Below are 115,343 nucleotides of genomic sequence, written 5' to 3'. Positions count from 1 at the left end.
ATCATGGTTTTAGAAGTACGTTCTTCATCAAAAATAAGTTGTGTAATACCATAACGGTCGCGTAAGTCTACCCAAACCATAAAGCCTTTATCACGAACTTTTTGAACCCAACCAGAAAGTGTTACTTCTGTATTAATATGTGATGCTCTTAACTCACCACAGTTATGACTTCTATACATACTATAAATTTTGATGTGCAAATTTAATGAAGTTAAATGATTATCAAATAAAAAAAGCCTCAACATTTGTCGAGGCTTTTCTGCTATTAATCAAACTACTTAAACAGGGTTAAGATAGTACTTTCATTATTCTTCAATGCGTTCATTCATAGAAAACGCTACTTGCTCTTCTTCTTCATTGCCAGATGATCTTTTTCGGAGCCACATTTTAAACTTAGTGACTAAGAAGAATAGAACAGGAACTATAATAAGGGTAAGGAACGTTGCAATAAGTAATCCGTAAATTACTGTCCAAGCTAATGGTCCCCAGAAAATAACGTTGTCACCACCAATGTATACATTAGCATCAAACTCTTTAAATAATGTAAAGAAATTAATGTTTAATCCAATGGCTAATGGTACTAAACCAAATATAGTTGTGATTGCAGTTAATAGTACTGGACGTAAACGTGCTTTACCTGCTTTTACAATACTTTCGTATAAATCTTCTTCTTCAAGGTAATCGTCATCTTCAAGATTAAGATTTACCTTTTTTCGGTCAATTAACAGTTGTGCGTAATCTAAGAGTACAACACCATTGTTTACCACAACTCCTGCTAGTGATATAATACCAACCATAGTCATCATAATTACAAAGGCACTTCCTGTTATAACAATTCCTCCAAATACACCTATTAAACTTAAGAAGATCGCTAACATGATAATTGTTGGCTTTGAAATAGAGTTAAATTGGAATATTAAAATGAAGAAAATTAAACCTAAACCTGTAAAGAATGCACCCATTAAAAAGGCCATTTGTTTGTTTTGCTCTTCAATTTGACCAGTATAATCTACTTTAATATTATCAGGCAAACCTTCGTAAGCCTGCATTTCATTTTGAATTTGGGTTACCACAGCTCCTGCATCAGTGAATCCTGGTGCTAATGCTGAATAAACTGTTACCACACGCTTGGTGTCTTTGTGTTTAATAGCACTAAAACCTGAAGTATTTTCGGCATGAGCAATGGCAGAAACAGGTATCTCTTTAATTTGCCCACTTGCCATATCTCTAAATGTGATTTTTTGATTGAAAAGTGCACTTTTATTGTAGCGGTTATCTTCATTAAATCTCACATAAATATCATAATCGTCACCACCTTCTTTGTAAATACCAGCTTTAGACCCAAAAATAGAATTACGTAATTGCTGTCCAACTTGTGATGCAGATACACCCAATTCACCTGCTTTTTCTCTGTCGACAATAACACGCATTACAGGTTTGTCTTTGTTAACATCAATCTTAAGCTCATCAATACCAGCTACGTTTTTACTGTTGATAAACTCACGCATTTGCTCAGCAGCATTGATAAGTTCGTTATAGTCTTCACCTTCTAATTCGATATTAATTGGAGCTCCTGCAGGAGGTCCATCAACATTTTTTTCTACAGAAATTAATACACCTGGGAATATGCCAACTAAAGCTTTTTGAACTTTTTGACGCAGTAACTCACTATCTTCACCTTCACGATATTTAAATTCACGCATTGATGCGGTAATTTTTGCTTTATGAGGCATTTCGGCAGCTGAACCACCATCGGTTTGTGGGTTTCCTGCACCTTCACCAACTTGAGATACAGCGCTTTCAACCATAAAGTTGTAATCGCCATTTTTATATTGGTCGTCATCTAAAACATCGTAAACAATCTTTTCAATTTCTTTGGTTATAGCATTGGTTTTTTCAATGGCTGTACCTTCAGGATATTCAATGTAAACAATAATCTGGTTAGGGATATTATCTGGGAAAAACTCTACTTTGGTACGTTGGGTAGCTAATGAAGCTCCAAAAGCTATAAAAGCAATAATAAGCAGTAAAAATGTTCCGACTGCTAAACCGTAAGGACGCCAACCTTTTAAGGCTTTACGCAATTGTCTTTCATACCAGTTTTCTAGTTTTACTAATGTTTTGGTTTGGAAATTATTTGCCCATTTACGTAAAAACAATCGATACACCCAAAGCATAACAGCTGTAAATACCATTAAGGTTCCTAAAGCTCTGTATTCTCCACCAACAATAAATATAATAATACCTATAACAGCCATTATAATTGTTGTTCTTATGATTTTGTGAAGTGGCATGTCTTTGTCTTCGGTATTCATAAATTGAGATACTAAAACAGAGTTAAAGAAAATAGCCACGAATAATGATGACCCTAATACTATAGATAGTGTTTGAGGTAAAATCATCATAAATTCTCCCATAATTCCAGGCCATAATCCTAATGGAATAAAGGCAGCCACAGTAGTTGCTGTAGAAATGATAATTGGGAAAGCAATTTCACCAATACCTTTTTTAGCAGCTTCAATTCGGCTCATGCCTTCTTCGTCCATTAAACGATAGACGTTTTCAACAACCACAATACCATTGTCTACCAACATACCAAGTCCCATAATTAGTCCAAACAATACCATGGTGTTTAGGGTAATACCAAACATACTTAGTATCATGAGCGACATAAACATAGACATTGGTATTGCAAACCCAACAAATATGGCGTTTTTGAATCCTAAGAAGAACATCAAAACAGTTACTACCAGAATAACCCCAAAAATGATATTGTTTACTAAATCATCAACTTGACCGATAGTAACTGAAGATTGGTCGTTAGTAATGGTAATGTCTAAATCTTGAGGGAATACATTTTCTTTGGATTCTTTAACTATGGTGTGAATTTGCTCTGCAGCATCCACCATGTTTTTACCAGCACGTTTTTTTACATCGAGCATTACTACTGGATGTCCATACTCACGTGCATAAGTGGTTTTGTCTTCTTCTTTAAAGCTAACTGTTGCAACATCTTTTAAATAGATAGGATAATCGTTTTCAGATTTTACAACAAAGTTTTCCAATTCTGAAGGTGTTTCGATTTCACCTAAAACTCTAATGGTACGACGTTGTCCACTTGCTTTGATATTACCAGCAGACATAGTTACGTTTCCACCATTTATGGCATTAATGATATCGCTAAAAGTTACTTTAGCTGCAGTCATTTTATAAATATCTACTGCAACTTCAACTTCTTTTTCTTGAGCACCACGAATAGCAACTTCTTTAATTTCTAGTAAGTCTTCAATTTCATCTTGAAGGTACTCACCATATTCTTTAAGTTTTTCTACAGGATAATCACCAGAAATATTAATGTTTAGAATTGGCATTTCTTCTGAAAGGCTTAACTCAAACACATCAGGTTCTACTTTTGCACCATTAAATGTTGGCCAATCCTCGCCAGCAGTTTCAGATTCTATTTCGTCTTTTACCTTCTGTTTGGCTTGTTCAACGGTTAAGTTTTCGTCAAACTCAACAATTACCATAGAGTAATCTTCGGCTGAGGTAGAGGTTATTTCTACTACATTACTAACGGTTTTTAGCTGGTCTTCTAGTGGGTCTGTTACTAGTTTTTCAATGTCCTCAGCTGTGTTTCCTGGAAAAACAGTGCTTACATATATTTTGGTTTCGTTTACTTCTGGGAAGTTTTCTCGTGGCATATCAAAAAATGCCGAAACACCTAGATAAAAGAATACCAATATAAGGACATACATTGTCGTTTTATTGTTGATTGCCCATGAGGACAACCCAAATTCTTTATTGACTTTTTTCTGTTTGTCAGTCATAACTTTGGTTGATCGTTAATTGATTGAGTCTTTATTGATATTAATTACCTTAACTGTTTGCTCGTCTTTAACACTACGTGCACCTTCTTTAATGATTTCAGCACCTTTTTCAATTCCTGAAAGGACTTCAATAACATCGCCTTGTGTTTTACCAGTTTTGATAATTACTTTTTTAGCAACACCTTCTTCTTTGTCATTTTTATCTTCAACAACATATATGTATTGCTCACCTTCAGCATTTTCAGAAATAACACTTTGAGGAATTAAAATAGCATTCTCGTTAGTGTAATCGTTGATTTTTAACTTCGCTGTTAAGTTTGGTTTAATAGTATTGTCTCCTTTAGGTAATCCAATTTCAACTTTAAATGTTCTGTTAGCAGCATTGATAAAATCTCCTGCTTGACGAACATTACTTTCAACAGTTTTACCAAGTACAGGAAACTCAACATCTACATGTTTACCTACAGTAACGTCTTTAATGTAACGTTCAGGAACCTCAGTTTCTATATACATATTACTTAGGTTTACAATTCGCATTAAAGGCGATTGACCAGCAGCTACAACACTACCTTGTTCGGTGATAACATCGTCAATAGTTCCAGAAAATGGAGCTCTTACAGTAGTTTTAGCTACTTGCTGTTTTATTTGGTCAACAGCTTTTTGTTGCGCTTCGTAATTAGATTTTGCTTGTAAAAACTGAATTTCACTACCTATGTTTTGATCCCATAAACGTTTTTGACGTTCATAAGTGGTTTTAGCTAAATCTGCTTGAATTTGAAGCTGAGATAATTGTTGGCCTAATCCACCATCATCAATTTTAGCTAATACTTGTCCTTTAGTTACCTTTTGTCCTTCTTTTACATATACATTGGTAAGAATACCATTATACTCAGGTGTAATAACTAAAAGGTCTTTGGTTGTAACATTACCTTGAACTTCAAAATAGTGGTTAAACGCTTCTTGTTTAGCTGTAATTGTAGTAATAAGTGGTACTTTTTTTACAGTATCTAGTTTTGAAATAACAGCATCTAGTTGTTTTAGCTTTTCATTTGCTTCGTGTTGTTCTGCAACAACTTCAGCACGTTTTTGGCGTAATAATTCTAGATTATTGGAGCTTAAAACATTCTCCATAGAGTTCTTTTTGTTTTCGCCTCCACATGAGACTAAAACTAAAGCTGTAATTACTAATAAATATATTTTTTTCATGATGTGGTATTACGTAATTGATTAGTTTGATTGAATAGTGTTAAGTGTGGTTTCTAATTCTGCTTTAGAGTTAATTACATTAAGCATTGCTTGTAAAAACTCTTGTTGAGCAGTGTATAGTTGGGTTTGAGCTTGACGTAACTCAAAGCTAGAACCTACACCTTCAAAAAATTTGGTTTGGTTTTTACGCTCGATACGTTCGGCTAGATTAAGATTTTCTTTTTTGTTGTCGTATTCTTCAATAGCAAATTGGTATTCACTTTTAGCATTAGCTATTTTAAGCCTTATTTGTTGTTCGGTTTCGGTTAAATCAGCTTTTGCTTTTTCAAGATTTATTTGAGCACGTTGTGTTGAAGCACTTCGCATACCTGAACTAAATATTGGAATGTTTAAGCTTACACCAAATAATGAAGAACCAAACCAATCTTGTTCCTTTTCTAAAAAGGAAAAATCATCGCTAAATGCAGAATAACCACCATTAACAAAAGCGTTTAGTGTTGGTAATGCTTTGCTTTTTTCTAGTTTAACCAAAAGCTCTTTTGAAATCATATCGTTTTCAGAAATTTGAAAATCAATAGTATTTTCAACAGACTCGTCAGCTTCTAATAATTCTAAGCTTATATTTTGTGCTGTTAAGGTTTCTAAATTATCAGTAAGTGTTGTTTGAGAATTTAAGTCAATACCAAGAGTTATATTAAGCATTTGGTAAGCTAATGTTTTTAAACGCTCAGTATTTCTAAGGTTACTTTCTACACTAGATAATGTGATTTTTAATTGCTCAACGCTCTCTTCTTCTTCAAGACCATTTTCATAAATCTTAGTAGTCTCGTTAAGGTTTTTAGTTAGTACTTCTAAGTTTCTTTTTAAAATAGAAATACTTTCTTCTGCAAGTAATACATTTCCGTAAGCGTTAATTACTGCTTTTCTTACTTCTAAGTCGGTTTTAACTTTGGCATTTTCAGAAATTTGTAAATACACTTTTGCCGATTGTAAGCCAACAAGATATGACCCATCAAAAAGTAATTGAGACAAGGTAGCTGTTGCAGTTACGCTTTGTTTTGTTCCAAAACGTAAAGGAATAAACCCTTGAGGAGTAGTAACATTGAAGTTGTCTTGAGTTACATCAAAATAGTCATTCACTATATCAATAGTACTTTGAGTATTGTCAAAAGCAGCAGCAGGTAAAAGCTGAACTTGTTGTTTTAACCAGTTTTGATAATCTACACCAACATTAACTTGTGGTAATCCTGCAGCAGTGGTTTCCCATTTTTGCTTTTTTGCAGCTTCTATATCTCGAGTAGCATTTTGTACCGATCGATTGTTTTCTAGAGCATAATCTATAGCTTCCTGTAGGCTAAAATTATAGACATTCTCTTCTTGAGCAAAAGCTGACCAAGACAAGAATAACCCTAAAAGGATAATTGAGATGTGTTTCATTAATTATTGTTTTGATTGATTTGTAAATAGTTGTTTAAGTGTTCTAGTCCTTTGCTTGTGCAAATACCTCGCAAATGGTATTCTAGATAATTGTTCATAAGCATTCTCATAGAAAAATGTTCTAATGGAAATAATGACTTGTCTTTTAAAGCCATCATACAATTAAAATAGATTTTTGATATGAAATCTGAATTCAAATCTTCTCTAAATAATCCCATTTTTTTACCACGTTCTATGTTGCACTCAACACAATCTTCCATAACACACATTTGCTTTTCTTTAATGTTATGGAAAATTTTTGGATAGTATTTTTCTAGTTGATATTGAGGAGAAGACTTTTCATCTTTTAAGTTTTTCATCAAAAACTGTTTGATTTCATAAATCTCTTCAATAGGGTTTTTTTCTTGGGTTCTAATCTCTTCAATACCAGTAGAAATAATTTGAAACAAAAGCATTACTGCTTCTTCAACCAATACGGTTTTGTTTTCAAAATACTGATATATCGTTTTTTTAGAGATGCCTTGCGCATTGGCAATGTCATCCATAGTTACACTCTTAAACCCATAGGTTAAGAACAAATCGACTGCTGTTTTTAAAATATCTTGCTTCATAATTCTGAGGCAAAACTACGACAGGAAACTTTAAAAACAAAAAAAGTTTCCAAAGTTTTAACAATTATTTAATATTGAAGATTGTGCTTGTTATACTGACGACAAATACCGATTTTTGTTTCATGCAAACAGTACAATATTATCAAGAGCAGTTTATAGCTTATTTGGAAGAGTTTACAAAACAACGTGAGCCAGAAAACCTTTATAATCCAGTTAATTATATTTTAAAGTTAGGAGGAAAGCGCTTGCGACCTGTTTTAACTTTAATGGCAGCCGAAGTTTTTAATTGTGAATACCAAAAAGCGCTTGATGCTGCTTTGAGTGTTGAGGTGTTTCATAATTTTTCATTAGTTCATGATGATATTATGGATGATGCACCTTTGCGAAGAGGTCAAGAAACTGTTCATGAAAAATGGGATATTAACACAGGTATTTTGTCTGGTGATGCAATGTTAATTTTAGCATATCAGTTATTTGAAAACTATGAAGCTACTACTTTTCAGGCTTTGGCAAAGTTGTTTAGCAAAACAGCTTTAGAGGTTTGCGAAGGACAACAGTATGACATTGATTTTGAAACACGAGATGATGTTACTATTCCTGAGTACTTAAAAATGATTGAGTATAAAACCGCTGTTTTGGTTGGTGCTGCTATGCAAATGGGAGCAATTGTAGCGCAATCTTCTAAAGAAGACCAAGAAGGTATTTATGCTTTTGGCAAAAACTTAGGTATAGCTTTTCAATTACAAGATGATTATTTGGATGCTTTTGGAGACCCAAAAACATTTGGAAAACAAGTAGGTGGTGATATTATAGAAAATAAAAAGACCTTTTTATATTTAAAAACCCTAGAGTTTTCAAATGCTAATGATAAGTTACAGTTGCAGCATCTTTTTAGTATTAATCCAACAGACGCTAAGGATAAAATAGAAACCGTAAAGCAGTTGTTTGAGTCGAGTGGTGCTTCTGAAGCTACAAAACAAGAAATAAAAAAATATACCGAAAAGGCGTTTTCAGTTTTAGAACATCTAAATATTTCAAATGAAAATAAAGCTATCCTTAAAGCATTTGGGAAACAATTAATGAACAGAAATGTATAATGCAGCTACCAGCAACTTTTGAAGAATTAATTGATGAGGCAAATAAGCTTGAGTTGTATTCTAAATTAGTAAAGCAACTAAATAAAGATTTCTTGTTTGCTAACATTGATTTAGATTTTGATGAAGCTATTTTACCAACAAGTTTAAAGCTACTGCTTCATGAAACCGTTTACAAACTCATTCAAGAAAAATTTGCGGAGTACCTTAACTTACTTTACATCATTGATGTACCAGAACATAAAATAAAGCAGCTAAATGGTGATGATACTCTAAAACTTTCAGAAGAGGTTACCTTTTTAATTTTGCTTCGCGAATGGCAAAAAGTATGGTTTAAGCATAAATACTCTTAAAAATAAAACCTAACAAAAGGCATCCAAGGGTCAGCATAAATGCTTTTGTTTTCATCATATAAAACGTCATATCGAATACCAAAGGTTACATTTTGAGTTCTGTAACCAGCACCAATAAATAAAGCAGGATACCAATAGTTTTGGTCTTCAATACCTAAATTATCTTCCCATTTTCTGCTCACGTTGAGTTCTTCAAATTCTGCAGAAAGCTGAATTTCATTTATAGGATGAAAAAGACCAATTAAACTACCTCCAAAAATGGTGGATTTATAAAAGTTTTTTCTAGAGTTGTAAGTTCCATTAAGACCAAGCCCTAACGCAAATTGATTATTGAATTCATAAATAGCACTTGGTGCTAAAGTGCCACTAAAAAAGCCATCACCAAAGCTTAGTCCTACTCCTCCTCCAAATCGCACATGATTCCAAAAATCGCTAGTCTTTTCTTGGGCATTTACAGTGTTAAAACAAACCGAAATAAGTATTAATAAGATGGTTTTTTTGAGGTTAAATTTTGTAGAAAAGGTCTTCATAGTATAAATAGTTGAAAAAGAGATGTTATAAATATAATAAAACATAAGTGTATTATAGTAAAAGTTGTACTTTTGTATAAATTTTGTCGGAACGATACAGTTTTTAACTACTTATGGATAAATATTCCTTTTTAAACGCAGCACATACAGCATATTTTGCTGATTTATACGAACAATATTTACAAAACCCAGACTCAGTTGAACCAAGTTGGAGAGCATTTTTTCAAGGTTACGATTTTGGTAGTGAGAGTTACGGAATGGAAGGTGAAATTGTTGAAGGCGTTTCTACCCAAATTCCTGAGCATGTACAAAAAGAGTTTCAGGTTATAAAACTTATTGATGGTTACCGTAGCAGAGGTCACTTGTTTACAAAAACTAACCCAGTAAGAGCAAGACGTAAATATGTTCCAACGCTAGATATTGAACATTTTGGATTGTCTAATAGTGATTTAGATACTGTTTTCAATGCAGGTGAAGTATTAGGGATTGGAGCACAAACTTTAAGAGAAATCATCAAACACCTAGATAGTATTTATTGCGATTCTATTGGTGTTGAATACATGTATATTAGAAAACCTGAGGAAATCAATTGGATTCAGGAAAAATTAAATATCAACGATAACCAACCAAATTTTTCAGCAGAACAAAAAAAGCATATCCTTAAAAAACTTAATGAGGCTGTCTCTTTTGAAAGTTTCTTGCATACAAAGTATGTAGGTCAAAAGCGTTTCTCTCTAGAAGGAGGAGAGTCTTTAATTCCTGCATTAGATGCTGTAATTGAAAAAGCAGCAGACTATGGTGTTAAAGAGTTTGTAATGGGTATGGCACATAGAGGTCGTTTAAGTACGCTTACAAATATCTTTGGAAAATCTGCAAAAGACATCTTTAGTGAGTTTGATGGTAAGGATTATGAAGAAGAAATTTTTGATGGAGATGTTAAGTATCATTTAGGTTGGACAAGCGATAGAGTTACCGACTCTGGCAAAAAAATAAACCTTAACATAGCACCAAACCCTTCACACTTGGAAACTGTTGGAGCAGTTGTTGAAGGAATTACTAGAGCAAAACAAGACGATAAATATCCTGAAAACCCATCTCAAGTACTACCAATAGTTGTGCATGGTGATGCAGCTATTGCTGGTCAAGGATTAGTGTACGAAGTTGTACAAATGGCACAATTAGATGGTTATAAAACTAATGGAACCATTCATATTGTAGTAAATAACCAAATAGGTTTTACTACTAACTATTTAGATGCAAGGTCAAGTACCTATTGTACTGATGTTGGTAAGGTAACATTGTCACCTGTATTACACGTAAACGCTGATGATGCCGAAGCTGTAGTGCATGCCATGTTGTTTGCTTTAGACTTTAGAATGCAGTTTAAACGCGATGTATTTATAGATTTATTGGGTTATAGAAAGTATGGTCATAACGAAGGTGATGAACCTAAGTTTACACAGCCATTACTTTATAAAGCTATTGCAAAGCATCAAAACCCAAGAGATATTTATGCTCAAAAACTAATTGACCAAGGTATTATCACTAAAGACCATGTGTCACAATTAGAAGAAGATTACAAAGCATCTTTAGAAGAAAAATTAGAAGACTCTCGTAAAGAGGATAAAACAGTAATTACTCCATTTATGCAAAATGAATGGACTGAATATATTACTGTTGATGAAAATAAAATGATGAAACCTGTAGATACTGCTTATTCTGCTGAAGGATTAAAGCGTATCACAGAAGTAATTTCTTCATTGCCAAAAGACAAAAAATTCATACGTAAAATAGAGCGTTTAGTACAATCCAGACAAACTATGTTTGATGAAAACAAGTTAGACTGGGCAATGGCTGAACATTTAGCTTATGGTACTTTGTTAGAAGAAGGTCACGATGTTCGTATATCTGGTCAGGATGTAGAACGTGGTACATTCTCTCACAGACATGCCGTTGTAAAAGTAGAAGATAGCGAAGAAGAAATTGTATTACTTAATAAGTTGAGTGATAAGCAAGGAAAATTCTTTATTTATAACTCACTATTATCAGAATATGGTGTGGTAGGTTTTGATTATGGTTATGCTATGGCAAGCCCTAAAACCTTAACCATTTGGGAAGCGCAATTTGGAGATTTCAGTAATGGAGCTCAAATTATGCTAGACCAATATATTTCTGCAGCTGAAGATAAATGGAAACTTCAAAATGGTTTGGTAATGTTATTACCTCATGGTTATGAAGGTCAAGGTGCAGAGCATTCATCAGCACGTATGGAACGTTACTTACAACTATGTGCAAAAGATAATATGTATGTAGCAGACTGTACAACACCTGCTAACATGTTCCATTTATTACGTAGACAAGTAAAAGCAAAATTCCGTAAGCCTTTAATTGTGTTTACGCCTAAGAGTTTATTGCGTCATCCATTGTGTGTGTCAACAGTTGATGAGTTTGCAAATGGTAGTTTCCAAATGCTAATCGACGATGAGTCTGTAAAAACTGATGCTGTAAAAACGCTAGTGTTTGTAACAGGTAAGTTTTATTATGACTTATTAGAAGAACGCGAAAAACTAGAAAGAAACAATGTTGCTTTAGTAAGAATAGAGCAATTATTCCCATTACCAGAAAAAGAAATTAAAGCTGTTTTGGAAAAATACAGTCATGTTGAAGATATGGTTTGGGCTCAAGAAGAACCAAGAAATATGGGAGCTTATAGCTTTATGTTAATGCATTTAGATGAAGCTAAAAACTTTAGAGTAGCATCGCGAAGAGCTTATGGAGCACCTGCAGCAGGAAGCTCAGTACGTTCTAAAAAACGTCATCAAGAAGTTATTGATTTCGTTTTCGATAAAACAAAAAACAACCAACGATAAAATAAAAACAAATCCAAAAACATAAAATTATAGAACAATGATTTTAGAAATGAAAGTACCTTCACCAGGAGAGTCTATTACTGAAGTAGAAATTGCAGAATGGTTAGTGCAAGATGGTGATTATGTAGAAAAAGATCAGGCCATTGCTGAAGTAGATAGTGATAAGGCAACTCTTGAGCTTCCAGCTGAAGCTAGCGGAACGATTACCTTAAAGGCAGAAGAAGGTGATGCAGTTGCAGTAGGAGAAGTGGTTTGTTTAATTGATACAAGTGCAGCAAAACCAGAAGGATCTGATGCACCTGCAAAAGAAGAGAAAAAAGAAGAAGCACCTAAAGTTGAAGAAAAGAAAGCAGAACCAGTTGCAGAGAACAAAACGTATGCAACAGGAACAGCAAGTCCTGCAGCAAAAAAGATTTTAGCTGAAAAAGGAATGGAAGCTTCTCAAATACAAGGCACAGGTAAAGACGGCAGAGTAACCAAAGACGATGCTGTAAACGCAAAACCATCTATGGGAACTCCAACAGGAGGAAGCCGTGGAGAGTCACGCTCTAAACTATCAATGTTACGTCGTAAAGTAGCAGAGCGCTTAGTATCTGCTAAAAACGAAACAGCAATGTTAACCACTTTTAACGAGGCTAACATGACACCTATTTTTGAATTGCGTAAACAATACAAAGAAGCGTTTAAAGCAAAGCATGGTGTAGGTCTTGGGTTTATGAGCTTCTTTACGTTAGCAGTGGTAAGAGCATTAAAAGAATATCCAGCTGTTAACTCTATGATAGATGGAAAAGAAATGATTTCTTACGATTTCTGTGATATTAGTATAGCAGTGTCAGGACCAAAAGGACTTATGGTTCCAGTAATACGAAATGCTGAAAACTTAACCTTTAGAGGTGTTGAAGCTGAAGTAAAACGTTTAGCATTAAGAGCTCGTGATGGTCAAATTACTGTTGATGAAATGACAGGCGGTACATTTACAATTTCAAATGGAGGTGTGTTTGGTAGTATGTTATCTACACCAATTATCAATCCACCACAAAGTGGTATTTTAGGAATGCACAATATTATTGAGCGTCCAATTGCTGTTGATGGTAAAGTTGAAATTCACCCAATGATGTATTTAGCATTATCTTATGATCACAGAATTATTGATGGTAGAGAGTCTGTTGGATTTTTAGTTGCAATTAAAGAAGCACTTGAAAACCCAGTTGAGTTATTAATGAATAATGATGTTAAGAAGGCTTTAGAGTTATAAAGTAATAGACATATCATATAAAACAAAAAGCGCAATTCCCCTTAAATTGCGCTTTTTTCTTGAAAATAACTAACTAATAACTAAAAAAAATTGACAAGAATATTTATAGATATTATTAAAATGACACTAATTACTAAACCAATAATAAAAAGCTTATTAGAAGATTTTAAATTATGTTTCATCTTAATCGAGTCAATATTTTCACTCAAAATCCCTGGGCAATTAAGCCCAGAGCTTTCAAGTTTCCCTTATAAAAAATTAATAGCACTGTAAAGGTCTAGAATAATTGAAAGCCAAACAATACGTAACGTTACGTATATTTTGGTTTTTTGTAATAAAAAAAGTGCAAATTTTGAGGGTTTGCACTTTTTTCAATCATCATAGTATGGTTAAGTTCATTGAAAACAGACTAAAATATTTAATGTTATTGTTAACACGACACTTAAAACTAGAGTAACAATCAAAGGTGAATTAAAGAGTGACAACTTCTGTTTCATTTTTTTGTAATTTTTAACTTCGAGAATAGTTGTTAAAAACAAAAAAGCTCCTAGTTAAGCTAATAACCAAGAGCTTTTTATCCCCTAAGTAGTTTGATTAATAGCACTGTAAAGGTGAGCAATATATCAATGCCAAACAATACGTAACATTACGTATTTTTAAGTAAGAAATTCCTGATTTTCCTTTGCCCAAATCAATAAACTGTTTTGAAACGGAGTGATATCAAGCTTTTTAATGATGTTGCTTTTGTGTTTTTCTACAGTTCTGTTAGAGATAAACATTAGTTCTCCAATTTCTTTTGCAGTTTTGTTTTGCGCAATATGTTTTAATACTTCTTTTTCGGTTGGAGTCAACTCTTCAAGTTCTTTTGGGACTTCTTTAATTTCTAAATGCGAAATAAGTTCAGGACTAAAATACGGTGTGTTTTTTAATACCGAAGAAATACATTGCTCAATTTCAACTAAAGCAAATTCTTTAAGGACATAACCAAAGATATTTAGTGCTTTGGCTTCGTAATAGGTTTCTTCGTCCTTTTCAAAAGTTATAAGGACAATTTTTGTTGGTAAATTATTATCGAAACATTTTTTTGCGATTTCCAAACCTGTCAAATGTGGCATCCTAATGTCTAGTATGGCAATTTCAGGTTGGTGAGTTTCTATAAGGTTGTAGGCGTCTCTGCCATTTTCGGCACTACCTATTATATTGTAGTTCTTTTCTTTTAAAAAATCATTCAGACCTTTTAGGATCAATGGATGATCGTCTGCTATTATTATAGAGGCATGCATTTGTGCTATTAATTAATTGAGGGATTGACTATAAATATAAGCACAATTTTGAAATATTCAGAAAGAATTATACTACAATTTTAAGTATAAATATTTTTTTTGATAATCAATCACTGCTTTTCCCTTTTTTAAGATGTCAGCACCAATAATGCCATCAACTGGTTTTGAGTTATGACTTGTTAGTGCAGTATTTACATGTGTTAGGTTAAATAAGATTAAAGCTACTTTGTCTTTTTTCCATTTACCAATTTTTACTTTATTCTTTTTGGAAATTTGGGTTTCCATATCAGTTGCGCCAGCTCCTGCAGCTCGTATAGGAGAGTCTTTTGCTTTTAAGTTGAATCTCTCAACAGCATCAAAGCCTACGCAAGAGTTTGAAGCACCAGTATCTAAAATAAATAAACCTTTTACTCCATTTATTGTAGCGCGAATTTCAAAATGATTGGTTCTAGTTAGGTGTAGCTTTATTTTAGTAAACCCCTTTTCTAATAGAAACTCTTGAAGACTGTTTTCCATAACTTTTTTTACAAATATAGTGGTATAAAAGAATTATTTTAGCAAAATGATTATTACCGATACACATACTCATTTATACAGTGAGGCTTTTGATGAAGATAGAAAGGAAATGATACAACGTGCTATAGATGCCAATGTTTCTCGTTTTTTTATTCCAGCAATAGACTCTAGCTACACAACATCTATGTTACAGTTGGAACAAGAATTTCCCAATCATGTGTTTTTAATGATGGGTTTGCATCCTACTTCTGTAAAAGATAACTATAAAGAAGAATTACAACATGTTGAGGAGTTAATGGCAAAAAGACACTTTTATGCTGTTGGCGAAATAGGGATCGATTTATATTGGGATACTTCTACTTTAGAAATTCAAAAAAAAGCATTTAAGCATCAAATTCAGTTAGCAAAAAAATACAAGTTGCCAATTGTGATACATTGTCGTGATGCTTTTGATGAAATATTTGAAGTTCTAGAAACCGAAAAAGACGATGCGCTTTTTGGCATCTTTCATTGCTTTACAGGTACTTTTGAGCAAGCACAAAAAGCAATTTCTTACAATATGAAATTAGGAATAGGTGGTGTTGCAACATTTAAAAATGGAAAAATAGACCAGTTTTTAAATCAAATAGACTTAAAACATATTGTTTTGGAAACCGACTCGCCATATTTAGCACCAAAACCATATCGAGGGAAACGTAATGAAAGTAGTTATATAATAAAGGTGTTAGAGAAACTATCAGAACTGTATAATTTTCCTCAAGAAACCATTGCAGAAATAACAACACAAAACTCAAAAGACATATTTAATATATAATAGGTATGGAAAGCAATAGCCCAAAAATACTTTTAATATATACTGGTGGAACTATTGGGATGATTAAAAACCCAAATACTGGAGCATTGAAGTCCTTTGACTTTAATAATCTGTTAAAACGTATTCCTGAATTAAAACTATTAGACTGTGATATAAGTACAATATCCTTTAAAGATCCAATAGATTCTTCAAACATGAATCCTGACTATTGGGTTCAAATAGCCGAAATTATAGAAGACAATTACGATAGCTTTGATGGGTTTGTAGTACTTCATGGTAGTGATACCATGAGCTATACAGCTTCAGCATTAAGTTTTATGTTAGAAAACTTAGCTAAACCTGTAATATTAACAGGGTCGCAATTACCAATTGGTGATTTGCGTACCGATGCCAAAGAAAACTTGATAACCACAATTCAAATGGCATCGTTGCAAACTAGGAACAGACCATTAATAAGAGAGGTAGGGTTATATTTTGAATACAAATTATATAGAGGAAATCGTACAACTAAAATAAATGCAGAACATTTTGAAGCATTTGAGTCCTTAAATTATCCTCATTTAGCCGAATCTGGAGTACATATTAAGGTAAACCATGAAGACTTGTATAAACCAAATGCTAGAAAAAAGTTGGTTGTGCATAAATCTTTTGATAACAGTATTGCTTTAATAAAGCTGTTTCCAGGTATTTCGAAATCGGTTTTGGAATGCATGACACATAATCCTAAAATAAAAGGTATTGTTTTAGAAACCTATGGAGCAGGTAATGCTACAACCGAAGATTGGTTTATTGACTTAATGGAATCTGCTATAAAAAAAGGGGTGCAAATTATAAATGTAACACAATGCTCAGGAGGAAGTGTCAATATGGGACAGTATGAAACCAGTTCGCAGCTTAAAAAAGCAGGTGTAATTTCAGGAAAAGACATTACAACCGAAGCTGCAATAGCAAAATTAATGTATATGTTGGGAGAAAACATTTCTGCTAAAACGTTCAAAACCATATTTGAAACGCCTTTACGTGGAGAAATGTCTTAAAATTAACTTTCAAAATTTTAACATTCAAAGAATTTTTTGTTATTTGACCCACTGTAATTAAAGATAAAGTTACAGAGAGGTGGCCGAGTGGTCGAAGGCGCACGCCTGGAAAGTGTGTATACGTCAAAAGCGTATCGAGGGTTCGAATCCCTTCCTCTCTGCTGTTATTTTATTTTTAATTGTAATTTTTTTATATCTTTAACACTTTAACTAATAAAATTAAGAATAAGAACAATGAAAAGACTATTTTCTATCCTAGCCATAGCAGGAACCATGGCTTTCGGAACTGTTAATGCAAACGCATTTACTACAACTACAACTGCCGCAACAACAACTGTTGCAACTGTAACACAAGAAGAAGAGGCTGCAGCTCCTGCTGAAGAAGACCTTGGATTTCACCAAGAATTAAAGAAACGTTTTATTGAAGGTGGACCTGGGTTTATGGGAATTGTATTGCTATGTTTAATTTTAGGTTTAGCAATTGCAATTGAAAGAATTATCTTTTTAAACTTATCTACTACAAATACTAAGAAATTAACTCAAAATGTAGAAGATGCATTAGCATCAGGTGGTATCGAAGCAGCTAAAGAAGTTTGCAGAAACACAAAAGGACCTGTTGCATCTATTTTTTATCAAGGATTAGACAGAGCAGACGAAGATATCGATGCTGCTGAAAAAGCTGTTGTTGCCTATGGTGGAGTACAAATGGGACAATTAGAGAAAAACGTATCATGGATTTCATTATTTATCGCATTGGCACCAATGCTTGGGTTCATGGGTACAGTAATTGGTATGATTCAAGCATTCGATAAAATTGAAGCAGCTGGTGACATGCAACCTTCTTTAGTAGCAGGTGGTATTAAAGTTGCCTTATTAACAACTGTATTCGGTCTTATTGTAGCAATTATACTTCAAATTTTCTACAACTATATTATTGCAAAAATTGATAGTATCGTTAACGATATGGAAGATGCGTCTATTACATTAATGGACATGTTAGTAAAGCACAAAAAATAATAAGCAATAAATTATAGAAAAATTATGCATAAGATTTTAAAAATAGTAGCAGCTGTACTTAGTTTACTAGGTATTGTCTTCCTAATTAGAATTATTTCTAAAGGAGACGAAGCTATTAAAGCAGCTGCCTTAGAAGGAGATACAGCAATTGTAGACCCAATGGCAATAGTTACTTATATTGTTCTTGGACTCGTATTACTATTTGTTGTAGTGTTTGTGTTAAAAAATCTATTCACAAATACTGGATCCTTAAAAAACACGTTAATAGGAGTAGGCCTTTTTGCTGCTGTACTTATAATTGCATACGCAGTATCTGGTGGAGACACTAATACATATATGTACAATAACAAAGTAGCAACTGAAGGACAATCTCACATGGTAGGAGCAGGTTTAATTGCCTTCTACATATTAATAATTGGAGCAGCTGCGGCAATGTTATTTGCTGGAGCAAAAAAAATGATTAAGTAATTATGGCAAAAAGATCAGCACCAGAAGTTAATGCAGGCTCAATGGCTGATATTGCATTCTTACTTCTTATTTTCTTTTTGGTTACAACAACTATTGAGACTGATACAGGTTTAAATAGAAAGTTGCCTCCAATTGAAGAAAGTGACGAAGATGTAATCATCAAGCAAAAAAATATTTTTACCGTGCTTATTAATGGTAAAGACCAATTGCTTGTTGAGGACGAATTGATGGATCTTAAAGATTTGCGTAAAGCTGCAGTAGAATTCCTTGATAATGGAGGAGGAACTGGAGAGGATGGATGTGACTATTGTAAAGGGAAAAGAGACCCTAAGTCATCTGACAACCCTGATAAAGCTATCATATCTTTAAAGAACGAGCGTGAAACTACTTACAAGACTTATATTTCTGTTCAAAATGAGTTAGTAGCAGCATACAATGAACTTAGAAATCGTAGAGCGCAAGAACTTTACGGGACTTCGTTTTTACAAATGCAAGCTAATTATGACGACGTAAACTGGGTTGGAAGTAAAGACAAGCTTAAAGAAAAGATTGAAAAGATAAAACTTGAGTACCCTCAAAAACTATCTGAAGTTCAACAAAAGTAATTTAGAAAACATAAGATATGTCTAAATTTAATAAGAAAAAATCAGGCGATTTACCAGCTATTTCAACTGCGTCTTTACCTGATATTGTATTTATGTTATTATTCTTCTTTATGGTTGCTACCGTAATGAGAGATAATACCTTAAAAATTAAAAACGAATTACCAAGTGCTGACCAAGTTGAAAAGCTAGATAAAAAAGATTTGGTGATGTACATATACGTAGGACAACCTACTGAAAGATATCAAAGCCAATTTGGTAAAGAATCACGTATACAGTTAAATGATAAATTTGCTGATGTAAGTGATATAAAAGCTTTTATAGCTGCAGAACGAGCATCTAAAAGAGAAGAACTAATCCCGTTTCTTACAACTGCTTTAAAAGTAGATAAAGAAGCAAATATGGGATTAATTGGAGATATTAAGCAGGAACTTAGAGAAGAGAATGCTTTAAAAATTAACTACACCACTAAACAAGGTGATATCTCTGCTAATAGAAAATAATTTTATTTGTTAAATTTCTAAAACATCCTGGTTATTTTGATCAGGATGTTTTTTTATACATTATATTTTAATCATTACCATATATTTGTATAAATGAATCTCAAACTCCTATTTGCATTTCTATTGTTGTCACAATTTGTATTGGGACAAACTACTAACGATTCTACTCTAGTTGATTCTCGTTATAGAGAAGACCAATTTTATGTTTCGGCAACTTATAACTTACTAGCAAATAAACACGAAGATGTTTCTCAAAGAGGCTTTTCTAGTGGTTTTCATTTGGGCTTTATAAGGGATATGCCTATCAATAAAAAGAGAAATGTAGCTGTTGGTTTAGGTATTGGTTTATCAGCCAATTCTTATAATCAAAATCTATTAATCGATGAAATTCCTGGAGGATATACATATACTGTTTTAGATGAAGACGAAACGTCTTTTTCAAAGAATAAATTTACTACCTATGTTCTTGAGGTACCACTAGAATTTAGATGGAGGACATCTGACGCCTCTACATATAAGTTTTGGAGGATTTATACAGGACTGAAATTTGGTTACGTTTTTGCTAATTCTACAAAGTTTAAAGGCAATTCAGAAACCATTAAGCTTACTAATGTTTCTGACTTCAATACAATTCAATATGGCTTGACCTTTAGCGCAGGTTATGACACTTGGAATATTCATTTTTACTATGCTTTAAATCCAATCTTTGAAAGTAGTGCGAAAATTGAAGATTCTACTATTGACATGTCAGTTGCCAGAATTGGAATAATGTTTTACATTTTATAGCCAATAATTAAGTAAGATTAATTGTGGAATTAATCCAATAAAAAAGCCTATAATTAGTTCTATGCTACTATGCGCTTTTAAATGCAGCCTAGAGCTTGCAATAGCGCCTAAAATGATACACATAAGTGCAATAGTACCATTAATATTTATTTTAAAATGAATACCTATTGCAACTGCAAACATGAAAAAACCAGCTGCAGCTATCATATGTATACTTGCTTTAAATTTTAGAAAAGCCAAAATAAGACACGTTATGGTTGAGCAAAGTACACCTACAAAAAAGTAGTATAATTCAGGAATTTCATTATAGGTTAAAACCCTATTTAAAACAAGTATTATGATTGCACTATTAAGAATTAAAGGGATAATACGTTCTTGAGTTGTTTCAAGGTAAAAAGAGTCTATTTTTTTAATGGTTTTAAGTAGATAAAATAGCAATATAGGAAGTGCAATAGTGAGTATTGAAACCGAAAATAGTTTAGCTTTTACTATAGGAACAGGAATAAACCTAGGTGTTTTTGAAAAGTAAAAGATTACACCTAATAAAGGCATTAAAACAGGATGGAAAATAAATGATATGGCTCTAAGAATATGGTTTATCATATCTTTTTTCTCAATCTTGCCACAGGAATATCTAGTTGCTCTCTGTATTTTGCTACAGTACGTCTAGCAATTGGATAGCCTTTTTCTTTTAAAATTGAAGCTAATTTTTCATCGGTTAGTGGTTTTCTTTTGTTTTCTTCTTCAATAACCGTTTCTAGAATTTTTTTAATTTCTCTAGTTGAAACTTCTTCACCTTGGTCATTTGTCATTGACTCAGAGAAAAACTCCTTAATCAATTTAGTACCATAAGGTGTATCTACATATTTACTATTGGCAACTCTTGATATTGTTGATACATCCATGTCTATTTCATCAGCAATATCTTTTAAAATCATTGGTCTTAACTTACGTTCGTCACCTGTTAAAAAATACTCTTTTTGATAATGCATAATAGCACTCATGGTTACAAAAAGGGTTTGTTGACGTTGTTTTATAGCTTCAATAAACCATTTTGCAGCATCTAGTTTTTGCTTAATGAAAAGCACAGCATCTTTTTGAGATTTGCTCTTGTCTTTAGATTCTTTATAGCCTTTCATCATGTTGCTATATTCTCTTGAAACATGAAGCTCAGGAGCGTTTCTTCCGTTTAAAGTAAGCTCAAGTTCGCCATCTATAATTTTAATAGCAAAATCAGGTACTACGTGCTCAACAATCCTATTATTACCAGCATAAGAACCACCAGGTTTTGGGTTAAGATGTTCAATTTCATCTATAGCATCTTTAAGTTGTACTTCGGTAATGTCAAATTTTTGAAGTAGCTTTTTGTAATGCTTTTTGGTAAACTGTTCAAAAGCTTTATCAATAATATCAATGGCAAGTTCAACATCAGGTGTTTTTTCTTTTCTATGTAGCTGAATGCTTAAACACTCTTGAAGGTTTCTTGCGCCAACACCAGCAGGATCTAGTTGATGTACTTTATGTAAAACTTTTTCAACCGATGCTTCATCAGTATACACACCTTGAGTAAATGCTAAATCGTCAACAATATCGTTTAAAGAACGACGTATATAACCACTCTCATCAACGCTTCCAACTAAAAATTCAGCGATTTCATATTCGTTATCATCTAGTCGGAATGTGTTTAATTGGTTGGTTAAATGCTGAGTAAAAGAGGTTCCAGCAGCATAAGGTACATTTTTTTCTTCATCGTCGCTACTGTAATTATTGGCTTGGGTCCTGTAGTCAGGAATATCGTCATCACTTAAATACTCATCTACATTTATGTCTTCGGCATTTATAGATTCGTTGTCATTATAGTCGTCAGCAGAGTTGTCAAATTCATCATATTTATCATCAAATTCATCTGATGATTCTTTACCACTTTCTAAAGCTGGGTTTTCCTCTAATTCTTGCTTTAATCTTTGCTCAAACGCTTGTGTAGGCAACTGAATCAATTTCATTAATTGAATTTGTTGCGGAGACAACTTTTGTGATAATTTAAACTGTAAATACTGTTTAAGCATTGTGTTATTTGGGTTTAGAGTAAAAATAAAAAAAACAATCTACATTATGTTAGAACGTAGATTGTTTTATTTCATTATTTATTTTGAAGTGATACATTTAATAAACATCTAGCGATATAAATTAAAAATCTCAGTGCAATTAGAATTCAGCATTTTGAGGTGTTCTTGGGTAAGGTATAACATCTCTAATGTTACCCATTCCTGTAGCAAACATAACTAAACGCTCAAAACCTAATCCAAATCCAGAGTGAACAGCAGTTCCGTATTTACGTAAATCTAAATACCACCATAGTTCTTCTTCTTCGATATCAAGCGCTTTCATTTTTTCTTTTAAAACGTCTAAACGCTCTTCACGCTGTGAACCACCTACAATTTCTCCAATTCCTGGGAATAAAATATCCATAGCTCTAACGGTTTTTCCGTCTTCATTTAAACGCATGTAAAATGCTTTAATGTTTGCAGGATAATCAAATAAGATTACTGGGCATTTAAAGTGCTTTTCAACTAAATAGCGCTCATGTTCGCTTTGCAAGTCCGCTCCCCATTCTTCAATAATATAATTGAATTTCTTTTTCTTGTTTGGCTTACTATTACGTAAAATATCTATGGCTTCAGTGTAACTTACACGCTTAAAGTTGTTGTCTACAACAAATTTTAACTTTTCAATTAAGCTCATTTCGCTACGTTCAGCTTGAGGTTTTGTTTTTTCTTCGTCAAGTAAACGGTTTTCTAAAAATTTTAGGTCGTCCATGTTGTGTTCTAGAACGTAGCTCAACACCGATTTCATAAAATCTTCGGCTAAATCCATGTTACCAGCTAAATCCATAAAAGCCACTTCTGGTTCTATCATCCAGAATTCAGCTAAGTGACGTGATGTGTTAGAATTTTCCGCTCTAAATGTTGGTCCAAATGTGTACACTTTACCTAATGACATTGCATAGGTTTCGGCTTCTAACTGACCAGAAACGGTTAAGTTGGTTTCTTTTCCAAAGAAATCTTCTTTGTAGTTTACTTTTCCATCTTCAGTCAATGGAGGGTTTTTAGCATCTAGAGCACTTACTCTAAACATTTCACCAGCACCTTCGGCATCACTACCTGTAATGATAGGTGTGTGCATATAATAAAAACCATTTTCATTAAAGTACTTGTGAATAGCAAATGATAATGAAGAACGCAAGCGCATTACAGCGCTAAATGTACTTGTTCTTGTGCGCAAATGTGCATTTTCACGTAAAAATTCAAACGAGTGTTTTTTAGGTTGAATAGGATATTCGTCTGGGTGAGAATCACCAAGAATATCAATGGTTTTAACCTGTATTTCTACACTTTGTCCTTTTCCTTGACTTTCTACAAGTTCACCTTTTATATGTATTGCAGCACCAGTAGTTATGCGCTTTAAGGTGGCTTCGTCTGTGTTTTCAAAATCTACTACACATTGTATATTATTAATTGTAGAACCATCATTTAAAGCTATAAAACGATTAGCTCTAAACGTTCTAACCCATCCTTTAATTTCAATGTCTTGTAGTGTAATGTCACTTGACAATAGTTCTGCAACAGTGTGTAATTTCATTTGATATTAAATTTAAAATGCAAAGATAATTTTTTATGATTATTCTGAAGAATTTTCTATTTCATCATCTTCTTCAGGAATAATGTTTATTGCTGGTTTTCGTAATACTTCTTTATTGGCAATGCTTCTTTCTAACGATAATAATAACGATGGTAAAAGCAATAGGTTAGACAACATTGCAAAAAGTAATGTGGCCGAAACTAGAGCTCCTAAAGCAACTGTACCTCCAAAACTAGATATGGTAAATACCGAAAAGCCAAAGAATAATACTATTGAAGTATAAAACATGCTTACACCAGTTTCGCGCAATGCTGCATAAACCGACTTTCTTATTTTCCAGTGGTTGGCTTGAAGCTCTTGACGGTATTTTGCTAAAAAGTGAATAGTGTCATCTACCGAAATACCAAAAGCAATACTAAATACTAGAATTGTTGAAGGCTTTATAGGCACTCCTAGATAACCCATTAAACCTGCGGTTACTAGTAATGGTAATATGTTAGGAATTAAGGATACAATAATCATCCTAAAAGATCTAAACATATAAGCCATAAATAATGAGATTAAAATTATGGCTAAGGATAATGATATTGCGAGATTTTTTACTAAATACTTTGTTCCTTTTTGAAATACCAATGCTTTACCTGTCATAGTAACTTTATAACGCTCTTCAGGAAACACTTTGTTAATTTTGTTTTGAAGGTCTTCTTCAATACGCTCCATTTTATCAGTACCAATATCTTTCATAAAGGTTGTAATACGCGCATATTGACCTGTACTATCTACAAAGTTATTTAGTAAATCTACATTTGAAGATGAGTTTTTTGCATACGATAAAATAAAACTGTTTTCTTGACTAGTTGGGAGTTGGTAATATTTTGGGTTACCATTATAGTAAGCTTGTTTAGAATATTTTACCAAACTAACTACTGATATTGGTCTTGATAGTTCTGGTGTTTCAATGATGAGTTCCTCTAACTCGTTCATGCGTTTTAAAGTACTTAACTTCATAACGCCTTTTTTACGTTGAGTATCTACCATAATTTCAAGAGGCATAATACCATTAAACTCACTTTCAAAAAAGCGAATGTCATGGAAAAACTCTTTTTCTTTAGGCATGTCTTCAATTAAACTACCCGAAATTTTTATTTGGTAAATACCAATAATACTGGCAGTAAGTAAAACAACTGAAGTTGCATAAATAGCAATTTTGTGCTCTCTTACCATGCGTTCCATCCAATCTACAAAAGTTCCAATCCAACGTTTGTTAAGATGTTCTAAGTGACGTTCTTTAGGGTAAGGTAAAAAGGTGTAAATAATAGGTATTACCAAAAGGCACAATATAAAAATAGCTAAAATGCTAAGCGAAGCCACAATACCAAACTCTTTAAGCAACGTACTTTCAGTAAGAATAAAAGTAGCAAAACCAGAAGCAGTAGTAACATTAGTCATTAACGTAGCGTTACCAATTTTTGTAATGACACGCTGTAGCGACTTTACTTTATTACCATGTTTTTTAACCTCGTGTTGGTATTTATTTATTAAAAAGATACAGTTAGGAATACCAATAACTATAATAAGTGGCGGAATTAAAGCTGTTAAAACAGTGATTTCATATTTTAACAACCCAAGTATACCAAAAGTCCACATTACACCAATACACACTACAATAAGAGAGATAAATGTGGCTCTAAACGACCTGAAAAAGAAAAAGAAAATTAACGAAGTTACTAGTAAAGCTGCTCCAATAAATAGTCCTATTTCATCAACAATGTTTTGTGAGTTTAGGGTACGAATGTAAGGCATACCTGAAACCCTAACATCTAAATCATTTTCACTTTCAAAGGTGCTTATTTTATCTTGAAGCGTTTCAATTATAAAATCTTTTCTTGCAGGTGTATTAACTATATCTTTTTTAAGATAAATAGCTGTTCGAATGGTTTTTGTGGTCTTGTTAAACAGAAAATTATCATAAAAAGGATACTGTTTAAACAGTTCGTTTTGAAGCGTATCTATTTGCGCCAAAGAATGAATAGAATCTTTTATAAAAGGCTCTAATTCAAATTTTTGAGCATCGTTGTTTTTTACAAGTTTTTGAAGGTCTTTAATTGACACAACGGTTTCAACTTCATCATAAGCTTTAAAATCTTCAGAAAGTTGATTCCAAGCGTTAAGTTTTTCAACCGAAAAAAGGGTTGAGTCTTTAACACCCAAAACAATGAGGTTACCTTCTTCACCAAAAATATCTAAGAACTCGTTGTAAGTAACATTTACCTCATGATCATCAGGTAATAAATTGGCTTCAGTGTAGGTGAAGCGCATATATTTCCACTGATAACTAAAGAAAATTGTAGCAAGAATTATGGCAATAAGTATTGCTATTTTATTACGCAAAATAACTCGCGCAACAACTTCCCAGAATCCTGTTGTAAATAGTTTAAACATAGTGTTACAAAAACAGCGACAAAGGTAGAAAAAAGCTAAGGATTAGCTAAGAAAAACAAGTTTATTATTGTGTTTATAACGAAACGTTAAAGGTAAATTTAAAAGCTACGTTATCTTCGGTTTTTGGTAGGTGGTAAGCTCCATAACGATACGCAAAGCTAAGTCCGAAACCAAAGAGAAGTTTGTTGATTTCAAAACCAGATTCAGAATAACCATCTTCTAAGGTGTTGAATGTTATATTTTGATGCCTGTCAATATTGCCCATGTTTCCAATTGCATACCTTGTTATTAATACCAATTGAGGTTTGTAGCGTTCAGAAATATTAAAAGGTTGAAAATAATGCTTCAGCTGAAAGGTTGAAAACCTATCAGAGAAAAATTCATTAAAATACATGGTTTCAAAGCTATTTATACCTGCAACCGAAAATCGTTGTAATATGGTCTCTTTGGTGATATTGTTTGGATAAGCATGATATAAATGCGTTAAGGGTGTATCGCCACTTACCATTCCTGCAACTACTGTTGCTTGTGTGTACGACTCTTTAGTATAATTTAACTGATAAACAGTTCTAAAGTCTAACTTTGAAAAGTTAATATTGCTTCTAAAAACATCTTCAAAAGCATGTGTGTATTGTAGTGTGAATTTAGGATAGCCAGTTTTAATTTCTTTTATTAAGTCATCTTCTGAAACTTCAAACTTACTAAACGGACTCCATTGCAATGCAACTTTAGCTGTACTTAAGTGAAATTCGTTTAATATTTTGTCATTTTTTAAATATTCATAGCTATACGTAGGGTTGATGTTGCTAACGGCAAATTGCGTTTCGGTAAGTAAATGTTTACTTAGTTTATGCTCTAAAGTTATAGCTTTAGTAATGTGTTTATGAAACAAGTTAATATTAAGCAATCGAGGTTCAAAGAACTGAAAAAAACGTTTGTCGGTTAAAAAAGCAGAACTTCCTGTTTCCTGAAGATCATCAGTATATGATAAGTTTAGCCAAGTGTTAGATTTTGACGCAAGTCTAAACCCACCACCAATACTGTATTTAAAATTATGGTCTAAAAACCCATAAACAAGATAGCCATTAAGTCTATAATGTTCTGAAAAGCGTTTGTTTGTAATGCCGCCTAAACCTGTTCTGACACCTTCATATTGGTTGTATTTAAAAAGGTATCGTAAATCTATGTTTAAGTAATTGGTTGGAAAAAAACCATTGCCTATTTGTTTAAGGAATTCGGTTTTTTTAATAGAGTCCTGACTAACTTTAGTAGAATCTTTTAAAGTTGTTTGCGACTGTGTAGTATAAATACAGAGTATAAAAAAAATAAAAACACAGTGTTTATGCATGTAAGAGGGAAGGGTTTTAAAAGGATAAGAAAAAGCGACAATTATGTCGCTTTTAATTATACTGTCATTATCTCTTTTTCTTTGACTTCTAAAATATCGTCAATTTTTTTAACGTATTTATCGGTCATTTGTTGTATGTCAATCTCTGCATTTTTTTGAAGGTCTTCTGATGCATCATCTAATTTTTTAATTTCGTTGTTAGCATCTTTTCTTGCACTTCTAACACCAATTTTAGCATCTTCAGCTTCAGCTTTAGCTTGTTTAGCAAGGTCACGACGACGCTCTTCAGTCAATGGTGGCACATTAATAATAATCATTTCACCATTGTTCATAGGGTTAAAACCAAGATTTGCAATCATTATTCCTCGCTCAATTTCTTGTAGCATTCCTTTTTCCCAAGGTTGAACAGATATGGTTCTACCATCAGGAGTGTTAACGTTTGCAACCTGATTTAATGGTGTTTGAGACCCATAATAGTCAACCATTACACCTCCCAACATTGCAGGACTAGCTTTTCCTGCTCTAATGTTTACTAATTGTTTTTCTAAATGCTTTATTGCAGCATCCATTGATTCTTTAGCAGAGTCTAGTATAAATTGTATGTCTTCGTTCATCTTTAAAAGTATTTTAATTCTTAAAAAGCCATTTCAAAAAATGAGCCAAACCTTTAAAATTATTATAAGTTTACTTTAGTTCCAATCTTTTCTCCAGAAACTACTTTTAGTAAGTTTCCTTTTTTGTTCATATCAAAAACAATAATTGGAAGTTCATTTTCCTGACTCAATGTAAAGGCTGTAGTGTCCATTACTTTAAGACCTTGGCGCAATACATCATCAAAAGAAATATAATCAAATTTTACAGCTTTTGAGTCTTTTTCAGGATCAGCATTGTAAATTCCATCTACACGAGTACCTTTTAAAATAACATCAGCTTCCATTTCAATAGCTCTTAATACAGCAGCAGAATCTGTTGTAAAATATGGGTTTCCTGTTCCACCACCAAAAATTACAACACGCCCTTTTTCTAAGTGGCGAAGTGCTTTTCTTCTAATAAAAGGTTCAGCAACTTCATCAATACTTATTGCCGACTGTAAACGAGTAGGTACACCAGCATCTTCTAAGGCACTTTGTAAAGCTAAACCATTAATGACGGTTGCTAACATACCCATGTGATCACCTTGAACCCTGTCCATTCCATTGCTTGCACCAGCAACACCTCTAAAAATGTTTCCACCACCAATAACAATGGCTACTTCAACACCTTTTTCAATGATTTCTTTAATGTCGTTTGCATATTCTGATAAACGTACAGGATCAATACCGTATTGACGTGTTCCCATTAGGGCTTCACCAGATAATTTTAGGAGAATTCTTTTGTATTTCATTTTGATTTTGAAAGTTTAGCAAAACTACATAATTTTTTTGTTTTTAAATTATAAAAAAAGCCTCTCGTTATGAGAAGCTTTTTAATGTTTTGGAAAATTGGATTTTAATTATCCAACAGTTACACGTTTAAAACTTGTAACTTCAACATCTCCATAAGATGCAACATATTTTGCTACGTTTATTTTTTCGTCTTTAATGAAGTTTTGATCCAATAAGCATTGTTCTTGGTCTAAAGTTGTGTTATCAGAAATGAAACGCTCCATTTTACCTGGTAAAATTCTATCCCAAATTTGCTCTGGCTTACCTTCAGCTTTTAATTCAGCTTTTGCATCTTCTTCAGCTTTAGCTAAAACTTCAGGAGTTAATTGTGCCATTGAAATGTATTGAGGTACATTTTTTAAAGTTTTACCTAAACGACCTAATTCAATATTGTCTTTTTCAATAACAGCAATTCTAGCTTCAGTTTCAGAAGCGATAAATGCAGGATCAAAATCTTTGTAAGATAATGTAGTTGCTCCCATTGAAGCTACTTGCATTGCAACGTCTTTTACTAAAGTATCAGCGTTGTCTACTTTTGCAGATAAACCTACTAAAGCAGCAATTTTATTGATGTGAACGTATTGTCCAACATAAGGAGCTTCTAACTTTTCAAAAGCAGTGATGTCTAACTTTTCACCAATAACACCTGTTTGCTCAGTTAATTTATCAGCAACAGTCATTCCACCAAAATCAGCAGCTAAAAACTCTTCTTTTGTATTGTAGTTTATAGCGATATCAGCTAAATCGTTAGCTAATTTCACAAAGTTTTCGTTTTTACCAACAAAGTCAGTTTCGCAACCTAATACAATAGCAACACCTACAGTATTATCATCGTTAATTTTTGCGATAGCTGCACCTTCAGATGAGTCACGGTCAGCTCTTTTTTCAGCAACTTTTTGTCCTTTTTTACGTAAAACCTCAATAGCTTTGTCAAAATCACCACCAGCTTCCACTAGGGCTTTTTTGCAATCCATCATTCCTGCTCCTGTTGCTTGTCTTAGTTTATTTACTTCTGCGGCTGTAATTTTTACAGTATTTTCCATGAGTTTAAAATTTAAAAAAGTCGTCCAATTAATTTTCAACAAAGAAAAGAACTAAACGACTTATTTATGTTTTGAAATTGTTATTTATTCTTCTTCTTCAGCTACTGCTTTCTTTTTTGCAGTTTTAGCAGGTTTAGCTGCTTTTTCTGATTTATCAGCTTTATCAGATTTTCTTTCTGATAAACCGTCTGCAATTGCAGAAGTTACCAAAGAAAGTACTTTGTTGATTGATTTTGAAGCATCATCGTTAGATGGAATCAAGTAATCAACTTGTCTTGGATCTGAGTTAGTGTCAACCATTGCAAAGATTGGAATGTTTAATTTTTGTGCTTCTTTGATTGCAATGTGTTCACGCTTGATATCTACAACAAATAAAGCACCTGGTAAACGAGTCATATCAGAGATAGAACCTAAGTTCTTTTCTAATTTAGCTCTTAAACGGTCTACCTGTAAACGCTCTTTTTTAGAAAGTGTGTTGAATGTACCATCTTTTTTCATTCTATCAATAGAAGCCATTTTCTTTACAGCTTTTCTAATAGTAACAAAGTTAGTTAACATTCCACCTGGCCATCTTTCAGTAATGTAAGGCATGTTTACTGCACCTGCTTTTTCAGCAACGATGTCTTTAGCTTGTTTTTTTGTAGCAACAAATAAGATTTTCTTTCCAGAAGCTGCAATTTTGTGAAGAGCTTGAGAAGTTTCTTCAATTTTGGCAGCAGTTTTGTAAAGATTGATAATATGGATACCGTTACGCTCCATATAAATGTAAGGAGCCATGTTTGGATCCCATTTTCTAGTCAAGTGTCCAAAATGTACACCTGCTTCAAGTAATTCTTTTACTTCTACTTTTTCCATTTTGTAATAGTTTACGTTCTGTTGAATTAGCAATGATTGAGTGGTTGCTTTTGCTCGCCTTAATCATTTAGATGCTAAACTAAACCCTGACACAAAGGTCATGGGCAACAATAACTGGTTTAAATGTTTTAAATAACTTGATTGTAAAACTGTAAATACAGATCCCGAAATCAAGTTGGGGATTTTAACGTTTAGAGAACTGGAATTTCTTACGAGCTTTCTTCTGTCCGAATTTCTTACGCTCTACCATTCTTGGGTCTCTAGTTAATAAACCTTCAGGTTTTAAAATACCTCTGTTGTCAGCATCTACTTCGCACATAGCACGAGATAATGCTAAACGGATTGCCTCAGCTTGACCTGTTATGCCACCTCCATATACATTTACTGTAATATCAAAGTTGCCATCATTGTTAGTCATAGCTAAAGGTTGGTTTACTTTGTACTGTAAAGTTGCAGTAGGAAAATAAACCGCCATGTCTTTTTTGTTAATCGTGATGTTTCCTTTTCCTTGGGCAACATACACACGAGCAACAGCCGTCTTTCTACGGCCGATTTTGTGAATTACTTCCATTAATTGAATTCGTTTAAGTTAATTGCTTTTGGTTTTTGAGCTTCATGAGCATGCTCAGTACCAACAACAACTGTTAGGTTACGGAATAAATCTGCGCCTAATTTGTTTTTAGGCAACATTCCTTTTACTGATTTTTCTACTAATCTTGCTGGATCTTTTCCAAACATTTCTGTAGCAGATAAACTTCTTTGACCACCTGGATAACCTGTGTGACGAATGTAAGTTTTGTCGTTCCACTTGTTTCCTGTTAAGTTGATTTTTTCAGAGTTAACAACAATTACATTGTCTCCGCAATCAACGTGTGGTGTAAAGTTAGGTTTATGCTTACCTCTTAAAAGTTTTGCAACTTTAGAAGCTAAGCGACCTAAAGTCTGTCCTTCAGCATCAACTAAAACCCACTCCTTATTTACAGTGGCTTTATTTGCTGAAACTGTTTTGTAGCTTAATGTGTCCACACTTTCTAATTTAATAATTAAACATTCTTCTCTCAAAAAGAGTTTGCAAATTTACGATTATATATTTGATTACCAAATTCTAATTAGATGTTTTTTTTCGTTGAAAATCAGGCTGTTTAAAAAGGTTGAATTAAGGTTTGTTTTATACTAGGTTGCAATTTGTCATTTATAGGTTTTTCTATTCATATAATTATGGAATAGTTTTGATATACAATTGTGTAAAATAAGAGATGATTTTAGATTGATTATTTAAAGTATACCAAACATTATAATGTCAATTTTCTTAGAGGTTTTGAGTGTTTTTATTAATGTTATATATGTAATACCGTAAAAACTAACATTACTTCAAAAAAATCAAAGATTTATCTTTCGGCTTTTAGTAGTTTTGCGCCTTTAAAATTAAAGCTATGATTTCTGTAGATAATTTAGTTGTAGAATTTAGTGGTCACACCTTATTTAGTGATGTGTCTTTTACTATAAATGAAAATGATAAAATTGCCCTTATGGGTAAAAATGGTGCCGGAAAATCTACAATGATGAAAATTATTGCTGGTGTTCAAAATCCTACAAAAGGACATGTTAGAACACCAAAAGACGCTGTAATAGCTTATTTGCCTCAGCATTTATTAACCGAAGATAATACATCAGTTTTAGAAGAAACATCCAAAGCATTTAGTCATATTTTTGAAATGCGTGATGAAATGGATGCGTTAAACAAGCAGCTTGAAACACGAACCGATTACGAATCTGATGAATACATGAAAATCATTGAGCGCGTATCAGATTTGGGTGAAAAGTATTATGCTTTAGAGGAAGTAAATTACACTGCTGAAGTTGAAAAAGCGTTGAAAGGTTTGGGTTTCAAGCCTGAAGATTTCAATAAACCAACAAGTGAGTTTTCAGGTGGATGGCGTATGCGAATTGAATTGGCGAAAATTTTACTTCAAAAACCCGATTTAATTTTGCTTGATGAGCCAACCAACCATATAGATATTGAATCGGTAATTTGGCTAGAAGATTTTTTAGTGAATAAGGCAAAAGCAGTGGTCGTGATTTCGCACGATAGAGCGTTTGTAGATAACATTACAAACCGAACTATAGAAGTAACTATGGGTCGTATTTACGATTACAAAGCAAATTATACTCATTATTTACAGCTTCGTGAAGATAGACGAGCGCATCAAATAAAAGCATATCAAGAACAACAAAAATTTATAGCGGACAACCAAGCGTTTATTGAGCGTTTTAAAGGTACATATTCTAAAACCAATCAGGTGGCATCAAGAGAGCGAATGTTAGAAAAGCTTGAAATTATTGAGATTGATGAGATCGATACATCGGCGTTAAAGTTGCGTTTTCCAAAAACACAGCGTTCGGGTGATTATCCTGTAACGGTAAAAGATGTCTCTAAATCCTACGATGACCATGTAGTGTTTAAAAATGCAAACATGTCAATTGCCCGTGGCGAAAAAGTATGTTTTGTAGGTAGAAATGGTGAAGGGAAATCAACGATGATAAAAGCCATTATGGGACAAATTGATGTAGAAGGCACTTGCTCATTAGGTCACAATGTTCAAGTAGGTTATTTTGCACAAAACCAAGCTGCACTTTTAGATGAAGACTTAACTATTTTTCAAACGGTTGATGAAGTTGCAAAAGGCGATATTCGTACGCAAATAAAAAATATTTTAGGTCGTTTTATGTTTAAAGGCGACGATATCGACAAAAAAGTTGGTGTGCTTTCTGGTGGTGAAAAAACCAGGTTAGCTATGGTGAAGTTGCTACTAGAACCTGTAAACTTGTTGATTCTGGATGAGCCAACCAATCATCTCGATTTAAAATCTAAAGACGTTTTAAAAGATGCTTTAAAAGAATTTGATGGGACCTTAGTTTTAGTGTCTCACGATCGTGATTTTCTTCAAGGTTTATCAAAAAAAGTTTTCGAATTTAAAAATCAACGTGTTATTGAACATTTTGAAACTATTGATGACTTCCTAGAACGTAACCGTATAGAAAATATTAAAGCCCTCGATTTATAATTTTTCATTAAAATATACTGCTATTGTGTTGCTTTTGTGTGGTTTAACAGGAGTGCTTGCAATTAAGTAGTAATTTCTATTTACCTTTGTGCCGTTATGCAAGAAGAATTAAGACTTTCTAGTTGGTTACCTACCACAAACAAAGAGGTGAAAATTCGCGGATGGGAATACCTAGATGTTATCCTGTTTAGCGGAGATGCCTATGTAGATCATCCAACCTTTGGTCCAGCAGTAATTGGACGTTTGTTAGAAAGTATGGGTTTACGAGTGGCCATAGTACCACAACCAAACGTTAACGATAATCTTCAGGATTTTGTTAAGTTGGGTAAACCACGTTTATTCTTCGGTGTTACAGGTGGTTGCATGGATCCTATGATTAGCAACTACAACGCCAATAAAAAGCGTCGCGATAAAGATGCCTACACGCCAAATGGCGAAATTGGATTTAGACCAGATTATGCATCAACCGTTTATAGTAAAATTTTAAAAGAAAAATGGCCAGATACACCAGTTTTAATTGGTGGTATTGAAGGCTCTTTACGTCGTGTAACACATTACGATTATTGGAGCGATCAATTAATGCCAACTATTTTAGAAACCTCTAAAGCAGATATGTTGGTGTACGGAATGGGTGAACAACCACTTCGTGAAATTGTACGTTTACTAGAGCGTGGAGTCCCTTTCAATAGTATTAATACAGTTAACCAAACAGCGATTCTTATTAATGATGAAAATGATATCCCAAAAAACAAAAATTGGGAAGATGTTGAAATTGCTTCACACGAAACCTGTTTAAAAGATAAAAAGGCTTACGCATCTAACTTTAAAGTAATAGAGCAAGAGTCTAATAAGTTAGCTGCAAGACGAATTTTTCAGCGTGTTGGTAGTAAGATGTTGATGATTAATCCGCCTTATCCTACAATGACGGAAGCCGAAATTGATGCCTCTTTCGATTTGCCTTACACACGTTTACCACATCCAAAATACAATAAGCGTGGGCCAATTCCTGCTTACGAGATGATAAAAACGTCTATAAACATTCATCGTGGTTGTTTTGGTGGCTGTAGTTTTTGTACTATTTCAGCACATCAAGGAAAATTTATAGCGAGTCGTAGCAAGGAGTCTATATTAAAGGAAGTTGATAAAGTAGCCAATATGCCTGACTTTAAAGGCTATTTATCTGATATTGGCGGACCAAGTGCTAATATGTACCAAATGAAAGGTAAAGTACAATCTATTTGCGATAAATGTGTGGCACCAAGTTGTATTTCGCCAGTAATCTGTAGCAATTTAGATACATCTCATAAACCGTTAACCGAATTATATCAAGCGGTTGATAGTCATCCGAAGGTTAAAAAATCATTTATCGGTTCTGGAATTAGACACGATATGTTGGTCCCAGAATTCAATAAAAATGCCGACCCAAAGGAGTTAGATGATTATACCGAAGAAGTGATGACGAAGCATGTTTCTGGTCGACTTAAAGTGGCGCCAGAACACACCAGTGATCCTGTTTTGAAATTAATGCGAAAACCTTCGTTTAGTTACTTTCATAAGTTTAAAGAACGTTTCGATAAAATCAATATTAAGAATAAACTGAACTTACAGTTAATTCCGTATTTTATTTCAAATCATCCAGCTTGCGAAGTAGAGGATATGGCTAATCTTGCTGCCGAAACTAAAGATATGGGCTTTCAGCTTGAGCAAGTACAAGGTTTTACGCCAACACCAATGACGGTAGCAACAGTGATTTATTACAGTGGTTATCATCCGTATACACTTAAAAAAGTGAATACGCCAAAAACCAGAAAGGAAAAAGACGAACAACACCGTTTTTTCTTTTGGTATAAGGATGAAAACAAAGCCTGGATAAAAAACACGCTTAATAAATTAGGAAGACAAGATTTACTTGATGTTTTATTGCCTAAAAAAGATGAAAAATGGCGTAAAAATAAACCAGGAAAAACTAAAAATACCTTTAACGATGCTGTGCCTTTTAACCAACGAAAAAATAAGGTGAAGTATAAGAAGAGAAAGCGTAAATAGGTTTTCTAATCCAATTCTTCACAATAAAAACCAAGACTTTTAAAGGCCTGTGAAATAGCATAAGGTGTAATGGTTTTGGTTTCAACTCGGAAGATATTGTCACAATCTTCCAAGTCAAAATTCCAATATCCATTTTTGGCAATTAAGCTATTTAAAACAGGCTTTAACTCTTTAATTTCACGATTTGAAGTGATAGATGTTTTAAAGACCAAAACAGAATTCATGCTGTAAATTTTAGCGTTCGTAAAAGAAAGGTGGTTCAATATTTAAAGCACGTAAATACACATAGGCTTGTCCGCGATGATGAATTTCATTGTCAATGAAATAAAAAATAGATGACCAAACAGTACCTTCATACTGACCAAAACTTTTAATGGTGTCATGAAATTGTTCTGGTTTTATCTGTGTCCAATAGGTGTCAATATCTTTGGTGGCCTTATCCCACAACTCTAAAATTTGAGCTTTCTTATTGTTGTGTTCTACGTTTTCTATGAGTTGTGCTGTTTCTGCCGTGGCAATTTCTTTTATTCCTGGTCCTGCAATACCCAAAAGTTCCATAACCATTTCGGCAAAGGTGCGCATGCCACCAATGGAATAATTAAAAAAATCGTCTTCCGGAAAAGCTTCAATAACACGTCGAGTTAAGTTACGATGTCCTTGCCAATGGGCTAGTAATTCTTCAGGTGTAATTACTGTTTGTAATGTAGTGTTGGTGTTTGTTTCCATGTTTTTTGTTTTTTGATGTTCTTGTTATTTGAAATCAAAATTACAAGTGCATAGTGACAGCTTTGTGTCAGTAGTAAAAAATAAAGTTTTAAAAAATTTCAACTGACAAACCCTTGTCATACACCACATCTATTTTTGTGTCTTATTAATGATTAATAATTATGTTGAAGGGTAAATTAAATACAAACTTCAACCTGAAAACCTATCTTTGGGATATATGTTACAGCATTATGAGTTTAGACACTGTAAAACGTTTTGATAGAATTGTAGCCATACTTATTCAATTGCAATCCAAACGCATTGTAAAAGCACAAGAATTAGCCGATAGGTTTCAGGTAAGTTTACGAACCATTTATCGCGATATTCGTACGCTAGAGGCTTCTGGTGTGCCTATCATTAGTGAGGCAGGTGTTGGTTATTCTATAATGGAAGGGTATCGTTTGCCACCAGTTATGTTTACACGCGAAGAAGCAGGTAGTTTTGTTGCTGCCGAAAAACTCATGCAGAAATTTGTAGATAAATCGTTAGGAAATTACTACGAATCTGCAATGTTGAAGTTGAAATCCGTATTACGTGGACGTGAAAAGGATTGGATTTCGGCTTTAGAATCTCAAATATTAGTCGACCCTTCTCATAAACTATTTAATGATGATTTGCCCAATGCGCTTGAAGTACTTTTTGAAAGTATTGCAGAAAAGCGTCAAGTACATCTAAAATATCAGGCGCTTAACAACGAAAATCCTACCGAACGTTTTGTAGAGCCTGTTGGCATCTATCACGAAACAGGATTTTGGTATGTGTTGGGCTTTTGCCATCTTCGGAAGGATTACCGTCAATTCAGAACCGATAGAATGCAAGCTATAAAACCTACTCAACATGGTTTTACCAGAGAGCATATTACCTTAGATGATTACCGCAACAAATTGAATGACGTAGAAAAAACAAAAGTAGTTATTCAGGTAGATAAATCTGTTGTTCGATTTATAAACAATAGCAAATGGCAACACGGATTTGTGTCAGAAAAAGTAAAAGGCAATTATGTTGAAATGACATTCTTAACACCTTATGTAGAACATGGTTTTTCAAGATGGTATATCGTTTTTTCAGATTATGCAAAAATCATAGAACCTGAAAGTTTAAAGTACCAGATAAAAAGTATTCTAGAAAAGGCTATTTCTAAACTTTAATTCAAACAACACTTAATTCCGTTTAGAATGTTTTGAAGCAATCACGCTTATAGCTAAAATTTGAAATGCGTGAAACATCATAATTGGTAGTAAAATAACGCCTAAAAAAGAAGCATTTTGAAATAGTATTTTCGAAAATACCGTACCATGAACTAACGATTTTTTGGTACCACAAAATTGAGCTGTAATGCGATCTTCAATAGTGAAATTAAGTTTCTTACTTATAAATCCGATTAAGAAATACACGAGCCAAAATAATACAACAGCCAGAAGAAAAACGCCAATTAAGTTGATAATACTTAAGTTGTCAAAAATGCGGTCTAAAAAGGATTTTGAAAAGCTTTTATAGATAATTAATAAAATCACGCTTTTATCAAACAGTGTTATTTTTTTACTGTGTTTTAATGCGAAAGCACCTAAAAAACGTCGTAACAATAAACCAAGAATAACAGGTGCTAAAATTTCCAATAACAATTTTTGATAAACATCGATTAAACTATAATCGGTATTGGTAGAAGTCATAAAAAAACCAATCCAAAGCGGTGTGAGCACAACTCCAATTAGTCCCGAAATACTCGCATTAAAAATAGCAGCAGGAATGTTACCCTTTGCAATAGATACCATAACCACTGAGGACGAAACGGTTGAAGGTAAAGCTGCCAAAAACATAAAAGCTAACCACAACGATTTATTATCGGAAGAAATAAAGGGTTGCACTGCCAACACAATTAAAGGGAAAACTACAAACGTTATACTTTGAATAAGCACATGTAATTTCCAGTTTTTTAACCCTAATTTTATCTGTTCTGGACTCAATTTTAATCCGTAGAAAAAAAAGATGAGTGAAATACCAATACTGCTCAGCGTATTTAAAAGTTTTGCGCTTTCACCAGCACCTAAATGTGGATAAATATATGCTGTTATAACAACGATTATAATAGCAAGAACAAACTTGTCTATTTTCAAATTATAAAAAGATTAAAAAATTAATGCGCCTCAAGCCAGTTGTTACCCGTATCCAACTCAACATCTAACGGTACAGCTAGTTTATAAGCGTTTTCCATTTCGGTTTTAATTAAAGTTGAAATGGTTTCTAGTTCTGGTTTATAAACGTCGAAAACCAATTCATCGTGCACTTGCAGTAGCATTTTTGTTTTGTAATTGCCAGCTTCAAGTTTGTTGTAAATGGCAATCATAGCGAGTTTAATAATGTCGGCAGCACTACCTTGAATTGGCGCATTTACCGCATTACGTTCGGCAGCACCACGAACAACCGCGTTTCTAGAATTGATGTCTTTTAAATATCTGCGACGGCCTAAAACGGTCTGCACATAGCCATGGTCGCGTGCAAAATCGACTTGCTTGCTGATGTAGTTTTTTAACTTCGGATAGGTTTCGTAATACGTGTCGATTAACTCTTTGGCTTCACTACGAGATAAATTAGTTTGATTGCTTAACCCGAAAGCAGAAACGCCATAAATAATACCGAAGTTTACAGTTTTGGCGTTGCTACGTTGTTCGCGTGTGACGTCTTCAATAGCTACATTAAACACTTTTGCAGCGGTTGAAGCGTGAATATCTTCACCGTTGTTAAAGGCTTCAATCATGGTTTCTTCTTCACTTAAGGCTGCGATAATGCGTAATTCAATTTGAGAATAATCGGCAGCTAAAAGGGTGTAATCTTCGCTTCTAGGAATAAACGCCTTTCGCACTTGACGACCACGCTCGGTACGAATAGGAATGTTCTGTAAGTTCGGGTTGTTGCTACTTAAACGACCAGTAGCAGCAACGGTTTGCATATAATCGGTGTGTACTCTTCCTGTGGTTTCTTCAACCTGAAGTGGTAACGCATCAACATAGGTGCTTTTAAGTTTGCTTAAACCTCTAAAGCCAAGAATGTTTTGAATGATTTCGTGGTCTTTAGCCAAATAACTCAATACATCTTCAGCGGTAGAATATTGCCCAGTTTTGGTCTTTTTAGGTTTGTCAACCAGCTTCATTTTTTCAAACAAAATAACACCCAATTGTTTAGGTGAAGCAATGTTGAATTCTTCGCCAGCAGCTTCGTAAATGCGCTTTTCAAGTGTAGCAATATCATTGTTTAGTTGTTCTGCTAGTGATGCTAAAAATTCTTTGTCTAAATTAATGCCTTCCAATTCCATAGCTGCTAAAACGCGCAGTAATGGAATTTCAATATCATCAAACAAGGTTTGCGTATTGGCTTCGCCTAATTCATTTTGAAAATGTTCTTTTAATTGAAGGGTAATGTCGGCATCTTCAACAGCATATTCGGTTTGTTTTTCCAGAGGAACATCGCGCATTGAAAGCTGATTTTTTCCTTTCTTGCCAATTAACGTTTCAATAGAAATTGGTGTGTAATTCAAATAGGTTTCTGCCAAAACATCCATATTGTGGCGCATATCTGGATTGATGAGGTAATGCGCTAACATGGTATCGAACAATTTGCCTTTTACCTCGATGTTGTATTTGGCTAAAACTTTAATGTCGTATTTTAAATTCTGACCAATTTTTTCAATGGTTTCACTTTCAAAAAACGGACGTAACTGTTCAATAAGTTCTTGTGCTTCGGTTTTATCTTCAGGAAATGGCAAGTAAAATCCTTTACCAATTTCCCATGAAAATGCAATACCAACTAATTCGGCAGTTAACGGATTTAAACCTGTGGTTTCAGTATCAAAACACACCGAAGTTTGATTCATTAAATTTTTAATGAAAAGTTTTGTTGCCATACCAGAAGCGACACTTTGGTAAAAATGGCTTGTGGTTTCTGCGGTTTTTCGGGTATGCGATGCTGAGTTTGTTTCGGTATCTACCTCATTAACATCGCCTCCAAATAGAGAAAATTGACCTGCACCAGCTGTTGAGATTGTTTTTGGTTTTACTTTTTCCTCCGTTTTCGATGTTGTTTCAGCAGTTACTTGAGTATCTTCCGCAGCAAAAGTTTTTAAGAAGTTTTCAGTAAGTCGTCTAAACTCTAAATCTTGAAAAATGGTTTTGACTGCTTCAATATCTGGGTCGCACATTTCAAAATCTTTTTCATCAAATTCCACAGGAACATCAAGCATTATGGTAGCCAGTTTTTTCGACAGTAAGCCTAATTCTTGATTAGCTTCAACTTTCTCTTTCATTTTACCTTTCAGTTCGTGGATGTTTTCAAACAAACCTTCTATACTTCCGTAGGCTTTCAAGAATTTTTTCGCAGTTTTTTCGCCAACACCAGGTAAACCTGGGATGTTGTCGCTGGAATCTCCCATCATTCCTAAGAAATCAATTACCTGTAACGGATCTTCAACTTCAAATTTTTTCTGTACTTCTGGAATGCCCCAAGTTTCGTAACCACCTCCAAACGATTTTGGACGGTACATAAAAATATTTTCAGACACTAACTGCGCAAAATCCTTATCAGGTGTAACCATAAAGGTTTGATAACCTTGTTTTTCGGCTTGTTTCGATAGGGTTCCTATAACGTCGTCGGCTTCATAACCTTCCTTCACCATAATAGGAATATGCATTGCTTTTAAAATCTCTTGAATGTAAGGTACGGCAACTTTTATGGCTTCTGGCGTTTCGTCGCGATTGGCTTTGTAAGCCTCAAACATTTCTACTCTATCTGTACTTCCACCTTTATCGAAACATACGGCTAAATGGTCTGGACGCTCACGTTTTATAACATCTAAAAGTGAGTTCATAAAACCCATAATGGCAGACGTATCGATGCCTTTTGAGTTGATTCTTGGATTTTTAATAAAGGCGTAATACCCACGAAAAATTAACGCGTAAGCATCGACTAGGAAAAGACGTTTTTGGTCTGACATTTTTTGAAATTTTGAAGTCTATAAAACTACAAAACTTAAGAATACTAATAAAAAAAGCCGAAACAATTGTTTCGGCTTTTTTTATAATCTTTATTTATTCTAGCAAAGCTTTATGGTCTTTACTTTTATTTGTAAACTTTTTCTGTAAGCTTTAATACTAATAATATCATTGCTTTTTTTGTGGTTTAAGTTCATTAATTCTGATTTGAATTTAGAACTATCTGTAGTCTCTTTTTTAGACTGAGTATCTTCTTTCTTAGTTGTAGTTTCAATAGTATCACTATTTTTGTTAGTAGCGATATCATTTTGTCCTACAGAAAGTAGAGGTAAACTTAAAAAAACTAAAAATATTAAAACTTTTTTCATGACCTTGTTATAAAGGGTTTATTTTAAAATTCTTGTCAAAGAAACGTAACATTTAAGGCTAGTTTAAATATTTTAGATGAAAACAGTCGATTACTAGATAAGATGAAAAGCATGGTAAAAAACATCGGTGAAATGCACAAAATGAGCTTTGAGCCCAATAAAAACGTTGTTTAGAAATGGTAAATAAGAGTGAAAATACCTATTTAAATCTGTTTAACAGTCAGAAAATCAATCAGTTTTCTGTTGGGAATACAACATACAAAGCACGTATAAAGAAACTTAACCGTTTAAAGAACGCATTAGAGTTTACCTATAAACAAAGGCTTAGAGATGCATTGTATAGTGACTTCAAGAAACCACAGTTAGAAACTGACTTAACTGAGATATATCCTGTTATCGATGAAATTAATTTTGTAAAACGAAATCTAAAGTCTTGGTTAAAGCCTCAAAAAGTAGAAACACCCATTTCTCTTTTAGGAAGCTCATCATATATTAAAAACGAGGCAAAAGGTGTTTGTTTAATTATTTCACCATGGAATTTTCCTGTCAATCTTACTTTTGGACCATTAGTCTCTGCAATAGCAGCAGGCAATACTGTAATTTTAAAACCTAGCGAAATGACACCTCATACCTCTAAAGTGATGAGTGATATAATTGAGGAGTTGTTTGACGATAATGAAATTGCGCTAGTTGAAGGAGAGGTAGAAGTTTCTCAGGAACTTTTAAAGCTACCTTTTAATCATATCTTTTTTACAGGTTCTCCACAAGTTGGTAAAATAGTAATGAAAGCAGCTTCGGAGCATTTAACATCAGTAACTTTAGAACTTGGAGGTAAATCGCCAACCATAATTGATGATACCACCAATTTGGATAAAGTGGTGAAGAAAATAATTTTTGGAAAATTCATGAATGTTGGTCAAACCTGTATTGCTCCAGATTATGTATTCATAAACGAAACTATTAAAACAGCATTTATAGCAAGTTTTAAACAGCATTTAGATGAATTCTATTCAGAAAAAGCCTCTGAGTCCAACTCTTTGGCTAGGATAATAAACAGAAAACATTTTGAACGATTAAAGTCTTATTTAGAAGATGCATCATTAAAAAATGCAACTATAGAAATAGGAGGAAGCTATAAAGAAGAAGATAATTATATAGAACCTACTTTAGTTTTTGATGCTTCTGAAGATAGTGCACTGATGAAAAACGAAATTTTTGGACCAATTCTTCCTGTAAAAACTTACGGTAATATTGATGAGGTTATCGACTATATTAATTCAAAAGAAAAGCCGCTTGCCTTATATATTTTCAGTAAAAATAAGAAGACTATAAAACACATTATTAATAACACAAGAGCAGGAAGTACTTGTGTTAACCACAATTTGTTACAGTTTTTAAACCATAATTTACCTTTTGGAGGATCAAACAATAGCGGAATTGGAAAATCGCATGGATATTTTGGCTTTTTGGAATTTACCAATCAACGGTCTGTATTAAAACAACACACTATTGGTGCTGTAGATTTACTAATGCCTCCTTACAATAACTTTAAGCAGAAATTAGTAGACTTAACTATTAAATGGTTTTAAAAAGGAACAACCTAATAGATTGTTCCTTTTTAACTAACTAAACTAAAAAAACACTATTCAATAATAATCTTTTTTATAAAACTTCCGGAGAGCGTTTCAATTTTAAGTAGATAAAGGCCAGATTTTAAATGACTAACATTAATTTGTTCTTTGTAGGTTGAATTAAAAATTTCTTTACCCATTAAGTCATAACATTGTATTGCTGTTATTGTTTGATGGTCAGGAATAGAAATATTGATGTAATCCCTTACTGGATTTGGGTAGATGTTAATGGTGTTTTCTAAAGATTGATCCTCAATTCCTAAAGTATTATCTACCCAAATATCAAAAAACGCATAGGGATGAAACATTTCGTTTTGTCTTTGAAAAGCTCTCAAAATATAGGTTTCTCCTGGGATAAGTCCTTCCACTTGGTCTGATCCTTGAAAGCAATGTATTTCATTACCATTGCAAGCATCAAAAACTGCATAATGGTTGTAAACATAACTTGTGATAGTTAGATTTCCGGGAAGGTTGGGCATAGTGAACTCAAACCAAACATCAACATAATCTTCTAGATTGAATGTGCCACAACCATATTCTTCATTAATCACCGAACCCAATGTGTAAAAGCTTATTTCTTGCGCTGTATCTGTTATGGTGGGAATGGTTTCTGCATTTGCACAAGCATCATTTTCAGCCCTTTCATAGACCCTTAAATTCATGGTTTGAAATTCACTATCAAACAAAGTAGATTCAGTATTGAAAAAACGAATCAAATACGTGTTACCTTCAATTAAATTGTCAATGAGTTTAAAGGAATCTGGCGAGGCTTCTGAAGCATTACAAAATAGCTCATTACCATTGCAAGCATCATAAATGGCGATACCATTTCCTCCAGGAGTGTCAATAAATAAGTTTCCTGTTACAGGCATAGTGACCTGCCACCAAGCGTCTAGAATATAATCTGAATCACCTATGCAGGTTTCTTCAGTGCTAACACTTGCACCTCCTAAATTGAAGTAAATTGCTGTATTATCTGAAGTTAATGTAGGTAGTACTTCGGCATTACTACAGTCATCATTGGCTATGTGGTCATAGGTTCTAAAGCTGAAATGTTCGCCAAATGTTGTAGGTGTGTACAGAGACCTAAACACACGTAATAAATAGGTTTCGCCTGCAGTTAACTCATCGAAAAGCTTGTCTTCAGAGAAACAGTACAATAAATTACCATTACAAGTATCATAAATGGCAGCATTCAAATGGGTTGTGACATTTATGTACAAGTTGCTATCTTCTAGCATTGTAAATTCATACCAAAAATCGGTATAGTCACTAATATCTGTATCATCACAACCTATTTCATGATTATAAACTGCTGAATCCAAGTCTAAATCAATGGTAGTTTCTGTTGTTGTAACCGTAAGAGCTTCTGGAGATGAGCAATCTAAAATAGTTGGGTCAGTCGCTTTTACGGTAAAGGAATTGTAAGACATATTATCCACTTGGTCTTCTTCTCTATATATTTTTAATACATAACTTTCTCCTTGCTCAAGTTCATCAACATACAATGGGATAGAAGTCTCGTAAAATAAAGGCGAACAATAGATTAAAGTACCATTACAAGCATCGTATAATGAAAACTTATTTACAATTGAGGCACTCATTATTTCTAATGACCCATCAACAGGCATTGTAAAACTATACCAAAGATCAGCATAATTATCAGCACTACTTTCATTACAAGCAATTTCATTGTTAATAGTTGCTCCAAGCATACTGAAGTTTATTGTTTGAGTGTTTGTTGTAAGGTTGATGTTTTCTGCATTTAAACAATTGTCATTAAGGCTAAACTCATAAGCTTGAACAGTAAAACTTAAACCGAGATGCGAAAGGGTTGCAGCTTCAGTTCTATAAATGCGTAATTTATAGTTTTGCCCTTGTGTTAATGTTGTTAGTGTTTGTGATTGGTTAAAGCATACTATTTCATTGCCAGCACAAGCATCATACAATACAAAGTTGTTAAATGAAGAGTTACTTTCAATGTTGAAATAACCAGTAACAGGCATTGTAAAATCAAACCACACATCAGTATAATCGTCTGGAGAATCTCCATTACAGCCTACTTCGTTGTTTATTACAGCACCACCTATGTTAAAGTCTACTGATTGAACAGTGTTATCAACAATAATCGTTTCAGAATTATTACATGTGTCATTTGCTGGAGTTTCGTAGGCTCTTATTAAAAAAGATTGATTATTACCATCGTTGTGTAGCAGCCACCTACGAACTCTTAATATATAGGAGTTTCCTTGTATAAGGTCATCAATAAGCTTATTGCTGGTAAAACAGTGCAATTCTGTACCATTACAGCCATTATAAATATTAAATCTGTTTTTAGTAACTGAACCATTAATGTAAATTTTACCTGTAACAGGCATAATAAATTGATACCAAACATCTACATAGTCATCTACCGAATCTCCAGAGCAACCAGATTCATTATTGACAGTTGCGTTAGTTAAATCAAAATCAATATTTTGAAATGATGTGTTTATAGTAATAAATTGTGCGCTAGTACAGGCATCATTACTCGGTTGTGCAAATACTGCTATTCCAAAAAGAACATAAAAAGCCAAAAAAGTAAATCTTGTTTTCATAAGTAATAAAGTTGTGATTAATATAGCGTTGCTAAATTCTTATAATACAGGCAACTCTATTTCATACTTTTGGGTGATTTTTTGAAGAAATGGTTTTGTAAATTTGTTTCACTAACTTGAAAATCAATGTGTAAATTTTTTAGTTTTTGCCTTTTCGTAACCTTAAGTGGTTTGTATTCGTATGCTCAAGATGCCAAACCAGACGCTTATCAGGATAGTTTGCAAACAATTATTGATAGCAACGTTTCTAAAACTCTAAAAAAGGACGCGCTTTTTTTGCTAGGTGAGCATTTGGTACAGCGTGATCCTGATAGAGCTGAAAACATAGCAAATAAGCTTCAGGAGGCTTACATTAAATCAACTGATAGTAGTGCGGTAATACGAAATAACTACATTTTTGCCGCTAGTCATCGTTGGCAAGGCGATTATAAAACGGCTTTAGATTATTATCAATCTATTTACAATTATTCCAAACGAAAAAAGGATTCTATTGACATGGCTAAAAGCGGTCATTTTATAGGAACTATAAATATGTTTTTGGGTAATAATGTTATTTCTCAAAACCACTTGATTGAGGTTGCTAGCATTTATGATAAGCTTGGAACTGCCGAACAAAAAGCTGATATCAATAACTCTTTGGCTGGGTTTTACCTTAACATGGATCAAATTGAAAAAGGTAAAGACAAATACCTTTTAGCTTTAGAACAATATGAGAAACTCAATGACAGTGCTGGTATGGCAAGTGCTAATGCCAATTTAGGGATGCTTTATACTGAATTGGGTGAGTTTGATAAAGCTGAAATGCACCTAATGAAACAAAAAGCGCTGAATTCAGTGTTTCCTACGTTGCGTGAAATGGGCTTTCATTATGATTTTTTAGGTGTGTTAAGGCAAGAACAAGGTAGGTTAAACGATGCTTACCAAGAACATTTAAAAGCTTTAAAAATTCGAGAAAACTTAAGTAGTACATATAATTTGTGCGAATCAAAGCTGAATATGGGTGAAGTACTCATTAAGCTGAAACGTTATCCGGAAGCTATTTCACACTTAAAAGATGTATTTAGCTATGATGAGCATCAATCATTGTATCAGCAACAAGCGGCTTATCAATTACTATCTGAAGCTTATGAAAAAAATGGCGATTATAAATCGTCTCTAATCAATTTTAAAGCCTTTAAAAGGTTGAGTGATTCTATTTATTCGGAAGAATCTATCGAGATTATAGCTGAAAAAGATGCGCGCTACAATCAGCAAAAAAAGGATGCTGAAATTACGTTGCTCAATAAAGAAAAAGAGCTTTCTGAAACTAAATTATCACGATCAAAATCTATTCAACTCATATCGCTTGTAGCCTTGTTATTGTTAAGTATTGCAGCCATTGCTTTATATCAACTTTATCGAAAAATTAAAAGCAAAAACAACACCATTTCCAAGGCGTTAAGTGATAGAGAATTGTTGCTTCATGAAACACATCATCGTGTAAAGAATAATTTACAGATGATATCTAGCTTACTCAATTTACAGTCTAAATATGTAGAAGACCCGAAAGCGCTTGAGGCACTTCAAAATGGAAGAAACCGCGTGCAGTCTATGGCAATTCTTCATAAAAATTTATACACTGGCGAAGATTTAACAACAGTTAATATTCAGAGTTATTTTGAAGGATTGGTTGATAGTATTTTTAGTTCGTATCACAAAACAGGAAAAGAAATTACTGCGACAGTAAAAGCAAAAGATATAGTGCTAGATATTGAAAAGGTAATTCATATTGGGCTTATTGTGAATGAGTTGGTGACCAATTCTTTAAAACACGCTTTTAATAGTGTAGAAGCAAATTTAGAACCAAAAATTCAGATTGAAATGACTGAAACAGCAATGAACTATAACCTTGTTGTTTTTGATAATGGTGTTGGTATTTCAGAAAAAATAATAAAAAGAGGTAAAGAAGAAACCTTTGGACAACGATTAATACGCTCGTTAACGCAAAAGTTGAAAGCAACTATTGAGACTAACAATACTCACGGAACGCATATAAGTATAACAATTCCTAAAACTAATAAAGCAGCTCGTTAAGAAGTGTAATAGTTTCTGACCGTGTATGTGTATTCAGTTTTTCGTAAATATTTTTAATATGGGTTTTAATAGTATTGACACTTACAAATTGCTCATCGGCTAGTTGCTGATTTGTTTTTCCGCTGTAAAGTCCTTTTAGCACATCAAATTCTTTTTGCGTTAAAGGTGTTGTTATTAAATTATTTATTGTGTCGCGATTAAGTGCTACAGGAAGCACAAACTTTGAAAAATTATGTAAGGCAATTTCAATGCTAGAAAATAGTTCGCGCTCATTAAAAGGTTTAACAATATATCCCATAGGGAATGTGTTTTTTGCGCGCTCAATTATGTTTTTACTAGAGTATGACGTTAGGTATAAAAACGGGATTTTACGTGTTTTATTTATGTGTTCAGCAATTTCAAAACCTTCATATTCACCTTCTAAATTTATATCTAAAAGTATTAAGTCAGGTTGCAATTCATCTACTGCTTGTAAAGCGTCATTTTTATCATAGGCAATACCAACCACAAAATAATCTGCACTAGTAAGCATATCTTTTATGTCATCAGAAATGATTGGGTCGTCCTCAATAATAAGTACACGAATGGCTGACATAAGGCATTGTTTTATAATTTAAAGATAGCAATACCTATTTTAATTAAAGGTTAAGTTGTTAAAAAAGTGCTTATTCTGTTTTAATAAAATGATTAGATGTTTGATTGGTATTCTCTCCATCTTGAAATTTCGTCATACTAAAACCGTTATGAATAGAATAACTTCCTGTTTCTCCTTGTTTGTTTACAGCAATGTACCCAACCTGAAAATCCTTGTAATTGCTATTAGGTTTACTAACAATACGATTTATAGCTTCTTCACAAGCTTCTTGCGGCGATTTGCCTTGGCGCATCAGTTCAACCACCAGAAAGCTACCAACTGTTTTTACAACTTCTTCACCCAATCCAGTAGCTACACAAGCACCAATTTCGTTATCTACAAATAAACCAGAACCAATTATTGGGCTATCACCAACACGACCAGCCATTTTATAAGCAAGACCACTTGTTGTACAGGCACCAGAAATATCGCCATTTTCATCAATAGCAAGCATGCCAATAGTATCGTGATTTTCAATATTAATAATAGGTTTGTACTCGCTTTTTACTTTCCATTCCTCCCAAGCTTTTTTTGATGATTCCGTTAGTAAGTTGTCCTTTGGCATTCCTAATTCATAGGCATATTGTTCAGCGCCTTTTCCAGCAAGCATAACATGTGGTGTGTCTTCCATAACTTTACGGGCTACTGAAACAGCATGTACAATATTTTCAAGATATACTACTGATCCACAATTACCATGCTTGTCCATAATACAAGCATCTAACGTTACGTGACCATCACGATCTGGTAAACCACCTTTTCCTACGGAAGTATTATTGACATCGGCTTCTTCAACCATACAACCTTTTTCAACGGCATCTAATGCAGAACCTCCATTTTTTAGAGTTTCCCAAGCTTTTGAAGTAGCATTAGGTACATTCCAAGTAGCAATAACTAATGGAAGTGATGCTTTCGGGTTTGCAACAACTGAAGTTTTTTCGGTTTTTGAATTCTCTTGAGCACATGCAATTATTGATGAACCAACGGTTAATCCAACTCCTGTAAGTGAAGCGTTTTTTATAAAGTGTCTGCGTTTCATAGATTAAAAGTTTTTTTAGAGTTTCGGTAACCATAATACAAGATGTAAGCATAAGCGCAAATCACCAAAAACAAAGCAGGTTTAAATCCGATGTTATCTGTTAGGAATCCGTATGTAGGCGGAATAATAGCGCCACCAACAATAGCAGTACATAAAAGCCCTGAACCTTTTGGTTTTAACGACCCAATACCATCAATAGCCAATGTGAAAATGGTAGGGAACATAATAGAATTGAATAATCCTACCGCTAAAATACTCCACATTGAAACCAATCCTGTTGTACTAATAGATATCAAGATTAAAGCAACAGCACAAGTAGCAAATATACCAAGTACTTTTCCTGGGTTAATGATTTTGGTTAAGTACGAACCTATAAAGCGACCAATCATAGCACCTGACCAATAAAAGGTAACAAATACACCAACAACTGCTTTGTCATCTTTTTCAGCTAAACCAGAATTTAATAGCGATTCAGCGATTGATTTCATAAAGCCTTCTTCTTTGATGAGTGATACTAAATTCATATCCATAAAATAATTTACCAAGTAACTACCTATAGCAACTTCGGCTCCTACATAACAGAAAATACCAAATACACCAAGCATAAGGTTTTTCTGTTTTAAGGCATCTTTATATGTCCCTGTTTCGGTTTCGCTAATAAGTTTTGGGAGTTTAGCAAAAAAGAAATAGATAGCAATAAGCACGATAAATAACGCTAGACCAATAAAAGGTGTTTGAACAGCTGAAGCTTCAGCAATTAAATATTGTTCTTTGGCAGTGCCAACCAAAGCATCTATTTCGTCTTTAGTTTTAATTTTATCACTTAAAATGAATAATGCACCAATGGCAGGAGCAATTGCAGTTCCTAATGAATTGAAGGCTTGCGATAAATTTAATCGACTAGATGCTCCATCTTCAGAACCTAAAACTGCAACATACGGATTTGCTGCTACCTGTAAAATGGTAATGCCTCCAGCTAAAATAAAATAAGCCAACATAAATATTCCGAATACACGATAGGATGCTGCAGGATAAAACAACAAGCAACCTAATGCCATAGTAACCAAGCCTAGAATAATTCCTTTTTTATAACCAATTTTTGAGAGGATATAACTCGCAGGAATTGACAGTAAGAAAAAGGCACCAAAAAATGCAAATTGAACCATACCTGCTTGGAAGTAGGTGAGTGTGAAAAGCTCTCTTAGTCGAGGTATAAGTGAATCGACTAAAACTGTTATAAATCCCCAAAGGAAAAATAATACAGTAAGTAGAATGAATGATGAGCGATAGGATTTTTGTTGGTTCATGATTAAATGTTAGTTAGTTTTATTTAATAGTAATTTCATCAGCAAATAGCCAGCTTCTTCCGTCGTGTTCGTGACCTAAATGCCATTCAGGAAGTTCGCCTAGTGTTTTGGCTTTTATTTTTATGTAACGGTATTTTTTTGGCACTTCTTTAAAGTGAAATTGTTTGATTTCTACGTTTTCATTTGGAGAAATGTTTTCTGATGTGCGAGGTAAATCAATAGGTATAAATGTTTCTCCATCAGTAGAACCAAAACAAGTAACTTCAGTAGGATAAAATATCCAAGAGCGTTGGTCTTCCAGGAAGTTTATGGTAACCAGATTAACAAGGGTTTCTTTTCCTAAATCTACTGTTGCTATCAAATCAGTATTATGATACCCTTGCCAAGTACCAGTTCTGAAATCTTGGGTTCCAAGAATACCATCAATTAAAGCATCATTGCCACCACCATTGTATTGGTTGGCGTATTCGGTTTCAAGAGTAATAGAAAGGTTAGGATCTATTTTATAAAACTTGGTTTCAACCGTTGCGCTTTTGGTTTTGTTTTTTTCTGAATACACTTTTAAGTTTGTAGCTTCTGAAATTGTAAAAGGCGCATCGTATAATTTAAAATCTTCATCATTCAAACTATAAAAAATGGAAGCGCTTTTATCTACATTTTCTAAAACAACTTCAGTTTTCCCTTTAAAAGCGACATCGCCTTCTGCAATAAAAGGTACAGGAACAACGAGGTGTTCGTCAATACTTGTTTTAGGTTCTTGTCCTTCACGACTTCCCCAAACAGCTGGATTGTCGGTCATTTTAAATTCCAATGTGCCACCTTCTGCAATTTCGTGATGATAAATAAATGTTCTGTCAAGCGATTTTCCGTTGAGGTAAACATGCTCAATGTAAATGTTTTTATCATTTAGATTGGTAGCAATAACATTAAATTGCTTGCCATTTTCCATATTGATTGTGGCTTTGTCAAATAAAGGTGTGCCAATAATATACTCATTACTTGCTGGAGTCACAGGATAGAATCCCATTGATGAAAACACATACCATGCGCTCATTTGTCCACAATCCTCATTACCCGAAATACCATCAGGTGTGTTAGTGTACAATTCGGTTAAAATTTGGTGTACGCGTTCTTGAGTTTTATGTGGCCTATTTACAAAATCATAAAGGTAAGCCATGTGGTGACTTGGCTCATTACCATGTGCATATTGTCCAATTAAACCTGTAATATCTACTTGATGACGTCCAGAAGTTTTGTCATTGGCAGTAAATAACGTGTCTAATTGGGTTTCGAGTTTATCTTTTCCGCCTAATAAATTCATAAACCCAGAAATGTCTTGAGGCACATAAAAACTGTATTGCCAAGAATTGGCTTCAGTATAATTGAAGTTCACTTCATAAGGATCAAAAGGTGCAAACCATGTATTTCTAAAACGACCACGCATAAATTTGGTTTCTGGGTCGTAACTGTTTTTATAATATTGCGCGCATTCCGTATAAGTTTTGTAGTCTTCGGTTTTGTTCATGGCTTTTGCCATTTGAGCAATGGTCCAGTCGTCATAGGCATATTCCAAAGTTTTTGAAACCGATTCGCTTTCTTCTTCTACAGGAATAAATCCAAATTCTTTGTAGCTTTTCAATCCTAATTTATCTCTTGTTGCACTGTGTTTCATGGCTTCAAAAGCTTTTTCGGTGTTGTACTCACGAATCCCTTTTAAGTAAGCATCAGCAATTACAGGTACTGCGTGATAACCAATCATACAACCCGTGTAATTAGCGCTTAAATCCCAAATAGGCATGATGCCACCTTCATCATATTTTGCTAAAAATGTATTGATGAAATCGTTCGTTCGGTCTTCTTCAATAATGGTGTAAAGCGGATGCGCTGCACGATAGGTATCCCAAAGTGAGAACACTGTGTAATACTCAAAATCTTTAGTTTCATGAATTTCCAAATCCATACCACGATATCTTCCATCAACATCTTGATATAAGTTTGGCGCAATCATGGTGTGATATAATGCTGTGTAAAAGTTGGTTTTGTAGTCATTATTTGTGCTTTCAACCACAATTTTTTCTAGTTGCTGCTCCCAAGTGTTTTGAGCTTCGGTTTTAATATCGTCAAAGGTTTTGTCTCCTATTTCAGTTTCCCAATTACGTTTTGCACCAGCTTCATCAACTGCTGAAATACCTGTTTTAATATAAATAGGATCATTGTTCGGGTTTTTGAATTTTATTGCAGCCTTTTTGCTTTGGTATTTGTAGTTTTTAGAAACTTTAGTATCATTTTCAACATAAGAAATACTTTCAATAGGTTTTGAAAAATGCATATCAAAAAACAAACGTTGGTCTGTTGCCCAAGCTTTGGAATGTCTATAGCCTTTAATCGATTGACTATCTACCATCTGAATTTTATAGTCCAAAAGTTGGTCGCGATGGTCTAAATCTAAAATCACGTATTGATTTTCAGAAGAAGGAAATTGGTATTTATGTATACCACTTCGTTTAGAAACTGTCAGCTCTACGTCAATTTCTGTAGAATCTAAATGTACTTTATAATAACCTGGTTCAGCTATTTCGTTGTCATGAGAAAAATGTGCTCTGTAACCTGATTGTCCATCAGCTCCATTGTTAAAAGCAACCTTGTTTGTTGGCATTAATAAAATGTCACCATAGTCAGAAACTCCTGTTCCGCTTAAATGTGTATGTGAAAAGCCATAGATATATTCATCTGAATAATGATAACCAGAGCAACCATCCCAACCATCGAGTCGCGTATCTGGAGACAGTTGCATCATACCAAAAGGCATAGTTGCTCCAGGATAGGTGTGACCATGACCACCAGTACCAATAAAAGGATTAACATAAGAAATTAAAGATTTGTTTTTTTGAGCAGGTTCAAATGGTTTGTTTTCAGTGCATCCAAAAAAAATGGACGTCAATAAAACAATAAAAAAGCAACGTTTCATGCTGAGGTATTAAATTGGAGGCAAAAGATACTAAATCTTAACATATAGTTAAATATAAAATGATTGAAGATAAAAGATTTTAAATTCGGTTATCTTTGATTAAATTTAGTTTATGTCGAGATGGATTATTAGGCTTGTGATACTTTCAGCTATTATTTTGGTAGCTGAAATTTATGCTTTTCAAGCCTTAAAAACGGTTACTAAAAGTCGTGTTGTTAAATGGAGTTGGCTAGGTGTTTCTGCATTAGTTTATGCTAACTTAATATATGTAATGTTTTCTACTCCAAGAAGTTTAGGGCAAACCATGCAGTTTCAGTATGCGGTTGGCTTTATGCTTACAATTCTTATCCCAAAAGCAATATTAATTATAATGATGTTTGGCGAAGATATTGTACGAGTTATTCTAAAACTTGTTTCAGTATTTTCAAGTGGAGAAACGCAATCTTTTGTTGGTAGACGTGTTTTTGTTTCTAAGTTGGCTTTAGGGTTAGCAGCTATTCCATTTGCTTCATTTTTATATGGAATTATCCAAGGAAGATATAACTACAAGGTTTTAAAATATCAATTGTCTTTTGAAGATTTACCTGAGGCTTTTGATGGCTTAACCATTACACAAATTTCCGACATACATTCAGGGAGTTTTACTAATAAGAACAAAATACAGTATGGTGTTGATTTAATTAACGAACAAAAATCAGACATTATTCTTTTTACTGGTGATATTGTAAACAATAAGGCTGATGAAATGGATACTTGGGTTGATGTTTTTAAGCAGCTAGATGCACCAATGGGTAAGTTTTCAGTATTAGGAAATCATGATTATGGCGACTATGTTGATTGGTTAACAAATGAAGATAAGATTAACAATTTTAAAGCGGTAAAAGACATTCATCCAAAAATAGGATTTGAATTATTACTGAATGAGAACCGTTACATAGAGAAAGACGGTCAGAAAATTGCTATTGTAGGTGTTGAAAACTGGGGAAAAGGGTTTAATCAATCAGGTGATTTGGTTAAAGCTTCCGAAGGAATAAATAAAGACGATTTTAAAATATTGCTATCTCACGATCCATCTCATTGGGAGTACATGGTAAAGAAAGACGATTTTAATTATCAACTTACACTTAGTGGTCACACTCATGGATTGCAAATGGGAATTGAAATTCCAGGGATTTTCAAATGGAGTCCTTCTCAGTATGTTTATAAACAATGGGCAGGTTTATATGAAGAGTTTGGAAGATATATAAATGTTAATAGAGGTTTTGGTTATCATGCGTTTCCAGGACGAGTTGGTATATGGCCAGAAGTAACTGTTATAGAGCTCAAAAAGGGAACAAAAAACGCTTAATTGCAAGGAAATGTTATATTTACTCTTAAAATTGCTTATTTTTATAAATAAGTAAGAGTGAATCTACTAGATGATATTAGTTAAATCATGCCTAAAATCATCTAGGTTTAATAACAACATTTGACTTAAAACTTTAAAGTATGTCAAAATTTGGGGAATTAATAGATGTTAACATTCCTGTTCTGTTAGACTTTTTTACAGAATGGAATGAGCAATCCAAGGCAATGCATGCTGTGTTAAGAGACGTTGCAGCTGCTCTTGGTGATAAGGCAAAGGTCATTAAAATTGACGTTGATAAAAACAAAGAGCTTGCTGAAGCTTTAAGGGTTAAAGGCTTACCAACACTAATTATCTACAAAGGTGGTGAAATGAAATGGCGTCACAGTGGTGAGCAAGACGCTAATACTTTAATAGGTATTATTCAAGAGTATATCTAATCAGGTATAACTATATTCTTAAAAGAAAATCCAAGATTGCTATAGTGTTCTAAAACTTTAGGTAAAGCATATTGCAGATTTGAAGCAGCTTTGAGGCTATCATGAAAAACAATAATGCTCCCTTTTTTTGTTTTAGAGATTACATTTTCTAAACAAGCTGCATTAGATATTGTAGCATCCCAATCAAAAGACAATACATCCCACATAATAATTTTATAACCCATTTGAATTAACTCGTTAGCTTGCTTGGGTTTTATTTTTCCGTAAGGAGGACGAAACAACTTAGATGTTTGTTGTTGTTCTATTAAAGATTGGGTTTTTAAAACATCGTCTATATATTCTTGTTTTTGGGTTTTCCAGCCTTTTAAATGGTTGTAGGTATGGTTACCAATGCTATGACCTTCATTGATTATATCCTGAAAAATATCTGGATGCTTTTCAATATTACGACCAATACAAAAGAATGTTGCTTTTGCATTGTATTGTTTTAATGTGTTTAGAGTCCAGTGTGTTATTTCAGGTGTTGGACCATCATCAAAAGTGAGATAAATTGTTTTTTGTTCAGTGGGAATGTCCCAAATGTAATTTGGAAACATCTTCTTTATCACCAAAGGTGTTTTAGTAGGAGTTATTTTCATACGAAAACCCTAACAATTTATTCCATATTAAAAAGACTATCAACCGAGTCGTTTGATATGATATCTAAGTCATCCATTAAAGGCTGCTCATCATCTTCTGGTTCGTCTCCAGCAAAGTGATTGAAAAGCTTAAGGTAATTGTTAAACCTTTCAGTTTCTTCTAAAGCAAAATCACCATCTTTATAAATCACTAATATATCTACTAAAGCACGATAGCGTTCAATATCAGTAACAATTTCGTCAAGATAACGTGTTTGATTTTCAATAGATAACCCACTGTAATAGGTTAAACTTTCTTGGTATTTTTTACTTACCTTTTTAAATAGGTCTCTACCTTTTTCAACTTTGTCTACTTCGTAGTAAGCACTAATGTATGGTTCTAAAAGTGTGTAATACCCAAAAATATCAACAGGCATTTTTTCCATAGCTAAATCAGCTACTTTTTCAGCTTTATCGTACTCCTCTTCATTAATTAGTTGTTCAACCAAACGCGCAAGATTGCCTCTGTAAGTTATCCCATTCTTTCTGGATTCGGTATCATGGTATACGTTTTCGTTACCACTATTTCCCCAATCCCAAGCCATAACTTTTTCGTACATTAATTCGCTATCTACACGTCCCATATCAAATGGGTTTGCTCTGTCAACAGGTGTTTTTATTGGCACAAGTTTGTAGCATAAACCGTCTAGTTGCAGGTAGTCTTTCATCCAGATATAGTCATCGTCACCAAATGCACCTCCAGTAAAATAAATTGGACGTTCCCAATTGTTGTTAGCTACTATATCTAACATCAGTAATCTGTTTTTATATAAAGCGCCTCCTTTTATTTCAACGTCTAAATAAGGTAGTATTTTATCAGCATCTTTAGGTTTTACGATACCATGTTCTAAAACAGAAGCTTTGTCAACAGGAACTCTAATGTGAGATGTTGGAAAATAGTTAGAGTTTAATAAATTACTTGGGTAGTAGCTAAGGTCTTCACCTTCTCGTTGAAGAATATATTTTAGCTTGTATCTAGGATCGTCACTACTTACAAAGTTCATAAAGTCTTTTATCATAAGCGTGTCTTTGGTAATTTCCCTTCTCATGATATAGTCTCTTGTTCCAAACTTATATTGGTCATGCGTTAGTTGAGAAGGAATTGGGTCACTCTCATACGCTTTTCGTTTCATTTGATCGATATACCAATCGGTTTGGAATAAACTAGTATTTACAACTCTTACGTCAGTTCGTATTCCTTCAATTTCTTGAGCATACCAAAGCGGGAATGTATCATTATCACCAATAGTAAATAAAATGGCATTTGGCGCACAAGATTGTAAATACTTAATAGCCATTGCATGGGCTGTTTCTCTTTCAGACCTGTCATGGTCATCCCAATTGTTTGCTGCAAGAATTCCTGGTACAAGAATTAAACACACAAGTGTTATTGATGGCGCTAAGAATTTTGAAGACGAATACTTTTTTAAGCCTTCAAAAATAGAGTATACTCCAAAACCAATCCAAATGGCAAACACATAAAACGAACCAACAACCGAATAGTCTCTTTCTCTAGGCTCAAAAGGTCGAATATTTGTATAGAACTGAATTGCTAAACCTGTAAACAAAAAGAAAACTAGCATAGTCCAAAACAGTTTTTTGTCTTTACTGAGTAAAAATAAAAACCCTATAAGCCCTAAGATAAGCGGTAAGAAATAGTAGGTGTTTCGTGCTTTATTGTTTTCTACATCGCTTGGTAAGTTTTTTTGCGACATGCCTAAATGCATTTCGTCAATAAAATCAATACCACTTATCCAATTACCGTGTAAATCATCATATTTTCCTTGAATATCATCTTGTCTTCCTACAAAGTTCCACATAAAATAACGCCAATACATATAACCTAATTGGTACTCTAACATGTATCCAGCATTTTGAAGTAATGACGGTTTTTCAATGTCTAAAAATTCTTGACCGTATCTTTTAAGGAATAAATGGTAATCTTCATAATCAATTCTACCTTCAGCAACTTGCTGTCTAAAATCATTAACCAAAGCTCTTACTTGGTTTTCCATTTGATATTCTGGCTTGATTTTAAAATCTAGTAGGCCAGTAAACATCATATAGTTTTCGGCATGCTCTGTACTCCACATTCTTGGTAAAATAGAAGCTTGCTCAGAATTGTAGTTTTGTTTGGCGTTTTTCCAATCGTTTACAACAATATACTTTCCAGACTTTTCGTCTTTTTCGTATTTAGGTTTATCATCAATAAAAGGTTGATTGGCATCATAACCAGTGTATTGCTCGGTAAACAATGGTCCATAGAACAAATGAGTTTCTGGGTATTGCTCTAAGTTATAATATGCTAAAAGTTCTCTAGCACTAGAAGGGTTGTTTTCGTTAATAACAACTTGCGCATTGGCTCTAATTGGTAGCATCAACCATGAAGAAAAACCAATAATGATAAACGTTAAACAAAGAATTCCTGTGTTTAAATGCTTGTAGTTTTTTTGACGAGTATATTTTAATCCGAAATAAATCATAGCAATTAAAACAATTCCAGCAATAATTGAACCTGAGTTAAAAGGTAATCCTATGCTATTTACAAAGAATAATTCCGAAGCACTAAACGCTCTCATAATATTTGGAGCTAATAGTTTAAACACAAAAAGTAATATAGCTACTGCTACTACATTGGCAATAATGAAGTTTTTAACCGTTATTTCTTTGTAGTTTTTAAAGTAATAGATAAGTCCAATAGCAGGTATGGTCAATAATCCCATAAAGTGAACACCAAAAGACATACCTATAACAAAAGCTATTAAAATTAACCATCTGTTACCTCTAGGAGTATTCATGTCTTGTTCCCAACGTAACCCTAACCAGAACATAATAGACATAATTAAGGCAGCCATTGCATATACTTCTGTTTCAACAGCATTAAACCAAAATGAATCGGTAAAAGTAAAAGCTAAACTCCCTACAAGAGCACTTCCTAAGATGGCAACGTTTTGTTGTTTAGACAATAAAGTAGTGTCATATTCATCATTGATAGCCTCTTTTTTAGGTAGTGAAGCAACTGCTAGTTTCCTTAAAAGTAGGCTTATGGTCCAAAACATAAACAAGATTGTAAATGCACTTGCTACAGCACTCATCATATTTAACATCATACCAACTTGAGAAGGTTCAAGAGCAAACATTGAGAAAAATGCACCCATCATTTGAAAAAATGGAGCTCCAGGAGGATGTCCAACTTGTAGCTTGGAAGAAGTTAAAATATACTCTCCAGCATCCCAAAAGCTAACTGTTGGTTCTATGGTTAGCGCATATGTAATAAGGGCTACGGTAAAAGCAAACCATCCTAAAATGGTATTCCATTTCTTGAAGTTGAAATGTGTCATATGTGTTAAGTATTGTTGCGGGCGAATTTAATAATAAATATGATAAACACTAAGGTTTTTAAGTAAACGTTAAGGTTTTTAAATTATTTTCTTGATTTTTTTTTGTGCAAATGAAACTTTGTTATAAATTTGCATCCTCATTTGAAATGATGGCCTATGGTGTAACTGGCAACACGTCTGGTTTTGGTCCAGAAGAGTCTAGGTTCGAGCCCTAGTAGGCCAACAAAAAAAGTCTTCCAATTGCGGAAGACTTTTTTGTTTTAGAGTTTTGAGATTATATCTTAAACGTAATCACAGGTCTTTTGGCATGATTCACAAGGTCTTCACTTATACTGCCGTTAAAAAAATGAGCAATTCCTTGTCTTCCATGAGTGCTTATTCCTATTAGGTCTGCGTCAATATCTTTAGAGAAGTTTAAAATGCCACTTTCTACAGTAGTGTCGTTATATATGTTTAGCGTGTAATTGTCAAATTCATAATCTTTTATAAAATCTAATATTCGTTCTTTAGCTTTTGATGTAGTTGTAAACGTGTTTGCGGTATTTACCATGAGTAAATGTATTTTTGAACCAAATGCACTGGCAAAATCGGTTGCTTGCTTATAGGTTTCTTTATTGTCGTTTTTAAAATCAGAAGCAAACACAAAGTTTTTAACATTAAAGCTAGTGTGCTCGTTTTTAATCACCAATACAGGAATATCAGACGTTCTTACAACCTTTTCAGCATTTGAACCAACAAACATTTCTTTAAAACCACTAGCGCCATGTGAGCCCATAACAATTAAGTCTATGTTTAACTCATGACACTTGTCAATGATGTTGCCAAAATTGGTGTCAGATTTTACAGTTTCGTGTACAGTAATACCTTCTAAATAATCGCTAGCCATAAGGTTTTCAAATTTTTGATGCGCTAATTTCATGAAGAACATTGCTTCGGGTAATGCGCTATGAGAACTCATGGCATCAACTTCCTGTAATGGAAGTTCTAACATGTGAAGTAGGTAGATTTCACTATTCTCTTTTTTGGCTAATTGAGCAGCAACTTTTAATGCGTTTTCTGCTTCTTTAGAAAAGTCGGTTGGTACAAGAATTTTTTTCATATTGATGACGTTGAATGTTATAACATAAATTTAATAATAAAAATCGACTTTACCCTATTTGCAGAAATCAATTAATTTGTTGTATATTTGCAGCGTTGTAAGGAAAAAGAAAATACGAGGGGACGGGAAGTCCCCTCTTTTTATACTAAAAATGTTTAGAGATACCGTAAAAGAATTACTTGATAAAGCCTTAGAAGAACGACAAGATTTGTTCTTGATTGATTTTGAGGTGTTAGATAATAATGCCATTAAGATTATTATTGATGGCGACAACGGAGTACTTGTTGAAGATTGCATATTTGTAAGTCGTGCAATTGAGCATAATCTAGACAGAGAAGATCAGGATTTTTCTTTAGAAGTAATGTCGTCTGGTGCTACAACACCATTAAGCCATATAAGACAATACAAAAAAAATATAGGTAGAGTTTTAGGTGTAAAGACAAAAGCTAGCGAAAAATTTGAAGCAACACTTGTTAATCAAGATGAAGAAGGGATAATGCTAGAGTGGAAAGCAAGAGAACCTAAGCCAGTAGGTAAAGGAAAAGTTACTGTTAAAAAAGAAGCCAAGATAAAATACGATGATATTTTAGAGGCAAAAGTTATAATAAAATTTTAATTCATAATAGATATGGAAAATGTTGCGTTAATTGATTCTTTTTCAGAATTTAAAGACGATAAGTTAATAGATCGTGTAACGTTAATGGCGATTTTAGAAGATGTGCTAAGAAATGCATTAAAAAAGAAGTATGGAGATGACGATAACTTTGATATCATTATAAACCCAGATAAAGGAGATTTAGAGATATGGAGAAATAGAATTGTTGTAGCAGATGGAGAAGTAGAAGAACCAAACCAAGAAATTGAATTAAGTGAAGCACGTAAAATAGAACCAGATTTTGAAGTAGGAGAAGATGTAGCAGAAGAAGTTAAACTTATAGATTTAGGAAGACGATCTATCTTAGCATTAAGACAAAATTTAATTTCAAAAATACATGAACACGACAATACTAATATCTATAAGCAATTTAAAGATTTAGAAGGTGAAATTTATACAGCCGAAGTGCACCACATTCGTCACAGAGCAATTATTTTGCTAGACGATGAGGGTAACGAAATTATTTTACCAAAAGACAAACAAATTCCTTCTGACTTCTTTAGAAAAGGAGAAAATGTAAGAGGAATTATTGAAAGTGTTGAGCTTAAAGGAAATAAACCAGCAATTATCATGTCAAGAACAGCTCCTGTTTTCTTAGAGAAGTTGTTTGAACAAGAAATACCAGAGGTTTTTGATGGATTAATTACCATAAAAAATGTGGTAAGAATTCCAGGTGAAAAAGCAAAAGTAGCTGTAGATTCTTATGATGATAGAATAGATCCAGTTGGAGCATGTGTAGGTATGAAAGGATCTAGAATACACAGTATAGTAAGAGAATTGGGTAACGAAAACATTGATGTAATCAACTTTACCAACAACTTACAATTATACATTACAAGAGCATTAAGTCCAGCAAGAGTAACATCAATAAAAATTGATGAAGAAGCAAAACGTGCTGAAGTACTTTTAAAACCAGAAGAAGTAAGTAAAGCTATTGGTAGAGGAGGTCATAACATACGTTTAGCAGGACAATTAACAGGTTATGAAATTGACGTGTTTAGAGAAGGAACTGAAGAAGATGAAGATGTAGAATTAACTGAATTCTCTGATGAAATCGAAGGATGGATTATTGAAGAATTCAATAAAGCAGGTCTTGATACAGCTAAAAGTATTCTAGAGCAAGATATTGAAGACCTTGTGAAGAGAACAGATTTAGAAGAAGAAACAATAATTGATGTTATCAGAATTCTTAAGGAAGAATTTGAAGAATAACATATATTTAAGTTATATTACAAGCAATTTATGGCGCAAACAATTAGATTAAATAAAGTATTAAGAGAACTCAATATTTCTATTGACCGTGCAGTTGATTTCCTAGAATCAAAAAACGTGGAGATAGAAAAAAGTCCTAATACAAAAATATCAGAAGACGTTTATGCAATTCTTTCCAACGAGTTTCAAACAGATGCAAGTAAAAAAGTAGCGTCTCAAGAAGTTAGTGAAGCAAAGCTTAAGGAAAAAGAAGAGTTGCGTGAACAACGTGAGCGCGAGCTTGAAGAAAAGGCGAAAAGAGAAGAACGAGCAAAAGTCGTTAAAGCCAAAGCTGAATTAAGCGGTCCGAAACAAGTAGGTAAAATTGATTTAGACAAACCTAAAACCGAACCTAAAAAAGAGACTCCTAAAGTAGAGGAAGCTCCTAAAGTTGAAAAAACTGAAAAGGTAGAAAAAGTAGATAAGGTTGAAAAGGTAGAAAAAGTCGAAAAAGTCGAGGTTAAAAAAGAGACTCCTAAAGTAGAGGAGACTCCAAAAGTCGAAAAACCTGAACCTAAAAAGGAAACTCCTAAAGCTAAAGAAGTTCCAACCGAAGGTGCTGTTGGTGATGACAAACTAAAAACGCAATACCAAAAACTTTCAGGACCTAAAATAGCTGGAGATAAGATCGATTTATCTCAATTCAATAAGCCTAAGAAGAAAAAAGAAGATAAAAAACCTGCGGCTTCATCTGATAGAGACACCAATAAAAAGAAAAGGCGTCGTATTAGTAAACCAGGATCAGATAATAACTTTAACAGAAACAATAACCAAAGAGGCGGTTTCAAAGGTAAAGGAAAACGTCCAGCTGTTGTTAAAGAAGAACCAAGCGAAGCAGAAGTTCAAAAGCAAATTAGAGAAACTCTAGAAAAGCTTCAAGGTAAATCTAATAAAGGTAAAGGAGCTAAATATCGTAGAGAGAAAAGAGAACAACATAGAGAGCAAACTGAAAAAGACTTACAAGCTGAAGCAGCAGAAAGTAAAATTCTTAAAGTAACCGAGTTTGTTACTGCAAGTGAAGTTGCTACTATGATGAATATTTCTGTTACCGAAATTATTTCGGCATGTATGTCGTTAGGTATGATGGTAACAATGAACCAACGTTTAGATGCTGAAACACTATCGGTTGTAGCAGATGAATTTGGTTATGAAGTTGAGTTTGTAACTGCTGATATAGAAGAGTCTATTGAAGAGGTAGAAGACAAGCCAGAAGATTTAAAATCTCGTGCACCAATTGTAACTGTAATGGGTCACGTAGATCATGGTAAAACATCGTTACTAGATTACATTCGTGAAGAAAACGTAATTGCAGGTGAGTCAGGTGGAATCACACAGCACATTGGAGCTTATGGAGTTACTTTAGAAAGCGGACAAAAAATCGCGTTTTTAGATACTCCTGGTCACGAAGCCTTTACAGCTATGCGTGCTCGTGGTGCTCAAGTAACTGACTTGGCAATTATTGTTGTAGCAGCTGATGATGATATCATGCCTCAAACCAAAGAGGCAATTGCACATGCGCAAGCAGCAGGTGTTCCAATTGTATTTGCAATTAATAAAATTGACAAACCAACAGCAAATCCTGATAAGATTAAAGAAGGATTAGCAAACATGAATTTATTGGTTGAAGATTGGGGAGGAAAAATTCAATCGCATGATATCTCTGCAAAAACAGGACAAGGTGTTAATGAATTACTAGAAAAAGTATTGCTAGAAGCTGAATTATTAGAGTTAAAAGCAAATCCAAATAAACCTGCAAACGGAACTGTTGTTGAAGCATTCCTAGACAAAGGTAGAGGTTATGTGTCAACAATTTTGGTACAAGCCGGAACACTTAAAATTGGAGATTATGTACTTGCTGGTAGAAACAGTGGTAAGGTAAAAGCTATGCATGATGAACGAGGTAATGACATTACTGCTGCAGGACCATCAACTCCTGTATCTATTTTAGGTTTAGATGGAGCACCACAAGCAGGTGATAAATTCAACGTATTTGAAGATGAACGTGAAGCTAAACAAATTGCAGCTAAACGTACACAATTACAACGTGAGCAATCAGTAAGAACACAACGTCACATTACCTTAGACGAAATTGGTCGTCGTATTGCGCTTGGAGATTTCCAAGAGTTGAACATAATCTTAAAAGGTGATGTTGATGGATCTGTTGAAGCCTTAACCGATTCGTTCCAGAAATTATCTACCGAAGAAATTCAAGTTAATATCATACATAAAGGTGTTGGAGCCATTACAGAAAGTGATGTGCTTTTAGCAACTGCCTCTGATGCAATTATTATCGGATTTAACGTAAGACCAATGGGTAATGCACGTCAAATTGCAGATAAGGAAGAAATCGATATCAGAATGTATTCTATTATCTATGATGCTATTAATGACCTTAAAGATGCAATGGAAGGTATGTTATCTCCAGAGCTTAAAGAGGAAATTACTGGTACTGCAGAGATAAGAGAACTATTCAAAGTGTCTAAAATTGGTACTATTGCAGGATGTATGGTAACTAACGGTAAAATATATAGAAACTCAGGAATAAGATTAATTAGAGATGGAGTTGTTGTTTATACAGGAGAGTTAGCATCGCTTAAACGTTTTAAAGATGACGTTAAAGAAGTATCTAAAGGATATGACTGTGGATTGCAAATCAAAAACTACAACGACATTAAAGAAGGTGACGTTTTAGAAGCATTCCAAGAAGTAGAAGTGAAGAAAAAATTGAAGTAATTACTCTTTCAATTAGATATAAAAAAAGCGACTTATTTAAGTCGCTTTTTTGTTTGATATAATCTTTCGTTTTAGCTTTTATCTCTTTTAGGTTTAAAAATAAAAGCATTGTTGTAGTTCTTTTTAATTTTAAGTAAAGCCTTGTCAGCTTCAAGTCTACTTCTAAAATTTCCTACCCAAATCTTGTAGTTGGGTGTCTCATATTCCATGCTTACAGGCCATTCGCTGTAAGTTTTCATAAAATCAGCCTCAGCTTTTTGAGCTCCAGAGTGATTTCCTTGATAAACTTGTATTTTATACAAGTCAACAGTTTTAGCATCTTTTTTAAACTGTAATAACTTTTCAATGTCTTTGTCTTGTTCAACAGTAACAACACCATCTTGAGCATTTCCTATTGAGGAAAATCCAATAAAAATTAAAAAGGCGAGTAGTGATTTTATGTTCATTTTTGTCATACGTATCTATTATTAAGAGTATTAAAATTTTCAAACGCAAATACTAAACCATTTAGTATTAACAACTTTTCAATTCGGTAAAATTAAAAAATTTATTTCAGCAAAAGTATATCTGTGTTTAATTAAGTAAAATGCAAGCTTCAATATTATTTAGAATCTTTATAAATTACCAATTAACACTTCTGTAACATTTCTAAAATGGACTTTAAGTATTATTTTTGCGTGAGATTTTATAACTGTATTTTTTTCTTTTTAAATGAAAAAATCATACCAAAGTTTGGAAGATAATTCAACTAACAATATGAAACAGGTGATATACCGTAAATTAACCGCTAATATACTTCAATTAGGGTTTATTCTTTTACTCACGTTTTCAACAACACTTAACGCTCAAGAAGGTGATCCTGCTAAGGGTAAATCTATTTTCAATACCAATTGTGCTTCTTGTCATAACCTAGATCGAAAGATGACTGGTCCTGCGTTACGTCATGTAGAGCAAAGATTAGCAGATGACCATGGTTTGGATAGAGAGTGGATTGCTGCATGGATTCGTAACAGTGCTGGAGTTGTTAAATCTGGCGATGCCTATGGTAACCAAATATTCAATGAATATAGTGGTACGCCTATGACGGCTTTCCCGCAATTAACTGATCAAGACATTTCAGATATCTTAGCGTATACAGCCCAAGAAGCTGTGGTAAAGAAACCTGAAACTCCAGAGAATCCTAATAGTGAAGGTGCTACAAATGGAGGAACTTCTAACAAAATAATCCTTTGGGCATTAGCATTGTTATTTGCATTGTTGGCTTTTGCTTTAGTGTTGGTAAGACGTACACTAAATAGATTTGCTGAGGCTAAAGGAATTGAGATTCCTCAAAAAGACAAAGGATTGCCATTATGGAAAGCGTTTGTGCAAAATCAATTTTTAGTATTGGTTACTGCAATCTTCTTTTTATTGACTAGTGGTTATTTTGTGTATGGTTATTTAATGCAGGTAGGTGTTGATCAAGGATACCAACCAGTACAACCAATACACTTTTCTCATAAAATACACGCAGGAGATAACGGTATCGATTGTAAATACTGTCACTCATCTGCAAGAGTAAGTAAAACTTCAGGAATTCCTTCATTAAACGTTTGTATGAACTGTCATAAATCAGTTGTTGAATATACAGGTGAAACTACTGCTGAGTATAGCAAAGAGTTTTATGATGGAGAAATCCAAAAATTATATGCAGCAGCAGGATGGAGTGATGCAGACCAAAAATACACTGGTCAAGCGCAACCTGTAAAGTGGGTTAGAATTCACAACTTGCCTGATTTTGCATACTTTAATCACTCACAACACGTGTCTGTAGCAGGAATTCAATGTCAAACATGTCATGGTCCTGTTGAGGAAATGGAAATCATGTATCAACATGCTCCACTTACAATGGGATGGTGTATTAACTGTCACAGAGATACTGAGGTTAAAGTTCAAGATAATGGTTATTATGAAAAAATTCATGAGCAATTATCTAAGAAATATGGAGTTGAAAAATTAACAGCTGCTCAAATGGGTGGACTGGAATGTGGTAAATGCCATTACTAATTTAATATTAATAAAGAGTAATTCAATTATATAATATGTCATCAAACAAGAAATACTGGAAAAGTGTTGAAGAGCTAGACCAAAACAGCTCTGTTGTTGAGACGCTAAAACAGAACGAGTTTGTTCAAGAAATTCCAACTGATGAGTTTTTAGGAGATAAAGCCTCATTAGAAAGTTCTTCTACAACACGTCGTGACTTCTTAAAGTACGTTGGTTTTAGTACAGCTGCAGCGTCATTAGCTGCCTGTGAAGGACCAGTGATAAAGTCAATCCCTTATGTGGTACAACCAGAGGAAATTATTCCTGGTGTTGCTAACTACTATGCAACTACAATTGCTGACGGATTTGATTTTGCAAGTGTTTTAGTTAAAACTCGCGAAGGTCGTCCAATTAAAATCGAAAACAACACAATGGCAGCTACCAATGGTAGTGCTAATGCTAGAGTTAATGCTTCGGTTTTAGGGTTATATGATAGCCTTAGAGTTAAAAAACCAATGAAAGGCGACGCTGAAATTTCTTGGGAACAATTTGATGCTGAAACCAATCAAGCCTTAACAGATGTAATGAATTCTGGTAAAGAAATTGTGTTATTTACACAAACATTTGCTAGTCCTTCAACATCTAGATTGATTGCTGATTTTAAAGCAAAATATGGTAATGTACGTCATGTACAATACGATGCTGTTTCTGAGTCGGCTGCATTAGATGCTTTTCAAGCAAAATATGGAGAACGTGGTTTAGCGGATTACGATTTTTCTAAAGCAATGACAATTGTATCTGTAGGAGCAGACTTTTTAGGTGATTGGCAAGGTGGTGGATTTGATTCTGCATATGCTAAAAAGAGAATTCCAGATCATGGAAAAATGTCTCGTCACATTCAGTTTGAATCAAACATGTCTCTATCAGGAGCTAATGCTGATAAAAGAGTACCAGTAACTCCAACACAACAAAAAATGGTATTGGCTAAGCTTTATGCCGAAGTAGTTGGTGGTTCTGTTTCTGTTGATTTACCAGAAAATATTTTACAAGCAGTTACTAAAACAGCGTCTGAGCTTAAAAGCGCTAAAGGAAAAGCTGTAGTTGTAACAGGACTTAACGATATAAATGCACAAACCGTTGCATTAGAAATTAATGAGTACTTAAACAGTGAAGCATTCAATACTGCTTCACCAATAAAAACTAGACAAGGTAGTGACAAAGCTGTATCTACTTTGGTTAGTGATATGAAAGCAGGAAAAGTTGGAGCAATTATAATGAGTGGAGTTAATCCATTATATACATTACCTAACGCTGCTGACTTTGCTGAAGGATTAAAAAACACTAAAGTGTCTATCGCTTTTTCTATGAAAGCTGATGAGACGTCAACTAACTGTACATATATTGCTGCTGCACCACATTACTTAGAATCTTGGGGTGATGTAGAAATGAAAAAAGGACATTATGCATTAATGCAACCAACAATTCGTCCTTTGTTTGATACAAGACAATTTCAAGATGCATTATTAAAATGGTCTGGAAGTGATGTATCGTATCATGATTATGTAAAAGATACTTGGAATTCTTCAATACTTAATGGAGGATCATTTAACCAAGCGTTACATGATGGTGTTTTTGTAAGTAATGTGTCAATTGATGTTGTTGAAGAAGCTACAACAGAAGAAGATACTGCTGAGGCACCTTCAACTAATGCAGCAAGAGCTTTAGCTTCTTCTGCAAAAGCTGGTTCAGGATTAGAACTTACATTATATAGCAAAACAGGAATGGGAGATGGTCAACAAGCCAATAACCCATGGTTACAAGAGTTCCCAGATCCTATTTCCCGTGTATCTTGGGATAACTATTTAACTGTTTCTAAAGCTGATGCTGATAAACTTGGACTTAAAAATGTTCATGTAGCAACAGGAGCTTTAGATGGAAGTTATGCTGATGTTACTGTAAACGGAACAACTTTAAAGAATGTTCCTGTATTAATTCAACCAGGACAAGCTAATGGTTCTGTAGGTTTATCATTTGGGTATGGTCGTAAGGCTGGACTTAAAGATGAAATGAAAACAGGAGTTAATGCTTACCAATTATACAGTGATTTTAATAATATTCAAAGTGTAACTGTAGCTGCTGCTGCTGGAATGCATGAGTTTGCATGTGTTCAGTTGCACAATACATTAATGGGTCGTGGAGACATCATTAAAGAAACTACACTTGAAATATTTAATACTTACGATAAAGAAGACCACAAACACGGTTGGAATAAGATACCTGTTGTTTCTCTTAACCATGAGGAAACTCCAGTAACTTCTCCAGATGTTGACCTTTGGGATGAGTTTGATCGTTCAATTGGGCACCACTTCAATTTATCTATCGATTTAAATGCTTGTACAGGTTGTGGAGCATGTGTGATTGCTTGTCATGCAGAAAACAATGTGCCTGTAGTAGGTAAAGAAGAAGTTCGTCGTAGTCGTGATATGCACTGGTTACGTATTGATAGATATTATTCTTCAGAAGACTCTTTTGAAGGCGATAATGAAAAGAAAGATAATATCTCTGGTTTAGGAAGCTCATTAAGTGAGTTTGGTGAGATGGAAAACCCATCAGAAAATCCTCAAGTAGCTTTCCAACCAGTAATGTGTCAACACTGTAACCACGCACCTTGTGAAACAGTTTGTCCTGTGGCAGCAACATCACATGGTCGTCAAGGTCAAAACCATATGGCTTATAACCGTTGTGTAGGTACAAGATACTGTGCTAACAACTGTCCTTATAAAGTACGTCGTTTCAACTGGTTCTTATATAGCCAAAATGATGAGTTCGATTATCACATGAATGACGATTTAGGACGTATGGTATTAAACCCAGATGTTGTAGTACGTTCAAGAGGTGTTATGGAAAAATGTTCTATGTGTATTCAAATGACACAAAAAACAGTTCTTGATGCTAAACGTGATGGTAGAGAGGTAAGAAAGGATGAGTTCCAAACAGCATGTTCAGCTGCTTGTAGTAGTGGAGCAATGATTTTTGGAGACATTAACAATAAAGAAAGTAAGGTAGCTCATCTTAAAGAAGATGACAGAGCATATCACTTACTAGAACATATTGGTACAAAACCAAACGTTGTATATCAAACTAAAGTTAGAAATACAACTGAAGCTTAACAAAAGAATTAATAAGAAACAATTATAAACAAATTATGGCGTCTCATTACGAAGCACCTATTAGAAGACCTTTAGTTACAGGTGAAAAATCATACCACGATGTTACTGTGGATGTGGCAAGACCTATTGAAGGTAAAGCAAATAAGCAGTGGTGGATAGTTTTTGGAATTTCACTGGTAGCTTTTCTTTGGGGAATTGGATGTATTTTATATACCATATCAACAGGTATTGGAACTTGGGGTTTAAATAAAACCGTAGGTTGGGCTTGGGATATCACCAACTTTGTATGGTGGGTAGGTATTGGTCACGCAGGAACACTTATTTCTGCAGTACTTCTTTTATTCCGTCAAAAATGGAGAATGGCAATTAACCGTTCTGCAGAAGCGATGACAATCTTCTCTGTAGTACAAGCAGGATTGTTCCCTATTATTCACATGGGTCGTCCATGGTTAGGATATTGGGTGTTACCAATTCCAAACCAGTTTGGTTCACTATGGGTTAACTTTAACTCTCCTTTACTTTGGGATGTATTTGCGATTTCAACTTATTTATCAGTATCGTTAGTATTCTGGTGGACTGGTTTATTACCTGATTTCGCAATGATTCGTGATAGAGCTGTTAGACCTTTCCAAAAGAAAATATATTCTCTAATCAGTTTTGGTTGGACAGGACGTGCTAAAGATTGGCAACGTTTTGAAGAAGTATCATTGGTATTAGCAGGTTTAGCTACACCACTTGTACTTTCTGTACATACCATTGTATCTTTTGACTTCGCAACTTCAGTAATCCCAGGATGGCATACTACAATTTTCCCTCCTTACTTCGTTGCTGGTGCGATTTTCTCAGGATTCGCAATGGTAAACACACTTCTTATCATTATGAGAAAAGTGTGTAACCTAGAAGACTATATTACTGTACAACACATCGAGTTAATGAATATTGTAATCATGATTACTGGTTCTATAGTAGGTGTGGCTTATATTACTGAGTTATTTATTGCTTGGTATTCTGGTGTAGAGTATGAACAATATGCATTCCTTAACAGAGCAACAGGTCCTTACTGGTGGGCATATTGGGCGATGATGACTTGTAACGTGTTCTCTCCACAGTTTATGTGGTTTAAGAAACTACGTACTAGTATTATGTTCTCGTTCTTTATCTCTATTGTTGTAAACATAGGTATGTGGTTTGAGCGTTTCGTAATTATCGTTACATCATTACACAGAGATTACTTACCATCTTCATGGACAATGTTCTCTCCAACGTTTGTTGATATTGGAATTTTCATTGGGACAATAGGATTCTTCTTTGTACTATTCTTATTATACTCTAGAACATTCCCAGTAATCGCTCAAGCTGAGGTTAAGACTATTTTAAAATCTTCAGGAGAAAGATATAAGAGAATAAGAGAAGCTGGTGAAAGTTTATCAGGTACTGGAGCAGATGAAAGAACATCAGGTAAAGCTGTTGAAGTAAAATCTGCACCAAAGGCTGAAGTAAAGGACAATACTGATAAAGTAAATAGCTTATTTGAAAGTATAGGTAAGTTCGACCCAAGTACACAAACTGCTGATGACCTTAAGGTGATTAATGGTATTGGTCCAAAAATGGAAGACGTACTTAACAGTATAGGTATTTTTACTTATGTTCAGGTAAGTAAAATGACAAAGAGAGAATACGACTTGTTAGACGAAATTACAGGTTCTTTCCCAGGAAGAGCAGAACGTGATGATTGGTCTGGACAAGCTAAAAAACTAATAAACTAAAAGTAGCATATGGAATCTTCAAAAGTAATTCACGCTATTTATACAGATGATGATGTATTAATGTCTGCGGTTAAAAAAGTTAAAGCAGCAAAACATCATATTGAAGAAGTATACACACCTTTTCCAGTTCATGGATTAGACAAAGCTATGGGATTAGCACCAACACGTATTGCAATTGCTGCATTTATGTATGGTTGTGTAGGGTTAACTGTTGCTATTACCATGATGAATTTTATCATGATTAAAGATTGGCCTCAAAACATAGGTGGAAAACCAAGTTTTAGCTACATAGAAAATATGCCAGCTTTTGTACCAATTATGTTTGAGTTAACAGTATTCTTTGCTGCCCATTTAATGGTAATCACATTTTATTTACGTAGTAGAATGTGGCCATTCAAAAAAGCTGAAAACCCAGATCCAAGAACTACTGACGACCATTTCTTAATGGAGATAGCTGTTCATGGAAATGAAGAAGAACTTGAGAGTTTACTTAAAGAAACAGGTGCAGTAGAAATTAATTTAGTAGATAAAGAAGAAGCACATTAATATGAAGAGCTTAATTAAAGTAGCAGTTATAGCATTAGTATTAGTAGCGTTTGTCTCTTGTAAAAAAGATTCAAGACCTAATTACCAATTCATGCCTAATATGTACGAGTCTGTAGGTTACGAAACATATTCAGAGTCTGATGCATTTAAAAACGGAAAAGAAGGTCAATTGCCTGTAGAAGGAACAATTCCAAGAGGACATACTCCTTTTGATATTGATAACACAACTGAAGGATATGAGCTTGCAAAAGCTACACTGGCTAATAAATTAGATTCTACTCAAGTAGATTTCACTAGAGGAAAAGAACTTTATGATATTTATTGTGGTATTTGCCATGGTAATAAAGGTGACGGACAAGGTAACCTTGTAAAGCGTGAAAAGATACTAGGTATACCTAGTTATGATGATGTTGGAAGAGCAATTACCGAAGGTAGTGTTTACCATGTAATATACTATGGTAAAAACGCAATGGGTTCTTATGCAAACCAATTGAACGAAGAAGAGCGTTGGCAAGTAGTTGCTTATGTAATGAAATTAAAAGCTGATTTAGAAAAATAAGACAGATAAAGATTATATATAGATATGTACACATTTTCAAATAAATTAAAGACACTTTCTATTGCATTAATGATTATTGGGGCAATAGGCGTTGTTTATGGTTTTATGACATCTCATAAATCTTTTGAAGACGTTGAAACCATGTTAGTGGCTGAGTCAGCTTCACATCATGGTGGAGGTCATGGAGAAGATGCAGCGCATGCTTCACCTGCTCATGATACTCACAACACTACAGATGCTCATGCAACTAACGCTCATGCTAATTCAGATGTAAGTCATGGTGACGACCACAAAAAACATGTTGAGCATGTAATGCACCAAATACACAATAGACCTTGGGCAGCATTATACGTTGCAGCATTTTTCTTTTTCATGATAGCTTTAGGAGTACTTGCATTTTATGCAATTCAATATGCAGCTCAAGCAGGATGGTCTCCAGTACTGTTTAGAGTTATGGAAGGGATAACATCTTATGTATTACCTGGTGGATTAATAGTATTAGCAATTGCTGTTGCTTCACACTATTTAGGACACAATAGTATTTTTGTTTGGATGAATGAAAATATGACTAACCCAGATCACGAAGATTATGACAAGTTAGTTGCAGGTAAATCAGGATTCTTAAATATGACAGGATTTATAATTCGTGGATTAATATTTATAGCTGGTTGGAGTATTTACCGTCATTTTGCTCGTAAGTTCTCAATAGCTCAAGATAATGCTGATATTAACGATAACAGTAACTTTAAAAAGACATTCCGTATTTCTGCTGCATTCTTAGTATTCTATATTTATACTGAATCTATGATGTCTTGGGATTGGATTATGAGTGTTGACCCTCACTGGTTTTCTACCTTATTTGGATGGTATGTTTTTGCAAGTATGTTTGTAAGTGGAATTACAGTAATTGCAATGATAACTATGTACTTAAAGTCTAGAGGTCACTTAGAGTTTGTAAACGATAGCCATTTACACGATTTAGCTAAGTTCATGTTTGCAATCAGTATTTTCTGGACATACTTATGGTTCTCTCAATTTATGTTAATCTGGTATTCTAACATTCCAGAAGAGGTAACTTATTTTGTAACGCGTTTCCAAGATTACCAATTACCTTTCTTAGGTATGGTAGTAATGAACTTTGTGTTCCCATTATTAGTATTAATGAATAGTGATTACAAACGTATTCCTTGGTTTGTAGTTATGGCTGGTATAGTAATTCTTTGTGGACACTATTTAGACATATTCAATATGATTATGCCTGCAACAGTAGGAGATAGATGGTTTATTGGTGTATCTGAAATTAGTTCAATAATGTTATTTGCAGGACTGTTTATTTTCGTAGTATTCACTGCATTGACTAAAGCACCTTTACTTGCAAAAGGAAACCCATTTATTAAAGAGAGTGAACATTTCCATTATTAATTAAAATAAATAAAGAAGAGAAACGACAATGACTGCTTTTTTAACAACTATAATAGTACTTTTCATAGCTGTTGCAATTTGGCAAATGGTTAAAATATTTGACTTAGCTCAAGTAGGTAACACCAATAGCCAAGTAGCAAATGATAAAGACAATACAATTAATGGCTATTTAATGATAGGTTTCTTAATCTTCATTTATGTAATAACAATTGTTTGTTTTGTAAAATGGGGAGATTTACCTCTAATGTCCAATTCAGCTTCAGCTCATGGACCTCAAATAGATAACTTAATGATTATCTCAATGGTAATCATATTTATAGTTCAAACGATAACTCAGTTTTTGCTACACTACTTTGCTTACAAATACAAAGGAGAAAAAGGTAGAAAAGCATTATTCTATGCTGATAATAACACATTAGAGGCAATTTGGACTATTATTCCTGTAATTGTTTTAGCTGGTTTAATTATCTACGGATTATTTACTTGGACTAGCATTATGAATATTGATGAAGACGAAGATCCTTTAGTTATTGAGTTATATGCTCAACAATTTAGCTGGACTGCTAGATATGCTGGAGACGATAATGTTTTAGGTATGGCTAACGTTAGATTAATTGATATTGATAAAGCTAATGTTTTAGGTATTGACGAATCTGACCCTAACGGACACGATGATGTAATTGTTAAAGAATTACACCTTCCTGTAGGTAGACCAGTATTATTTAAAATGCGTTCTCAAGATGTATTACACTCTGCATACATGCCTCACTTTAGAGCACAAATGAACTGTGTTCCTGGTATGATTACTCAGTTTGGATTTACACCAACTATTACAACCGAAGAAATGAGACAAAACCCTGATATCATTGATAAGGTTGCTCACATTAATGAGATAAGAGTTGAAAACAGCGAAGCTGTTGAAGCTAGAGGACAAGATTTAAGATATGAGTTTGACTATTTATTATTATGTAACAAAATTTGTGGTAAGTCGCATTACAACATGCAAATGAAAATAATAGTAGAAACTCAAGAAGAGTATGATGCTTGGATGAAAGAGCAAAAAACATTCAAAGAATCTTTATAATAAACCAATTAAAAAGTATTAAAACGATATAAGATTATGTCAGCACACGCAGATATTCACGCACACGACGACGATCACGGACATCATCATAAAGAAACATTCGTGACTAAGTATATATTTAGTCAGGATCATAAAATGATTGCCAAACAATACCTAATTACAGGTACTATAATGGGTGTTATAGGTATTTTAATGTCTATGATGTTTCGTATGCAAATTGCATGGCCTGAAGAGCCAAATGTACTTTTTGAAGCATTATTAGGTAAATGGGCACCTGAAGGTGTAATGGATGCTGATATCTATTTGGCATTAGTGACCATTCATGGTACTATAATGGTATTCTTTGTACTAACTGCAGGTTTGAGTGGTACATTTAGTAACCTTTTAATTCCGTTACAAATTGGTGCTAGAGATATGGCATCAGGATTCTTAAACATGGTATCTTACTGGTTATTCTTTTTATCTAGTGTTATCATGGTGTTGTCATTATTTGTTGAAGCTGGACCAGCTGCAGCAGGATGGACAATTTATCCTCCATTATCTGCATTACCAATGGCTCAAGGTGGTTCAGGTGCTGGTATGACTTTATGGTTAGTATCTATGGCAATATTTATTGCGTCATCATTATTAGGATCGTTAAACTATATTGTTACAGTACTTAATCTTCGTACTAAAGGAATGTCTATGACAAGATTGCCTTTAACTATTTGGGCATTCTTTATTACAGCTATTATTGGTGTAATTTCATTCCCAGTATTATTATCCGCTGCTTTATTATTAATAATGGATAGAAGTTTTGGAACATCATTCTTCTTATCAGATATATTTATTCAAGGTGAAGTACTGCATTATCAAGGTGGATCTCCAGTATTGTTTGAGCACTTATTCTGGTTCTTAGGTCACCCTGAAGTGTATATTGTATTATTACCAGCATTAGGTATTACTTCAGAAATTATAGCGACTAACTCACGTAAACCTATCTTCGGTTATCGTGCCATGGTAGCCTCTATTTTAGCAATTGCATTCTTATCTACAATTGTTTGGGGTCACCATATGTTTATTTCTGGTATGAATCCATTCTTAGGGTCTGTATTTACATTTACAACTTTATTAATCGCGATTCCTTCAGCTGTTAAAGCATTTAACTACATCACTACGCTGTGGAAAGGTAATCTGCAAATGAATCCAGCAATGCTGTTTTCAATAGGATTAGTTTCTACATTCATTACAGGAGGTTTAACAGGAATCATCTTAGGTGATAGTGCGCTTGATATTAACGTACACGATACGTATTTCGTTGTAGCTCACTTCCACTTAGTAATGGGTATTTCTGCACTTTACGGAATGTTCGCTGGTATTTACCACTGGTTCCCTAAAATGTTTGGACGTATGTTAAACAAACGTTTAGGTTATGTTCACTTCTGGACAACTGCAGTATGTGCTTATGGTGTATTTTTTCCAATGCACTTTATAGGTATGGCAGGATTACCAAGACGTTATTATACTAACTCTGCATTCCCATTGTTTGATGACTTAGCAGATGTAAACGTTATTATTACTGTATTCGCCTTAGTAGGTGGTGTATTCCAGTTGGTATTCTTATACAATTTCTTTTCTAGTATTTTCTTTGGTAAGAAAGCTGAGAAAAACCCATGGAAATCTAACACTTTAGAATGGACTACTCCAGTTGAACATATACATGGTAACTGGCCAGGAGAAATTCCTCATGTTCACCGTTGGGCTTACGACTATAGTAAACCAGGACATGATGAAGATTATGTGCCTCAAAACGTGCCAATGAAAGATGGCGAAGAAGAACTTCAACATTAATGAATTCTTGATAGAGCAAGAATCTTAAAAGATATTAAAAAGCCTTTCTGAAATAGAGAGGCTTTTTCTTTATATTTGTTTAGTATGAACGAAAACCTAGATCCAACAAACGAAAACTTCACACCAGAAGAGCTGGATGTTGAAAAGAAATTAAGACCCTTATCTTTTGAAGATTTTACTGGTCAAGATCAAGTATTGGAAAACCTTCAGGTCTTTGTTAAAGCAGCTAATTTGCGTAACGAAGCATTAGATCATACACTATTTCATGGGCCTCCTGGATTAGGGAAAACAACTTTAGCACATATTTTATCTAACGAGCTTAATGTTGGTATCAAAGTAACTTCAGGGCCTGTGTTGGATAAACCAGGTGATTTGGCTGGTTTGTTAACCAATTTAGAAGAGCGTGATGTACTGTTCATTGATGAAATTCATAGATTGAGTCCCATTGTTGAAGAGTACCTTTACTCTGCAATGGAAGACTACAAAATTGATATTATGATTGAGTCTGGACCCAATGCAAGAACAGTACAAATCAATCTTAATCCGTTTACATTAGTTGGTGCAACCACTCGTTCAGGGTTATTGACTTCTCCTATGCGTGCGCGTTTTGGTATTAGTAGTAGGTTACAATATTATAATACCGAACTATTAACAACCATTGTACAACGTAGTGCATCAATATTAAACGTGCCAATTTCTATGGAAGCTGCTGTAGAAATTGCAGGTAGAAGTAGAGGAACTCCTAGAATTGCCAATGCTTTATTACGAAGAGTTAGAGACTTTGCTCAAATAAAAGGTAATGGAACAATTGATATTAAAATTGCACGATTTGCTTTAGAAGCTTTAAATGTGGATGCGCATGGACTCGATGAAATGGATAACAAAATTCTATCCACTATCATTGATAAGTTTAAAGGTGGACCAGTTGGTATCACTACTTTGGCTACTGCAGTAAGTGAAAGTGCCGAAACTATTGAAGAAGTTTACGAACCCTTCCTTATTCAACAAGGATTTATAATGCGTACACCTAGAGGACGAGAAGTGACTGAACAAGCCTATAAACACCTTGGAAGAGTAAAAGGCAATATACAAGGTGGTTTATTTTAGATGAGTGTTGTAAAAAACATACCAGAGGTTTCAACCTTTACTTTTTTAAGGCAAGCAATATCTATACTTAATAATCCGCTACCATTCCATCATAAAAACTTTGAACGTTATGGAGACACATTTAAACTAAATGTAGGACCCAAAAATTATGCTATATTTTCTCGTGATGCTGAACTAGCTGAATATGTATTGCAGAAAAACTGGAAGAACTATAAAAAATCACCTATTCAAACTAAAGATCTTGCAAAGTATTTAGGTCAAGGATTACTCACAGCCGAAGGTGACCATTGGCGGACACAACGAAAACTTATTCAGCCAGCATTTCATAAAAAGCACATTGAACATTTACTAACAGTCATAAAACAAACTATTGTAGATGAATTAGTATCAATTAAACCTAATAAGGATATTGATGTTTTACCAATGTTTAGCAATTTAGCGTTTAAAGTAGTTGTAAAGGCATTGTTTAGCAATGCAGCATCTGACAGTGAAATCAAACTACTCCAAGATGTGACCGAAGAAAATCAAGAAATGTTAGTGAAAGAATTAAGACAACCTTACTTGTCTTGGTATTTTAAACATTTCGGAATTATAGAAAAGCACTTATCACGCTCAAAAGCGTCAAGAGATGTTTTGCAAACTATTATTGATAAGCGTAGGAATTCTTCCGTAGAGTATAACGATTTGTTAGATATGCTCTTACAGACACGTTATGACGATGGCTCTCAAATGAGTGACGAACAACTTATAGATGAGATTTTGGTTTTGTTTGTTGCAGGACATGAAACAACAGCAAATGCCCTAAGCTTTGCAGTACAATTATTAGCACAACATCCTAACTGGCAAACAAAAGTAGTATCGCAGTATAAACAAATATTAGAGCAACATGATACAGATATAATGTCTGCAATTACTATGTCAGCTTATGCTAAACAAGTGGTTGAAGAAACTTTAAGACTGTATCCACCAGCATACTTTATAGATCGTGTTAATATTGAAGATGATAGTTTTAAAACCTATCAGTTTAAAAAAGAAAGTAGTATTTTATTATCTATTATAGAAATTCATAAACACAAAGACCTGTGGGAAAACCCAGAGGAGTTTAATCCTAATCGTTTTTCTCCTGAAAAAGCTAAAAGCTACTCCTCACAGTATTTTCCTTTTGGAGCAGGACCAAGAAAATGCATAGGAAACAACTTTGCTATGTATGAAATGATTATAGCCATTTCAGAAGTATTACTTAGGTTTGAAATTCTTCCAACTAAAGATACTATTGAAATAAACCCATTAATAACGCTTAAGCCTAAAAATGCCATTGTTAGGCTTCAACCGAGAGCTTAATGAGCAGCCAAACATCAAAATATACAAAGCTTATAAAAGAGGAATCTAAAAGGCTAGGTTTTTTATCGTGTGGTATAAGTAAAGCAGAGTTTTTAGAAGCAGAAGCACCTCGTCTTGAGAAATGGTTAAACGCTAATATGCATGGTGAAATGCGTTATATGGAAAACCATTTTGACAAACGTTTGGATCCAACAAAACTTGTGGATGGTTCTAAAAGTGTAGTATCGTTACTACTTAATTATTTTCCTTCCCAAACTCAAAACACCGAAAGCTATAAATTGTCAAAATATGCTTATGGAACTGATTACCATTTTGTAATAAAAGATAAATTAAAACAACTATTACAATTCATTCAAGACGAAATAGGTGAAGTATCAGGACGTGCCTTTGTAGATTCAGCACCAGTTTTAGATAAAGCTTGGGCAGCAAAAAGTGGATTAGGTTGGATAGGTAAACACAGCAATTTACTAACCCAAAAAGTAGGCTCGTTTTATTTTATTGCTGAATTAATTATCGATTTAGAATTAGATTATGATACACCAACTACAGACCATTGTGGGAGATGTACTGCCTGTATAGATGCTTGCCCAACAGAAGCCATTGTAAAACCATATGTGGTAGATGGCAGTAAATGTATTTCGTATTTAACCATTGAGTTAAAAGATAATATACCATCAGACTTTAAGAATAAAACCGACGATTGGATGTTTGGTTGCGATGTGTGTCAAGATGTTTGTCCATGGAATCGATTTTCAAAACCACACAATGAACCATTATTCAATCCACATCCTGAACTATTGGAAATGACCAAGAAGGATTGGGATGAAATTACAGAAGACACTTTTAAAAAGGTGTTTAAAAAATCAGCAGTAAAACGCACCAAGTATTCAGGACTTACACGAAATATTAAGTTTTTGAAAGATTAGAGTTTCATAGAAAGGATTACTACATTTGTAAATTCATATTAATCCAATTTTTATATGAGTAAACAAAGCAAACGTCGTGAGGCTTTGGTGTATCACGCCAAACCAACTCCAGGAAAAATTAAGGTTGTACCTACCAAAAAATATGCAAGTCAAAGAGATTTGTCATTAGCATATTCGCCAGGTGTTGCAGAGCCTTGTCTTGAAATTGCAAAAGATAAAAACAACGTCTATAAATATACTACTAAAGGTAACCTTGTTGCCGTAATTTCTAATGGAACAGCGGTTTTAGGACTTGGTAATATTGGTCCTGAGGCTTCTAAACCTGTTATGGAAGGTAAAGGTTTACTGTTTAAAATATTTGCCGATATTGATGTGTTTGATATTGAGGTCGACACCGAAAATATTGAAGAGTTTATTGAAACGGTTAAAAATATTGCACCAACCTTTGGAGGTATTAACCTTGAAGATATCAAAGCTCCCGAAGCCTTTGAAATTGAACGTCGTTTAAAAGAGGAGTTAGATATTCCTGTAATGCATGACGACCAGCATGGAACAGCTATTATTTCTGCTGCTGCATTAATAAATGCATTGGAGCTAGCAGAAAAGAACATTGAAGATGTTAAAATAGTTATTAGTGGAGCAGGAGCTGCTGCAATATCATGTTCGCGTTTGTACCAATCGTGTGGTGCAAATCTTGAAAACATGGTTATGTTAGATAGTAAAGGTGTTATCAGAAAAGACAGAGAAAACCTTACAAAAGAAAAAGCTGAGTTTGCTACGCACAGGAAAATTGACACCTTAGAAGAAGCAATGAAAGATGCTGATGTGTTTATAGGACTGTCAACATCTAACATCGTAACTCCTGAAATGCTTAAGTCTATGGCAAAAGACCCAATAGTTTTTGCTATGGCAAATCCAGATCCTGAAATTGCTTACGATTTAGCAATAGCTACTAGAGATGATATAATTATGGCTACAGGACGTAGCGATCATCCTAATCAGGTAAATAATGTACTTGGCTTCCCTTTTATTTTTAGAGGTGCTCTAGATGTAAGAGCTACCAAGATTAATGAAGAAATGAAAATGGCTGCTGTACTTGCATTAGCACGTTTAGCAAAGGAGTCAGTGCCTGAGCAAGTTAATATAGCCTATGGAGAAACGCACTTAACCTTTGGTAAAGAATATATCATTCCAAAACCTTTTGACCCAAGATTAATTGGCGAAGTTCCTCCTGCTGTGGCAAAAGCAGCTATGGAAAGTGGAGTTGCTCAAGAGTCTATCGATGATTGGGATAAATACAAAGAGTCACTATTAGAGCGTTTAGGGGCAGATAATAAGATTGTACGTTTACTTGTTAACAGAGCAAAATTAAACCCAAAACGAGTTGTGTTTGCTGAAGCTGACCAGCTAGATGTATTAAAAGCTGCTCAAATAGTTTATGATGAAGGAATTGCGCATCCTATTTTATTAGGAAGACGAGATGAAATTGAAAAACTTAAAGAAGAAATTGAGTTTGATGCTGATGTTCCAATTATCGACCCTAAGTCAGATGAAGAGTTAGAGCGTAAAAATAAATATGCCGAAGTCTATTGGCAACAACGTAAACGACGTGGTGTTACATTATATTCTTCTCAAAAAATCATGCGCGAGCGAAACTATTTTGCAGCAATGATGGTTAATACAGGAGATGCTGATGCTTTAATTTCTGGTTACTCTAGAAGCTATCCGTCAGTAGTAAAACCTATGTTAGAGCTTATAGGTTTAGCTAAGGGAGCATCGAGAGTAGCGACTACTAACTTAATGATGACACAACGTGGACCAATGTTTTTAAGTGATACCTCAATAAATATTGACCCTTCGTCTAAAGACTTAGCAAAAATTGCTCAAATGACTTCTAAAGTAGTAAAAATGTTTGGGATGGAACCTGTAATGGCAATGGTGTCGTATGCCAATTTTGGTTCGTCAACAAATGAGCGCGCATCAAAAGTAAGAGAAGCAGTGTCTTATTTGCATCGTTACTACCCTGATATGATTGTAGATGGAGAGTTGCAAACTGATTTTGCTTTAAACAGTGAGATGCTACAAGATATCTTTCCGTTTTCAAAATTAGCAGGTAGAAAAGTAAATACACTCATTTTTCCAAATTTAGACTCTGCAAACATCACCTATAAGCTGCTTAAAGAGCTTAATAAAGCGGACTCAATAGGACCAATAATGATGGGAATGCGTAAGCCTGTTCATATCTTACAATTGGATGCAAGTGTAGATGAAATTGTAAACATGACAGCTATTGCGGTAATTGATGCTCAGCAAAAAGAAAAGTGGGAGTTAGAAAACCAATCGACCAAGTAGATTTGTAATGCAAATAATTTTATTACATTTGAGAGGTTAATTAAGGATTAGTTAATGATTACACATATTCAAGGGAAACTTGTAGAGAAAAACCCAACTGATGTTACGATAGACTGTAATGGAGTGGGCTATTTGCTTAATATTTCGCTACACACGTTTTCTCAAATTCCAGATAAAGAGCATCTTAAGTTATACACGCATCTTCAGGTTAAAGAAGATTCGCACACGCTTTTTGGATTTTCATCATTAGCTGAACGTGAAATTTTCAGATTACTTATATCGGTAAGTGGTATAGGAGCTAGTACTGCACGTACTATGTTGTCTTCGTTAACACCCAAACAAGTTAGAGAAGGAATAGCTATGGAAGATGTGGCTCTAATTCAATCTATAAAGGGTATTGGAGCCAAAACAGCTCAACGAGTTATTTTGGATTTAAAAGATAAAATTTTGAAAGTGTATGATATTGACGAACTTTCGGCCCCAAAAAGCAATACAAACAAAGATGAAGCGTTATCTGCTTTAGAAGTTCTAGGATTTGCTAAAAAACAGTCTGAAAGAGTTGTAGATAAAATTATATCCAATCAGCCAGATGCAAGCATTGAAGCAATTATAAAAGAGGCTTTAAAAAATTTATAATCAATTTGAGGACAACTAACTATACTTTTAAACCGACATTATTACAATACCTGCTTTTTAGTTTAGCTATGCTGTGTAGCACTTTTGCGTTTTCTCAAGAAGATGCTGAAGAATCTGATACTACAAAAACAGGGTATGCCTTAGGAAATATAAAAATGCCAAATCCTAACAGCATTGTTTCAAAGTATACTTACGATCCTTTAACTGACAGATACATTTACACTGAAAAAGTAGGCGATTTCAATATCAATTATCCAATTATTCTAACACCTGCTGAATATCAAAGATTAGTAATACAAGAGCAGTTAAGAAACTACTACAAACAAAAAATTGATGCTGCTGAAGGTAAAAAGGAAGGGACTGAAGAAGAACAAAAAAACTTATTACCAGAGTTTTATGTAGACTCAGGGTTTTTTGAAACTATTTTTGGAGGTAATACCATTGAGGTAGTTCCTCAAGGTTCGGTTGAAATGGACTTAGGAGTATTGTTTACAAAGCAAGATAACCCTTCATTTTCACCAAGAAACAGAAGTAATTTCACTTTTGATTTTGACCAACGTATAAGTTTAAGTTTATTAGGTAAAGTAGGTACAAGATTACAGGTAACTGCAAATTATGATACCGAGTCAACATTTGATTTTCAAAACTTAATAAAGTTAGAATATACACCAACCGAAGATGATATTGTAAGAAAAATTGAAGTTGGTAACGTAAGTATGCCGCTTAACAGTTCATTAATTACTGGAGCGCAAAGTTTATTTGGTGTAAAAACCGAACTTCAATTTGGTAAAACAAGAGTTACAGCAGTGTTTTCTGAACAGAAATCACAGTCGCAGTCAGTAGTAGCTCAAGGAGGAGGAACACTTGAGGAGTTCTCGTTTTTTGCAAGAGACTATGACGAAAACCGACACTTTTTCCTTTCGCAATATTTTAGGGAAACGTATGATGCGTCTATGATGCGTTACCCATACATAAATAATAATATTCAAATTACTAGAATTGAGGTTTGGGTAACTAACCGAAGCAATCAAACTGATAACGTAAGAAACATTGCTGCTTTTCAGGATTTAGGAGAGTCTGAAATTGTCGGTTCTGGTGTAAACATACTAAACCCAGGCGCACTTCCTGATAACAGTAATAATGGTTTTGACCCGACAAATATAGGTGGAGCTGGTTCTAACCTTAATGATTTAGTAAGAGATATTACCACTGTAGAGCAAGGTATTAATATTCCAGCAAACGAAGGTTTCGACTTTGGAAAGTTAGAAAACGCACGTAAGCTAGAAGAAGGATATGACTATACGCTAAACACACAATTGGGTTACATCTCATTAAATCAAAGGTTGCTAAACGATGAAGTGTTAGCAGTTGCCTTCCAATATACTGTAGGAGGTCAAGTATACCAAGTTGGTGAATTTGCTAACGATGGTGTTGAAGCTACAGGAGTAACAACTGATACAGGTTCAGGAAACCAAGTAGTTAGTAACAATAGCTTGGTTTTAAAAATGCTTAAAAGTGCAATTACTAGTGTTGAGGAACCTATATGGGACTTAATGATGAAGAACGTGTATGACACTGGCGCTTTTCAATTAAGTCAAGAGGATTTCAAATTAAACATTTTTTATACTGAAGCGTCTCCTGTTAACTACATTTTACCAGTTGAAGGAACAGCTTTTCCGTTGTATGATAACAATACAACCGATCCAACAGACGATTCAGTTATTAACGAAACACCTTTAATTAGACTATTTCACTTAGATCGACTTAATTACAATAATGACCCACAATTGCATGGTGATGGGTTCTTTGATTTTGTTGAAGGTCAAACTGTTTTAATGCAAAACGGAAAAATAATATTCACTAAGGTAGAGCCATTTGGTAAATACCTATTTGATGTGTTAGACGACCCAAGTAACCCTGGAGACTACGATGCTGATATCTATACCAACGCTAACCAAGAAAAGTATGTGTATGATATTCTTTATAAGAAGACTAAAACTGCTGCTTTAGATGAAATTGAAAAGAATAAATTCCAGATTAAGGGAAGTTATAAATCATCAGGAGGTGATGGTATTCCTTTAGGAGCATTTAATGTGCCAAGAGGTTCTGTAGTAGTAACTGCTGGAGGGCGTACACTAGTTGAAGGTATTGATTATACAGTGAATTATCAATTAGGACGTGTTCAAATTTTAGATGAAGCACTTAAAGCATCTAACACTCCTATTAATGTGTCTGTTGAAAACAATGCAGTGTTTGGTCAGCAAACAAGACGTTTTGCAGGTGTAAATGTAGAACACCAGTTTAATGAGAATTTTGTGTTGGGCGCAACCTTTTTAAATTTAAGTGAACGACCAATAACACAAAAAGCAAACTACAATACTGAACCTATAAACAATACCATTTTCGGATTTAATGGGAATTATTCAACCGAAGTTCCATTCTTTACAAGATTAGTAAATAAACTTCCAAATATCGATACTGATGTGCCTTCTAATTTATCAGTTAGAGGAGAATTCGCTTATTTAGCTCCAGGAGCTCCAAAAGGAACCGACTTTAACAATGAAGCTACAGCTTATGTTGATGATTTTGAAGGTACTCAAGGAGCAATAGATTTACTATCACCTCAATCATGGTTTTTATCGAGTAGACCAAGAACTGTAAATGGAGCGGCTGAAAACGATCCTATAAACGCACCAGGTTTAGAAAATGGTTTTGATAGAGCCTTTTTAAACTGGTATACAATTGACCCAATTTTTTACAGTAGTCAAAGACCAAGTGGTATTTCAGATGAAGATGTGTCAAACTTATACTCAAGACGGGTTTTCATTGACGAAGTGTTTCCTCAGGTTGATATTGTACAAGGTCAAAGTACAATTATTAATACATTGGATTTAAGGTATTATCCAACCGAAAGAGGACCATACAATTTTGATCCTTCAACATCTGATGGAACAATTGATAACCCAACACAAGCTTGGGCAGGAATTACCAGACAAATAACTTCAACCGATTTTGAACAAGCCAATGTAGAGTATATTGAGTTTTGGGTTCAAGATCCATTTTTAGATAACGAAAACAGTACAGGAGGAAAACTCTATTTCAACTTAGGAAATATCTCAGAAGATATTTTAAAAGACGGTAAAAAGCAGTATGAAAATGGACTTCCTGAAAATGGTGATGTATCAGCATTATTAAACTCAGGAACCGATTGGGCTGTGCCACAAAACCAATCATTAATCTATACGTTTTCAACTCTAGGGCAAGAAAGAACAAACCAAGATGTTGGTTATGATGGATTTGATGATGCTGAAGAAGCGCAACAATTCCCTGCATTTGCTGGATTAGAAGATCCATCAAATGATAACTATACCTATTTCTTAAATACATCAGGAGATATTTTTGAGCGTTACAAGAAGTACAATGGTACACAAGGAAACTCTCCTGAAACCTTTACTGAAACAAACAGAGGCTCTACAACACAGCCAGATGTTGAAGATATCAATAGAGACAATACAATGAATACTATTGATAGTTATTATGAGTATGAAATTGATATTACTCCTGCGAGTTTAGTTGCAACTAATGAGCAAATCAATGATATAAAAACAAGAGATGTTGTATTGCCAAATGGAGATACAAGAGAAGTTAAATGGTATCAGTTTAGAATTCCAATTTCTGAGCCAACTTCAGCGGTAGGAGGAATTACAGATATTAGATCTGTACGTTTTGCAAGAATGTATCTTAACGGATTTACTGAAACTACAACATTGCGTTTTGCAACTCTAGATCTTGTACGTAGTGATTGGAGACGTTACACATTAGATTTAGATAACGACTCAAATAATAACAGTGCTAACCCTGAGTTTAGTGTTGGTATAGTTGGTTTGCAAGAAAACGAAGGAAACTATGTGTTGCCTCCAGGAGTTGAGTTAGAGCAGTTAAATAATAATAACAATATCATTAGACAAAATGAGCAATCATTAGTTTTAAATATTTGTAATTTAGAACCAACCGATTCTAAAGGAGTTTTCAAGAACATAAATGTTGATATGCGTCAGTATAAAAAACTGCGTATGTTTATGCATGCTCAAGATGGAGAAAGTGGAACTTTAGATGATGAAGAATTAGTTGGGTTTATTAGGATGGGTAATGACTTAACTCAAAACTTCTACCAAATTGAAGTGCCTTTAAAAGTATCAACAGGAAGTGTGTCTGCTACTGATGTTTGGCCTGAAGAAAATGAAATTAATATTCAGTTATCAGTACTTCAAGAAATAAAATCAAGAGGAATTTCAGCACAAACATTAAGTAACCTTGACCCTACATTCTACGATGTTATAAATGGAGAGTTAAGTGCAGATCCTGTTACTGAATTTTCACCACATACTTTAGGTCAACAGCGTGTGGCAATTAAAGGTAATCCTAACTTTGGTGACATTAGAGTGTTGATGGTTGGTGTTAAAAACATCAATCCTAACGAAGATGTTTGTGGAGAGGTTTGGGTAAATGAATTGCGTTTATCTGATTTAGAAAACGAAGGTGGTTGGGCAGCTATTGCTAGTGTTGATACCAATTTTGCAGATTTTGCAAACATTAGTGCAACAGGAAGACAGAGTACTTCAGGATTTGGTTCGGTTGAGCAACGTCCTAATGAGCGTAGTAGAGAAGATGTGCAACAGTATGATGTAGTTACCAATGTTCAGCTTGGTCAATTATTACCTAAAAAATGGGGAATTCAAATACCATTTAATTATGCTCAGAGTGAAGAGCTTATTACACCAAAATACGACCAGTATTATAACGACCTTACACTAGAGTCAAGAATAGATGCTGCAGAAACTGAAGAAGAGCGTGAGCAAATTAGAGTACAATCAGAAAATTACACTAAGCGTAAGAGTATTAACTTTATTGGTGTTAAAAAGCAACGTTCCGCTGAAGCTAAACCACATTTTTATGATGTTGAAAATTTAACGTTCAACTATTCATACAACAAAGTTGAGCATAGAGATTTTGAAATTGAAAGATCTTTAGACCAAAACATTAGAGCAGGTGTTAACTACAACTACAGTTTTACACCAAAACCTATTGAACCTTTTAAAAAGAACGATTCATTATTTAGAGGGAAATACTGGAAGATACTTAAGGATTTCAATTTTAATGTGTTACCAACAACATTCTCTGTTAATACTGATATCATTAGACAATTTAACAAGCAAAAGTTTAGAGATGTTGAATTGGGAGGAGATAACATAGGAATTGAAGAGTTATTTAGAAGAAATTACACGTTCAACTTCCAATATGCTATTAACTATAATATCACTAATGGCTTAAATTTAAACTTTAGTGCAGCTAACAAAAACATTGTAAGAAACTATTTTATTGATGACCAAATTAACGGAAGTCAAGACCCAACTCTAGATGTTTGGGATGGTTTCTTTGATCTTGGAGATCCAAATATTCAAGCACAGGATTTACAGATTAACTATGACATTCCATTGTATAAAATACCAACATTTAGTTTCTTAAAGGCAACGTATTCTTATACAGCAAATTTCCAGTGGCAAAAAGGTTCTGATCTTAATACCGATTTTGAGTATACTGATGATAACGATGTAACTAGAACCTATAATTTAGGGAACTCAGTACAAAATGCAAATACTCATTCTATAAATTCTACATTAAATATGGAGAATTTATATAGATATGTAGGTTTGGTTAAAAAACCAACTCGTACAAGAGCAAGAACTAGAGCGACACCTGCAGCAATAGGGAAAGATGGTAAACCAGCCCAAAATCAAAAAAATAATAGTTCTACTTCTAAAACAGGAGCAGGAACCAAAATACTTAATGCAGGAATAGACCTTTTAACAAGTATAAAACGTATTCAAATTAATTATACTGAAAATAACGGAACATTCTTACCTGGTTATTTAAGAACACCAGGATTTGTAGGAACACTTAAGCCTACGTTTGGATATACCTTTGGTAGTCAAAGAGACATTAGAGATGTAGTTGCAAGAAATGGATGGTTAACTGTATTCCCTGAGTTTAACCAACAATATATGGCTACTACCAATAAAATATTGGATTTAGCAGCCAATATGGAGCCTATTAATGATTTAAAAATTGACTTTACTGGAAGCAGAACTTACTCTGAAAGTATGACTGAGAATTTTAGAGTTGAAGATTTAGATAATGATGGAGAGTTAGACTATAATTCATTAATTCAAAATTCATATGGTAACTTTAATATTTCTACAGCATTAATTAAAACAGCATTTAGTAAGAGTGACGAAAATCAATCAGAAGCTTTTGATAATTTTAGAGAAAACAGACTTGTAATAGCTAATAGATTAGCGAGAAACTTTTATGGTAACTCAACTTATGATGTAGATGATGAAGGTTATCCATTAGGATTTGGTAAAAATAGTCAAGCTGTATTATTACCTGCATTCTTATCGGCATATCAAGGTACTAATCCTGATAATGTTAAATTAGGAGCGTTTAGAGATGTTCCAATTCCAAACTGGCAGTTAAAGTATACAGGTTTCATGAAGTTTAACTGGTTTAAAAAGCGCTTTAAACGTTTTTCTGTAACGCATGGTTATAGGTCTAGTTATACAATCAATCAGTTTAGAACTAACCTAGATTATCAAGCTGCTGACCCAACTATGGATTATGCTAACCAAGATCCAAATGTGTTAGACCAATCAGGAAACTTCAAGAATAGAACAGTATTTAGTAATATAAACCTAGAAGAGCAATTCAGTCCATTAGTAAGAGTGGATTTTGAAATGAAAAACTCAATAAAAATTCTAGCCGAAATTAAAAAAGACAGAGTACTGTCATTAAGCTTTGATAACAATCTACTTACTGAAATTCAAGGTAAAGAATACATTATAGGTTTAGGGTATAGAATAAAAGATGTTAGAATACGCTCTAAACTTGCAGGACCAAAACAAATTATTAAAAGTGATTTAAATATGTCGGCAGATATCTCAATAAGAGATAATAAAACCATAATTAGATATTTAGACTTAGATAATAATCAAATAACTTCAGGTCAAACCATATTAGGGTTTAAGTATAATGCCGATTATGCGTTTAGTAAAAACCTAACAGGTATATTCTATTTTGATTATACGTTTTCTGAATATGCTATTTCTACAGCATTTCCACAAACCACAATACGATCTGGTATTACTCTAAGGTATAATTTTGGTAACTAGACATATAATGGCTGTTAATAAAAAATAAGAGAAAACACCTGAAATTCTTTATTTAAAAAATTACATTTGCTGTAATTAATATTTTTATACAAGATGAATATACCATCAGATTTAAAGTACACTAAAGACCACGAGTGGGTTAAAATTGAAGGCGATGTAGTAACTGTAGGAATTACAGACTTTGCTCAAGGCGAATTAGGAGATATTGTTTATGTTGAAGTTGAAACTTTAGACGAAACTCTAGAAGCCGAAGAAATTTTTGGGACAGTTGAAGCTGTAAAAACAGTTTCTGATTTGTTCTTACCTGTATCAGGAGAAATCATTGAATTTAATGAAGCTTTAGAAGACCAACCAGAAACAGTAAATACGGATCCTTATGGAGACGGTTGGATGATAAAAGTAAAGTGTTCAGACGTTTCTCAATTCGATAATTTAATGTCTGCCGAAGATTATAAAGCATTAATAGGTGCTTAAAAAATTCGCATTAATTTTATTTGGCGGTTACGTTATAGCTTTAACAATACTTAGCCTTATAAATGTTAATGGATTACCAAGCTTAGGCTCATCAATGGATGATAAGTTTTATCACATCGCAGCCTATGTTGTGTTTACCTTACTTTGTTTTAATTACCTACGCACATTAAGCCTTAACTATAAAATAGGTGTAACAATTGCTGTGGGAGTAATTTATGGCATTATAATTGAGGTATTACAAAATACAATTACAACTTTAAGAACATTAGATTTTTATGATGTAGCAGCCAATACAATTGGTATCCTAATAGGAGTAGTCATTATAAAGTCTAGTAAAAGCTTAAAGTTAAAATAAAAAAATCACTTGCTTTTTTAACAATTAATTGGTTATTTTAGCAATCCTTTTAAACCTTTTAAGATATGGAACCTAAAAAGAGTACTAAAGCAGATGTAAGTAGAAATAGTTCAATCTATTTCGCTGTAGGTCTTGCTTTAATGTTATTGTTTGCTAATGTGGCAATTAACTATAAAACATATGATAAGTCTGATATTGATATAGGTCAATTAAACTTAGATGAAGAATTAGAAGAAGAAATTCCAATTACTGAACAAATACAAACCCCTCCACCTCCACCTCCACCACCTGCAGCTCCTGAAGAGATTGAGATTGTAGAAGATGAAGAAGAAGTTGAGGAAACTGTAATTGAATCTACTGAAACCGATCAAGAAGAAGAAATCGTTGAAGTAGAAGAAGTAGAGGTTGAAGAAGTAGAAGAAGACATCGAGGTTCCGTTTGCTGTAATTGAAAACGTACCAGTTTTCCCAGGTTGTGAAAACGAAAGTGGAAACAATGCTAAAAAGCAATGTATGTCTGAAAAAATCAGCAAGTTTGTAAACAAGAAATTCAACACTGACTTAGCTGGAGAATTAGGTTTATCAGGAAGACAACGTATTAACGTAATTTTCAAGATTGATAAAAGTGGAAACATTACTAACATTATGGCTAGAGCTCCACATCCAGGATTGGAAAAAGAAGCTAAGCGTGTAATTGGATTGCTTCCTAAAATGAAACCAGGTAAGCAAAGAGGAAAAGCAGTAACAGTTCCATATTCGTTACCAATCTTATTCCAAGTACAAGACTAAAAAACAGTTTTAATATAGATTTAAAAATCCCGTTCAAATTAATGAGCGGGATTTTTGTTTTTGGTATGCTTATTGTGTTTTTATCATAATATTAACATTTTAAATTTAAAGTATTATGAAAAATTTTAACGAAACACACAGTAATGCTGGTCAGAGCACTACCGATGTGAAAAAACCACAAAAGCATGATGCAAATTTACAAAAAAATTCAGCCTTGTATTTTCAGGTTGGACTCATTCTTTGTTTGCTAGGAACTTACCTGCTTTTTGAAATGAACTTTGCAACACATGTTCCAAAAATTGACCAAGCTTTAGTGGCAATTGATGATGAAACCGAAATTATTGTTCCTGAGTTCAAAATCTATGAAGAACAAGCGCCAAAAGAAGAGGTCAAACAAAAACAGAGAAGGATTGTAGATAAAGAACCTACAATCGTTGAAGACGACTTCAACGAAAAACAGGTGACCGAAACTATAATTACTGAACCTGTAGCAACATCAACTCCTGTTGATCCTGGAGATATAGTAATTGATAAGGTTGTTGAAGATATTCCTGTGCCTTTTTTTAGAATAGAAAAAGCACCAATTTATCCTGGTTGTGAAAATGAAACAACCAATGAAGCACGTAAAAGATGTATGTCAGAGAAAATTACCAGATTGGTAAATAAAAAATTCTCTACAAGCATAGCTTCAGAATTAGGGCTGAGTGGTGTTCAAAAAATTTATGTTGAATTTAAGGTGGATAAATCTGGTAAGGTTTCAGATATTAAAACTAGAGCACCACACAAAGGACTTGAAAAAGAAGCTGAGCGTGTGGTGAAAAAAATCCCAGAAATGACTCCAGGTATGCAAAGAGAAAATCCTGTTGAGGTAATCTATACTTTCCCAATCATTTTTCAAGTGATGGATTAGTAAACCTTAAAATTTATTAATGTATAAACCGTTATCATTTACTGATAGCGGTTTTTTAATTATAAATGAATTTCAGTTTTATACCTTTATCAAGAAATTCTTTTATTGTCCGCATTTTGAAAAAAATAGTATCTTTCGCCTAATAAAAAGGTAGTTACCATCTTATGAAACAACTCTTCTTGTTTATTTTCGTTTTAACACAATCCATAGTATTTTCTCAAACTAGCGATACTTACGAAAAATTACCTGTTTTTCCAGGTTGCGAATCTCAACCAATAGAGAATTTAAAATCTTGTTTTAATAATAAAATAAACACCCATATTTTTAATACTCTAAAAGTACCACAAGTAGCTATTGATGATGAGTACAAAGGAGATGTAAAAGTGTTGTTTGAAGTAGATAAAGAAGGAACAATACATGTGCTTTATGTAGATGCGGTTTATGATGAATTAAAGGATGAGGTAAAGCGTGTTTTTAATGAACTACCAAAGACAATTCCTGGGACTTACAATGGCAATCCAACCTATTATCAATATTCTTTGGCTATAAAAATACCTTTGGTAAATCCTCAAGAGGTTACTCCGCAAACAGCTAAAGAAACTATAGTTGATGTTAAAAAAACGGTCGATTTAAATGAGGTTGTATCTAATGAGTACGATAGCATTAATGATAACATTGTAAAGTACCAAAAGTTAGAGTATAAGAGTCAGCTTAACATTCCATTTACACATACCTATTATGCAAGGTTTGACAGAGAAATGAATGAGCTTGGTACCAATAGTCATACTGCAGCAAAACCGTTTATGTTTGATGAGGTTTCAAAGTATTATGATTTTGAAGCTGAAAAAGAAGCTTTAGTAAAAGACTCTGAAAGTTGGTGGGCAAGAAAACTGTGGAATGAGCACTTAGTACAGGTTCAAGGAGAAGATTATTGGTTTACTATTGATCCGGTTTTTGACCTTCAGGTAGGTAAAGATACTGATGCCGATTTTAGCACAACATATAATAATACGAGAGGATTTTATATTCAAGGAGGATTAGGGAAAAAATTCAACTTCTCAGCATCAGTTTATGAAAGTCAAGGTCGATTTGCTCAATATTTTAATGAGTATTCTGAAAGTTTAAAGGCCTTTGGTCCAGATCCTGCGATAATCCCTGGTCGTGGTATTGCAAAACGGTTTAAAACCGATTCTTACGATTATCCAGTAGCTGAAGCATATTTATCCTATTCTCCAGCAAATTTTATAAATGTACAATTTGGTCATGGCAAAAATTTCATAGGTGATGGTTACAGGTCTTTGTTGCAAAGCGATGTAACTAGTCCATACCCTTTTTTAAAATTAAACACCAAATTCTGGAAAATAAAATACACCAATACTTGGATGTGGTTAAAAGACGTACGAACCGAAGTAACCGAAGATGGTGCGTTTTTAACCAAGTATATGGCAAACCATTACTTAAGTTGGAACGTGTCTAAACGACTTAATATTGGATTGTTTGAATCCGTTATGTGGGCAAAGACTGATAATAGAACGTTTGATGTAAATTACCTTAACCCAATAATATTTTTTAGAGCTATTGAGTTTGAAACAGGACAAGATGCTGGAAACGCTGTGGTTGGTGCATCTTTAAAGTATAAGTGGAACAATAAAGTTAATCTTTACGGACAATTTATTTTAGATGAATTTTCTTTAAACGATATTAAAGGAGGCGAAAAAAGTTGGAAAAACAAATATGGCTATCAGTTAGGAGCAAAATACTATGATGCCTTTAAGGTTGATGATTTATTACTGCAAGTTGAATATAACAGAGTTAGGCCTTATACTTATTCTCACAATACAGTAGCTTTAAATTATGGGCATAACAATCAGTCAATGGCACATCTTTGGGGAGCAAATTTTAGTGAGCTTATTTTAATTGGTCGTTATAATTACAAACGTTGGTTTGCTGATGCTAAACTTGTATTTGGTGTCAGAGGATTTGACATTAATGATGGTACAGACAACTTTAGCTATGGAGGCGATATTTACCGTAGTTATGAAGAGAGACCTTTTGATACAGGAGTAGAAGTAGGACAAGGTATAAAAACCAATACATTTAATGCCGAATTGCAAGGTGGCTATATTATAAACCCAGTAAGTAATCTTAAACTATTCACTAATATAAGCTTTAGAAACTTTGACCCAAACGCTAACACAGCTGCATTGGTAAAAAGTAATACAACCTGGTTTAGTTTAGGGGTAAGAACCGATTTGTTTAATTGGTACTACGATTTTTAGTACTACTTTTTTACTTTTAAAATACATTCAACAACAAAAACCGAATTACTTTCACTAAGCGTTGCCCATAAGTAATTTTCAAAGTATCTTTGCAGTCGCAATAGCGAGCAACAAAACAATAGAGTTTGAGTACTAAAGTGTCTTCGGTTTCAACAGCATCAATAATTTCAGATTTTAAGGAAATTACCAAAATCAGACTTTCTGTAAGTGTGGTGTTTTCTTCCATTGCTGGTTACTTGTTGGGAGCTACAACTGTAGATGTTTACACATTAATATTATTGGCTTTTGGAGGTTATTTTATGGTAGGTGCTTCTAATGCCTACAATCAAATTATTGAAAAAGACTTAGACGCTTTAATGGAGCGTACTAAAAACCGTCCAATTCCTGCCGGAAGAATGTCGGTAAGAACAGCATTTATAATTGCAGTTGCATTTACACTATTAGGGATAGCAACACTGTATGTTATCAACCCAAGAACTGCAATGTATGGTGCAATTTCAATTTTTTTATACACGAGTGTTTACACACCATTAAAAACCAAAACGCCTTTAGCAGTTTTTGTTGGAGCCATTCCAGGAGCTATTCCATTTATGTTGGGATGGGTTGCAGCTCGAAACGATTTTGGTATTGAACCAGGAACTTTATTTGCTGTACAGTTTTTTTGGCAATTTCCTCACTTTTGGGCTATTGGCTGGTTTTTGTTTGATGATTATAAAAAAGGAGGCTTTTTTATGCTTCCAACAGGAAAAAGAGATAAAGGAACAGCAGTGCAAATTATAATGTACACTGTTTGGACAATATTGGTTTCAATTATACCAGTATTTGGTTTTACAGGAGACTTAAAACTCTCTATTGTTGCAGCAATAATTGTGTTTTTATTAGGGCTTGTGATGTTGCGTTACGCATTAGTATTGTTTAAAGAGCGAACAGCAAAAGCTGCTAAACAATTAATGTTGGCAAGTGTGTCTTATATTACGTTGCTGCAAATAGTTTATGTTATAGATAAGTTTATTAGATAAAAAATGGATTTAACACAGGGAACGCTAGAGGAAAAAAATGAACGTGCAAAAAAAATGATGCTATGGTTTGGTATTGGCTCATTAATTATGTCTTTTGCAGGTTTAACAAGTGCTGTAGTTGTAAGTAGTAAGCGACCAGACTGGTTAAAGGATTTTCAATTACCTGAAGCATTTGTAATAAGTACAGTAATTATTATTGTAAGTAGTATTACATTTTATCTGGCTAAAAGAAGTTTAAAAGCCAACAACAGGCAAGCAACAACACTATGGTTGTTTGTAACATTTGCATTGGGTGTTGCTTTTATATGGAGTCAATTATTAGGGTTTCAACAAATAATAGATTTAGGTTATAATTTTACAGGACCTACAAGTAATATTACTATGAGTTTTATTTATGTTATAGCATTTGCACATATAATGCATGTTGTAGCAGGTTTAATCTCAATAATGGTAGTAATTTTTAATCATTTAAGACTAAAATATACAGCAACTAAAATGCTTGGTTTAGAGCTATCTGCAACATTTTGGCACTTTGTAGATATACTATGGCTGTTTTTGTTTTTGTTTTTATATTTATTTAGATAGACTATATTGCCTATCAAAAGGATAAAGTAACATCGCTTTTATATTTATTTAGAGTCTGTATAATTTATTACTTGATGTTTCTTTAGATGAATAAAATGATTATTTTTGTGCAACTTTTAAAAACTAAACGCTTTATATGGATACTACAGTTGTAAATACTGGTACAGAGGGCAAAACTTGGGGAGGTGGAAATCAGCCTCTTAAAGCTAGCTATGGTAAAATGATGATGTGGTTTTTTATATTATCTGATGCCTTAACGTTTTCTGGGTTTTTAGCAGCCTACGGATTTTCAAGATTTAAGTTTATTGGTTCATGGCCAATTGCCGATGAGGTTTTTACTCACATTCCATTTTTTCATGGGAATTATCCTATGATTTATGTGGCATTCATGACCTTTATTCTTATTATGTCATCAGTTACAATGGTACTTGCTGTTGATGCTGGTCACCATATGAAAAAAGCAAAAGTGACAATTTACATGTTCTTAACCATTATTGGTGGATTAATATTCGTTGGTTCGCAAGCATGGGAATGGGCAACATTTATAAAAGGTGATTATGGTGCTATCCAAACTAATGGAGGAAACATTTTACAATTTGTAGATACTGATGGTAATCGTGTTGCTGTTAGAGATATTGCAGTTAGTGAACATGGAGAAAGAGTGCAACATGAGCGCAAAAGCGGACTTTGGTTTGTAAGCGAAGGTACATTACCAAGCTATACAGTTGATGAAGTATACAATGGTCTTGAGGCAAACCCAAATGTGTTGGTTAGAACTCAAACTTTAACAGAGGACGGAAAGAAAACAGTTTTATCTAGAGAAGAATCTTTAAAGCAAATTAAAGAAAACGGTAAGTTAGTGGTAGAAGGAGCAAATCTTCATGTTAATGAGTATGGCTCTCCTTTATTTGCAGATTTCTTTTTCTTTATTACAGGATTTCACGGATTCCACGTATTTTCAGGTGTAGTAATTAACATTATTATATTCTTTAATGTTATTTTAGGAACTTATGAAAGAAGAGGAAGCTACGAAATGGTTGAAAAAGTAGGTCTTTATTGGCACTTTGTAGATTTAGTTTGGGTATTTGTATTTACTTTCTTCTACTTAGTTTAATTCATTTAGAAACTTAATTAAAAATGGCACACGCACATAAATTAGAAATATTTAGAGGACTACTAAAGTTTAAAAGCAATACTCAAAAAATTTGGGGTGTTTTAATCTTATTGTCAATTGTAACAGCAATAGAGGTAGGTCTTGGTATAGTAAAACCAAGTTGGGGAGAAATTCATGTAATAGGTATGAAACTCTTAAACTGGATATTCATCATCCTTACCATAGTAAAAGCATATTACATCACTTGGGATTTTATGCACATGAGAGATGAAACTAAAGGACTAAGAAGAGCTGTAATATGGACAGGAGTATTCTTAATTTGCTATTTAATATTCATCTTACTACAAGAAGGTGGATATATTGAAGGAGTATATTCTTCTGGTTTTATAAAAAGAGATTTTTAACATATAATTTATTTGTTAAATAGATTACTTAAAGGCGGTTTTTAAACCGCCTTTTTTTAATTTTGCACTAGTAGTAAAAACAAGAAAAATTCCAAAATCCCTAATGGAGAAAAAATCATACAAAAAACCTTTAATTCTTGGAGTTTTATTTTTCCTTCCAGTTTTTTTTGTTCTTATAATGTCAATTTCTAAAGAAAACTACAACACATTAGACATTGTAAAAGAAAATGTAAGAGAGCTTTCTGCAACTAATGAGTTGCAAATTCAGTTAAAAGACCACCTTACTGTTTTAGCGTTCTTTGGTAAAAAGCCTATGGAAAAAGCTACAGAAGCATCCAACCTTAAAGAACTTATTTATGATAAGTTTAAAGGCTTTAAAAAATTCCAAATAGTGGTTTTAGTGACTGAAGAAGCAAAAGCTGAAGCACAACAACTATATAAAGAAATAGCACTTTATGAAGATTTGAGATTTTGGCATTTTGTGTATTTAAAAGAAGGTGAAATTAACAACTTGTTTAATAGCTTAAAAACCAATACAGTTTTAGATGCTAACTTAGCAACAAGTAACGTGTTTATAGTAGATACTGATTTGTCTCAAAGAGGACGATTGGATGATAGAACAGATAATGAAATTGCTAGTAATAAACCAGTTTATGGATTATCATCATACAATTGTATTGAGGTAGACCAATTAAAAAATAAAATGGGAGCCGATGATTTGCGAGTACTATTTACAGAGTATAGAGAAAAACGTAAAGGAAACTTTGACTCCTCGCAGCGAAGAGCTAACGAAATAAACAACAATGAGCAAGAAAACTAATTATTCTTACATAGGTATCGCATTTATAATTCTAGTTTTTGGTATTTATTTTATACCAAGAATTATAGATAGAATTTCAAATGATGATGTAACCAGAAATGAAAGTCGTAGTGACCAAACAAAAGAGAAAGATGCTTATACCTCTGATTTAATATTTATAAAAAATCCTGATGGTTCACCTAAAAAAGTGCCAGATTTTAGTTTCACTGACCACAATGGTAATACAGTAACCAACAAAGATTACGAAGGTAAAGTGTATGTTGTAGAGTTCTTTTTTACTACTTGTCCTACAATTTGCCCAAGAATGAATAGAAACCTTGTTCAAGTTCAAAATGCATTTAAAGGGTTTGATAATTTTGGTGTAGCATCATTTACTATAAATCCTGAAAATGATACACCTGAAGTATTAAAAGCCTATGCTGATAATTACGGGATAATAAACCCTAATTGGCATTTAATGACTGGAGAACGAGATGATATTTATAAATTAGCAAATGAAGGTTTTTATATATATGCTTCAGAAAATAAAGAGGTAGAAGGCGGTTTTGAACACTCAGGTAATTTTGCTTTAATTGATAAAAACGGATTTATTAGATCTAGAGTTATTGAAGGTAATCCTTTAATCTATTACGAAGGTATAATTTCAGAAGAAGAGCAAACTGACGAAGACGGTAAAACACAACAAATAACAATGTTAAAAGAAGACATTGCTAAACTATTAAAAGAATAATGGGAAACACTAACCTACAAGCAGAAAAAAAGTACAATAAGTTGATAGTAATTTTGTCAATTGTTATTCCAATAGCAGTTGCAGCCCTTTTTGGAATTAATCTAAGAGAGCTTGGGTTTGATGTTGAACCACTCACATTTTTGCCTCCAATTTATGCTGCTATTAACGCAGTAACTGCTGTAGTGTTACTTATAGCTTTTTGGGCTATTAAAGGCAAAAGAATAAAGCTTCACGAACGCTTAATGAAGTTCGCTATCTTTTTATCAGTACTATTTTTACTTATGTATGTTGCTTATCACATGACTAGTGATTCTACAAAGTTTGGAGGAGAAGGAGCTATTAAATATTTCTATTACTTTATTTTAATAACACACATTTTACTGTCAATAATCATCATTCCTTTTGTGCTAATTACTTATGTAAGAGCAATTGCTAAAAACTTTGATAGACATAAAAAAATAGCACGAATCACATTTCCTTTGTGGTTGTATGTTGCAATTACTGGTGTTATTGTGTATGTTATGATTTCTCCATATTATGTCTAAACTAAAGCTTGCTTTTATACTGTTTTTTGCTACTGTTTTTTATCAAACAGTAAATGCACAATGTGCAATGTGTAGAGCGGTTTTAGAAAGCGAAGAAGGGCAACAAGCAGCTCAAGGTGTTAATGATGGCATTGTTTATCTTATGGCTATTCCTTATATTTTGGTAGCAGGATTAGGCTTTATTATTTACTGGAAATTTTTTAGACAGAAAAAAACTTCATAAAAAGATTTAACTGCAACTGTAACATTTTTAGATTTCAACAGTCTTATTTAATATCAATCAAAATTATTCTTAACAATTTGTTAGTATAAAACAATTTTAGTTTTGTGTAACATTGTATAGAATTAACCATCTATAAATGATACAGATAAAAGATTTACATAAATCTTATCACATGGGGAGTAATTCTCTTCACGTTTTAAAAGGCATAAATTTTGAAGTAAAAGAAGGCGAATTGGTTTCCATTATGGGATCGTCAGGATCAGGTAAATCAACCTTGCTTAATATTTTAGGAATGTTGGACGAGGCAGATACAGGACAATATATTCTTGATGGCTTTCCAATTAAAAACCTAAACGAAAAAGTTGCCGCAAAATACCGTAATGAATTTTTAGGATTCATATTTCAATCATTCAACTTAATAAACTACAAGAGCGCTTTAGACAATGTAGCATTGCCATTGTATTATCAAAACATAAAACGAAAAGAGCGTATTGAAAAAGCAGAGCATTATCTAGAAAAGGTAGGACTAGCACAATGGTCGCATCATTTACCTAGCGAACTTTCTGGTGGTCAAAAACAACGTGTAGCAATAGCAAGAGCTCTTGCAAGTGACCCAAAAGTACTTTTAGCCGATGAGCCTACAGGAGCATTAGATACTAAAACATCTTATGAAGTTATGGAGTTAATACAAGGTATTAACGACGAAGGAAAAACCATATTGGTTGTAACCCATGAGAACGATATTGCTAATATGACTAAGCGTATTGTAAACCTCAAAGATGGTGTGATTATTGATGATAGTACTGTTGAACAAGTAAGAGCATCCCAATATGTTTGATATTGAACGTTGGCAGGAAATTTTTGAGACATTAAGAAAAAACAAACTTCGTACCTTCTTAACTGGTCTTTCTGTGGCTTCTGGTATTTTTATTTTAGTCATTCTTTTGGGCTTTAGTAAGGGTATTGAAAATGGTGTAACTTCTCAGTTTCAGCAAGATGCTACAAACATGATTACAGTATGGACAGGTAGAACTACTAAAGAGTATAAAGGACTTAACCCAGGAAGATACGTACAGCTTAAAAACGATAACTTCGATATGATTTCTCAGAAGTATGAAGATTATATTGAATATGAAACCTCATTGTACTCTATTTGGGGAGGAACCATTTCTTATAAAGGAGAGTCAGGTAATTATCGTATTCGAGGTGTAATGCCAGATCACCAATTTATTGAAAATGCTGATATTTCAGTGGGACGATTTGTAAATCAATCAGACTACAACGAAAATAAAAAAGTAGCAGTAATTGGAAACAAGTTAAAAACCGACTTATTCAAAGACGAAGACCCAATTGATAAAAACATCTCTGTTTTTGGAATGAACTTTAAGGTTATAGGTGTATTCTATGATCCAGGAGGAGAACGCGAAGAAAACCAAGCCTATATTCCTATTTCAACTGCACAAAAAGTATTCAATGCAGGAGACAATATTAGAAACATGCTGTTTACAGTTAAAATGTCTGATAATTTTGATGAAGCTGTAGCGCTTTCTCAAAGCATTTCAAAAGGTATTGAAGATCAAATAAAACAAATCCACACTGTCGCTCCTGATGATACAAGTGCAGTAAGAGTGTATAACACTCTAGAAGAAGCTAAAAAGATTTATTCCTTAATTGACACCATTAAAGCTGTATTTTGGTTTGTTGGTATTGGAACTATCATTGCAGGGATTGTTGGAGTGGGTAACATCATGTTAATTATAGTAAAAGAGCGTACAAAAGAAATTGGAATACGAAAAGCCTTAGGAGCTTTACCAATGTCTATTGTAGGGATGATTCTTCAAGAAGCTGTTTTTGTAACTATGTTTGCAGGTTTATTTGGACTAATCTTTGGTCTTGGCTTGTTAGAATTGGTTGGTCCACAAGTTCAAAGCGATTTTATTAAGTATCCTCAAGTCGATTTCAATATAGCATTAACAACTGTGTTCTTGCTAGTGTTTGCTGGTGCTGTAGCAGGATTTATTCCAGCTTACAGAGCTGCAAAAATAAAACCAATCATTGCATTAAGAGACGAATAGTATGTTTAATAGAGACCGTTGGGACGAAATATTACAAGCGCTTACTGCTAATAAATTCAGAACGTTTTTAACCGCTTTTGGTGTGTTTTGGGGTATTACAATTTTAGTACTACTTCTAGCTTTAACCAATGGACTTAAAAATGGTGTAACTGCCGATTTTGGAAACTTCGCTACCAATTCCATGTTTATGTGGACACAAGGAACATCTAAACCTTATAAAGGACTTCCAAAAGGACGTTATTTCAATTATAAATTAGATGATGTTGCAGCATTAAAATCAGAAATACCAAATCTAAAATATGTATCTCCAAGAAACCAATTAGGAGGGTTTCAAGGTGCAAATAACGTGATACGAGGTACTAAAACTGGAGCTTTTGAAATTTATGGTGATTACCCTGAGTATATAAAGCAACAACCTATGGATATCCTTCAAGGGCGTTTTGTAAGTTATTCTGATATCAATTCTAAGCGTAAAGTTTGTGTTATTGGTACAGATGTTATTAAAAGTCTTTATGATAAAGATGAGGAAGTATTAGGGAGTTATGTGAAAATTAATGGTGTAAACTTTATGGTGGTTGGTACTTTTAAAATGAGTAACAGCCAAGGCGACAATGAGCAAGATGCCAATACCATTTATATTCCATTTACAACGTTTGGTCAAGCATTCAATAGAGGAGATAGAGTAGGTTGGATGGCTATTACAGCTGTTGATGGAGTTCCTATTACATCTATAAAACAGCAAGTTTTTGATTTAATGAAATCGAGACATACAGTAGCACCAGATGATGATAGAGCAATAGGACACTGGGACTTATCAGAACAGTTTGAGCGCATTAATGGACTGTTTACAATTTTAACTATTGTTGGTTACTTTGTTGGCGCATTAGTACTAATGTCAGGTATTATTGGTATTAGTAACATTATGCTTATTGTAGTTAAAGAACGCACAAAAGAAATAGGTGTGCGTAGAGCATTAGGTGCTTCTCCATGGACTATAAAAGGACAAATCTTACAAGAAAGTTTAATATTAACTATCCTTTCAGGTATGGTTGGTATTTCATTTTCAGCACTTATTATTTGGGTGTTAAATTACCTTTTGGATATGAGTGGACCTGTAGACAATTTTGCCAACCCTAGCGTTAGTATGACAGTTGTTTTTACAGCTTTAATAATATTAGTGGTTTCAGGACTTTTAGCAGGTTTAATACCAGCAAATAGCGCCACAAAGATGAAACCTGTAGACGCTTTAAGAATAGAATAAAAAATAAATATCAACCATAATCATGAAAAGAACCAAAACCGTAATCGCATTAGTAGTTATTGTACTTGTATTTGCTGCAGCATTATATTATTTGTGGCAAAAAAACAGTGAAAATCCAATAACGTATACTACTGAACTTCCATCTGAAGAGACTATTGTTGTAAAAACCGTTGCAACAGGAAGCATTGTGCCTAAAGAAGAGGTCTTGATTAAACCTAATATTTCTGGAGTTATAGAAGAAGTTTTTATTGAAGCTGGTGAGTATGTAAAGTCAGGTGATTTAATTGCTCAAATTAGAGTAATACCAAATGTATCTTCTTTAACAAGTGCAAAAAACAGTATTGCTACAAACCAAACAGCACTTCAAACTGCACAAATAAACCTAGAGACGCAACAAGCGAATTACGACCGTCAAAAAGCGTTGTTTGAAAAAGGAGTTATTTCAGCAAATGATTTTGAAGCTGTAAAAAACACGTATCTACAAACGAAACAAAGTGTTGAGCAAGCAAGAATTAATGTGAATTCTGCTAGACAAAACTATGATATTATTAAAACAGGAACTACTAGTGGTTTGGGTAATATTGCACAAACTCAAGTAAGAGCAACAGTTTCAGGAATGGTGTTAGATGTTCCTGTAAAAGAAGGAAACCAAGTTATTGAAGCTAATAACTTTAACGAAGGAACTTCAATTGCTTCATTGGCTGATGTTAAAAAAATGATTTTTGAAGGAAAAGTAGACGAAAGTGAAGTAGGAAAAATTAAAGAAGGGTTACCACTTGAAATTACGGTTGGAGCTATTGAAAACAAAAAATTTGATGCTGTTTTAGATTACATTGCTCCAAAAGGAGTTGAAGAAAATGGCGCTATTCAGTTTGAAATAAAAGGCTCTTTAAAAACTGTCGATTCTACTTTTATTAGAGCAGGTTTAAGTGCTAATGCATCTATTATTTTAGAAAAAGCTGAAAAAGTTTTAGCGGTTAAAGAAGCTTTGGTGCAATACGATTCTGAAACTAAACAACCATTCGTTGAGATTGAAACTGGTGACCAACAGTTTGAACGCAAAGATGTAGAGCTAGGAATTAGCGATGGTATTCACGTTGAAATTAAAAAAGGAGTTACAAAAGATGATAAAATCAAGGTTTGGAACCAAATTCAAGGCGTTCCAAGCTATGCTCAAAATAATTAATTCAATTTTTTGTAACACTTTAACATATCTATAGACATATATTTTAATTATGAAAAAAGCAATTTTTGTATTTACGGTATTATTGACGTTTTCATTCCAAGCGCAAACCAAAAAGTGGACGCTTGAAGAATGTGTAGATCACGCATTACAAAACAACATTACTGTAAAACAAAGTGAACTAGACTTAGAACAATCAGAAATCAATAAAAAAGATGCAATAGGTAACTTTTTGCCAACTTTAAATGCTTCGGTTACACACTCGTGGAGTATTGGTTTAGGGCAAGATCCTGTTACGTTTGATGCTGTTAACTCAACTACTAAAAACCTTTCAGGAGGTATTAGTTCTAGTTTAAACATTTATGATGGATTACGTAATATTAATCAATTACATCGTTCTAACTTAGAAATTTTAGCCTCTAGATATCAGTTAGATAAAATTAAAGATGATATCTCGCTACTTGTGGCTAATTCGTTTTTACAAATCTTATTTAATAAAGAGCAATTAAAAGTTTTACAAGCACAACAAGTTGTATCGCAACAAGAATTAGAAAGAACTAATGAGCTTGTCGATGCAGGAGTGTTACCAAGAGGTGATTTGTTAGAAATACAAGCAACAATTGCTACTCAAGAACAGCAAATTGTAAATGCCGAAAACACAGTTTTATTGTCTAGAATTCAGTTAGCGCAATTATTATTAATACAAGAGTATGAAACTTTTGATATTGTAGATATAGATTATCAAGTACCTACAACTATGATCTTAGAACAATCACCTGATGCTATAGTAAGTAAGGCAAAAGAAACTAGATACGATATTAAAATTGCAGAAACAAACCAAGAAATAGCAAACGATAATTTAAAAATAGCTAAAGGTGCTTTACAACCAACGTTAAGAGGATCGTATAATTTTGGTTCAAATTATTTTACATCACAGCTATTTGATACTCCTGATTTTGAAACTCAGTTAACAGATAACAAAAGTCACAATTTTAGTTTAAGTTTAAGTATTCCTATTTTTAATGGATTTGCTGCAAGCAACAATGTTAAAAGAAATAAAGTAAATTTGGAGCGCGCAAAAGTTCAATTAGAGCAAGCCAATTTAGATATGGAAACAGCAGTTTACCAAGCCTATAACGACACTAAAGGTGCGTTAAAAGCCTATGAAGCTGCGCAAAAAACACTTGAAGCAAGAGAAGAAGCTTTTAATTATTCTAGAGAGCGTTATAATGTTGGATTGTTAAATGCCTTTGATTATAATCAATCTCAAAACAGATTTGAAGCAGCCCAAAGTGATGTAATTAGAACAAAATACGACTATATATTCAAATTAAAAGTATTAGAATTCTACTTTGGAATTCCTATTACAGACATAAACTAATAATTTACCATGAGTAAGACAGCCAAAATTTTAGTACTATCAGCTATTGCATTAATAATCCTTTTAATTATTGGGTCAAAAGCAGGTTTATTTGGCAAAAAAGGAAACTTTAAAGAAGTAGAAACTAAAAAAGTAGCCTTAGTTGATATTATTGAAACTGTTTCGGCTACAGGTAAAATTCAACCAGAAGTAGAAGTGAAAATATCTTCTGAAGTATCTGGTGAAATTTTAGAACTACCATTTAAAGAAGGACAAGAAGTAAATAAAGGAGATTTATTAGTAAGAATAAATCCAGATTTAATTCAATCTGCAGTAAACAGGTCTCAAGCCTCTTACCAAAATGTAAGAGCAGGTTTAGAGCAAGCTGAAGCAAATTTAAAACAAGCAAAAGCTGATTATGACCGAAACAAAGTGCTTTTTGAAAAAGGCGTAATTTCTAAAGCAGATTGGGACAAAGCTATTGCAACTTACGAAACTGCTCAAGCAAACAAGAGTTCAGCTTATTACAGTGTGCAAAGTGCTGCAGCTACAGTAAATGAAGCAAAAGACAACCTTACCAGAACTACTATTTATGCACCAATGAGAGGAACTATTTCTATGCTTAATGTAGAATTAGGCGAAAGAGTAGTAGGTACTCAACAAATGGCTGGTACCGAAATTATGCGTGTTGCTAACTTAAGCAATATGGAAGTTGAAGTAGATGTAAACGAAAATGATATTGTTAAGGTTCAAATTGGTGACTCTACTATTGTTGAGGTTGATGCTTATTTGAAAAAGGAATTTAAAGGTGTGGTTACTGAAATAGCAAACTCAGCAGCAGGAACATTAACAGCAGATCAGGTTACAAACTTTAGAGTAAAGGTTAGAATTCTCGAAGAATCTTATAAAGATTTAATTGAAGGAAAGCCAGAGCATTACTCGCCTTTTAGACCAGGTATGACTGCTACTGTAGATATTATTACAAACAAAAGAGAAAAAACAGTTGCTGTACCAATTAGTGCAATAGTTGTTAAGACAGATACTAGTTCTACTAAAAAGTCTTACGAAAAAACGATTAATAAAGTTGAAGGTGAAACTGAAGAAAAGTTTGAGTGTGTTTTTGTAACTAATAACGGAGAAGCTAAATTGCGAGTTGTAAAAACAGGAATACAAGACAATTCAAACATTGAAATTATTTCAGGTCTTAAAGAAGATGATGAAATCATTACTGGACCATACAACGTAGTTTCAAAAACGCTTAATTCTGGAGATAAAATAGAAGTTAAGCAAGACACAAAAGATACAGATAACTCACAAGACTAAATATTTGGCAGTTATACTAAACATAGAAACCACAACAACAAACTGTTCAGTCTCTCTTTCAAAACAAGGAGAGACTTTGGTTTTAAAGGAACTTAATGATAAGAATTATTCACATGCTGAGTCTTTGCATGTGTTTATTGACGATGTCCTTAATAGCGCAAGCGTTAGTTTGTTTCAAATTGACGCAGTTGCAGTAAGTAAAGGTCCAGGATCTTACACAGGTTTAAGAATAGGTGTTTCAGCAGCAAAAGGACTTTGTTTTTCTTTGGAGAAACCGTTAATCTCTGTATCAACATTAAAAGCTTTAGCGCATCAAGTAAAAGCTACTAATGGTGTTATTGTGCCTATGTTAGATGCTAGACGAATGGAAGTCTATTCAGCTGTGTTTGACAGTTCATATAACGAAATAAGAGCTATTGAAGCACAAATACTAGATGAAAACTCTTTTAAAGACTATCTCGCAAAAGGTAAAGTCTATTTTGTTGGTAATGGCGTTGAAAAAGCCCAAACTATAATACAAGATGAAAATGCAGTTTTTATTGAAGATAGATTACCTTCAGCAAACGAAATGAGTATGTTGGCTTATGATAAGTACAAAAAAAACGACATCGAAGATGTCGCTTATTTTGAACCTTATTATTTAAAAGATTTTATTGCGTTAAAGCCTAAAGCTTAACTTTCTTTATGTATTTCAACTTGGTGTGGGTAAGGTATTTCAATACCAGCAGCATCAAGAGCTTCTTTTACTTGTTCGGTCACATCAAAGTAAACATCCCAATAGTGTTCAGTTTTACACCATGGTCTTGTAGCAAAGTTTATTGAGCTATCTGCTAACTCTAAAACAGTTACAGCAGGAGCAGGATCTTTAAGTACTTTTGGATGTGAGGTAAGCACATTCATTAATACTTCTTTAGTTTGTTTTATATCAGAGTCATAACCTACACCAAAAACTAAATCTACACGTCTAGTTCCTTCAGTAGAATAGTTAACAATGTTTCCGTTAGACAAAGCTCCATTAGGAATTATAATTTCTTTATTAGACAAGCCAGTTAATTTAGTGGTAAATATTTCAATTTGTTTTACCACACCTATTTCACCTTGAGCTTCAATTAAATCGCCGATTTTTATAGGTTTAAAAATCATGATTAAAACACCACCTGCAAAATTACCTAAGGATCCTTGAAGTGCCATACCTACTGCTAAACCTGCTGCTGCTAATACTGCTGCAAATGATGTGGTTGGTACTCCTAAAACGCCTAAAAGTGTAATGACTAATAAAATTTTTAATCCCCAACTTAATAGGTTTAATAAGAACTTTTGAAGGCTTTCATCATAGTTGCTTTTTGTCATTAATTTTCTGGTTGTGTTCATTATTTTTTTAATAATCCACGAACCTACAATCCAAAAGACAATTGCTCCAATTACCTTTAGTCCATATTCTGTTGCAAATTCAACAGCTGTGTTTGTCCATTTTTCAATATCCATATTGTGTGTTTTTAAATTTCTATTAAATTAATTATAATGATTTTGAAGTGAAAATCAAATTCTTTTATTAACGATTATTTAATTTGAAGGTATAAAAAAAAGCACTTATTGTAAGTGCTTTTATAAATTTTATATTCATGAGAAAATTATAAAGTACTCATGTAGTTAACCAGTTTAATTAAATCTTCTTCTCTTGAGGTTTTAATCTTGTTAGTTTTAATATAGCTTAAAATATCTTTTGAATGCTCAGGAATTAACTTAGCGATGTCTTTTTTTCTTTTAGGCATTAATACAGCACCTTGTTCTTCAGAAATTTTAATGTAGTAATCATCACTTACTCTTTTAAATTGAGCAGGTCTTGCAGTATGGTAGCTAGTTAATGCTACTTTTTCTTCAATAAAGATTACTCTTTCTTTCTTAAGAAGTTTGATGTTGGATTCTGGGATTAAATCAACAAAATACCCTAAATTAGGTAATTCGTTATCGTCAACATAGTCGAATAATCTGTAAGTTTTACTGTTAGAAACTAACTTGATAATAATGTCTTTTCTATATTTATTTAAAGCAAAAGCTTGATTGTTATCTCCTTTTACTTCAATTTCATCCTTAATTGCATTATACCTTACGTAAAAAATATTGTCATCAGAGGCAGATATTCTTGCTGGTAGAAAATCACTTGTTATGTATGGTGTACCTTCAACATCGTCGTTTAGGACAACAGGTGTTGTTGTGATAAGACCACTACTACCATTAGCAGAAGGTGATAATGAGCGACTAAGCACTTCTTGTGCAATACTTAGATTTGAGGTTAAAATTAGTGCAAGGGCAACAATTACTTGGTTTTTCTTCATGATTTGTGATTTTGTCGTAAAAAAAAGAAAATATGTTTAATAATAAAAGCTGAAAATGTTAAGATTGAGATAAATTAACTCTTTTTTAAGATAAATCTAATTTTTGAAAATTATGAAGTTTTATAAATTCAAAACAATCCTTTTTAGGAGTAAGTTTAACCATTTATAGCTTCAACTGTAGAGACTTTACCGTTCAACATTTCTTTTAGCATGTTTTCAATGCCATTCTTTAAAGTAAATGTTGATGAAGGGCATCCACTGCAAGCACCTTGTAGGATTACCTTTACGGTTTTTGTATCTTTATTATAGGAGTCAAAATGTATGTTTCCGCCATCACTAGCAACAGCAGGTTTAACATACTCTTCAAGTATATTGATGATTTCTTTTGAAGTGTCATCAAGCAATTCAAAAGCTTCATCTAATTGCTCTGTAGTTTTTTGTAGTGTTGCTTGTGCATTAGCATTCATTACTTCTTTACCATCTTCAATGTACTTTCTAATAAACTCACGTAACTCCATAGTGATGTCATTCCATTCTGCCATGTCATACTTAGTAATTGAAACATAGTTTTCGTCAAAAAAAACATTTTTCACAAAAGGAAAATGAAATAACTCTAAAGCTAATGGCGATAATTTAGCATCGTCTATTGAAGAGAATTCGTAGTTTGTTGTAACCAGTTTTTTATTAGCAACAAACTTCATTGCTGATGGGTTAGGTGTGCTTTCAGCATATACAGTTACAGGAACTTTTTTAGGAGTAGCTGTTTCTTCTATTAACACTCCATCGCTATTTAAATAGTTTTCAATTTGTTCAGCAACCTCGTTTTGTACATCTTCCCATTCAACAATATTATATTTTTCAACCGCTATAAAATTACCAGAGATGTAAACTTTCTTTACAAAAGGTAAATAAAATAACTGTTGGGCCAAAGGCGATGGTTTAGCATCATCAATGTTATTAAACTCATAACTTTTATGTTGAGTCAAAAAAGTATTTGCTTCAAACTTAACAATAGAGGGATTGTTGGTTGTTGTAATTTTTATTGAAATATTTTTCACTGTAAATCTATTTTAGATACAAAGATACAAAAGCAGTATTGAAGAGAGGTTTTCTAAATTTCTTTTTAAGTCATTTTTAACTCAAAAAGTAATCATAATCAGAAAATCAATTTTTTAATACTTATAACTGTTAAAACTGGTATTTTTATTACAATTTAAAAGATGTAATTAGTTAAAATTTATTAAATTTCCGCTTTTATTGTAATACCTACTTGAATGTTGTTAACATTAATTTTGTTTTTAACAACGCTGTTTAAGAATAAGGTGTTAACATAACTGGTTGAGGAACATGTTGGTATATCAAAGACCTGTTTTTGTAAGGTAGTATTTTGATGTATTAAACTGTTATATTTTAAAAGTTAAATACTTTATAAAATAATATCAATTAGTAAAAAGTAGGTAATTATGAAGCAAGTTTACTTATTAGTAGTTTTTTTAATATCTCTAAATGTTTTTTCACAAGATGTTCTCATGCAAGATGGGACATTTAATAGGTGTCAACCTGATATGTTCTACGATTCAGGTGGAGCAGCTGGATCTTACTCAAGTAATGAGAGCTATGTTACAACAATCTGTCCAGAAAACACTACGGATTTCACCATAGTGAACTTTACTGAATTTAGTACACAATTAAATACTGATATTTTAACAATCTATGATGGACCTGATACTTCATCGCCTGTTATAGGTTCATACTCTGGAGTTGTTAATCCAGGGTTTGTAGAAGCATCAGATACTAATACGAGTGGATGTTTAACATTTGAGTTTATTTCTAACGATTCGGGAACCACAACAGGTTGGGTTGCTGAAATATTTTGCGCTGAACCTTGTCAAACTATAACTCCTTCTATTGATAGTACAACTCCTGAAGCAAGTGCTGGAGTCGTGAGTATTCTTCCAGGAGAGACTGTAGATTTTGAAGGAAGTGCAGGTTTTTCTGTAGATGGAACAGGAGCAACCTACACATGGAATTTTGGCGATGGAAATACTGCTATTGGTCAATCTGCTTCTAATACCTTTACTACTGCAGGAACATATACAGTTACACTTATAGTAACTGATACTAACCCACAAGGCTGTACAGAAACAACAACCATAACAGTTTTTGTACTTGGACCAAATGTAGTTGTCGACCAAACAACATATACAGTTGAAGAATTGGTTTTAGACGTGTTAATTGATAGTCCTTGTGCTGAGGTTTCAAATATAACCTACTCAACAGGAACTAATTTTTCGCAAGATAATGGTATAGGTTACTTCTATGGAGATGGAATTAGTTTTCCTTTTCAAGATGGTTTATTAATGACATCTGGTGACGCGAGTAAAGCAAGAGGTCCTAATAATAATGCAATGAGCGACGGTTCTTCGGCATGGCCTGGTGACCCAGATTTAAATGCGGCAGTTGGAGTAGCTACAACTAATAATGCTTCAATAATAGAATTTGACTTTGTGCCTTTAGCAGATAGTATAAGCTTTAACTTTTTAATGGCTTCAGAAGAATATAATGGAAGTACAGGAGGAACCTTTGAGTGTACTTATTCTGATGCATTTGCATTCTTACTAACCGATTCTGGAGGAACAACAACTAATTTGGCTGTTTTACCAGGAACAACAACACCTATTCTGGTTACAAATATTCACCCAGCAAATCCAGGATGTGGCGCTGTTAACGAGCAATACTTTGGTGGCTACACAGGAAATAACCAACCACCAATTTCTTTTGATGGAAGAACAGAAGTGTTTACAGCACAATCTCCAGTAACACCAGGAGAAACTTATCATATAAAATTAGTAATAGCTGATGCTTCCGATTCTGCTCTAGATTCTGGAGTGTTTTTAGAAGCTGGTAGTTTTAATTTAGGAGGTGATTTAGGAGATGATATCACAGTACAAGCTGCTAATACTACTTGTGAAGGAGGTGTAATAACATTAGATACTGCAGCACCAGCAGCTACGCATACTTGGTATTTAAATGGTGATGTAATTCCAGGCGAAACATCTTCAACGCTAGATGTAACTGAAAATGGAGAATATACTGTTGAAATTGTATTCTCTGCATCATGTCAAGCTACAGACTCTATTATAATAGAGTTTTATCCTTCTCCTGTTGTTGAAGACGTTCAAAATTTAAGTATTTGTACCCCTAATTCAACAGCAAATTTTGATTTAACTCAAAATACATCCGTAGTTATAGGTAGTCAAGATGATACTGTGTTTGATGTAGTATATTTTGAAACTTTAGCAGATGCTGAAAATAATACAAACCCAATAGCAGATCCAACTAACTATACTAGTGCTGATGGACAAATAGTTTATGTAAGAATTCAAGATATATACAGTGAAGCTTGTTATGCTACATCTCAGTTTACACTTTTTGTAGGAAGCCCTTCTTTTAATAGTGTTCCAGACCTAGAAGTTTGCGATGATGACAGCAATGATGGATTTGAGGATTTTGATTTAACGGTTCAAGATTTAGGTATTTTAGGCGCACAACCTTCTACAGATTTTGTAGTGACGTATTACACAAGTTTT

The 115,343-nt window shown here is 33.6% G+C and carries 92 protein-coding genes and 2 tRNA genes (1 of these 94 running past the window's edge); 58 read left to right on the top strand and 36 right to left on the bottom strand.

Going from position 1 to position 115,343, the window contains the following annotated elements:
• The 5 genes from aspS to ABD011_RS00450 form a co-directional block, all read right to left on the bottom strand.
• A protein-coding gene (aspS, locus tag ABD011_RS00470) for an aspartate--tRNA ligase (RefSeq protein WP_343795078.1) crosses the window boundary here: on the bottom strand, positions 1-179 show its 5' portion. It extends 1,576 nt beyond the left edge of the window; the window shows 179 of its 1,755 coding nt (coding positions 1-179); its start codon is at positions 177-179; its stop codon lies beyond the left edge, outside the window.
• A 126-nt stretch (positions 180-305) separates the two neighbouring features.
• Positions 306-3,827, bottom strand: a complete 3,522-nt coding sequence (locus ABD011_RS00465; RefSeq protein ID WP_134200631.1) for an efflux RND transporter permease subunit — start codon at positions 3,825-3,827, stop codon at positions 306-308.
• Positions 3,828-3,842: 15 nt separating this feature from the next.
• On the bottom strand, positions 3,843-5,033 hold the full coding sequence (locus ABD011_RS00460) for an efflux RND transporter periplasmic adaptor subunit (protein WP_131508776.1): 1,191 nt from the start codon (positions 5,031-5,033) through the stop codon (positions 3,843-3,845).
• A 21-nt stretch (positions 5,034-5,054) separates the two neighbouring features.
• On the bottom strand, positions 5,055-6,470 hold the full coding sequence (locus tag ABD011_RS00455; RefSeq protein ID WP_343795077.1) for a TolC family protein: 1,416 nt from the start codon (positions 6,468-6,470) through the stop codon (positions 5,055-5,057).
• Entirely contained in the window at positions 6,470-7,081 is a 612-nt protein-coding gene (locus tag ABD011_RS00450) for a TetR/AcrR family transcriptional regulator (RefSeq protein WP_343795076.1), read from the bottom strand. The genes ABD011_RS00455 and ABD011_RS00450 overlap by 1 nt, the downstream gene beginning before the upstream one ends.
• Positions 7,082-7,203: 122 nt before the next feature.
• On the opposite strand from ABD011_RS00450, the gene ABD011_RS00445 reads away from it, so the two are divergent.
• Both ABD011_RS00445 and ABD011_RS00440 read left to right on the top strand, forming a co-directional pair.
• The gene (locus ABD011_RS00445) at positions 7,204-8,178 is read left to right on the top strand and encodes a polyprenyl synthetase family protein (RefSeq protein ID WP_343795075.1); all 975 of its coding nucleotides are present in this window, start codon (positions 7,204-7,206) and stop codon (positions 8,176-8,178) included.
• A complete protein-coding gene (locus ABD011_RS00440) occupies positions 8,178-8,528 on the top strand; it encodes a hypothetical protein (protein ID WP_131508779.1) in 351 nt (116 codons plus the stop codon). The genes ABD011_RS00445 and ABD011_RS00440 overlap by 1 nt, the downstream gene beginning before the upstream one ends.
• Here ABD011_RS00440 and ABD011_RS00435 read toward each other — a convergent pair.
• Positions 8,525-9,058 carry an alpha-ketoglutarate decarboxylase gene (locus ABD011_RS00435; protein ID WP_343795074.1) on the bottom strand — a complete coding sequence of 178 codons (534 nt, stop codon included), beginning with the start codon at positions 9,056-9,058 and terminating at the stop codon, positions 8,525-8,527. The two genes, ABD011_RS00440 and ABD011_RS00435, sit on opposite strands and share 4 nt — an antisense overlap.
• 113 nt (positions 9,059-9,171) lie before the next feature.
• Here ABD011_RS00435 and ABD011_RS00430 point away from each other — a divergent pair, with 113 nt between their 5' ends.
• Positions 9,172-11,928, top strand: coding sequence for a 2-oxoglutarate dehydrogenase E1 component (locus tag ABD011_RS00430; RefSeq protein WP_343795073.1), 2,757 nt, complete (start codon positions 9,172-9,174; stop codon positions 11,926-11,928).
• A 37-nt stretch (positions 11,929-11,965) separates the two neighbouring features.
• On the top strand, positions 11,966-13,183 hold the full coding sequence (gene odhB / locus ABD011_RS00425; RefSeq protein ID WP_343795072.1) for a 2-oxoglutarate dehydrogenase complex dihydrolipoyllysine-residue succinyltransferase: 1,218 nt from the start codon (positions 11,966-11,968) through the stop codon (positions 13,181-13,183).
• Positions 13,184-13,839: 656 nt separating this feature from the next.
• Here the strand turns inward: odhB and ABD011_RS00420 are convergent.
• The gene (locus ABD011_RS00420; protein WP_343795071.1) at positions 13,840-14,466 is read right to left on the bottom strand and encodes a response regulator; all 627 of its coding nucleotides are present in this window, start codon (positions 14,464-14,466) and stop codon (positions 13,840-13,842) included.
• Between the two features lie 72 nt (positions 14,467-14,538).
• Positions 14,539-14,982, bottom strand: a complete 444-nt coding sequence (locus ABD011_RS00415; protein WP_129760916.1) for a retropepsin-like aspartic protease — start codon at positions 14,980-14,982, stop codon at positions 14,539-14,541.
• A 46-nt stretch (positions 14,983-15,028) separates the two neighbouring features.
• On the opposite strand from ABD011_RS00415, the gene ABD011_RS00410 reads away from it, so the two are divergent.
• From ABD011_RS00410 to ABD011_RS00375, 8 genes are all read left to right on the top strand, one after another.
• Positions 15,029-15,796, top strand: coding sequence for a TatD family hydrolase (locus ABD011_RS00410; RefSeq protein ID WP_131508784.1), 768 nt, complete (start codon positions 15,029-15,031; stop codon positions 15,794-15,796).
• A gap of 5 nt (positions 15,797-15,801) precedes the next feature.
• The gene (locus tag ABD011_RS00405) at positions 15,802-16,833 is read left to right on the top strand and encodes an asparaginase (protein WP_343795070.1); all 1,032 of its coding nucleotides are present in this window, start codon (positions 15,802-15,804) and stop codon (positions 16,831-16,833) included.
• A gap of 73 nt (positions 16,834-16,906) precedes the next feature.
• Positions 16,907-16,994, top strand: a tRNA-Ser gene (locus tag ABD011_RS00400).
• A gap of 73 nt (positions 16,995-17,067) precedes the next feature.
• Positions 17,068-17,850: a MotA/TolQ/ExbB proton channel family protein gene (locus tag ABD011_RS00395; protein ID WP_129760919.1), complete on the top strand. Its 783-nt coding sequence runs from the start codon at positions 17,068-17,070 to the stop codon at positions 17,848-17,850.
• Between the two features lie 24 nt (positions 17,851-17,874).
• The gene (locus ABD011_RS00390) at positions 17,875-18,318 is read left to right on the top strand and encodes a hypothetical protein (RefSeq protein WP_129760920.1); all 444 of its coding nucleotides are present in this window, start codon (positions 17,875-17,877) and stop codon (positions 18,316-18,318) included.
• A 2-nt stretch (positions 18,319-18,320) separates the two neighbouring features.
• Entirely contained in the window at positions 18,321-18,923 is a 603-nt protein-coding gene (locus ABD011_RS00385; RefSeq protein ID WP_129760921.1) for an ExbD/TolR family protein, read from the top strand.
• A 17-nt stretch (positions 18,924-18,940) separates the two neighbouring features.
• Entirely contained in the window at positions 18,941-19,423 is a 483-nt protein-coding gene (locus tag ABD011_RS00380) for an ExbD/TolR family protein (protein WP_129760922.1), read from the top strand.
• A gap of 93 nt (positions 19,424-19,516) precedes the next feature.
• Entirely contained in the window at positions 19,517-20,209 is a 693-nt protein-coding gene (locus tag ABD011_RS00375) for a porin family protein (RefSeq protein ID WP_343795069.1), read from the top strand.
• Here the strand turns inward: ABD011_RS00375 and ABD011_RS00370 are convergent.
• From ABD011_RS00370 to rplM, 11 genes are all read right to left on the bottom strand, one after another.
• Positions 20,204-20,812 carry a hypothetical protein gene (locus ABD011_RS00370; protein ID WP_129760924.1) on the bottom strand — a complete coding sequence of 203 codons (609 nt, stop codon included), beginning with the start codon at positions 20,810-20,812 and terminating at the stop codon, positions 20,204-20,206. The genes ABD011_RS00375 and ABD011_RS00370 overlap by 6 nt on opposite strands.
• Positions 20,809-22,275, bottom strand: coding sequence for an RNA polymerase factor sigma-54 (gene rpoN, locus ABD011_RS00365; RefSeq protein ID WP_343795068.1), 1,467 nt, complete (start codon positions 22,273-22,275; stop codon positions 20,809-20,811). The genes ABD011_RS00370 and rpoN overlap by 4 nt, the downstream gene beginning before the upstream one ends.
• Before the next feature lie 139 nt (positions 22,276-22,414).
• A complete protein-coding gene (gene asnS / locus ABD011_RS00360) occupies positions 22,415-23,848 on the bottom strand; it encodes an asparagine--tRNA ligase (RefSeq protein ID WP_131508788.1) in 1,434 nt (477 codons plus the stop codon).
• Positions 23,849-23,887: 39 nt separating this feature from the next.
• Positions 23,888-26,290: an efflux RND transporter permease subunit gene (locus tag ABD011_RS00355; protein WP_343795067.1), complete on the bottom strand. Its 2,403-nt coding sequence runs from the start codon at positions 26,288-26,290 to the stop codon at positions 23,888-23,890.
• A gap of 73 nt (positions 26,291-26,363) precedes the next feature.
• Entirely contained in the window at positions 26,364-27,638 is a 1,275-nt protein-coding gene (locus ABD011_RS00350) for a hypothetical protein (protein WP_343795066.1), read from the bottom strand.
• A 56-nt stretch (positions 27,639-27,694) separates the two neighbouring features.
• Positions 27,695-28,252 carry a ribosome recycling factor gene (gene frr, locus ABD011_RS00345; protein ID WP_129760929.1) on the bottom strand — a complete coding sequence of 186 codons (558 nt, stop codon included), beginning with the start codon at positions 28,250-28,252 and terminating at the stop codon, positions 27,695-27,697.
• A 62-nt stretch (positions 28,253-28,314) separates the two neighbouring features.
• Positions 28,315-29,022: a UMP kinase gene (gene pyrH / locus ABD011_RS00340; protein WP_129760930.1), complete on the bottom strand. Its 708-nt coding sequence runs from the start codon at positions 29,020-29,022 to the stop codon at positions 28,315-28,317.
• Positions 29,023-29,130: 108 nt separating this feature from the next.
• On the bottom strand, positions 29,131-30,105 hold the full coding sequence (gene tsf, locus ABD011_RS00335; protein WP_129760931.1) for a translation elongation factor Ts: 975 nt from the start codon (positions 30,103-30,105) through the stop codon (positions 29,131-29,133).
• 84 nt (positions 30,106-30,189) lie between these two features.
• A complete protein-coding gene (gene rpsB, locus ABD011_RS00330; protein WP_129760932.1) occupies positions 30,190-30,960 on the bottom strand; it encodes a 30S ribosomal protein S2 in 771 nt (256 codons plus the stop codon).
• A 184-nt stretch (positions 30,961-31,144) separates the two neighbouring features.
• Positions 31,145-31,531: a 30S ribosomal protein S9 gene (gene rpsI, locus ABD011_RS00325; protein WP_129760933.1), complete on the bottom strand. Its 387-nt coding sequence runs from the start codon at positions 31,529-31,531 to the stop codon at positions 31,145-31,147.
• Positions 31,531-31,986: a 50S ribosomal protein L13 gene (rplM, locus tag ABD011_RS00320; protein ID WP_129760934.1), complete on the bottom strand. Its 456-nt coding sequence runs from the start codon at positions 31,984-31,986 to the stop codon at positions 31,531-31,533. Before rplM ends, rpsI begins: the two co-directional genes overlap by 1 nt.
• A 407-nt stretch (positions 31,987-32,393) precedes the next feature.
• Between rplM and ABD011_RS00315 the strand changes: the two genes are divergently transcribed.
• Positions 32,394-34,025 (top strand): ABC-F family ATP-binding cassette domain-containing protein, encoded by a 1,632-nt coding sequence (locus ABD011_RS00315; RefSeq protein ID WP_343795065.1) that lies wholly within the window; start codon positions 32,394-32,396, stop codon positions 34,023-34,025.
• 96 nt (positions 34,026-34,121) lie between these two features.
• Entirely contained in the window at positions 34,122-36,071 is a 1,950-nt protein-coding gene (locus ABD011_RS00310) for a YgiQ family radical SAM protein (RefSeq protein WP_343795064.1), read from the top strand.
• A gap of 5 nt (positions 36,072-36,076) precedes the next feature.
• Here ABD011_RS00310 and ABD011_RS00305 read toward each other — a convergent pair whose 3' ends face one another.
• Positions 36,077-36,295 carry a hypothetical protein gene (locus ABD011_RS00305; protein ID WP_343795063.1) on the bottom strand — a complete coding sequence of 73 codons (219 nt, stop codon included), beginning with the start codon at positions 36,293-36,295 and terminating at the stop codon, positions 36,077-36,079.
• A gap of 10 nt (positions 36,296-36,305) precedes the next feature.
• Entirely contained in the window at positions 36,306-36,797 is a 492-nt protein-coding gene (locus tag ABD011_RS00300; protein ID WP_343795062.1) for a DinB family protein, read from the bottom strand.
• A 230-nt stretch (positions 36,798-37,027) separates the two neighbouring features.
• Between ABD011_RS00300 and ABD011_RS00295 the strand changes: the two genes are divergently transcribed.
• On the top strand, positions 37,028-37,984 hold the full coding sequence (locus ABD011_RS00295; protein ID WP_343795061.1) for a helix-turn-helix transcriptional regulator: 957 nt from the start codon (positions 37,028-37,030) through the stop codon (positions 37,982-37,984).
• 12 nt (positions 37,985-37,996) lie between these two features.
• Here ABD011_RS00295 and ABD011_RS00290 read toward each other — a convergent pair whose 3' ends face one another.
• From ABD011_RS00290 to ABD011_RS00280, 3 genes are all read right to left on the bottom strand, one after another.
• Positions 37,997-38,950: a bile acid:sodium symporter family protein gene (locus tag ABD011_RS00290; protein WP_343795060.1), complete on the bottom strand. Its 954-nt coding sequence runs from the start codon at positions 38,948-38,950 to the stop codon at positions 37,997-37,999.
• Between the two features lie 20 nt (positions 38,951-38,970).
• Positions 38,971-41,820 (bottom strand): DNA polymerase I, encoded by a 2,850-nt coding sequence (gene polA, locus ABD011_RS00285; RefSeq protein ID WP_343795059.1) that lies wholly within the window; start codon positions 41,818-41,820, stop codon positions 38,971-38,973.
• Positions 41,821-41,919: 99 nt separating this feature from the next.
• Positions 41,920-42,186, bottom strand: a complete 267-nt coding sequence (locus tag ABD011_RS00280) for a hypothetical protein (protein ID WP_129760939.1) — start codon at positions 42,184-42,186, stop codon at positions 41,920-41,922.
• 176 nt (positions 42,187-42,362) lie between these two features.
• On the opposite strand from ABD011_RS00280, the gene ABD011_RS00275 reads away from it, so the two are divergent.
• The gene (locus ABD011_RS00275) at positions 42,363-43,775 is read left to right on the top strand and encodes an aldehyde dehydrogenase family protein (RefSeq protein ID WP_343795058.1); all 1,413 of its coding nucleotides are present in this window, start codon (positions 42,363-42,365) and stop codon (positions 43,773-43,775) included.
• 53 nt (positions 43,776-43,828) lie between these two features.
• Here ABD011_RS00275 and ABD011_RS00270 read toward each other — a convergent pair whose 3' ends face one another.
• Complete coding sequence (locus tag ABD011_RS00270) at positions 43,829-46,414, bottom strand: T9SS type A sorting domain-containing protein (RefSeq protein WP_343795057.1); 2,586 nt, start codon at positions 46,412-46,414, stop codon at positions 43,829-43,831.
• 126 nt (positions 46,415-46,540) lie between these two features.
• On the opposite strand from ABD011_RS00270, the gene ABD011_RS00265 reads away from it, so the two are divergent.
• Positions 46,541-48,487 carry a histidine kinase dimerization/phosphoacceptor domain -containing protein gene (locus tag ABD011_RS00265; RefSeq protein ID WP_343795056.1) on the top strand — a complete coding sequence of 649 codons (1,947 nt, stop codon included), beginning with the start codon at positions 46,541-46,543 and terminating at the stop codon, positions 48,485-48,487.
• Here the strand turns inward: ABD011_RS00265 and ABD011_RS00260 are convergent.
• The 4 genes from ABD011_RS00260 to ABD011_RS00245 form a co-directional block, all read right to left on the bottom strand.
• Positions 48,468-49,082 (bottom strand): response regulator, encoded by a 615-nt coding sequence (locus tag ABD011_RS00260; RefSeq protein ID WP_131508799.1) that lies wholly within the window; start codon positions 49,080-49,082, stop codon positions 48,468-48,470. The genes ABD011_RS00265 and ABD011_RS00260 overlap by 20 nt on opposite strands.
• 70 nt (positions 49,083-49,152) lie before the next feature.
• A complete protein-coding gene (locus tag ABD011_RS00255) occupies positions 49,153-50,160 on the bottom strand; it encodes an isoaspartyl peptidase/L-asparaginase family protein (RefSeq protein WP_129760944.1) in 1,008 nt (335 codons plus the stop codon).
• Entirely contained in the window at positions 50,157-51,467 is a 1,311-nt protein-coding gene (locus tag ABD011_RS00250; protein WP_343795055.1) for a sugar MFS transporter, read from the bottom strand. Before ABD011_RS00250 ends, ABD011_RS00255 begins: the two co-directional genes overlap by 4 nt.
• A 19-nt stretch (positions 51,468-51,486) precedes the next feature.
• Positions 51,487-54,435, bottom strand: coding sequence for a GH92 family glycosyl hydrolase (locus ABD011_RS00245; RefSeq protein ID WP_343795054.1), 2,949 nt, complete (start codon positions 54,433-54,435; stop codon positions 51,487-51,489).
• 112 nt (positions 54,436-54,547) lie between these two features.
• On the opposite strand from ABD011_RS00245, the gene ABD011_RS00240 reads away from it, so the two are divergent.
• Positions 54,548-55,783, top strand: a complete 1,236-nt coding sequence (locus ABD011_RS00240) for a metallophosphoesterase (protein WP_134200684.1) — start codon at positions 54,548-54,550, stop codon at positions 55,781-55,783.
• Between the two features lie 140 nt (positions 55,784-55,923).
• Complete coding sequence (locus ABD011_RS00235; protein WP_129760948.1) at positions 55,924-56,220, top strand: thioredoxin family protein; 297 nt, start codon at positions 55,924-55,926, stop codon at positions 56,218-56,220.
• On the opposite strand, the gene ABD011_RS00230 is transcribed toward ABD011_RS00235, so the two are convergent.
• Positions 56,217-56,858, bottom strand: a complete 642-nt coding sequence (locus ABD011_RS00230) for a polysaccharide deacetylase family protein (protein WP_343795053.1) — start codon at positions 56,856-56,858, stop codon at positions 56,217-56,219. The genes ABD011_RS00235 and ABD011_RS00230 overlap by 4 nt on opposite strands.
• 17 nt (positions 56,859-56,875) lie before the next feature.
• A complete protein-coding gene (locus ABD011_RS00225; RefSeq protein WP_343795052.1) occupies positions 56,876-60,238 on the bottom strand; it encodes a glycosyltransferase family 117 protein in 3,363 nt (1,120 codons plus the stop codon).
• A 150-nt stretch (positions 60,239-60,388) separates the two neighbouring features.
• Between ABD011_RS00225 and ABD011_RS00220 the strand changes: the two genes are divergently transcribed.
• A tRNA-Gln gene (locus ABD011_RS00220) sits at positions 60,389-60,461 on the top strand.
• A gap of 51 nt (positions 60,462-60,512) precedes the next feature.
• On the opposite strand, the gene ABD011_RS00215 is transcribed toward ABD011_RS00220, so the two are convergent.
• A complete protein-coding gene (locus ABD011_RS00215; protein WP_262733254.1) occupies positions 60,513-61,337 on the bottom strand; it encodes a universal stress protein in 825 nt (274 codons plus the stop codon).
• Between the two features lie 151 nt (positions 61,338-61,488).
• On the opposite strand from ABD011_RS00215, the gene rimP reads away from it, so the two are divergent.
• The 3 genes from rimP to infB are packed head-to-tail and all read left to right on the top strand — an operon-like array spanning position 61,489 to position 65,976.
• Positions 61,489-61,953 carry a ribosome assembly cofactor RimP gene (gene rimP / locus ABD011_RS00210; protein ID WP_129760952.1) on the top strand — a complete coding sequence of 155 codons (465 nt, stop codon included), beginning with the start codon at positions 61,489-61,491 and terminating at the stop codon, positions 61,951-61,953.
• Positions 61,954-61,965: 12 nt separating this feature from the next.
• Positions 61,966-63,204 carry a transcription termination factor NusA gene (nusA, locus tag ABD011_RS00205; RefSeq protein ID WP_129760953.1) on the top strand — a complete coding sequence of 413 codons (1,239 nt, stop codon included), beginning with the start codon at positions 61,966-61,968 and terminating at the stop codon, positions 63,202-63,204.
• A 30-nt stretch (positions 63,205-63,234) separates the two neighbouring features.
• The gene (infB, locus tag ABD011_RS00200) at positions 63,235-65,976 is read left to right on the top strand and encodes a translation initiation factor IF-2 (protein WP_262733252.1); all 2,742 of its coding nucleotides are present in this window, start codon (positions 63,235-63,237) and stop codon (positions 65,974-65,976) included.
• Positions 65,977-66,047: 71 nt separating this feature from the next.
• Here the strand turns inward: infB and ABD011_RS00195 are convergent, their stop codons facing one another.
• A complete protein-coding gene (locus ABD011_RS00195) occupies positions 66,048-66,422 on the bottom strand; it encodes an SPOR domain-containing protein (protein WP_129760955.1) in 375 nt (124 codons plus the stop codon).
• A 310-nt stretch (positions 66,423-66,732) separates the two neighbouring features.
• On the opposite strand from ABD011_RS00195, the gene ABD011_RS00190 reads away from it, so the two are divergent.
• The 34 genes from ABD011_RS00190 (at position 66,733) to tsaB (ending at position 110,093) form a co-directional block, all read left to right on the top strand.
• On the top strand, positions 66,733-68,022 hold the full coding sequence (locus ABD011_RS00190) for a cytochrome c3 family protein (RefSeq protein WP_131508807.1): 1,290 nt from the start codon (positions 66,733-66,735) through the stop codon (positions 68,020-68,022).
• 35 nt (positions 68,023-68,057) lie between these two features.
• Complete coding sequence (locus ABD011_RS00185; protein ID WP_343795051.1) at positions 68,058-71,171, top strand: TAT-variant-translocated molybdopterin oxidoreductase; 3,114 nt, start codon at positions 68,058-68,060, stop codon at positions 71,169-71,171.
• Between the two features lie 35 nt (positions 71,172-71,206).
• The gene (nrfD, locus tag ABD011_RS00180) at positions 71,207-72,937 is read left to right on the top strand and encodes an NrfD/PsrC family molybdoenzyme membrane anchor subunit (RefSeq protein ID WP_343795050.1); all 1,731 of its coding nucleotides are present in this window, start codon (positions 71,207-71,209) and stop codon (positions 72,935-72,937) included.
• A 9-nt stretch (positions 72,938-72,946) separates the two neighbouring features.
• A complete protein-coding gene (locus ABD011_RS00175; protein ID WP_129760959.1) occupies positions 72,947-73,483 on the top strand; it encodes a DUF3341 domain-containing protein in 537 nt (178 codons plus the stop codon).
• Position 73,484: 1 nt separating this feature from the next.
• Positions 73,485-74,042, top strand: a complete 558-nt coding sequence (locus ABD011_RS00170) for a c-type cytochrome (RefSeq protein WP_343795049.1) — start codon at positions 73,485-73,487, stop codon at positions 74,040-74,042.
• A 24-nt stretch (positions 74,043-74,066) separates the two neighbouring features.
• A complete protein-coding gene (locus ABD011_RS00165; RefSeq protein WP_131508810.1) occupies positions 74,067-75,464 on the top strand; it encodes a quinol:cytochrome C oxidoreductase in 1,398 nt (465 codons plus the stop codon).
• A gap of 28 nt (positions 75,465-75,492) precedes the next feature.
• Entirely contained in the window at positions 75,493-76,548 is a 1,056-nt protein-coding gene (locus tag ABD011_RS00160) for a cytochrome c oxidase subunit II (protein WP_343795048.1), read from the top strand.
• A gap of 36 nt (positions 76,549-76,584) precedes the next feature.
• Positions 76,585-78,378 (top strand): cytochrome c oxidase subunit I, encoded by a 1,794-nt coding sequence (locus ABD011_RS00155; protein WP_134200698.1) that lies wholly within the window; start codon positions 76,585-76,587, stop codon positions 78,376-78,378.
• A gap of 84 nt (positions 78,379-78,462) precedes the next feature.
• Positions 78,463-79,485 carry a Holliday junction branch migration DNA helicase RuvB gene (gene ruvB / locus ABD011_RS00150; RefSeq protein WP_129760964.1) on the top strand — a complete coding sequence of 341 codons (1,023 nt, stop codon included), beginning with the start codon at positions 78,463-78,465 and terminating at the stop codon, positions 79,483-79,485.
• Positions 79,486-80,826 carry a cytochrome P450 gene (locus ABD011_RS00145; RefSeq protein WP_343795047.1) on the top strand — a complete coding sequence of 447 codons (1,341 nt, stop codon included), beginning with the start codon at positions 79,486-79,488 and terminating at the stop codon, positions 80,824-80,826. It abuts the gene before it with no gap.
• Complete coding sequence (queG, locus tag ABD011_RS00140; protein WP_343795046.1) at positions 80,826-81,752, top strand: tRNA epoxyqueuosine(34) reductase QueG; 927 nt, start codon at positions 80,826-80,828, stop codon at positions 81,750-81,752. The genes ABD011_RS00145 and queG overlap by 1 nt, the downstream gene beginning before the upstream one ends.
• Positions 81,753-81,806: 54 nt before the next feature.
• On the top strand, positions 81,807-84,104 hold the full coding sequence (locus ABD011_RS00135) for an NADP-dependent malic enzyme (protein WP_134200704.1): 2,298 nt from the start codon (positions 81,807-81,809) through the stop codon (positions 84,102-84,104).
• A 54-nt stretch (positions 84,105-84,158) separates the two neighbouring features.
• The gene (gene ruvA / locus ABD011_RS00130; RefSeq protein ID WP_129760968.1) at positions 84,159-84,740 is read left to right on the top strand and encodes a Holliday junction branch migration protein RuvA; all 582 of its coding nucleotides are present in this window, start codon (positions 84,159-84,161) and stop codon (positions 84,738-84,740) included.
• Positions 84,741-84,745: 5 nt separating this feature from the next.
• A complete protein-coding gene (sov, locus tag ABD011_RS00125) occupies positions 84,746-91,969 on the top strand; it encodes a T9SS outer membrane translocon Sov/SprA (RefSeq protein WP_425545545.1) in 7,224 nt (2,407 codons plus the stop codon).
• Positions 91,970-92,062: 93 nt separating this feature from the next.
• Positions 92,063-92,443 carry a glycine cleavage system protein GcvH gene (gcvH, locus tag ABD011_RS00120; protein WP_343795044.1) on the top strand — a complete coding sequence of 127 codons (381 nt, stop codon included), beginning with the start codon at positions 92,063-92,065 and terminating at the stop codon, positions 92,441-92,443.
• Entirely contained in the window at positions 92,436-92,798 is a 363-nt protein-coding gene (locus ABD011_RS00115) for a VanZ family protein (protein WP_335972507.1), read from the top strand. The genes gcvH and ABD011_RS00115 overlap by 8 nt, the downstream gene beginning before the upstream one ends.
• A 65-nt stretch (positions 92,799-92,863) precedes the next feature.
• Positions 92,864-93,586: an energy transducer TonB gene (locus tag ABD011_RS00110; protein ID WP_129760971.1), complete on the top strand. Its 723-nt coding sequence runs from the start codon at positions 92,864-92,866 to the stop codon at positions 93,584-93,586.
• A 115-nt stretch (positions 93,587-93,701) separates the two neighbouring features.
• Complete coding sequence (locus tag ABD011_RS00105) at positions 93,702-94,496, top strand: energy transducer TonB (protein WP_343795043.1); 795 nt, start codon at positions 93,702-93,704, stop codon at positions 94,494-94,496.
• A gap of 164 nt (positions 94,497-94,660) precedes the next feature.
• Positions 94,661-96,775 carry a gliding motility protein RemB gene (locus ABD011_RS00100; protein WP_343795042.1) on the top strand — a complete coding sequence of 705 codons (2,115 nt, stop codon included), beginning with the start codon at positions 94,661-94,663 and terminating at the stop codon, positions 96,773-96,775.
• A 125-nt stretch (positions 96,776-96,900) separates the two neighbouring features.
• Positions 96,901-97,794: a heme o synthase gene (cyoE, locus tag ABD011_RS00095; protein ID WP_343795041.1), complete on the top strand. Its 894-nt coding sequence runs from the start codon at positions 96,901-96,903 to the stop codon at positions 97,792-97,794.
• Between the two features lie 3 nt (positions 97,795-97,797).
• A complete protein-coding gene (locus ABD011_RS00090) occupies positions 97,798-98,379 on the top strand; it encodes a cytochrome c oxidase subunit 3 (RefSeq protein WP_343795040.1) in 582 nt (193 codons plus the stop codon).
• 136 nt (positions 98,380-98,515) lie between these two features.
• Positions 98,516-99,493: a cytochrome c oxidase subunit 3 gene (locus ABD011_RS00085; RefSeq protein ID WP_129760976.1), complete on the top strand. Its 978-nt coding sequence runs from the start codon at positions 98,516-98,518 to the stop codon at positions 99,491-99,493.
• A 23-nt stretch (positions 99,494-99,516) separates the two neighbouring features.
• Entirely contained in the window at positions 99,517-99,897 is a 381-nt protein-coding gene (locus ABD011_RS00080) for a cytochrome C oxidase subunit IV family protein (protein WP_343795039.1), read from the top strand.
• Positions 99,898-100,000: 103 nt separating this feature from the next.
• The gene (locus tag ABD011_RS00075) at positions 100,001-100,717 is read left to right on the top strand and encodes a hypothetical protein (protein ID WP_343795038.1); all 717 of its coding nucleotides are present in this window, start codon (positions 100,001-100,003) and stop codon (positions 100,715-100,717) included.
• Positions 100,701-101,447, top strand: coding sequence for an SCO family protein (locus tag ABD011_RS00070; RefSeq protein ID WP_343795037.1), 747 nt, complete (start codon positions 100,701-100,703; stop codon positions 101,445-101,447). Before ABD011_RS00075 ends, ABD011_RS00070 begins: the two co-directional genes overlap by 17 nt.
• Positions 101,447-101,992, top strand: a complete 546-nt coding sequence (locus ABD011_RS00065) for a DUF420 domain-containing protein (protein ID WP_134200721.1) — start codon at positions 101,447-101,449, stop codon at positions 101,990-101,992. Before ABD011_RS00070 ends, ABD011_RS00065 begins: the two co-directional genes overlap by 1 nt.
• Entirely contained in the window at positions 101,985-102,215 is a 231-nt protein-coding gene (locus ABD011_RS00060; RefSeq protein WP_129760981.1) for a hypothetical protein, read from the top strand. Before ABD011_RS00065 ends, ABD011_RS00060 begins: the two co-directional genes overlap by 8 nt.
• A gap of 136 nt (positions 102,216-102,351) precedes the next feature.
• Entirely contained in the window at positions 102,352-103,053 is a 702-nt protein-coding gene (locus tag ABD011_RS00055) for an ABC transporter ATP-binding protein (RefSeq protein WP_129760982.1), read from the top strand.
• A complete protein-coding gene (locus tag ABD011_RS00050; protein ID WP_343795036.1) occupies positions 103,046-104,290 on the top strand; it encodes an ABC transporter permease in 1,245 nt (414 codons plus the stop codon). Before ABD011_RS00055 ends, ABD011_RS00050 begins: the two co-directional genes overlap by 8 nt.
• A 1-nt stretch (position 104,291) precedes the next feature.
• A complete protein-coding gene (locus tag ABD011_RS00045) occupies positions 104,292-105,551 on the top strand; it encodes an ABC transporter permease (RefSeq protein WP_129760984.1) in 1,260 nt (419 codons plus the stop codon).
• A gap of 22 nt (positions 105,552-105,573) precedes the next feature.
• A complete protein-coding gene (locus tag ABD011_RS00040; protein ID WP_129760985.1) occupies positions 105,574-106,737 on the top strand; it encodes an efflux RND transporter periplasmic adaptor subunit in 1,164 nt (387 codons plus the stop codon).
• 49 nt (positions 106,738-106,786) lie between these two features.
• Positions 106,787-108,115, top strand: coding sequence for a TolC family protein (locus ABD011_RS00035; protein WP_131508834.1), 1,329 nt, complete (start codon positions 106,787-106,789; stop codon positions 108,113-108,115).
• 9 nt (positions 108,116-108,124) lie between these two features.
• Positions 108,125-109,417, top strand: a complete 1,293-nt coding sequence (locus ABD011_RS00030; RefSeq protein ID WP_129760987.1) for an efflux RND transporter periplasmic adaptor subunit — start codon at positions 108,125-108,127, stop codon at positions 109,415-109,417.
• A 4-nt stretch (positions 109,418-109,421) separates the two neighbouring features.
• Positions 109,422-110,093: a tRNA (adenosine(37)-N6)-threonylcarbamoyltransferase complex dimerization subunit type 1 TsaB gene (gene tsaB / locus ABD011_RS00025; protein ID WP_343795035.1), complete on the top strand. Its 672-nt coding sequence runs from the start codon at positions 109,422-109,424 to the stop codon at positions 110,091-110,093.
• On the opposite strand, the gene ABD011_RS00020 is transcribed toward tsaB, so the two are convergent.
• From ABD011_RS00020 to ABD011_RS00010, 3 genes are all read right to left on the bottom strand, one after another.
• Positions 110,090-110,902 carry a mechanosensitive ion channel family protein gene (locus ABD011_RS00020; RefSeq protein WP_129760989.1) on the bottom strand — a complete coding sequence of 271 codons (813 nt, stop codon included), beginning with the start codon at positions 110,900-110,902 and terminating at the stop codon, positions 110,090-110,092. The two genes, tsaB and ABD011_RS00020, sit on opposite strands and share 4 nt — an antisense overlap.
• Positions 110,903-111,048: 146 nt before the next feature.
• Positions 111,049-111,753, bottom strand: a complete 705-nt coding sequence (locus ABD011_RS00015; RefSeq protein ID WP_131508836.1) for a hypothetical protein — start codon at positions 111,751-111,753, stop codon at positions 111,049-111,051.
• A gap of 155 nt (positions 111,754-111,908) precedes the next feature.
• A complete protein-coding gene (locus ABD011_RS00010) occupies positions 111,909-112,811 on the bottom strand; it encodes a NifU family protein (RefSeq protein WP_262733234.1) in 903 nt (300 codons plus the stop codon).
• A gap of 405 nt (positions 112,812-113,216) precedes the next feature.
• Between ABD011_RS00010 and ABD011_RS00005 the strand changes: the two genes are divergently transcribed.
• Positions 113,217-115,343, top strand: a 2,127-nt coding sequence (locus ABD011_RS00005) for a choice-of-anchor L domain-containing protein (protein ID WP_343795034.1), incomplete at its 3' end; no start/stop codon positions are given.

Source organism: Gaetbulibacter jejuensis (assembly GCF_039524015.1).
Taxonomy (GTDB): domain Bacteria; phylum Bacteroidota; class Bacteroidia; order Flavobacteriales; family Flavobacteriaceae; genus Gaetbulibacter_B; species Gaetbulibacter_B jejuensis.
Note: the sequence above shows the minus strand (reverse complement) of the source record. Positions and strands in the feature narration are given on the sequence as shown.

Bases quoted from the DNA above. Each gene is read 5' to 3' on its own strand.
- ABD011_RS00465 (WP_134200631.1), bottom strand. From the start codon at position 3,827: ATGACTGACAAACAGAAAAAAGTCAATAAAGAATTTGGGTTGTCCTCA.
- ABD011_RS00030 (WP_129760987.1), top strand. From the start codon at position 108,125: ATGAGTAAGACAGCCAAAATTTTAGTACTATCAGCTATTGCATTAATA.
- ABD011_RS00035 (WP_131508834.1), top strand. From the start codon at position 106,787: ATGAAAAAAGCAATTTTTGTATTTACGGTATTATTGACGTTTTCATTC.
- ABD011_RS00460 (WP_131508776.1), bottom strand. From the start codon at position 5,033: ATGAAAAAAATATATTTATTAGTAATTACAGCTTTAGTTTTAGTCTCA.
- ABD011_RS00370 (WP_129760924.1), bottom strand. From the start codon at position 20,812: ATGATAAACCATATTCTTAGAGCCATATCATTTATTTTCCATCCTGTT.
- ABD011_RS00415 (WP_129760916.1), bottom strand. From the start codon at position 14,982: ATGGAAAACAGTCTTCAAGAGTTTCTATTAGAAAAGGGGTTTACTAAA.
- ABD011_RS00250 (WP_343795055.1), bottom strand. From the start codon at position 51,467: ATGAACCAACAAAAATCCTATCGCTCATCATTCATTCTACTTACTGTA.
- ABD011_RS00440 (WP_131508779.1), top strand. From the start codon at position 8,178: ATGCAGCTACCAGCAACTTTTGAAGAATTAATTGATGAGGCAAATAAG.
- ABD011_RS00090 (WP_343795040.1), top strand. From the start codon at position 97,798: ATGGATTTAACACAGGGAACGCTAGAGGAAAAAAATGAACGTGCAAAA.
- ABD011_RS00225 (WP_343795052.1), bottom strand. From the start codon at position 60,238: ATGACACATTTCAACTTCAAGAAATGGAATACCATTTTAGGATGGTTT.
- ABD011_RS00185 (WP_343795051.1), top strand. From the start codon at position 68,058: ATGTCATCAAACAAGAAATACTGGAAAAGTGTTGAAGAGCTAGACCAA.
- ABD011_RS00265 (WP_343795056.1), top strand. From the start codon at position 46,541: ATGTGTAAATTTTTTAGTTTTTGCCTTTTCGTAACCTTAAGTGGTTTG.
- ABD011_RS00040 (WP_129760985.1), top strand. From the start codon at position 105,574: ATGAAAAGAACCAAAACCGTAATCGCATTAGTAGTTATTGTACTTGTA.
- ABD011_RS00215 (WP_262733254.1), bottom strand. From the start codon at position 61,337: ATGAAAAAAATTCTTGTACCAACCGACTTTTCTAAAGAAGCAGAAAAC.
- tsf (WP_129760931.1), bottom strand. From the start codon at position 30,105: ATGGAAAATACTGTAAAAATTACAGCCGCAGAAGTAAATAAACTAAGA.
- queG (WP_343795046.1), top strand. From the start codon at position 80,826: ATGAGCAGCCAAACATCAAAATATACAAAGCTTATAAAAGAGGAATCT.
- ABD011_RS00230 (WP_343795053.1), bottom strand. From the start codon at position 56,858: ATGAAAATAACTCCTACTAAAACACCTTTGGTGATAAAGAAGATGTTT.
- ABD011_RS00055 (WP_129760982.1), top strand. From the start codon at position 102,352: ATGATACAGATAAAAGATTTACATAAATCTTATCACATGGGGAGTAAT.
- ABD011_RS00155 (WP_134200698.1), top strand. From the start codon at position 76,585: ATGTCAGCACACGCAGATATTCACGCACACGACGACGATCACGGACAT.
- ABD011_RS00020 (WP_129760989.1), bottom strand. From the start codon at position 110,902: ATGGATATTGAAAAATGGACAAACACAGCTGTTGAATTTGCAACAGAA.
- ABD011_RS00105 (WP_343795043.1), top strand. From the start codon at position 93,702: ATGAAAAATTTTAACGAAACACACAGTAATGCTGGTCAGAGCACTACC.
- ABD011_RS00405 (WP_343795070.1), top strand. From the start codon at position 15,802: ATGGAAAGCAATAGCCCAAAAATACTTTTAATATATACTGGTGGAACT.
- ABD011_RS00275 (WP_343795058.1), top strand. From the start codon at position 42,363: ATGGTAAATAAGAGTGAAAATACCTATTTAAATCTGTTTAACAGTCAG.
- ABD011_RS00190 (WP_131508807.1), top strand. From the start codon at position 66,733: ATGAAACAGGTGATATACCGTAAATTAACCGCTAATATACTTCAATTA.
- ABD011_RS00160 (WP_343795048.1), top strand. From the start codon at position 75,493: ATGACTGCTTTTTTAACAACTATAATAGTACTTTTCATAGCTGTTGCA.
- odhB (WP_343795072.1), top strand. From the start codon at position 11,966: ATGATTTTAGAAATGAAAGTACCTTCACCAGGAGAGTCTATTACTGAA.
- ABD011_RS00245 (WP_343795054.1), bottom strand. From the start codon at position 54,435: ATGAAACGTTGCTTTTTTATTGTTTTATTGACGTCCATTTTTTTTGGA.
- ABD011_RS00270 (WP_343795057.1), bottom strand. From the start codon at position 46,414: ATGAAAACAAGATTTACTTTTTTGGCTTTTTATGTTCTTTTTGGAATA.
- ABD011_RS00070 (WP_343795037.1), top strand. From the start codon at position 100,701: ATGAGCAAGAAAACTAATTATTCTTACATAGGTATCGCATTTATAATT.
- rimP (WP_129760952.1), top strand. From the start codon at position 61,489: ATGTTTAGAGATACCGTAAAAGAATTACTTGATAAAGCCTTAGAAGAA.
- ABD011_RS00445 (WP_343795075.1), top strand. From the start codon at position 7,204: ATGCAAACAGTACAATATTATCAAGAGCAGTTTATAGCTTATTTGGAA.
- rpoN (WP_343795068.1), bottom strand. From the start codon at position 22,275: ATGCTTAAACAGTATTTACAGTTTAAATTATCACAAAAGTTGTCTCCG.
- ABD011_RS00395 (WP_129760919.1), top strand. From the start codon at position 17,068: ATGAAAAGACTATTTTCTATCCTAGCCATAGCAGGAACCATGGCTTTC.
- ABD011_RS00295 (WP_343795061.1), top strand. From the start codon at position 37,028: ATGAGTTTAGACACTGTAAAACGTTTTGATAGAATTGTAGCCATACTT.
- ABD011_RS00390 (WP_129760920.1), top strand. From the start codon at position 17,875: ATGCATAAGATTTTAAAAATAGTAGCAGCTGTACTTAGTTTACTAGGT.
- ABD011_RS00165 (WP_131508810.1), top strand. From the start codon at position 74,067: ATGTACACATTTTCAAATAAATTAAAGACACTTTCTATTGCATTAATG.
- ABD011_RS00305 (WP_343795063.1), bottom strand. From the start codon at position 36,295: ATGAATTCTGTTTTGGTCTTTAAAACATCTATCACTTCAAATCGTGAA.
- ABD011_RS00420 (WP_343795071.1), bottom strand. From the start codon at position 14,466: ATGCATGCCTCTATAATAATAGCAGACGATCATCCATTGATCCTAAAA.
- ABD011_RS00380 (WP_129760922.1), top strand. From the start codon at position 18,941: ATGTCTAAATTTAATAAGAAAAAATCAGGCGATTTACCAGCTATTTCA.
- ruvB (WP_129760964.1), top strand. From the start codon at position 78,463: ATGAACGAAAACCTAGATCCAACAAACGAAAACTTCACACCAGAAGAG.
- ABD011_RS00240 (WP_134200684.1), top strand. From the start codon at position 54,548: ATGTCGAGATGGATTATTAGGCTTGTGATACTTTCAGCTATTATTTTG.
- ABD011_RS00015 (WP_131508836.1), bottom strand. From the start codon at position 111,753: ATGAAGAAAAACCAAGTAATTGTTGCCCTTGCACTAATTTTAACCTCA.
- polA (WP_343795059.1), bottom strand. From the start codon at position 41,820: ATGTCAGACCAAAAACGTCTTTTCCTAGTCGATGCTTACGCGTTAATT.
- pyrH (WP_129760930.1), bottom strand. From the start codon at position 29,022: ATGAAATACAAAAGAATTCTCCTAAAATTATCTGGTGAAGCCCTAATG.
- infB (WP_262733252.1), top strand. From the start codon at position 63,235: ATGGCGCAAACAATTAGATTAAATAAAGTATTAAGAGAACTCAATATT.
- ABD011_RS00080 (WP_343795039.1), top strand. From the start codon at position 99,517: ATGGCACACGCACATAAATTAGAAATATTTAGAGGACTACTAAAGTTT.
- ABD011_RS00255 (WP_129760944.1), bottom strand. From the start codon at position 50,160: ATGAAACGCAGACACTTTATAAAAAACGCTTCACTTACAGGAGTTGGA.
- gcvH (WP_343795044.1), top strand. From the start codon at position 92,063: ATGAATATACCATCAGATTTAAAGTACACTAAAGACCACGAGTGGGTT.
- ABD011_RS00050 (WP_343795036.1), top strand. From the start codon at position 103,046: ATGTTTGATATTGAACGTTGGCAGGAAATTTTTGAGACATTAAGAAAA.
- ABD011_RS00410 (WP_131508784.1), top strand. From the start codon at position 15,029: ATGATTATTACCGATACACATACTCATTTATACAGTGAGGCTTTTGAT.
- ABD011_RS00260 (WP_131508799.1), bottom strand. From the start codon at position 49,082: ATGTCAGCCATTCGTGTACTTATTATTGAGGACGACCCAATCATTTCT.
- ABD011_RS00175 (WP_129760959.1), top strand. From the start codon at position 72,947: ATGGAATCTTCAAAAGTAATTCACGCTATTTATACAGATGATGATGTA.
- ABD011_RS00100 (WP_343795042.1), top strand. From the start codon at position 94,661: ATGAAACAACTCTTCTTGTTTATTTTCGTTTTAACACAATCCATAGTA.
- ABD011_RS00280 (WP_129760939.1), bottom strand. From the start codon at position 42,186: ATGAAAAAAGTTTTAATATTTTTAGTTTTTTTAAGTTTACCTCTACTT.
- ABD011_RS00045 (WP_129760984.1), top strand. From the start codon at position 104,292: ATGTTTAATAGAGACCGTTGGGACGAAATATTACAAGCGCTTACTGCT.
- ABD011_RS00235 (WP_129760948.1), top strand. From the start codon at position 55,924: ATGTCAAAATTTGGGGAATTAATAGATGTTAACATTCCTGTTCTGTTA.
- ABD011_RS00355 (WP_343795067.1), bottom strand. From the start codon at position 26,290: ATGTTTAAACTATTTACAACAGGATTCTGGGAAGTTGTTGCGCGAGTT.
- ABD011_RS00145 (WP_343795047.1), top strand. From the start codon at position 79,486: ATGAGTGTTGTAAAAAACATACCAGAGGTTTCAACCTTTACTTTTTTA.
- nrfD (WP_343795050.1), top strand. From the start codon at position 71,207: ATGGCGTCTCATTACGAAGCACCTATTAGAAGACCTTTAGTTACAGGT.
- ABD011_RS00195 (WP_129760955.1), bottom strand. From the start codon at position 66,422: ATGAACATAAAATCACTACTCGCCTTTTTAATTTTTATTGGATTTTCC.
- rpsB (WP_129760932.1), bottom strand. From the start codon at position 30,960: ATGGAAAAAGTAGAAGTAAAAGAATTACTTGAAGCAGGTGTACATTTT.
- ABD011_RS00085 (WP_129760976.1), top strand. From the start codon at position 98,516: ATGGATACTACAGTTGTAAATACTGGTACAGAGGGCAAAACTTGGGGA.
- ruvA (WP_129760968.1), top strand. From the start codon at position 84,159: ATGATTACACATATTCAAGGGAAACTTGTAGAGAAAAACCCAACTGAT.
- ABD011_RS00350 (WP_343795066.1), bottom strand. From the start codon at position 27,638: ATGCATAAACACTGTGTTTTTATTTTTTTTATACTCTGTATTTATACT.
- rpsI (WP_129760933.1), bottom strand. From the start codon at position 31,531: ATGGAAGTAATTCACAAAATCGGCCGTAGAAAGACGGCTGTTGCTCGT.
- ABD011_RS00060 (WP_129760981.1), top strand. From the start codon at position 101,985: ATGTCTAAACTAAAGCTTGCTTTTATACTGTTTTTTGCTACTGTTTTT.
- ABD011_RS00135 (WP_134200704.1), top strand. From the start codon at position 81,807: ATGAGTAAACAAAGCAAACGTCGTGAGGCTTTGGTGTATCACGCCAAA.
- nusA (WP_129760953.1), top strand. From the start codon at position 61,966: ATGGAAAATGTTGCGTTAATTGATTCTTTTTCAGAATTTAAAGACGAT.
- ABD011_RS00310 (WP_343795064.1), top strand. From the start codon at position 34,122: ATGCAAGAAGAATTAAGACTTTCTAGTTGGTTACCTACCACAAACAAA.
- ABD011_RS00300 (WP_343795062.1), bottom strand. From the start codon at position 36,797: ATGGAAACAAACACCAACACTACATTACAAACAGTAATTACACCTGAA.
- ABD011_RS00170 (WP_343795049.1), top strand. From the start codon at position 73,485: ATGAAGAGCTTAATTAAAGTAGCAGTTATAGCATTAGTATTAGTAGCG.
- ABD011_RS00375 (WP_343795069.1), top strand. From the start codon at position 19,517: ATGAATCTCAAACTCCTATTTGCATTTCTATTGTTGTCACAATTTGTA.
- ABD011_RS00450 (WP_343795076.1), bottom strand. From the start codon at position 7,081: ATGAAGCAAGATATTTTAAAAACAGCAGTCGATTTGTTCTTAACCTAT.
- asnS (WP_131508788.1), bottom strand. From the start codon at position 23,848: ATGAAATTACACACTGTTGCAGAACTATTGTCAAGTGACATTACACTA.
- ABD011_RS00075 (WP_343795038.1), top strand. From the start codon at position 100,001: ATGGAGAAAAAATCATACAAAAAACCTTTAATTCTTGGAGTTTTATTT.
- ABD011_RS00430 (WP_343795073.1), top strand. From the start codon at position 9,172: ATGGATAAATATTCCTTTTTAAACGCAGCACATACAGCATATTTTGCT.
- ABD011_RS00455 (WP_343795077.1), bottom strand. From the start codon at position 6,470: ATGAAACACATCTCAATTATCCTTTTAGGGTTATTCTTGTCTTGGTCA.
- ABD011_RS00385 (WP_129760921.1), top strand. From the start codon at position 18,321: ATGGCAAAAAGATCAGCACCAGAAGTTAATGCAGGCTCAATGGCTGAT.
- ABD011_RS00315 (WP_343795065.1), top strand. From the start codon at position 32,394: ATGATTTCTGTAGATAATTTAGTTGTAGAATTTAGTGGTCACACCTTA.
- ABD011_RS00065 (WP_134200721.1), top strand. From the start codon at position 101,447: ATGGGAAACACTAACCTACAAGCAGAAAAAAAGTACAATAAGTTGATA.
- frr (WP_129760929.1), bottom strand. From the start codon at position 28,252: ATGAACGAAGACATACAATTTATACTAGACTCTGCTAAAGAATCAATG.
- ABD011_RS00435 (WP_343795074.1), bottom strand. From the start codon at position 9,058: ATGAAGACCTTTTCTACAAAATTTAACCTCAAAAAAACCATCTTATTA.
- ABD011_RS00110 (WP_129760971.1), top strand. From the start codon at position 92,864: ATGGAACCTAAAAAGAGTACTAAAGCAGATGTAAGTAGAAATAGTTCA.